Consider the following 101,127-nt stretch of genomic DNA (forward strand, 5'->3'; position numbering starts at 1 on the left):
GTGGCATTCGCCATGTGAAAGTAGGACACCGCCAGACGCCCGATAAGACAAAGCCCAGCTCAACCGAGCTGGGCTTTATGCTTTGCGCCCGCCGAGTCTATCCCAGTCGTCCGCTATTGCGCTTTCGAGTGCGCGAATGGCCGCCATTGACGTCTGTTTGCATCCCTCACACAATCGGCCTTTGCAGACTTCGACAAGGTGGCGCCAGATGGTTACCCGCAGCAGAAAACCCGCGCGACGCATAGAGGCGGGCGGTCGCAGCCTGTTCATTCACAGCCTGCCGCGCCACTCCCTGCATGACCTCTATCACTACTGCATGACCATCAGTTGGCCGCGTTTTTACCTGTTTATCGCGGCGGCTTTCATCGCATTGAATCTATTGTTTGCCGGGCTTTATCAATTGCAAGCCGGCGGCATCGCCAACCAGTTTCCACCAGGTTTCTTGGGCGCATTCTTTTTCAGCGTCGAAACGCTGGCGACGGTTGGCTATGGCGATATGCATCCGCAAACGCTGTATACGCATTGGATTTCCATGCTGGAAATTTTCATCGGCATGATGAGCATTGCATTGATTACCGGCGTGACGTTTGCCCGCTTCTCGCGGCCCAGAGCGCGTATCGTGTTTACCAGCAGCCCCGTAGTGCGTCCATTGAACGGTGAACCGGTGTTGATGCTGCGCGCGGCCAATGCCAGAAATAATGTGATCATTGATGCCAGTGCCCGCCTGCGCTTGTTGCAGCAGGAGGTGACTGCCGAAGGGACGACCTTTCGCAGGCTGTACGATCTGGAGCTGGTGCGGGATGAGCACCCGATGTTTGTGCTCGGCTGGACACTGATGCATAAGATAGATGAGCGCAGCCCCTTGCATCAACGCGATGCCGACTCGCTGGCGGCGGTCAAGGCACAGCTGATCTTGTCCATCAACGGCATGGATGAAACTACCATTCAGCCTATGGTGGCGCGGCATACGTTTTCGCATCAGGATATTCGTTGGAATCATGCCTTCGCCGACCTGATCTATACCGATGAAGATGAAAACGACCATGTCGACTACCAGCGCCTGCAGGAAGTCCGGCCGTTGCCATCGGCCAAGGATTAGGGTGGACTAGCGGAGTGGGCAGCGGTTAGCAGGCATTGGCCGGGAAGGTGATGATGAAGGTGGCGCCATGTCCCGGCTCGCTTTCTAATCGGATCTGGCCTTTCAGGATGACCTGGACGATGTTGTGGACCAGCGCCAGACCAAGCCCGATGCCGCCCTGGCCCATGCGGGTTGTGAAAAACGGATCGAAGACCTTGCCATGCAATTCTGTCACGATGCCCTTGCCGTCGTCTGCATAACGCAGCGTGATATCGTTTCCTTCGCGGCTGATGGCTACGGTGATGCAGCCAGTCTCCTTGCCGTCGAAACCGTGAGCCAGCGAGTTGGCAATCAAGTGGGAAAGCAGTTGTTCCAGCGCGCTGGGATAGTTATCGATGATCAGATCGGTCGGCGCCTGTAGTTCTACTTTGACATGCGGATGATGTTCAGGCGGCAGCAGGGTTTGCAGCAGTCTGGCGATGACTTGGCCAAGATTGAAGCTGCGTTTGGGTTGATCCAGTTGGTCGACCGCGATTTGTTTGAAGCGGCCGATCAAGTCGCCGGCCTGTTCGCTGTTCCTCTGCAATAAATCGCAGCTTTCCGTGGCTTTCTCCAGAAATGCCTGCAGGCCTTTGCGGGAGAGTTGTTTCTCGGCGTCCGCCTTGGCGATGGCTTCTACGTCGGCATGGATTTGCGACGAGCACAACAGGATGTTGCCGATGGGGGTATTCAGCTCATGCGCCATGCCGGCGACCATGCGCGCCAGCGCCGCCTGTTTCTCCACGATGCTGATTTGCTGCATTGCCTTTTTCAGCTCGGCGGTGCGGATGGCGACGCGTTCTTCCAGGTTGCTGTTCAGTAATTGCAATTCCTCCTCGGCGTACTTGCGTTCCGTGATGTCGGAGTAGGTGCCTATCATGCGCAAGGCTTGGCCCTGCGTGTCCAGGCTGACCGCCATGCCGCGTCCCAGCAGCCAGATCCAGCCTTGATCTTTGAGAAACCGGTGTTCGATGGCAAAGGACCCTTGCGGTTGGCGCAGATAACTGGCCAAGTCCGCCAAAACGGTTGGCAGGTCGTCTGGATGAATGCCGGTCTGCCAAAGTTTGAAATCGGCGATTGCCTCCGGCCGGCTCAGGCCAAGCAACTGCTGGCAACGATTGGATAAGTAAATCTCGCCGCTGGCGATGTCCCAGTCCCATACGCCGTCGCCGGCCCCCTCCAGCGCGAAGTGCCAGCGTTCCTCGCTTTCTCGCAGCGCCTGCAGCGCTTTGCGCTCGCCTGCGCGCAGCAGTTCGAACTCGCGGCGCACCCGCTCCGCCTCTTCCGCGCGCAAGGCGGCGTCTTCCTGCGCCCTGGCCTTGTCGTTGTAGATTTGCCGCAGGTCGCGCTCCACCATGCTGCGAAACTGGGCCAGCAATTGGCGATAAGTTTGTGCGTAGCCGTTCTCCTCGCGATCCAGAATGCAGATGGTGCCGAAGACCTCCTCGTTAGGCCAGATCAAGGGCATGCCCATATAGGAGATCATGCCCAGTTTGATGTCCGGATTGTTGCACCAGTGCGGATCGGTCAAGGCATTGGGCACCGTCAGCTCGCTGCGGGTGCTCATCACCGTTTCGCAATACAGGCCGGTGCCCAGATCGGCCAGCTCGTCTTCCTCATAAGGATTGCCGTCGCTATGGCTGGACAGGAAAACTTTTATCTTCGGCGGCTCCACGCGCATGATCAGCGCGGCGGGAATGCTGACAATGCGGGCCATCAGATCCAGCACTTGCTGCCACTTTTCCGAATAGTCGTGGCTGACCGACAATTGGCGCGTTTCCACCCGGATGGCTCGCATCAAACAGCTCCGCTTGCATGATCGCTGATGTATCAGCATAGCCGGCTGGCGCGGCGAGGGCGGAAAAAACAAGCCCCGCGAAAGCGGGGCGGGGCGCTTACAGCATCAGATTGAGCATGCGGTCGATCCGCACGCGGCTCAAGCGGGTGAGCAGTTTCTTGATCTGTTCCGGGTAGTGCTTCACGTCTTCCAGCTGGCGGTAGTGCGCCAGCGGGGTGGTGTGGCGCAGAATGCTGCGTTGTTCGGCCTCCCCCTGCGCGCGCAGGGCGCCTTGCGGATCGCGCAGCAGCAGCGCGTTTTCCAGGTCCAGGCGGAAGGCGCGGGGATTCAGGTTGTTGCCGGTCAGCAGGATGTAGCGCGCGTCGCTCCAGATGCCCTTCAGGTGATAGGTGTTGTCGCCGTCTTTCCACAGATGGATGCGCAGTTGCTGGCGCGACACGTATTGGCGTTGGCGCTTGGCGAAGCGGCGCAGATTCATCTCGTACAGATAGGGCAGCGCGCCGATCACGCGGAATGGCTGCTCCGGCGGGATGTAGAAGTCGTTGGCGGTCTTGTCGCCGACTACGATGTCGATTTCCACGCCGCGGCGCAGGGCGCGGTTGATTTCCAGCACCACGGCGCGCGGAAAGTTGAAATACGGCGTGCAGATGAACAGCTTGCTGTCGGCGCTGGCGATGATATCGAGTATCGTGCGGTTCAGCCGGTTGCCCTTGCCGATGCCGACAATCGGGGCGATGGCCAGTTGCTCGGCCGAGGCTGGCGGCAATGCGGCGGGATGGTACTGACTGTGCACCAGCTTGTCGCGGAACTGGCGGATCTCCTTGCGGATGCTGCGGGTGGACGGCGCGGGTTTGTCCAGCCGGAATACCGCCGGATCGTTGAAAAATTGCTCGGCCATGAAATCGGCCATGGTATCGGCCAGCTGCGGGCTGCGGATCAGGTGGTAGCGGTCGAAGCGGTATTTGTCCAGCTTGTGCAGATAAACATTGTTCAGGCTGGCGCCGCTGTAGAACACGGTATCGTCGATGACGAAGCCCTTCAGGTGCAGCACGCCGAACAGCTCGCGCGTTTGCACCGGCACACCGTAGATCGGAATGTCCAGATCGCGGCGGGCCGCTTCCTCGCGGTACCAGCTGGCGTTGCAGTGCGACTGGTCTTCGCCGATGCGGCCGCGTTGAGCGCGATGCCAATCCACCATGACGCGCACGTCCAGCTCAGGCCGGCGTTGCTTGGCCTGGTACAGCGCGTCCAGGATTTCCTGGCCCGCTTCCTCGTTTTCCAGATACAGCGCGCACAGGTAGACGCGCCGGGTCGCCGCGGCGATCGCTTCCAGCAGCCGCAGGCGAAAATCGCTGGTCTGCAGCAGCGTGGAGAAGTCTTGCGGCGGCAGCGGAAGCCAGGGCAGGCGGGTCAACGTGGGTCGATTGAGCAGAAATGCCATGAATGCGCAGTAGATTGACGTTCAATCGACGCATCGTAGCATCGTTTGGCCAATTTGGGGGAGTGCGCGAGGCCGCAAGTGACGCCGGTCAAGCGTTTTGACGCGCCGCCGGCTGGCGGGCCGCGTGGCAAGGCGGGCCGAAATGTGCAAAAATTCCGGTAACGAGACGAATTGCAGGTTTTTTCCATGCTGGACCGGGACGGATACCGCCCAAACGTCGGAATCATCCTCACCAACGCCAAAAACGAGGTGTTCTGGGGGAAGCGCGTGCGCGAGCATTCCTGGCAGTTCCCGCAAGGCGGCATCAAACCGGGCGAAAGCCCGGAAGCCGCCATGTACCGCGAACTGCTGGAAGAGGTGGGCTTGCTGCCACAGCACGTGAAGATCCTGGGACGCACCCGCGACTGGATGCGTTATGAGGTGCCGACCAATTGGGTTCGCCGCGAATGGCGCGGCAGTTACAAAGGGCAGAAGCAGATCTGGTTTCTGCTCAGGCTGGTGGGCCGCGACAGCGATGTTTGCCTGCGCGCGTCCACGCATCCGGAGTTCGATGGCTGGCGCTGGAACGATTATTGGGCGCCGGTGGATGCGGTGATCGAGTTCAAACGCGATGTGTACGAGCGCGCCTTGTCCGAGCTGTCGCGCTTTCTGCGGGGCGTGGAGAGCTACGACGCCTATCTGGCGCGCATCGCCGCGGCGCAGAGCGAGCAGTGAGCGGGCCGCGCAATTTTGTAGCACAGCGACGGCGGGCAATGCCCGCTGTCTTTATTTGAGCCGTCCCATATGGACGGCGTCGACGTGAAACGCCGACTGGGTAAGACCACAACATGACTCAACAATACGACGAATCCTCGGTACGGGTGCTGAAGGGGCTGGAGCCGGTCAAAGAGCGGCCTGGCATGTACACCCGCACCACCGACCCCACCCACATCTGCCAGGAAGTGATAGACAATGCCGCCGACGAGGCGCTGGGCGGCTACGCGCGCAAGATCGCCGTCACCGTGCATCAGGATGGCTCGCTTAGCGTGGAAGACGATGGCCGCGGCATCCCGGTGGGCCTGCATCCGCAGGAAGGCGTGCCGGTGGTGGAGCTGGTCTTCACCCGGCTGCACGCCGGCGGCAAGTTCAACAAGAAGGACGGCGGCGCCTATGCCTTCTCCGGCGGCCTGCACGGCGTAGGCGTGTCGGTGACCAACGCGCTGTCCACCCGGCTGGAAGTCGAGGTCAAGCGCGACGGCGGCGTGCACCGCCTGGTGTTTTCCGGCGGCGATGTGATCGAACCGCTGGCCCGCGTGGGCGACTGCGGCGCGCGCACCAGCGGCACCCGCGTGCGGGTGTGGCCGGACGGCAAGTATTTTGAAAGCCCGCGCTATTCGATGCAGGAACTGGAGCGGCTGCTGCGCGCCAAGGCGGTGCTGCTGCCCGGCGTGGCGGTGACGCTGACGGTGGAAAAGCCCAGCGGCGACGAGGTCAAGGTCTGGCAGTATCCCGAGGGTTTGAAAAGCTATCTGGCGGAATTGTGCAACGGCGACGAGCCGGTGGCGCCGCTGTTCGCCGGCGAAGCCTATATCGGCGACGACCACGAGCAATTCGCCAAGGGCGAGGGCGCGCAGTGGGCGATGGCCTGGTTCGAGGACGGCGCCAGCGGCGAGAGCTACGTCAATCTGATCCCCACCCCGGTGGGCGGCACCCATGAGGCCGGCCTGCGCGCCGGCGTGTTCGACGCGGTCAAAAGCTTCATCGACCACCACAACCTGCTGCCGCGCGGCGTCAAGCTGATGGCAGAAGACGTGTGGAGCCGCGTGCGTTTCGTGTTGTCCGCCCGCGTGCTGGACCCGCAGTTCCAGGGCCAGACCAAGGACAAGCTGACCAGCCGCGACGCGCTGAAACTGATCTCCGGCCTCGCCCGCGATCCGGTGGAGCTGTGGCTGAACCAGCATGTGGAGGCCGGCAAGAAGATCGCCGAACTCGCCATCCGCCAAGCGCAGAGCCGCCTGAAGTCGGTCAAGAAGGTGGAAAAGAAAAAAGGCTCCGGCGTGGCGGTGCTGCCAGGCAAGCTCACCGACTGCGAAAGCGAAGACATCGAGCGCAACGAGCTGTTCCTGGTGGAGGGCGATTCGGCCGGCGGTTCGGCCAAGCTGGCGCGCGACAAGGAATACCAGGCCATCCTGCCGCTGCGCGGCAAGGTGCTGAACAGCTGGGAAACCGACAAGGACCAACTGTTCTCCAATGCCGAAATCCACGACATTTCCGTGGCGATAGGCGTGGACCCGCATGGCCCGAACGACCAGCCGGACCTGTCCGGCCAGCGCTACGGCAAGATCGCCATCCTGTCCGACGCCGACGTGGACGGCTCGCACATCCAGGTGCTGCTGCTGACGCTGTTCTTCCGCCATTTCCCGCGGCTGGTGGAAAACGGCAATATCTACATCGCCCAGCCGCCGTTGTTCCGCGTCGATGTGCCCGGCCAGGGCAAGACCCGTCCGCCGCGCAAGCTCTATGCGCTGGACGAGGGCGAGATGACCGCCATCCTGGACCGTCTGCGCAGCGAGGGCGTGCGCGAGAATGCCTGGACCATCTCCCGCTTCAAAGGTTTGGGCGAGATGAACCCGGAGCAGCTGAAGGACACCACCATGAACCCGGACACCCGCCGCTTGGTCAAGGTGCAGGTGCGCCCCGGCATGCTGAAGGAAACGCTGGATATGTTCGTCATGCTGATGGGCAAGGGCGAAGCGTCCAGCCGTCGCAGCTGGATGGAGGCCAAGGGCAACGAGGTGGAAGCCGATATCTGATCCGCCGCCTTGGCGCATTCCCGAACCCGCCCGCTTGGCGACAGGCTGGCGGGTTTTTTTGCGCTTAGCGTCGCTAAGCAAGCCTCGCAGAGCTGGGGCCAAGGGCGGCGGGGCAGACAGTACAAGTACGCCAGGATCACTCGCAGCGCTTAATCGTAGCGCGCCAGCAGCGCGGCGATTTCCTGCTTGCCCTGCGGCGATGCGCAGGCGGCGCGCAGTTTGTCCAGCATGGCGGCGTCTCGCGCCAGCGGGTGGGCGTGCGACACATAAACCGCCATCGGCTCGTTGCTGATGGACAGCTCCGCCCACTTGTCCCCCGGCGTCGATATCTCGCGCAGCGTGCGGCCGCAGCCGGGACGGACGCACATCATCGCATCCAGCCGGCCGATGCGCAGCATGCGGAATCCCTGATGCAGATCGTTGACGTATACCCTGTCCGCGCCGCTATCGGCGAGGAAGTCGTCCAGGGTGTGGGTGCCGCGCAGGATGCCGACCGGGCGGTGCCGCAGATCGGCCTGGCTCAGCTTGCGGCCGGCATCGCGGTAGATCACGGACAGCCGGATCGCTGTCGGACGGCACACTTCCAGGCCGAAGCCATCGCGCTCCGCCGACGCGGTAATCAGCGCCAGCGCGTTCTGCCCGCTTCTGAGGTCTTCCACCACCCGCGGCAGCGGCCGGATGTCCTGGCGCAGTTGCAGGCCGCTTTGTCCTGCCAGCCAGCGCAGGAAGCGCGGCGCCAGGCCGTCGCCGCTGGCGGCGTCGCCCCATGGCTCTATCGCCTGGCTGGACGATTGCACCGGTTCGGCATGCGCCGTCTGCAGCCACAATATCGATGCCAGCATGCCCAGCCAGGTTCTTCTCATCGCGGCCCTCCCCGTTGCGCGTCCAAGGCGGTGGACGCGGCAGATGCAGTATAGTCGCCGTGTAAGCCGCTCAAGCTCGCGATGCTTGTCATCGCCCTCGAATGAAATGCTCATTAAGAAAGGATGCTCGATGCCACCCGCCATCACACCCGCGCATGTTGCGGATTTTCAGGACATGCTTCATCTGTGGGAGCGTTCCGTGCGCGCCACCCATCATTTTTTAAGCGAGGACGACATCGCCGCCATGCGGCCAGAGGTGGCGGCCGCATTTGAAGCCGCGGAAGACATCGGCCTGGCCTTGCGCGTGACCCGAGATGGCGAGGGGCCGGTGACGGGCTTTGCCGGCACGATGGCCGGCAAGCTGGAGATGCTGTTCATCGATCCCGAATACGCTGGCAGAGGCTTGGGAAAGCGCTTGCTGACGCACGCGGCGGCGGAGCTGGCGGCTACGGCGGTGGATGTCAACGAGGATAATCCCGCCGCGCTGGCCTTTTACCGCCACATGGGCTTCGCAGTGGCCAGCCGCTCGGCGCTGGATAGCGCCGGCAGGCCGTTTCCTCTGCTGCATCTCAAGCTGCGTCCCGCCGCATGAAGTTTTACCACACCGTCAGCGTTTGGCCGTTGGCGATGCCTTCCACGCTGCGCACATAGGCCAAGGCGGCGCGGGCCGCCGGCACGGCTTCGAAGCCGGGGAAGTAGGGCGCGTAGACTTTCATCGATTCCTGCACGACATTGGGGCTGACCACATTGATGCGTTGGCCGCGCGCCAGCTCCAGCGCGGCGGCGGCGGCGAAGCCTTCCAGCGCGCGATTGACGGTAGTGGCGTTGCTGCCGTGGCGGATCGGCTGAGCGCTAACGATGCCGCTGGTCAGCGTGATGGAGCCGCTGTCGTTCAAATAGTGCTGGCCGATCAGCGCCAGGTCGATCTGGCCCAGCAACTTGTTTTCCAGACCGATGCGGAAGTCGGCGGCGGTCATCTCTGCCAGCGGGCCGAAGTGCAGGCTGCCGGTGGCGCTGACGATGGCGTCGAGCCGGCCTGCCTGTTCGAACATCCGTTGCACGCTGGCGCTGTCGGTGATGTCGACGCGCAAGTCGCCGCTGTGGCGCCCGGCGGTGAGAATCTGGTGGCGGGACAGGGCGTGCTGGACGGCGCGGCCCAGCGTGCCGCTGGCGCCTACGAGCAGGATTTTCATGGTGTGTCTCCCTTGCGGTTAGCGATGGATGCAGTGTGCCGAGATTCTTCTTCTTGATTAATCCGTTATGATGAACAGGATTAATAATTTGGAGTTTCTAATCCATGGACAGGCTGCTCAGCATGGAGTTGTTCGTCGCCGTGGTGGACAAGGGGAGTTTCACCGCGGCCGCGGAGGCGCATCGCCTGTCGCAGCCCATGGTCGGCAAGCATATCGCCGCTCTGGAAAAGCGTTTGGGCGGCCGGCTGCTGGTGCGCACCACCCGGCGCCAGCAGCTGACTGAGCTGGGGCAGCACTATTACCAGCGCTGCCGCGCCATCCTGGCCGAACTGGCGGCCGCCGAGGATGCCGCAGAGCTGCTGCGGCAGCAGCCGCGCGGCGTGCTGCGGCTCAATGCTTCGGTGACGTTTGGCAGCTTGCGCCTGGCGCCGCTACTGGCCGAATTCATGGCGCGCTATCCGGAGATCGGGGTGGAGTTGGAGTTGAGCGACCAGTTGGTCGATCTGGTGGCTGACGGCTACGACGCGGTGTTCCGCATCGGCCAGCTGGCCGATTCCGGCATGGTGGCCAGGCGGTTGAAACCATACCGGATGATGATCGCCGCCTCGCCGGCCTATCTGGCCACGCGCGGCACGCCGCAGACGCCGGCCGACCTAGCCGGCCACGACTGCCTGGGATTCAGCCGCTGGCAGCGCGATGACGGCTGGGACGCGCTGGCGCGTCAGCATGGCGTGGAGATCGCCGCCAGCCGTTTCCAATGCAACCAGGGGCAGGCCTTGCGGCAGCTGGCGCTCTCCGGCGCGGGGATGGCGCTGCAGGCGGAGGCGCTGCTGGCCGACGATGTGGCGGCGGGCCGGCTGGTGTCTTTGCTGGATGGCTATCTGCCGCCGCCCAAACCCATGCATCTGATTTACCCGGCGGACAGCCAGCCCTTGCCGAAACTGAGGGTCTTCGTCGACTTCATCATAGAGCGCCTGGGCGCGCTGTGAGTTTTATTGACCGCCCCTGTCAGAAATTCTCGTTTGTAGTGTTCCAGGCCCAAGAGTAGTGTCAAAGCATGGATACCGAACTGATCAAGCCACGCCGGCGCGACCTGTTTGCCGGCTTCTTCTCCGTCGGCATCACCGGCTTCGGCGGCGTGCTGCCGCAGGCGCACAGCATGCTGGTGCAGCGCCGGCGCTGGCTGTCCGAGAGCGATTTCGCCGAGCAGCTAGGGCTGTGCCAGGTGCTGCCCGGCCCCAATATCGTCAATATGGCCGTGTCGGTCGGCGCGCGTTTCCACGGGGCAATGGGAGCGATGGTCGCCGTGTCCGGTTTGCTGTTGGCGCCTATGGTCATCGTGCTGCTGCTGGCGTCTCTTTATGGCCGTTATCGCCAGCTGCCGCTGGTGGAGCAGGTGATGCACGGGCTGGCTTCCGCTGCGGCCGGCCTGCTGCTGGCGATGGCGCTGCGCCTGCTGCCCAGGCTGGAGCGGCGCGGGTGGAGCGCGCTGGTGGTGATCGTCACCTTCGCTGCCATCGCGCTGTTCCGTTTGCCCTTGCTGTGGGTGCTGTTGGCCACGATACCGCTGGCGCTGGGCCTGGCCTGGCTGAGCAGGGGAGGGCGCGGCGAATGATCTTGCTGATCTTGCTGTGGGAGTTTGGCTTGTTGTCGTTGATGGCGGTGGGCGGCGCCAATGTGGTGCTGCCGGAGCTGCAGCGCATCGTGGTGGCGCATGGCTGGATGAGCGCGGCGCTGCTGGCGGAATTGTTCGCGCTGGCCCAGGCCGCGCCGGGACCGAATGTGCTGGTGGTGAGCCTGGTGGGCTGGCATGTGGCCGGGGTGGGCGGCGCGCTGGTCAGCATGCTGGGCATTTGCTTGCCGTCGTCCTTGCTGAGTTTTTATGTGTCGCGCTGGTGGGCGCGCCACCGCGGCGGCGAGCTGACCGGCCTGTTGAGCCGCGCCTTGCTGCCGCTGACGGTCGGCCTGATCGGCGCCAGCGCCTGTTTGCTGCTGCAGGCGGCCAACCGCGGCTTCGCCGGCTGGGGGCTGAGCGCCGCGGTGGCGCTGTTGGCCTGGAAGCGCAACTGGAACCCCTTGTGGTTGCTGTTGCTGGGCGGGGTGGCGGGCGGCTTGGGCTGGCTGTGATCTGCGGCCATAATGGCCTTATCGCTATGTAATGGACCGCATATGGCCAAGATGCTGAGTCTGTTGCTGCTGGGGTGCTGGCTGTCGCTGGCTCAGGCGGCCGGCGTGCAGATCAATTATGCGCTGGTGTCCGGCGACAACGATCCGCACTGGCCGTATATCCAGGCGCTGTTGCTGCTGGCTTGCGGCCAGATGGGCCAGCGCTGTGAACTGCTGGCTGCGCGCGACATGAACCAGGGCCGGGCGATGGAGCAGATGCAGCGTCCGGACAGCAGCGTCGACCTGTTCTGGGGCATGACCAGCCGCGAGCGCGAACGCAAGCTGCTGACCGTGCGCATCCCGCTGGACAAGGGGCTGTTAGGCTGGCGGGTGCCCTTGATCAATGCCGATCGGCCGCAGCTGTTCAAGGACGTCAAGACGCTGCGGCAATTGCGCGCGTTCCGGGCTGGGCAGGGCCAGGACTGGCCGGACACCCAGATCCTGCAGCATGCCGGCCTGCCGGTGCTGACCAGCCCGGACTATCCCAATCTTTTTTCCATGCTGCGCCAGCGCCGCTACGACTACTTCCCGCGCAGCGTGATCGAGGTGCAGCAGGAGCTGGCATCGCCATCCGGCAAGGGGCTGATGCTGGATCCGTATCTACTGCTGCATTACCCCACCGCCTTTTATTTCTTCGTTTCGCCGCAGCGGCCGGAGCTGGCGCGGATGCTGCAGCAGGGCTTGGAGAAGAGCGTGCGCGATGGCAGCTTCGACCAGCTGTTCAAGACTTTCAACAGCGACCATCTGCGCGCCTTGAAGTTGTCCGGCCGCACCGTGATCGAGCTGGACAATCCGCTGCTGCCGGAAGGCACGCCGCTGGCGCGGCGCGAGCTGTGGTTCCATCCGTGAGGACGCTTAAATCATGTCTTCCGGCCTGACCCAGGCATCGAACTGTTCCGCGCTGAGATAGCCCAGCGCCAGCGCGGCCTCGCGCAAGGTGGCGCCGTGGTGGTGGGCGTGCTTGGCGATGGCCGCCGCCTTGTCGTAGCCGATGTGCGGGTTCAGCGCGGTGACCAGCATCAGCGAGCGCGCCATCAGCTCGGCGATGCGGGCGCGGTTGGCCGCCATGCCGTCCACGCAGTGCTCGCGCAGGCTGTCCATGCCGTCGGCCAGCAGCCGCACGCTTTGCAGGAAGTTGTGGATGATCAGCGGCTTGAACACATTCAGTTCGAAATTGCCGGAGGCGCCGCCTATGGCCAGCGCCGCGTCGTTGCCCAGCACCTGGCAGCACAGCATGGTCATCGCCTCGCATTGGGTGGGGTTGACCTTGCCCGGCATGATGGAGCTGCCCGGCTCGTTTTCCGGCAGGGTCAGCTCGCCCAGGCCGCTGCGCGGGCCGGAAGCCAGCCAGCGGATGTCGTTGGCGATCTTCATCAGCGCGGCGGCCAGCGTTTTCAGCGCGCCGTGGGCGAACAGCAGCGGCTCGTGGCTGGCCAGGGCGGCAAACTTGTTGCCGGCGCCGGCGAACGGCAGGCCGTATTCCGCTGCCAGCCGCGCCGCTACCTTGTCGCCGAAACGCGGATCGGTGTTGAGCCCGGTGCCGACCGCGGTGCCGCCCACGGCCAGCTGGCACAGCATGGGCAGCGTCGCGCGCACGGCCTCTTCGGCCAGCATTAACTGTGCCGCCCAGCCGGAGATTTCCTGGCCCAGCGTCAGCGGCGTGGCGTCCTGCAGATGGGTGCGGCCTATCTTGACGATGTCGGCGAATTCGGCGGATTTGGCCTCCAAGGCCTGCCGCAGCAAGGTCAGCGCAGGCAGCAGCCTGGCGTGCAGCTGCTCCGCAGCGGCGACGTGCATCGCGGTGGGGAATATATCGTTGGATGACTGGCCGCGATTGACGTCATCGTTGGGGTGGACCAGGCGGCCTTCGCCGCGCTTGCCGCCCAGCAGCTCGGAGGCGCGGTTGGCCAGCACCTCGTTCATATTCATATTGCTCTGGGTGCCGGAGCCGGTTTGCCAGACCGACAGCGGGAACTCGCCATCATGGCGGCCGGCCAGCACTTCTTCGGCGGCGGCGGCGATGGCCGCGGCCTTGGCCTCGTCGAGCGTGCCCAGCTCGCGGTTGGCGACGGCGCAGGCGCGTTTGACCCTGGCCAGCGCCAAGATCAGCTCCGGCGGCATCTTTTCGCTGGAAATGTGGAAGTGCGCCAGCGAACGCTGGGTTTGCGCGCCCCACAGCGCATCGGCGGGCACGTCTATCGGACCGAAGCTGTCGCGCTCGGCGCGCATGGATTTTTTCATGTCATCATCCTTTCCTGGCAGAACTGCGGGCGGAGCGGGCTGTCCTACGTTTGTTCAGAAGCAGATCCCGCGGGCGGTCGGCAGACCGCTCTTCCATCGTGGCCTTTCCGGCCCGTACGGCCGGTGTTCACCGGAGTCGATCATGTCCCTGCAAGCTCAAGACAGTCTGCGCGAATTTACCCTGGCTTCGGGCCGGCGCGCGTTTTTCCATTCGCTGCCGGCGCTGGCGGCGCTCGGCGTAGGCGATGTCAGCCGGCTGCCTGTGTCGCTGCGCATCGTGCTGGAGTCGCTGCTGCGCAAGCTGGATGGCCAGCGTATAACCGAAATGCATGTTCGGCAACTGGCCGGCTGGCAAGCGCAAGCCGAGCGCAGCGAGGAGATTCCCTTCGCCGTCGCCCGCATCTTGCTGCAGGACTTCACCGGCGTGCCGCTATTGTGCGATCTGGCGGCGATGCGCAGCGCCGCGGCGCGGTTTGGCAAGCCGCCGGCGCGGATCGAGCCGCTGGTGCCGGTGGACCTGGTGGTGGACCACTCGGTGCAGGTGGACTACTTCCGCGAGGCCAATGCCTTGGATCTGAACATGAAGCTGGAATTCCAGCGCAATGCCGAGCGCTATCGTTTCATCAAGTGGGGCATGCAGGCTTTCGAGACGTTCAAGGTGGTGCCGCCCGGCATCGGCATCGTCCATCAGGTGAATCTCGAATACCTGGCCCGCGGCGTGCTGCAGGATGGCGACGTCTACTATCCGGACACCCTGGTCGGCACCGATTCGCATACCACCATGATCAACGCGCTGGGCGTGGTGGCTTGGGGCGTCGGCGGCATCGAGGCCGAGGCCGGCATGCTGGGCCAGCCGGTGTATTTCCTGACGCCGGATGTGGTGGGCGTGCATCTGCAGGGCCGGCTCGCCGCCGGCGTCACCGCCACCGATCTGGTGCTGGCGGTGACCGAGCTGCTGCGCGGCGCGCATGTCGTCGGCAAGTTCGTCGAATTCTTCGGCGAGGGCGCCGCCTCGCTGACTTTGCCGGACCGGGCGACGCTGGCCAATATGGCGCCGGAGTATGGCGCGACCATGGGCTTCTTCCCGCCGGACGAACGCTCCGTCGATTATCTGGCGGCGACCGGACGCAGCGACGAACAGATCGACGCCTTCCGTCGCTATTTCCAGGCGCAGCAGCTGTTCGGCATGCCGCAGGCGGGAGAGATCGAATATAGCGAAACCCTGGTGCTGGATTTGGCCTCCATCGTCCCCAGCGTGGCCGGCCCGCGCCGGCCGCAGGACCGCATCGCGCTGACAGCGTTGAAGCCGCGCTTCCGTGAACTGCTGCGCAAACCGGCGGCGGATGGCGGCTACGGCAAGGGCGCCTCGGTCGCGTCCGGGCGCGCGCTTGCCGACGGCGCGGTGCTGATCGCGGCCATCACGTCCTGCACCAATACTTCCAATCCCGGCGTGATGCTGGCCGCCGGCCTGCTGGCGCAGAAGGCGGCGGCGCGCGGGCTGACCGTGGCGCCGCACATCAAGACCTCGCTGGCGCCCGGCTCCCGCGTGGTGACCGACTATCTGGGCAAGGCCGGCCTGCTGGCGCCGCTGGCGCAACTGGGATTCCGCGTGGTGGCTTACGGCTGCACCACCTGTATCGGCAACGCTGGCCCGCTGGATGCGGATATCGAGAGCGAAATCGCCGCGCGCGAGCTGGTGTGCGCGGCGGTGCTGTCCGGCAACCGCAATTTCGAGGCGCGCATCCATCCGGCGCTGAAGGCCAATTTCCTGATGAGTCCGCCGCTGGTGGTGGCTTTCGCCATCGCCGGCCGGGTGGACATCGATCTGGACGCCGAGCCGCTGGGCATGGGGAGCGACGGCCAGCCGGTGTTCCTGCGCGAGGTCTGGCCCAGCCAGGACGAAGTGGCCGCGGCGCTGGCCCAGGCGGCCGATCCGGAAACCTATCGCCGCTTGTACCGCGATCTCGGCAGCCTCAATCCGCTGTGGGGCGGCATCGTGGCCGATCGCGGGGAGACCTATGGCTGGGCGCCGTCCAGCTATATCGCTGAGCCGCCGTTTTTTGCCGATTTCGCGCTGACGCCGCCGGCGCCAAAGCCAGTGCGCGGCGCGCGGGCGCTGGCGATCTTCGGCGACTCGGTCACCACCGATCACATCAGTCCCGCCGGCGCGATCAAGCCGGCGTCGCCGGCCGGCCTGTACCTGCAGGCGCAAGGCATCAAGCCCGTGGACTTCAACAGCTACGGCTCGCGTCGCGGCCATCATGAGGTGATGATGCGCGGCACCTTCGCCAATGTGCGCATCCGCAACCTGATGCTGCCGCCCGGCGCCGATGGCCGGCCGGTGGAGGGCGGGCTGACGCTGCATCAGCCGGACGGCGCGCAAATGGCGATCTACGACGCCTCGATGGCCTACCAGGCCGAAGGCACGCCGACCGTGATCTTCGCCGGCGAGGAGTACGGCACCGGCTCCAGCCGCGATTGGGCGGCCAAGGGCACGCGGCTGTTGGGCGTGCGCGCGGTGATCGCCAAAAGCTTCGAGCGCATCCACCGTTCCAATCTGGTGGGCATGGGCGTCTTGCCCTTGCAGTTTCAGCCGGAGGACAGCGCGGCGGGCCTGGCGGGTGACGAAATGTTCGATCTGGAAGGGCTGGACGGCGAACTGAAGCCGCGCCAAGACGCGACTTTGGTGATCCGCCGCCCGGACGGCGGCGAGCGGCGGCTGCGGCTGACGCTGCGCATCGACACCCCGGTGGAGGCGGAATACTACCGCCACGGCGGCATTCTGCCGTATATGCTGCGCCAGTTGCTGGCCTGAGCCTACCGGCTGGCGGCGCGCGTCATGACAAGATGCGGCTGTTTTTTTGAGCGGCCGCAGTCGGGCCACGGCGCGCGCTGCGCTATAATGGCCGCCGATTTCCATAGCCGCGTGACGCCATGACCCAGCTGAAAAACGATACCTTCCTGCGGGCTCTGCTGAAGGAGCCGGTTGAATACACCCCGATCTGGATGATGCGCCAAGCCGGACGCTACCTGCCGGAATACCGCGCCACTCGCGCCCGCGCCGGTAGCTTCATGGGCCTGTGCACCAGCCCGGACTACGCCACCGAAGTGACGCTGCAGCCCTTGGAGCGCTTCCCGCTGGACGCGGCCATCCTGTTTTCCGACATCCTGACCGTGCCGGACGCCATGGGCCTGGGCCTGTATTTCGCCGAAGGCGAGGGGCCGAAGTTCCAGCGTCCGCTGCGCGACGAAGCCGCCATCCGCGCGCTGGTTCCGGCCGAGCTGGGCAAGCTGCAGTATGTGTTCGACGCCGTGGCCAGCATCCGCCAGGCGCTGGACGGACGCGTGCCGCTGATCGGCTTCTCCGGCAGTCCGTTCACGCTGGCCTGCTATATGGTGGAGGGCGGCGGATCCGACGATTTCCGCCACGTCAAGGCCATGCTGTACAGCCGGCCTGAGCTGCTGCACCACATCCTGGAAATGAACACGCAGTCGGTGATCGCCTACCTGAACGCCCAGATTGATGCCGGCGCGCAGGCGGTGCAGATTTTCGACACCTGGGGCGGCGCGCTCAGCCATGCCGCATACAAGGAATTTTCGCTGGCTTATATGCAGCGCATCGTCGCCGGCCTCAAGCGCGAGGCCGACGGCCGTCGCGTGCCGGTGATCGTGTTCACCAAGGGCGGCGGCCAGTGGCTGGAAGACATCGCCGCCATCGGCGCCGATTGCGTGGGCCTGGACTGGACCACCGACATCGGCCTGGCGCGCGCCCGCGTCGGCGCCAAGGTGGCGCTGCAAGGCAATTTCGATCCCAATGCGCTGTTTGCGGAGCCGGCGGCCATCGAGCGCGAAGTGGCGCGCATCCTGGCCGGCTACGGCCAGGGCAGCGGACATGTGTTCAACCTGGGCCACGGCATTTCTCAATTTGCCGATCCGGCCCATGCCGGCGCCTTGGTGGACGCCGTCCATCGTTTGTCCCGTCCTTATCATGGCGATTGAACGACGCTAGCAGGCGACATGGCGCGGCCCTGTGGCTGCGCCATCTTGGTGCATTAGGCGGCGTAGGCCGGGCCAGGCTTCAAACTGACTGAAGAATCGATTGCAGAATTTCTTAGTAGCGCCAGGCAAAAGGCGCTTGATTTTTTTAAATTTTTATTAAATTCGCATCGCTTGCACGGCGCTAAGCCATTGCCGCATGGCAGGGTATTCTTGCCCGCCGCTAGGCTGTTCGAGTACGAATCAAGTCGTTGATGTCGAGGCCCCAACATGTGGGTTGACAGCCGAGGCGGCTGGTGTTCCAGAAGTTATGCACACCGCCTAGTCCCTGCGTCCAGCCTTGTCAAGCGTGGGCGGCAAAAAAAATGGCAGCGGTTTAAGTATTTGAAAATAAAAGACTTTTACATTTGATTAATTTTTGTGCAATCCAGCGGAAACACTGATTTAGCGGCTTTTTGCTGGTTATCGCCAGGGTTGTTCACAAAGTTATCCACAAGATCTGTGCACAGCGAATGCAAAGCCTTGTCGCAGCAGGGTTTGCCGAGGAAGAGCATAAATGTCCGAGCGGGATTCTGTTCAAGTGGCGGTCGACGTGCCGCTGGCAGGAACGTTCAGTTACCTGACTGAATCGCCTGTCATGAGCGGCATGCGCGTCAGCGTCCCCTTCGGCCCGCGGCGGCTGTGTGGCGTCGTGGTCACGCCGATACCGGGGGAGGGTGTGCCGGATTGCGACAGCGCCAAACTCAAACGCATCGAAATGGTGCTGGATGGCCTGCCGCCGCTGCCCGAGGAGTTTCTCGCCCTGGTCCGTTTCGCCGCGGATTATTACCACCACCCGCTGGGGCAGACCTTGTTCACGGCCTTGCCGACCACGCTGCGCGAGCCGCGGGACATCAAACGGCCGGACCGTCGTCCGTTCGCGCTGACCGCGCAGGGCCTGGCGGAGCCGCCGCCGGCGCGGCAGAAGGCCAGGCTGGCTTTGTGGCAGGCCTTGCTGGACGGGCCGTTGACCTTGGAGGCCGCCAAGGCCCATACGCCGCAGGCCGGCAAATGGCTGGCCGACTGGCTGGCCGAAGGCAAGGCCGAGCGCGTGACGCTGGAGCCGCCAGCCTTGCGACTGGGCGAATCGCCGGCGCTGAACGACGAGCAGCAGGCGGCGCTGGACGCGCTGCGTCACAGCGAGGGCTTCCAGCCCTGGCTGCTGCATGGCATCACCGGCAGCGGCAAGACCGAGGTTTATCTGCGGCTGATCGCCGACAGCTTGGCCGCGCGCCGCCAGGTGCTGGTGCTGGTGCCGGAAATCAATTTGACGCCGCAGCTGATCGACCGCTTCGCGCGCCGCTTCCCCGCCAGCCGCATCGTGGTGCAGCACAGCCATCTGGCCGATGGCGAGCGCTTGCAGGGCTGGTTGGATGCCTGGCATGGCGAGGCCGATGTGGTGATCGGCACTCGGCTGTCGGTGTTCACGCCGCTGCCGCGGCTGGGGCTGATCGTAGTGGACGAGGAGCATGACGGCTCGTTCAAGCAGCAGGACGGTTTGCGCTACCATGCGCGCGACCTGGCGGTGTGGCGCGCGCGCCGCGCCGGCATCGCCATCGTGCTCGGCTCGGCCACGCCCAGCCTGGAGACGGTGGCCAATGTCGAGGCCGGCCGTTACAAGAAGCTGGCCTTGAGCCGACGCGCGCATGGCGCGGCGCGGCTGCCGGACGTGCGGCTGGTGGACACCCGCCGCAAGAAGCTGGTGGAGGGGTTGGGCGAGCCGGTGCTGGAGGCCTTGAAAACCAGGTTGGCGCGCAAGGAAATGAGCCTGGTGTTCATCAATCGCCGCGGCTTCGCGCCGGTGGTCGCCTGCACCGCCTGCGGCTGGACCAGCGGCTGTCCGCATTGTTCGGCCAAGTTGGTGGTGCACCTGATGGAGCGCAAGCTGCGCTGCCACCATTGCGGTTGGGAGGAACCGGTGCCGTCGGCCTGCCCGGACTGCGGCGATCCCGACATCAAACCCTTGGGCGAGGGCACGCAGCGGCTGGAATCAGCCTTGCAGCGCATGCTGCCGGAGGCGCGGGTGTTGCGCATCGACCGCGACACCACCAGCCGCAAGGATGCGTGGGACGAGATTTACCGCAAGGTGAACGGCGGCGAAGTGGACATCCTGGTCGGCACCCAGATGCTGGCCAAAGGCCACGATTTCGGCACGCTGTCGCTGGTGGCGGTGCTGGGTGCGGACGGTGGGCTGTATTCGGCCGATTTCCGCGCTTCGGAGCGCTTGTTTTCGCAACTGATGCAAGTGGCCGGCCGCGCCGGGCGGGCGGAGTCGCCGGGCGAGGTGCTGGTGCAGACGCAATGGCCGGACCACCCCTTGTACCAGGCCTTGGTGGCGCATGATTTCGACGGCTATGCCGCCAGCCTGCTGAACGAGCGGCGCCAGGCCGGTTTCCCGCCCGGCGTGTTTCAGGCCTTGCTGCGCGCCGACAGTCCGCAGCTGGCGCAGGCCACGGCTTTTTTGCGGGAAGCGCGCCAAGCACTGGAGCCGTTGGCGGACGGCGTGCTGATCTCCGGCCCGGCGCCGGCGCTGATGGCGCGGCTGGCGCAGCGCGAGCGCGCGCAATTGGTGCTGGAATCGCCGCAGCGCGCCGCGCTGCATCGCCTGTTGGATGCTCTGCCGCCGCTGCTGGATGGCTTGGCCAAGACGCATGGCCGCGCCCTGCGCTGGTCGCTGGATGTCGACCCGCAGGATTGGTGAAAGGATGAAAATGAAATACGCGTTTGTCGCGCTGATGCTGGCCGGACTGGGCGTCCAGGCTTCGGCGCTGGACCTGCATGGCCTGAAGCCGGACGAGGTGGCCGTATGGGCGGCGCCGGTGGAGGGCGGCGCGCCGCTGGCCAGCCACCGCGCCGACGAGCCGGTCAACCCGGCCTCGACCATGAAGCTGCTGACTGGCTGGGCCGCGCTGAACCGGCTGGGGCCGGACTACCGCTGGAAGACCGCCTTGCTGTCGGCCGCGCCGGTGGAGGGCGGGGCGCTGAAGGGCGATCTGTACTGGCTGGGCGGCGGCGATCCGCGCTTCGACAACGGCAATCTGCTGAGCCTGTTGTACAGCCTGCGTTTGCGCGGCATCCGCCAGCTGGACGGGCGGCTGCTGCTGGACAAGCGGGCCTTCGGCAAGGTCGGCGGCGCCGATGATTTCGACGACGATGCCGGGCGCGCCTTCGTGGTCGGTCCCGATACCCATCTGGTGAATCTGAAGGTAGCCTGGCTCACCTTCTACCGCGACGGCCAGAACGCGCGCGTAGTACTCGATCCGCCGCTGGCCGGCGTGGAGATGCGCAGCGAGCTGAAGCCGGGCGGCGACGAGCCGTGCCCCGATGTGCGGCGTTTTGTTTCCATTGCCAACGACGGCCGCCATGTCAGCGTTGCCGGCAGCCTGCCGCAAGCCTGCGACGGCCAGCGCGCCTACGTCAATGTGCTGGAGCACGACGAATTCGCCGCGCAGGACTTCGCGGCGCTGTGGCAAGCGCTGGGCGGCAGCGGGCCGCTGCGGGTGGCGCGCGGCCGCGCGCCGGACGACGCGCGCGAACTGGCGGCCTGGCAGTCTCAGCCCTTGTCGGTAGCCTTGGCCGACATCAACAAATACAGCAACAACACCATGGCGCGCACGCTGTTCCTGACGCTGGGGCGCGAGGCGGGGGGCGAGGACGACACCGCCGCGGCGGCCGAGCGCGCCTTGCGCGACGAGCTGCAGCGTCGCGGCATCGCCGACGCGGACGCGCTGCAGCTGGAAAACGGTTCCGGCCTGTCGCGTCGCGAGCGGGTGACGGCCCGGCTGCTGGGCGAAGTGCTGCTGGACGCGGCGCGCGGGCCATACGCCGGCGAGTTCATCGCCAGCCTGCCCATCGCCGCCACCGACGGCACGCTGAAGAAGCGCTTCGCCGATCTCGGCCCGCGCCTGCGCATGAAAACCGGCACGCTGAACGACGTCAAGGCGCTGGCCGGCTATTGGCAGGCCGCGGACGGCAGGCGGCTGGCCATCGTCGCCATCGTCAACGGCCCGCGGGCCAAGGCGTCCGGCCCGGCGCTGGACGCGCTGGTGTCGGACCTGGCCTTGAGTTTCAATACCGCGGCGATGCGACCCAGCGCAAAGCCTTGAGCGGCCAACTCAGGCTATAATCGTCGGCGATTGATATTTTACCCAGGCAATGAACATGAAACCGGTAACGATGTACACCACCGCGGTCTGCCCCTACTGCGTCCGCGCCAAACAATTGCTGGCCAGCAAGGGCGTCAGCGGCATCACCGAAATCCGCATCGACCTCGACCCGGCCGAGCGCGACAAAATGATGGCCATCACCGGCCGCCGCACCGTGCCGCAAATCTTCATCGGCGAGACCCATGTCGGCGGCTGCGACGACCTGGTGGCGCTGAACCAGGCCGGCAAGCTGGACACGCTGCTGGCCGACTGAGCGGCGCGGCCATCCGCGGTGTTGGCCGTGGCCGGCTTTCGTGCGATGATGCCCGCCGTTGGACCGATAAAATTCTACCGTCATCGAGACGGTTTTTTGTGAGATAGAACATGAGCGAACAACAAGAGCTGCAACCGGCGTTTTCCATCGAAAAAATCTATGTGAAGGACTTGTCGCTGGAGGTGCCGAACGCGCCGCAGGTATTCCTGGAACAAGCCCAGCCGGAAATCGACATGCAGCTGGCCAGCGCCGGCCAGCAACTGGATGACGGCTTCTTCGAAGTGACCCTGACCGTCACCGTGACCGCCAAGCTGCCGGAAAAGACCCTGTTCCTGTGCGAAGTGGCCCAGGCCGGCATCTTCCAGATCCGCAACATCCCGGCCGAAGACCTGGACCCGATCCTGGGCGTGGCCTGCCCGAACATCCTGTTCCCGTACGCCCGCGAAGCGGTGTCCAGCGTGGTGAACCGCGCCGGCTTCCCGCCGGTGCTGCTGGCCCCGATCAACTTCGAAGCCCTGTACATGCAGCAGCGTGCGCAGCAGGCCGAAGCCGGCAACGCCTGAGGCTGAGCGGATGAAGCGCCTCGTCGTCACGCTGCTGCTGGCCCTGGGCGTCGCCCAGGCGGCCCAGGCCCTGGAGTTCCGCTCGGTCAAGGAAACCGGCGTCGCGTTGTACGAGGCGCCGACGCTGACCGCCAAGAAACTGTTCGTGGTCAGCCGCTATTACCCGGTGGAAGTGCTGCAAAGCCAGAAGGAATGGGCGCGCGTGCGCGACGCCACCGGCGGCATCGCCTGGATTCCTTCTGCCGCGCTGTCCAAGCAGCGCTGGCTGCTGGTGGTGTCCGCCCAGGCCGGCGTGCGCGACAAGGCCGGCGAGGACGGCAAGCTGCTGTTCACCGTGCCCAAGGACGGGGTGGTGGAGATGCAGGACGCGCCGCAGGCGGGCTGGGTCAAAGTCCGCCACCGCGACGGCAGCGTCGGCTATGCTCGAATCACCGACCTCTGGGGTTTGTAAGGGCTTGCCATGAAACTGGCCATACTTGGCGCCGGCGCTTGGGGAACCGCGCTGGCGATCGCTTTTTCCCGTCACCATCAGGTGACGCTGTGGGGCCGCGACCCCGCGCAAATCCAACAGATGGCCGATGAGCGCGTCAACCGGCGCTATCTGGCCGATTGTCCGTTTCCCGACGCGCTGAATGTGTCTTCCGATTTGGCAGAGGCGGTCGACAGCGCCGAGCTGTTGTTGATCGTCACGCCGATGTCCGGCCTGCGGCCGACGCTGCGCGCGCTGATGGCCCTGGACATCGCCTTGCCGCCTGTCTTGTGGGCGTGCAAGGGTTTTGAATCCGGCTCCAGCCTGCTGCCGCATCAGGTGGTGGCGGAGGAGCTGCCCAGCGATCACCGCTGCGGCGTGCTGTCCGGCCCCAGCTTCGCCCGCGAAGTGGCGCAGGATCTGCCCTCAGCCGTAACCATCGCTTCCGACGACGCCGAGTTTGCCGCCTATGTGGCGCGGGAGCTGCACAGTCCGCGCCTGCGGCTGTACGCCAATGACGACCTGGTGGGCGTGGAAGTGGGCGGCGCGGTCAAGAATGTGATGGCGATCGCCACCGGCGTGGCCGACGGCCTGCATTTCGGCCTGAATGCGCGCGCCGCGCTGATCACCCGCGGCCTGGCCGAGATCACCCGCCTGGGCGTCGCGTTGGGCGCCAGCCAGCACACCATGATGGGCCTGTCCGGCATGGGCGACTTGATCCTGACCTGCACCGGCGAGCTGTCGCGCAACCGTCAGGTGGGCCTGAAGCTGGCCGAAGGCAAGCCGCTGCAGCAGGTGTTGGACGAGCTGGGCCACGTGGCCGAGGGCGTCGCCACGGCGCGCGAAGTGCTGACCATGGCCGAACGCCTGCAGGTGGACATGCCCATCACCGCCGCCGTGTGCGGCCTGCTGTACCAGGGCCACGATCCGCAAACCGTGGTGGACGGTTTGCTCAGGCGCTCGCCCAAATCCGAATCCGGCGGCTTGCTGGATTAGCGAGTCATACTCCGCGCGCAAAAGACATCACGGCCGCTGCCTTCGGATAGCGGCCTTTTTGCTGTCCGCCGCTCAGCGCTCGATCGCGCGCAGGAATTCGTTGCGGGCGTTGGCGTCGGTTTCGAAATCGCCGGCGTAGCACTGGGTGATCACCCGCTCGTCGCCGCGGCGGTTTTCCCCCATCAGCAGGCACAGCTGCTCGGCTTCGATCAGGCAGGCGGCGCCGCGGGCCTCGCCGTGCTCGACCAGGGTGCGGGATATCTCGTGGGTGATCCATTCCTGGTAGGTGTAGCGGTGGCTGATGGCGTCCACCATCCGCGCGATGCGGCCGAAGCCGTGCAGCCGGCCGCCGGGCAGGTAGGCGACGTGGGCGACGCCGCGGAAGGGCAGCAGGTGGTGCGGGCACATGCCGTGGACCGCCAGGCTGCGTATCACCACCATGTCGCGGCGGTCGTCGGCGAAGCCGCCGCCCAGCGCTTCGGCGGGCACGGTGTCGTAGCCGTCCAGCAGGCGTTTCTGCCATAGCTCGCGCACGCGCTGGGCGGTCTTGCCGGTGTGGATGGGGTCGATGGCGATGCCGCTGGCGGTCAGCATGTCGGCAACCGCTTTTTCGAAGGCGGCGGCATCGAAGGGCCGGACGCGGTCGAGCGGGCGCTGGCAGGCGGAGTGGTCGTGATCGTCGATGAAAGACATGGCGCGGCTCCATTGCGGTGGGACTGAGGGGCGGCCGGACCCGGCGAGGGATCGGCCGCCTATGCTTGCATGGTATCGGGAGGCGGCCGTCTTGACGATCGGATCCCGTCCGTTTATTTCGATTTCTTCGCGCGTGGCGGCGCGCTCCGCCTATTTTTCCGCGACCGGGCATCCCTGCGGGACGTAGGGATAGCGAGGCCGCAGCCGCAGCCCGCCGGCGTCCAGGTCGGGCAGCCGCGGGGGAACGGCTCGCGCCTGTCCCGCCGCCAGCGCTTCCAGCGGGGCCGGGCAGGAGGCGGGCAGGTCGTAGGTGGCGGCCAGCGTCCACAGACCCTGCGCATTCTGCTGGAACAGCGACAAGCGGGCGGCAAGCTTTTCCGCCAGCAGCACTTCCGGCTTGCCGCCGCCGCTGTAGTCGCCGGCATAGGCGTCGCATTCCTCGCGGCCGTCCAGCAGGCAGAACGGCAGTTCGCCGGTCCGTTTGGCGGCTTGCTTCCAGTCCTGAGCCAGGAAGCCGGCCGGCAGCGGGGCCGGGCCGCGCGGGCGGATCGCCTGGGCCGGAGGCTTGGGCTGGGGCTTGTCCTCGCTGAGCGCGTCGGCGGCCTGGCGGCGGACGGCGCCGTCGACGCCGGGATCGTCCCTCAGCCGCAGCAGGGCGGCATGGCCATAGCGTAGCCCGTGGTAACGCAGGAAATCGAAATCGAAGCGCTCGGCCGCTACGCGGCCGGCTTGCAGCCGCGCCAGCTGGCTGGACACCGAGATCCGCGCCGGATCGGCCAACGGCGTCAGCACGGCGGCCAGCAGGGCGAGCGACAGCCAGGCGGCGTAGATATTGGCGCTGGCCACGCCGGCGAACCCGGCCCGGGGCCGCAAGGCCGCCCAGCCGTAACCGGCGGCGTAGCAGGCGCCGAGGATGACGAGGCAGGCGGCGAACACCCGGTCCGGCGACCAGCCGTACTGGCCGACGCGCAGCGCCAGCGCGTAGGCGGCCAGCGCCTGCAGCGGCGCGAGCAGCAGGCAGGCGGCGCGCAGGCTGAGCCGGATCACGCGGCCTGGCTGCTCGCGGCCGTCCTGGTAGGCGGTGTTCAGCAGAAAGATCAGCAGCCCGCTCGCGCCCAGCAGCAGCGCGGAGGCATGGCCGGTCTTCCACAGGCTGCCCAGCCCGGTGAAGGGCAGCAAGGCGAGAAAGGCGGCGATCAGCAGGACCAGCAGGGGCAGCAGCCAGGACAGCAAGGTCAGCAGCAGCGAGCGCAGCCCCTGGATGATGCCGGGGCGGACATCGCTCAGATGCAGGCCGGCCGATAGGGCCAGCGTGCTGGCCGGTATCGCGAACTCGGCTTCGCCTATCAGCCGGCGCAGGCCGTCCATGCCCACCAGGGCGAACAGCTCGGCGCCCAGATTCAGGATCAGCCAGAACACGCCGACGAACAGGCCGGAGAACATCAGCTGCAGGCCAAGCTTCCAGGCGGTGTCGAAATAGGCGGGATAGGACGCCCGCCAGCGCCGCTCGTTTTCGCCGGCCAGGATCAGCGGCCAGGCGATGAACAGCAGCAAGGAGACGCCCAGCACAGCCAGCGCGCCCGGCATCAGGTCCGCGCGCGCGGCGTGCTCCACCCCGACGCGCCAGCGGTCGTGCGCGCCGATGGCGGCGACGGCCAGGGCCAGTCCGGTCAGCCAGGCCGCCAGCCGGGCCGGGCGCAGCGCGCCCAGGCCGGTCTGGCACAGCAGAGGCAGTGACGCGGCGGCCAGCAGCAGCGGCGAGAACAGCAGCGGGTGGAGGGACAGCCCGCCCCCATGGTCCGCCGCGCGATACAGCGCGTAAAGCGCGATCCCTTGCAGCAGGCCGATGGCGGCGCGAATGTGGAATGGGTTCATGGACATGCCGGGAGGGGAGGAATTCTCCCGATCCTAGCATGAATGGGAAAATCGATCAGGCGCGCAGCCCCAGCGCGTAGCGTATCGCCTCGCGCTTCAGCGGGCCGGCCTTGTCCGCCAGCCTGAGTCCCAGTCCGCGCAGCGCCTTCAGCGGCGGAATGTCGTTGCCGAATCCGTAGCAGAACGCGTCCATGCCGGCCTGCATCGCCAGGTTGGCCGGCTTGCGCGCGCGCTGGTAGCGCGCCAGCGTCTTTTCGCTTGCCCAGTCCTCCCCCTTGGCGTGGGCGTCCAGAATGGTCTTGGCCAGTTGCGCGGCATCCTGGAAGCCCAGATTGACGCCCTGGCCGGCCAGCGGATGGATGGTGTGGGCGGCGTCGCCGGCCAGCGCCACGCCTTCGCGGACATAGCATTGGGCATGGCGGCGGGTCAGGCCGAAGCTGCCGCGCGCCGCGATGCGCTTGATGCCGGGCAGCTTGCGCGGGAAAGCCTGGCTGACGGCGGCGATCAGCGCGTCATCCGGCAGCGCCAGCAGCCGCTTGACCTCTTCCGGCCGGTGGTACCACACCAGGGACGCGGCGTCGCCGCACAGCGGCAGGAAGGCGAGCGGGCCGCTGGGGGTGAAGCGCTGCCAGGTGATGTCCTGCTGTTCGCCATCCAGATGGCAGGCCAGCACCAGCGCATGCATCGGGTAATCCCAGCTGGTGATGCCGATGCCGGCCGCCTCGCGCACTTGGGAGCGCGCGCCGTCGGCGGCGATTAAGAGGCGCGCCTGCAGCTGGCTGCCGTCCGCCAGCGTCAGTTGCGAGGCCTGCGGCCGGTAGACGATGTTCGATACGACGGCCGGGCAGCGGTAGTCGATGTCGCCCTTGTCGCGCAGCGCCGCGGTGGCGGCCAGCTGCACCACGCGGTTCTCCACGATGTGCCCCAGCTCCGGCACGCCGGCCTCGGCGGCGTCGAACAGGGTGCCGCAAGACTCGTCCTGTTCCCATACCTGCATGCGCCGGTACGGCGCGGCGCGCATCGCCAGCGCCTGGTCCCAGGCGCCGATGCGCTGCAGGAAGGCGGCCGAGGCCGGACTGATGGCCGAGACGCGCAAGTCCGGCGCTTGGTCCGGGGCAAACGGCGCCGGCGCTTCGCGCTCCAGCACCGTGACCGACAGTCCGCTGCCGGACAGCGCGGCGGCCAGCGAGCTGCCTACCATGCCGCCGCCGACGATGACGATGTCGCGATGTTCCATTGCATTCTCCTTGCTGTGCCGGCCATCGGCGCAAATGGGCGTCATTCTGACAACGCAGGCATGGCCGCGCCTTGGTCTGGATCAAGCCTGTCGTCCAGCAGCGCGCGCATTCGCGGCACCACGTACTGGATGAAAGCCTCGTACTTGCGCGGCAGCGGGTGGCGATACGGATAGACCAGGAACACCGGCCAGCAATCATGGCTCCAGCCCGGCAGCACCGGCACGAGGCGGCCGCTTTTCAGGTGCTCGCTGGCGACATAGCGCGGCAACAGGGCGATGCCGCTGCCGGCAATGGCGCCGGATAGCAGCGGCGCGTACTGGTGGCTGCTGAACACCGGCTGTATGCCGATCTGTTTCTGCACGCCGTCTTTTTCCAATAGCCATTCCGGCGTGGCGCGCAGCTTCGGGCGGCTGGTGTCCAGCAGGATGCGGTGGCGCGCCAGGTCTTCCGGCTCAGCCAGCGGCGGCGCCTTGGCCAGGTAGTCCGGCGAGGCGTAGGCCCATTCGCGCACAAAACCCAGCGGTTTGGCCACCAGCGCGTCATCGTGGACGTTGCGGGTGCGGATGCAGAAATCCAGGCCTTCGGCGATCGGGTCTTGCAGCCGGTTTTCCACTTGCAGGTTCAGCTTCAGGCCGGGATGCAGCACGGCCAGCTCGGCCAGAATCGGCGCCAGCAGATACTGGGCGAACGAGGTGATGGAGCTGATCACCAGCGGGCCGCTGACTTCTCCCTCCGCCTCGTTGATGTCTATGCGCGCGCGCTCCAGCAGGCTGCGCAGCTCGCGCGCGTGCGCGGCCAGGCGCCGGCCGGCTTCGGTCAGCGCCACGCGGCGGGTGTTGCGCAGCACCAGCACGGAGCCCAGGTCTTTTTCCAGGGCCTTGACCAGTTGGCTGATCCGGCTCTTGGTGCAGTCAAGCTCCTCGGCGGCGGCGGTGAAGCTGCCGCAGCGGACCAAGGCGTCAAAGGCCAGCAGCGCTTGGGCATCGGGTAGGTGGTTTGTTCTCATTTCTTGAACAGTGTGTCATGACATATGGGCTTTTTCAATCGCCAAACGCTCTATAGCATCTTGGCATGATGATTGATTGAACAATGGAGGCCGTAATGTCGGTGGTCAGACCGTGGCGCAGGCTACGCAGATGGTTGTGGAGATTGCTGGGGGATGAGCGCCAGGTCATGGAGCGCATCCATTGGGTAGAGGGGCGGCAGGGCTGAGCGCGGCTCAGGCATGCCGGGTGGTAGATGGCGTGGATACGGATGGGAAAGGCGGGCGCAGATGGACAAGTTGCGGACGGTGTTCAGAACGTGGAGGGATTGGTGGTGGCAGGGCATGACGATACATGCCCGCCAGGTGTGCCGAGACGAGTCAGAGATACTGGAGCGCATCCGCGCCGGAGGAAAACAATGAGCAGCGAACAAACCCGAGCCGTGGTGCAAGGCTTTCTGACCGAGGTGCGCTCCGGCCGCAACCCGGACGCGGCTGCCTTGTATATGGCAAGCAGCGTGGCGGCGCATCAGCTGGAATCGGAAAATCCGCGCGCGCTGGCGCGCAGCCCGGCCAATTACGCCGAGCATGTGCGCGATTTCCTGCGGCTGTTCGGCAATTTCGAGCTGCGCATAGACGAGCTGTTGGTCAACGGCGACCGCGCCTACGCGCGCTGGACCCAGTTTGGCCATCACCAGGCCGAAATCAACGGCGTGCCGGCCAGCGGCGAGCCGCTGGTGCTGATCGACAGCGCCTGCTACCGGGTGGCGGACGGCAAGATCGTCGAATACTGGATACAGGCGGACCGGATGGGCCTGGCGCGGCAGCTGGAGTGAGGCAGCGTTCGACAGCCGTCATCGGATTCTGAAACAATGTCTCCTTAGGGCTGCGCAGACGGCCCGACTACCGCTATGGGAGACGCCTTGCCTTACCTCGCCCTGACGCTGGCCATGTTTCTATGGTCCAGCGCCTTCATCGTGCTGAAATACGTTTTCCAGTTCTACCACCCGCTGGCGGTGCTGTTCGCGCGCATGGCCGTGGCCACGCTGTGCCTGGTGCCGCTGGCGATGGGCGGCCGCATCAGCTGGCATTACCGCAAGGGCGATTGGCGCTGGCTGCTGGCGATGGGCCTGGCCGAACCCTGTTTGTATTTTCTGTTCGAGGCCAACGCCTTGACCTTGACCAGCGCCTCGCAGGCCGGCGTGATCACGGCCACGCTGCCGATGCTGATGGCGATAGGCGCCAGCGTGTTCCTGCATGAGCGCCAGCCGCGCCAGGTGTGGCTGGGCATCGCCTTGTCGTTTGCCGGGGTGATCTGGCTCAGCATGGACAGCCGCGCCGGGCCGGGCGCGCCCAATCCTTCGCTGGGCAATGCCCTGGAGTTCTGCGCCATGGTGTGCGCCTGTGGCTATGTGCTGATCGCCAAACGGATGTCGGCGCGTTATTCGCCGCTGGCCATCACCGGCATCCAGACGCTCACCGGCTGCGTCTGGTTCGGCCTGGCCATGCTGACGCCGTGGGGCGCGTGGCCGGATACGTTGTATCTGATTCCCAGCCTGTGGGTGCTGTACCCGGGCGCGGTCATCACGCTGGGCGCGTATGGTCTGTATACCTGGGCCGTGTCGCGCATCCCGGTGGCCAAGGCCGGCGCCTTCAATAATCTGATACCGGTATTCACCGTGCTGCTGGCCTGGCTGCTGCTGAATGAGCGCTTCGAGGCCTGGCAGGCCGCGGCTGGCGCGCTGGTGTTCGCCGGGGTGTGGCTGAGCCAGCGGCGACACGCGGGAGCGGGCGACAGTCCTGGCCACGGATAACATGCTTGCCCGAATCCGGCCAGCCAATCGATGGCCTCGATGGCAGGCGGCTGGCGGCTACGAGACAACATCGCAATGACGCTGGCGGCTTCCCCGTCCATGGTCGATGATGCAGAATAGAAACGATTGGGAATGACCTAAGGAATCGAGCATGAGCCCACGGCTGATCGGAACCTGCATGATATTGCCCTTGTTGCTGGCCTCGCGGCCTGGCTTGGCGGCGGAGCAGGAGCAGGGACAGGACCAGGTGCAGCAAGTGATCAAGCTGCCGCTGAAACTCAACAAACCGGCGCCGGAGGCCGGGGCGCGCGCCGCGGAGCCTGCGGCGGGCAAACCCGCTGAAGCCAAGCCTGCCGAGGCGGCCAAGCCCGCGGCGGAAATGGGTAAGAAGGCCGAGCCGGCCAAGGCTCAGGCGGAAAAGCCGGGCAAAGCCATGCCGGAGGCGATGGCGCCGGGCGTAACCATGGGCCAGCCGCCTGCCCGCGACCTATCGCAACCGAGCCCCGAAGTCCGGGCGCCGGGCGCCAAGCCGAGAACGGCGCATCGCGCCAAGTCCAAGAAGGCCAAAATGGCGCAGGGCGGCGCCAAGGGCATGGGCGAGGCCGCCCAGGTCAAGGATGTGGTGTCGAGCATTCTCAAGGCCAATAGCGTCGCCATCAGCAAGCATAATCCGGGCTATCTGGCCAAGCTCGGCGATCGCGCCATGCCCAAGGCCACGGTGGTGGCTTGCTCCAGCCCGGGCGGCCAGTTGGGCATGTCGGGCGGCGATGCGGACCTGTTCGTGATCAGCAATATGGGCAACCAGCTCGCCACGTCCGAGGGTTCGGTCGAGTATGGCGTGCGCCATCTGCACACGCCTTTGCTGATGTTCGTCAGCCATACCGGTTGCAACGCGATCAAGGCGGCGGCCGGCGACTACAGCAATATGGAGCCGTCCATCCAGAAGGAACTGGACAGTATCGAAATCCCCAAGGGAATCGACGCCACCAACGGCGCGCTGATCAACATCAACAACCAGGTGGAGGGCGCCATCCTCAAGTTTTCCGGCGAGGTGGAGGCCGGCAAGCTGGCGGTGCTGGGCGGTTATTACGATTACAACAACGATCTGAAGCAGGGCCGCGGCCGGCTGGTGATCACCAATATCAATGGCGAGACCGATCCGGCGAGCATCCGCGTGCTGAGCAGCAGCGGCCGCTATTTCCACTATGGCTTCATGGGGCGTTGAGCCGCCCGGTAGCGATGCTGTTACAACCGTTCTGATCCAGACCATGCAGAGAGCGCCGATTTGGCGCTCTTTTTCGTGGAAAACTGAAAATTGTTTGGCCGTGCGCAAAAACGAATATCCGAAAACGGACTACGATGGCAGGGAATCGAGCGGGTCATGGTCGATTGCCAGTAAAGCCCCTGAATTTTATAGGGGTATAGTCGGGTGGATGTAATGGCTCCGCTACAAAGGGTTTGATGGCGTCGTCATGGTTTGATGGCGCAAAATGGGTTTTTTGCCGGTTGTTTTTTCGATTGTGAAAATTTTTAGTCGAAAACGAACAATCAGGCGCTCGATATTTTCATTTGGTTTCTGGAGAGACAAAATGGCTGTTAGCAATCAAATCGAACTCGACGCCCTGGTGGCCCGCGTCAAGAAGGCGCAAGTCGCCTTCGCGCAGTTCACGCAAGAGCAGGTTGACCACATCTTCCGTTGCGCCGCGCTGGCCGCCGCCGACGCCCGCATTCCGCTGGCGCGGATGGCCGTCGCCGAAACCGGCATGGGCGTGATGGAAGACAAGGTGATCAAGAACCACTTCGCTTCCGAATACATCTACAACAAGTACAAGGACGAAAAGACCTGCGGCGTGCTGTCCGAGGACGACACCTTCGGCACCATCACCATCGCCGAACCCATAGGCGTGCTGTGCGGCATCGTGCCGACCACCAACCCGACCTCCACCGCCATCTTCAAGGCGCTGATCTCGCTGAAAACCCGCAACGGCATCATCTTCTCGCCGCACCCGCGCGCGCGCCGCTCCACTTGCGAAGCCGCCCGCCTGGTGCTGGAAGCCGCCGTCGCCGCCGGCGCGCCGCAAGACATCATCGGTTGGATCGATGAGCCGTCCGTCGCGCTGTCCAACCAGCTGATGCACCATCCCGACGTCAACCTGATCCTGGCCACCGGCGGCCCGGGCATGGTGAAGGCCGCTTACTCCTCCGGCAAGCCCGCCATCGGCGTCGGCGCCGGCAACACTCCGGCCGTGATAGACGAAACCGCCGACATCAAGCGCGCGGTGGCTTCCATCCTGATGTCCAAGACCTTCGACAACGGCGTGGTCTGTGCCTCGGAGCAGTCCGTCATCATCGTCGATCAGATCTACGACGCGGTGCGCGAACGCTTCTCCAAGCACGGCGGCTACATCCTGTCCAAGAGCGAAGCCGAGGCCGTGCGCAAGGTGATCCTGCAGGATGGCAGCCTGAACGCCGCCATCGTCGGCCAAAGCGCCGCCAAGATCGCGGCCATGGCCGGCATCGCCGTGCCGCCCACCACCAAGGTGCTGATCGGCGAAGTGACCGAGGTATCCGACCAGGAAGCCTTCGCTCACGAAAAACTGTCCCCGACCCTGGCCATGTACCGGGCCAAGGACTTCATCGACGCTTGCGACAAGGCCGCCGCGCTGGTGACCATGGGCGGCATCGGCCACACGTCCTCGCTGTACACCGATCAGGACCTGCAGGAAGAGCGCGTGCGCTACTTCGGCGACAAGATGAAGACCGCCCGCATCCTGATCAACACCCCGTCCTCGCAAGGCGGCATCGGCGACTTGTACAACTTCAGTCTGGCGCCGTCGCTGACCCTGGGTTGCGGCTCCTGGGGCGGCAACTCCATCTCCGAGAACGTCGGTCCCAAGCACCTGATCAACAAGAAAACCGTCGCCAAGAGGGCTGAAAACATGCTGTGGCACAAGCTGCCGAAGTCCATCTACTTCCGTCGCGGCTCCCTGCCGGTGGCCCTGGAAGACCTGGCCGGCAAGAAGCGCTGCCTGATCGTCACCGGCCAGTATCTGTTCGAACACGGCTTTGTGGACGAGCCGATCCGCCTGCTGAAGAAGATGGGGCTGGAAGTGGAAGTGTTCTTCGAAGTGCCGGCCGACCCGACCCTGGCCGTGGTGCGCAAGGGCGCGGACCTGGCCCACGCCTTCAAGCCGGACGTGATCATGGCGATCGGCGGCGGCTCGCCGATGGACGCGGCCAAGATCATGTGGGTGATGTACGAGCATCCGGAAGTGCACTTCGCCGACCTGGCTCTGCGCTTCATGGACATCCGCAAGCGCATCTACCAGTTCCCGAAACTGGGCCAGAAGGCCATGATGGTGGCCGTGCCGACGACCTCCGGCACCGGCTCCGAAGTGACCCCGTTCGCCGTGGTGACCGACGAAGTGACCGGCGTCAAGTACCCGATCGCCGACTACGAGCTGACCCCGAACATGGCCATCGTGGACGCCAATCTGGTGATGGACATGCCGAAATCGCTGACCGCTTTCGGCGGCATCGACGCCGTGACCCACGCGCTGGAAGCCTATGTGTCGGTGATGGCCAACGAGTACTCGGACCCGCAAGCCCTGCAGGCGCTGCGGCTGTTGAAGGAATATCTGCCGTCGTCGTACCTGAACGGCGCCAACGATCCGAAGGCGCGCGAACAAGTGCACAACGCCGCCACCATCGCCGGCATCGCCTTCGCCAACGCCTTCCTAGGCGTGTGCCACTCCATGGCGCACAAGATCGGCGCCGAGTTCGGCCTGGCACACGGTCTGGCCAACGCGTTGTTGATCAGCAATGTGATCCGCTACAACGCCGCCGACGTGCCGACCAAGCAAACCGCCTTCAGCCAGTATGACCGGCCGAAGAGCGTGGCGCGCTACGCTGAAATCGCCCGTCACCTGGGCCTGGAAGCCAACCGCGACCACGAGCGGGTGGAGAAGCTGATCGAATGGGTGGACGAGCTGAAGAAGACGCTGGGCATCCCGTCGTCCATCCAGGCCGCCGGCGTGGCCGAAGCGGACTTCCTGGCCAAGGTGGACGAAGTGGCCGAGGCCGCGTTTGACGATCAGTGCACCGGCGCCAACCCGCGCTACCCGCTGATCAGCGAGCTGAAGCAACTGCTGCTCGACAGCTACTATGGCCGTCCGTACAAGGAAGCCTGGGAACGCGATGAAGCGGCTGCCAAGCCGGAAGCCAAGCCGGCCAAGGGCAAGGCCAAGGCCTGAGTCAGTCAGGCCTGTACTAGACCTAACCGGTCGGCGTCAGCCGGCCGGTTTTTTCATTGCCGCTTTAGGAGGCGGCGGGACGCCATCCAGCTTGTTGTCCATCAGATAGCGGTGGGTGATGGCTTCGACATTGATGCGCTTGAGTCCCTGATTCAGGATGTCGGCCAGCCTTTTGCCTTCGGCCGATGGCTTGAAGCAGACGTACAGCAGCTTTTCTTCCAGCAGGCGCGGATTCATCGTCAGATTGCCGCGGGCCGATTTCAGCTTGGGGTCGTTCCGCAACAGGTAGTCGAACACATTGCGGTCTATCACCGCCAGATCGATATGGCGTCGATCCAGCTTCAGCAGGTTTTGCGCGTCATCCGGCGCCATGTCGGCGTCCTGCCTTTGGGTGGCGACGCGCTCGTCCAGCTCCGCAGTATTGACGTAACCCTGCACCACGCCTATGCGCAGGCGCGACAGCTCCGCCAGTTGTTGCCAGCGATAGCGGTTGCCGACGCGCTCAGCGAAACCCAACGGACTGCTGCCTATCGGTTCGGAAAAGAAAAAGGACTTGCGGCCGGCGGCGGAGTCGTATTCCGGAAAATAACCCGCCACCTGAGGATTGAGGCTGGCTTCGGCTACGGCGCGTTGCCAGGGCACCACCTTGATGCGTACCTTGTAGCCCATGGCGGCGTAGGCGGCGCGGATCACCGCGCCGTTGAGGCCTTGCTCGGGGAGCTGGCTGCCGGTGTAGGGCGGCCAGTCCAGCGTGGTCAGCGTCACGGTATGAGACGTGTCGGCCAGGGCGCTGCCTGCCGCGGCCAGCGACAGGATCAGGTAAAGGCCAGGCAGGCTTCGTATCACGCGTCCCTCCTTGTGTCTGTCCTATTGCATCATAGGTTTTCCTAAGTGGATAGGGGGGGACTTGTCGGTTTGCATCTTTGGTGTTTTCCGCTCTTTTTGCGCATTTCAACGCCGTTAAGTTTTTCTTATTGGAATAATTTCATTTTATTCAAAAAAAATATATCGATGACATGGCAAGTTGTATGTGCTAATTTCGCCGCGCCGATTGGGCGAGAGAAATTAGGAGAACATCATGCAATCCACGCAACAGACCCTGCATAGAGGTCTGGAGGAAAGGCATATCAATTTGATGGCGCTGGGTGCCACCATAGGCGTCGGCCTGTTCCTGGGGTCGGCCACCGCGATCAAGATGGCGGGCCCGGCCATCATGCTGGCCTACGGCATCGGCGGCCTCGCCATTTTCATGATCATGCGCGCGCTCGGCGAGATGGCCATCCACAACCCGGTGGCCGGTTCCTTCAGCCGTTACGCGCAGGACTACCTCGGCCCGCTGGCCGGCTATCTCACTGGCTGGAACTACTGGTTTTTGTGGCTCGTCACCTGCATGGCGGAAATCACCGCCGTCGGCGTCTACATGGGCATCTGGTTCCCGGATGTGCCGTCCTGGTACTGGGTGCTGGCGGCGATGCTGGCGATGGGCGGCGTCAACCTGATCGCGGTGAAGGCCTACGGCGAGTTCGAGTTCTGGTTCGCGCTGATCAAGATCGTCACCATCGTGCTGATGATAGTCGGCGGCTTCGCCATGATCATCTTCGGCTTCGGCAACCACGGCGTCGCCACCGGCATCGCCAATCTGTGGGCGCACGGCGGCTTCATGCCACATGGTTTCTCCGGCGTGCTGATGTCCTTGCAGATGGTGATGTTCGCCTACCTGGGCGTGGAAATGCTGGGCCTGACCGCCGGCGAGGCCAAAAATCCGAAGAAGGCCCTGGCGCGCGCGGTGGATTCGGTGTTCTGGCGCATCCTGATCTTCTACATCGGCGCCTTGTTCGTGATCCTGTCGATCTATCCGTGGAACGAGCTGGGCACGCGCGGCAGCCCCTTCGTGATGACTTTCGAAAGCTTGGGCATTCCGGCCGCCGCCGGCATCATCAACTTCGTGGTGTTGACCGCCGCGCTGTCCTCGTGCAACAGCGGCATCTACAGCACCGGCCGCATGCTGTTCAACCTGGCCGAGCAGAAGCAGGCGCTGCCGGTGTTCGCCAAGGTTTCGCAAAGAGGCGTGCCGCTGCCGGCGCTGCTGCTGTCCATCGCCGCGCTGCTCTTTGGCGTGCTGCTGAACTATCTGGCACCCAAGGAGGTGTTCACCTGGCTGACCGCCATCTCCACTTTCGGCGCGGTGTGGACCTGGCTGATCATCCTGCTGGCGCAGTTGCGTTTCCGCCGTTCGCTGTCGGCAGATCAACTGGCGTCCATCAGCCACCGCATGCCGCTGTGGCCGTACGGCTCCTACCTGACGCTGGGTTTCTTGGCGCTGGTGATAGGCCTGATGGCCTACTTCCCCGACACCCGGGTGGCGCTGATCGTCGGCCCGGGCTGGCTGGTGTTCCTGGTAGCGGTGTATTACCTGCTCGGCTATCACAAGCAAGATGCCGCCTGGCGGCTGGCGCAGCAGGGACGCTGAGCATTGGACGGATTCTTGCAAGCCGCCGTTGGCGGGTTTTTTATCCGGCTACGCCGTTGGCTTCGCGCAGAAAATCGATCACGGCGCGCAGCTTGGCCGGCGGGCGGCGTTGTTGCGGATAGAACAAGTACAGCGCTTCCGCCGGCGGCAGATACGGCTCCAGCACCGAAACCAGCCGCCCGGCCTGGATGTCGTCGCGAACCAGGTTTTCGGCCAGATAGGCCAGCCCCACGCCGCCGCGCACGCCCAGCAGGCGGGCCTGGTTGTCGTTGGTGAGCAGCGGTCCGCGCAATGCCAGTTGCCGCAGCTGGCCGTGTTCGATGAACTGCCAGCGGTATTGTGGCCCGCTGGAGCCAAAGCGGTAGCCGAGGCAGGCGTGTTCGGCCAGGCTGTCCGGCGTGGCCGGCACGCCGCGCCGCGCCAGATATTCCGGCGTGGCCACCACGACGAAGCGGATGGGCGGGCTGACCTGCGCGGCCTGCATGCCCGGTTGCAGCCGGTCGCTGAAGCGGATGCCGGCGTCGAAGCGCTGGCCGACGATGTCGACCAGGCCATCGTTAATGTCCAGCTCCAGCGTGAGCGCCGGATGTTGCCGCAGCAGGCGGTCCAGATGCGGATACAGCACGATCTGCGCCGCGGTGTGCGGCAGGGTCAGCCGCAGCGTGCCGGCCGGCTGCCCTTGCTTCTGGCGCGCGTCGTCCAACGCTTGCCTGATCTCTTCCAGCGCCGGGTTCAGCCGTTCCAGCAGGAGTTCTCCGGCTTCGGTCGGCGTCACTTGGCGAGTGGTGCGCGCCAGCAAGGGCACGCCGAGTTGGCTCTCCAGCTGGCGCATGGCCTGGCTCAGCGCCGAGGCGCTGACGCCGAGTTCGGCCGCGGCGCGGGTAAAGCTGCGATGGCGGGCGATCAGCGCGAAGGCTTGCAGGGCGTCGTGTTGGGGTCGCTGCATTGTGAAGCTCGGCTAATTAATGTTTGTCATTTTCGGCCATTTATCCTCGCCTGGCCATCTCCTATGCTGACGTCACTTTCCAAACAAGGAGCAAGGGCGATGCAAAAACGCACACTGGGCCGCAACGGCCCGCAGGTTTCGGCGCTGGGCTTGGGTTGCATGGGCATGAGCGCCTTCTACGGCGCGCATGACGACGCGGAGTCGCTGGCGACGCTGGACCTGGCGCTGGATCTGGGCGTCAACCTGCTCGATACCGCCGATATGTACGGCCCCCACACCAACGAGCGGCTGTTGTCCAAGCTGTTGGCGCGGCGCCGCGACGAGGTGGTATTGGCCACCAAGTTCGGCATCGTGCTGGATCCGGCCAACCCGGCCAGGCGCGGCGTCAATGGCCATCCCGACTACGTGCGCAGCAGTTGCGAGGGGAGCCTGGCGCGGTTGGGCGTCGATCATATCGACCTCTACTACCTGCATCGCATCGACCCGGCGGTGCCGATCGAGGAAACAGTGGGCGCGATGGCGGAGCTGGTGCGGGCCGGCAAGGTGCGCTGGCTGGGCTTGTCCGAGGCGTCGGCCGAGACGCTGCGCCGCGCCGCCGCGGTGCATCCCATCCATGCGCTGCAGAGTGAGTATTCGTTGTGGACGCGCGACCCGGAGGACGGCGTGCTGGCCGCCTGCCGCGAGGTCGGCGCGAGTTTTGTCGCCTACAGCCCGCTGGGGCGCGGCTTCCTGACCGGCGCGATCAAGAGCCCGGACGACTTCGCCGCCGATGATTTCCGTCGCAGCAATCCGCGTTTCCAGGGCGAGAACTTCCAGCGCAATCTGCGATTGGTGGACAAGGTGAAGCAGATGGCCGCGGCCAGGGGATGCAGCCCGGCGCAGCTGGCGCTCGCCTGGCTGCTGGCGCAGGGCGACGACATCATCGCCATTCCCGGCGCGCGCAAGCAGGCGAATCTGCGCGACAATCTGGGCGCGCTGCGGCTGGCGCTGACGGCAGCCGACCTGTCTGAACTGGACCAGGTGTTCGCCGCTGGCCAGGTGAGCGGTTCGCGATACGCGGCCGAGGTGATGCAGTTGTTGAATCGCTGAAGATGGCCCGCGTGTGGCTGATGCTGTCGCGGAATGATTTTGCTCCCCGCGCGGATGCAAAATCATGAAGATCCAGAGCCGGCCGAGAGCGGCATGGATTGGCCAGGCGTCGGCAAAGCGCTTTGCCAGGCATCTGCCATCCGGCCGTTGCGGCAAAGACACGAGTGGCGGACGGCAGATGTCAAAAGCATCAATTGTCTTAAGCGTTGAGCGAAACGATCTGTTATGTTGTGAACGTTTTGATTCCGGGGCGCGGAGTTGACGCAGATGGCGAGCAGGCGCCGGCGTCGCCCGGCCTGCATCCATGGCCATCCAATCCGTTCATAGCATTCTAGATTTCAAAGCCACCTTGCTCAGCACCACGGGTTACACGCTGATGCTGACCTTGGTGGTGCTGCTGTTCTGGCGCTACAACCGGCGCGAACCGGCGCTGTTGACGCTGGGGTTGAGCGGGGCGATCAGCGCTGCCGGCTCCACCCTCGCTTTCCTGCCTGTCCCATTGGCGCCATGGCCTAGCTTGCTGCTGGTCACGATGCTGTTGCTGATGTTCCACCCGATGGCGCTGCTGGCCACGCGCCAGCTGTTTGGCCTGAGGGACCGGGGCGTGTTTTGCCTGGGCAGCGCCGCGGCGGTGATGCTGGCGTTCATCTTGCTGGGCGGCGAGGCGAACTACGGCCATCGCGTCATGGTGACATCGTTCTCCCACGTGGTTTTCTGGTCCTTGATTTTTGCCCAGTTTCTGCGCGCGCGCGGCCAGGCGACGCCGGTTGGGCACTGGCTGGCGGCAGGTTTGGCCACGCTGATCATTCTGATCTCAGTCTGCCGCTTCGCCGTGGCCTGGTGGATGGGCGATCCGGGGTTTGCCGAGCGCGGCGGGCTGTTCAATCTGTTTTCGTCGCTATGTCTGTTTTGGCTGACTTTCTGCTTCAGCCTCAGCATATTGTTCATCAGTTATGAACGCCTGCTGATGCAGTTGCGCCAGCAGGCCGATCAGGATGGCCTGACTCGGCTGCTCAATCACCGCACTTTCCTGGAAAAAGCCGACGCCATATTCCGCCGCGCGGTCGGCAAGGGGGAGGCGCTGTCGCTGTTGCTGATCGACCTCGATCATTTCAAGAGCATCAATGACCGCTACGGCCATCAAGTGGGCGATGAGGTGCTGCGCCAATTGGCCGATTGCCTGCGCCGCGAGGCGCGTTTGGGGGATTTGCTGGGGCGGCACGGCGGCGAGGAGTTCGTCGCGCTGCTGCCGCAGACCAGCCGCCTCGACGCCTTCCACGCGGCGGACCGGCTCAGGCTGGCCATCAGCGCTTTGCAGCCGCGCATCGGCGAGTTGTCCTTGAGCATCAGCGCCAGCATAGGCGTGGCCAGTTTGCGGCCGGCAGAGCATGAAAGCCTGGCCAGTCTGTTTCTGGAGGCGGACTTGCTGCTGTACCAGGCCAAGCATAACGGCCGCAACCGGGTGGAGATGGAGCGCGTGGCCGCGCCGGCGGTAGCGGCGGTCTAGAGAGGTAGCGCTGCCTCTAGATGCACGTCGCGCAGGTAGACCGGCAGGTCGGTCGTGGGCGGCGTGGCCGGCAGCTGGTACAGCATGTCCGCGACAAAGCCGCGATGATAATTCTTGTGGTTGACGATGTGCAGCAGCATGTCGCCGCGCCGCATTCTGCCCTTGCCGCCATCGACGAACAGGAAGTCGATTTCCGCCTCGCTGTCCTCCGCGCTCAATTCATCCGCGCAATCGATATACCAGCTGTCCAGTGTCGTCTGGGCGGCGTCCAACTCCGCCAGACTGGGCGTCGTTACCGGCTGGACCAGACTAGGTTGGATGGGAAATTAAACTGAACCAAGCGGCCAGATAATGGCGCAATGGCATCAGCGAGTAAGCCGTGACGCTTTGCTTATCCGCCAATCGTGGACGCGGGCAAGGCTGTTCAGCTTGCGTTTGGTTTGGTCTTGGCATGCGCCGCCTTGCGCGGCGCGATTGCCGGCGCGCCTTTTTGGATGTTCCCCAGGCGGCGGCGGATGTTGTCGCTGTCCAGCCAGATGTCCTCGCCTTTCAGGATGCGATCCAGCTCTTCGTCGGTCAGGAAGGGGCGGCAGACATGGCGCATGACTTTTTCAAACCATTTGCCGCTGGCCATCACCTGCGCCTGCTGCTCGTTGCCCTTGCCGATCAGCGCCGACGAGTAGTTGTGGAACATCAGCTGGCAGGTGTCGTGCACCACCAATTCGTCGCCGGAGAGGAAGATCAGCGCGCCCATGGAGTAGGCCCGCGCTTCCAGGATGGTGACCACATGGGCCTCGCTGGCGCGGATGTTGTTGATGATTTGCAGGCCGGCGTCGAAGTTGCCGCCGGGGGTATTCAGGTGCAGGTAGACGATGTCGGTGCTGCTGGCGGTGCGCAGCGTGTACAGGAGGTCGGTGTAGTGGATGGCCGCGCCGATTTCCTCGGATAGATAAAACGATATCTGCCGCACCGTGCCCTGGGTTTCGTATTGGCGGTAGAGGGGGACGGGCTTGTCGTCGTCATCGGGATCGGTGCGGGGCATGGCGGCTCCTGATTGGCTGGTCTTTCCAATTTAGTCTTGGAGCGCCGGGCTTGCCTTGCATTGGCGCAAGTTGAGCAGTCTAGGCATCCGCTGCGCGGATGATGATTTGCATGGCGGGGCTGCCCGCCGGGCAGGTCAGGGAGCTGTCTCGCCAGCTCCCCGACACCCCTAGGCGACCCCAACAGCGCGGCGAAACCCCGTCTTCCAAGCCATCTCCGGGGAGCTGCCGGAACTAGCGGGGCGCTACCGTCGCCCCGCGTCGAACAGCCGGCAGCTTAAAACCCCGGAGATGGCTTGCAAGCCGGCTTGCGCTGATGGGGAAGTGTGGCAAATCGGATTGGTTTTACAGCTGTAAATGTGGGTAAAAGCCAAGCAAGGCGAGTAATGAGCGTGAGTGTTGGAAGTCGAACGTATTCGATACGCCATCATCCCCATCAGCGCAAGCCGGTTTCATATTCATTTTCAAGGTTTTAAGCCGCCGATTTGTTCGACGCCGCGCGACGTTAGCGCGTACTGCTGAGCGAATCAAAGATTCGCACGCATGTAGTTTCGGCGGCTCCTTGAAAATGGATTTGAAACCGGGGTTTCGCAGCGCTGTTGGGGCGGCCTGGGGTCGTGAGGGGGCTGGCCGCGCAGCCCCCTCACCCGTCCGCCGGGCGGAACCGGTATCTAAATTATTATCCGCGCAGCGGGTTTCCCCAAAAGAGCATCAATATAAAACGGCTTACATGAAAACGGCCCACTCAATATAAAACGGCTTACATGAAAACGGCCCACTCAATCGAGTCGGCCGTTTATTACATGGAGGAGGACGATCAGCGCGCCTACGCGCTCAACTCCTTCAACACCTCCTTCACCTTCACGATCCGCTGCGCCACCTCCGGCAGCGCCTGCTCCACCCGCAACTTGTCCTGTCCCGCCAGGCGGTAATGCTTCTTGCTCTGAATCAGCATGATGATCTTCACCGGGTCGATAGGCGGATTCTTGATGAAGGTGATCTGCACCGCCACTTCGCTGGCGTCGAGCTTCTGCACGCCCAGTTCCTTGGCGACTAGGCGCAGACGGTGGCTTTCGATCAGCGTTTTCACGCTTTGCGGCGGCAGGCCGAAGCGGTCGATCAGCTCTTCGTGGATGTCGTCGATTTCGCCTTCGGTTTCGCAGCTGGCCAGGCGTTTGTAGATCAGCAGCCGCTCGTGCACGTCAGGGCAGTAAGCGTCGGGCAGCAGCGCCGGGCTGTGCAGGTTGATCTCGGTGGTGACGCCCAAGGGCGCGTCCAGGTCCGGCGCGCGGCCTTTCTTGAGATCGCGCACGGCTTGTTTCAGCATCTCGGTGAACAGGCTGAAACCCACTTCCTGCATTTCGCCGGATTGGCCTTCGCCCAGGATTTCGCCGGCGCCGCGGATTTCCAGATCATGCATCGCCAGATAAAAGCCCGCGCCGAGTTCGCCGGACAGCTGGATCGCCTCCAGCCGCTTTTGCGCGTCGCGGGTCATGCCGTCCGGCGTCAACAGATAGGCGTAGGCCTGGTGATGGCTGCGTCCGACGCGGCCGCGCAGCTGGTGCAGCTGAGCCAGGCCGAATTTGTCGGCGCGGTTGATCAGGATGGTGTTGGCGTTGGGGATGTCGATGCCGGTTTCGATGATGGTGGAGCACAAGAGCAGGTTGAAGCGCTGCTGTAGGAAGTCGCGCATCACTTGTTCCAGCTCGCGCTCGCGCAGTTGGCCGTGGGCGACGCCTATGCGGGCTTCCGGGATCAGCTCGGCCAGCTTCTCCCGCATGTTTTCGATGGTGTCGACTTCGTTGTGCAGGAAGAACACCTGGCCGCCGCGTTTCAGCTCGCGCAGCACCGCCTCGCGGATCACGCCGTTGCTCAAGGGGCTGACGAAGGTTTTCACCGCCAGCCGGCGGCTGGGGGCGGTGGTGATGGCGGAGAAGTCGCGCAGGCCTTCCAGCGCCATCGACAGCGTGCGCGGAATCGGCGTGGCGGTGAGCGTCAGCACGTCGACATTGGCGCGCAGCCGCTTCAACTGCTCTTTCTGTCGCACGCCGAAACGGTGCTCCTCGTCGATGATGACCAGGCCCAGGTTTTTGAACTGGATATCCGGCTGCACCAGCTTGTGGGTGCCGATGACGATGTCGACGCCGCCGTCGGCCAGACCTGCGAGCGCGGCTTTGGTTTCCTTGCCGCTCTTGAAGCGCGACAGCTCGGCGATGCGCACCGGCCAATCGGCGAAGCGGTCGGAGAAGTTCTGGAAGTGTTGCTCGGCCAGCAGGGTGGTGGGCACCAGCACCGCCACCTGCTTGCCGCCCATCACCGCGACGAAGGCGGCGCGCAGCGCGACTTCGGTCTTGCCGAAGCCGACGTCGCCGCACACTAGCCGGTCCATCGGCTTGCCGGAGCACATGTCCTGGATCACCGCCTCGATGGCGCTGGCCTGGTCCACGGTTTCTTCAAAGCCGAAACCGGCGGCAAAGGCGGCGTAGTCGGCGTGGGACAGCTGAAAGCTGTGGCCTTCGCGCGCCGCGCGCTGGGCGTACAGATTCAGCAGCTCGGCGGCGGTGTCGCGCGCCTTTTCCGCCGCGCGCTTCTTGGCCTTTTCCCAGGCCGGGTTGCCCAGCTTGTGCAGCTGGATGTCGTCGGTGGCGCCGCCGGCGTAGCGCGAGATCAATTGCAGCTGTGACACCGGCACGTACAGCGTGGCGCCATCGGCGTACTCCAGCTGCATCAGCTCGGTTTCGCCCTCGCCCAGGTCCATGGTCACCAGGCCGACATAGCGGCCGATGCCGTGCGCCTCGTGCACCACCGGGTCGCCGGCCTTGACCTCGGCCAGGTCGCGCAGCATGGCGTCGGAGGCCGCCCGCTGGTGTTTGCGGCGGGTGTGGCTGCGCGCGACGTGCTGGTACAGCTCGCTTTCCGTCACCACGGCGATGGCTGGCTCGGCCAGCGCGAAACCGGAATACAGCGGGGCCACGGTCAGCGCCAGCGGCATCTTGCCGGCGATGAAGTCGGACCAGTTGTCCACCGGCGTCGGCTTGATGTCGTTTTCGGCCAGGAAGGCCAGCATGGTTTCGCGGCGGCCCAGGCTTTCCGCCGCCAGCAGGATGCGTTTGCCGCCAGCGGCGATGAAGGCTTGCAGCTTGTGCAGCGGCGCCTCGGCGCGGCGGTCCACCGCCAGCTCCGGCAGCGCGGCGGCGCCGGTTTCGCCTTCGCCGGCCAGCTCGATGCGGGCGTACGGCTTGAGCCGCGCCATCAGTTCGTCCGGCCGTAGGAAGATGTCGGCCGGCGGCAGCACGGGCCGCTCGGTATCGCCGCGCGCCATGTCGTAGCGGCTTTGCGCGTCGCGCCAGAAGGTTTCCGCTGCGGCTTGCACCTCGTGGTGCAGCACCACCAGCGCGTCCTCGCCGACGTAGTCGAACAAGGTGGCGGTTTCGTCGAAGAACAGCGGCAGGTAGTACTCGATGCCGGCTGGCCACAGCCCCTGCGAGACATCCTTGTAGACGCGGCTCTTGCTCGGGTCGCCTTCCATCTTTTCGCGGTAGCGCTGGCGGAAGGCGGTGACGCCGCTTTCGTCGGCCGGATATTCGCGCGCCGGCAGCAGGCGGATTTCCGGCACCGGGTACAGCGTGCGCTGGCTGTCGGGATCAAAGGTCTTCAGGCTGTCGATCTCGGCATCGAACAGGTCGATCCGGTACGGCAGCGGCGAACCCATGGGATACAGATCGATCAGGCTGCCGCGCACCGAGAACTCGCCCGGCGCCATCACCTGCGTCACGTGCTGGTAGCCGGCGGTGACCAGATCGCCGCGCAGTTTTTCCACATCCAGCTGCTGGCCGGTTTTCAGGAAGAAGGTGCGGCCCAGCAGATAGCTGACCGGCGCCAGCCGGCTCAGGGTGGTGCTGACCGGCGCGATCACCACCTGGCATTCGCGCTGGCGGATCTGCCACAGCGTGGCCAGTCGCTCGCTGACCAGGTCGCCGTGCGGCGAGAAGTGGTCGTAGGGCAGCGTTTCCCAGTCCGGGAACAGGGCGATGGACAGGTCCGGCGCGAAGAACGGCAGTTCGGCCTTCAGCCGTTGCGCGGCCTGGGCGTCAGCGGTGAGGATCAACAGCGGTTGGCGCTGCGCGGCCAAGGCGGCGATGGCATGGCTATCCAGGCCGTCTGGCAGACGGCCGCAACGGGTTTTCTGGCCGGCGGGCGGCAGGGTCGGGTGCATATCCAACTTGATCTGCTTCTGTGCGGAGTTGTGCTTGTGGCGATTATAACAGCGCGCGCGGCGTTTCCCCGGCGGCGAACGCTAGCCGGCGCGGGCAATCCCGGCTATCGTATGCGTTTGGCTCAAATGTCATTTATCTCAATTAGAAGAAAAACAGCATGGGGCCAGGATTAGACATTCAAAAAAATAATGCATAGCACCGCGACTCATGTCGAAATAAATGAAATTGGCATGATGCGGGCGTGGCCAAGATCCGGCAAACCGGACGACAGCTAAAGGATGGAAGCGTGAGAACCACACAAAGGGTGGAGGAGGGGTTGGTTTTCCTGGGGTTTGTCAGCGGCGTGGCCTTGTGGCCGCGCAGTCCCCAGGCGGCACTGACACTTGCCAGTTTTTTGCCGCACGGCCTGTTTGCCTGGCAACAGCTCGCGCGCGGCGCTCGGCGCAGCTGGTGGTGGCCGTTAGCCGCCTTGTTGCCGGCGCTATGGCTGATGCCGTCGCTATGGAGCATGTTGCTGGCCGGCTCCTTGTATCTGATTCCGCCCGGACTGCGCTTGGGGCGTTTGACGGCGTGGCGGCCGCGTCCCGCCACGCCGAATCAGCTGCGCGATCTGCTGCTGGCCTTGATCGTCTATCCGGCGCCGTTGGCGGCCTTGCCGCTGGGCGTTTATGTCTGGTGCGCCGGCGGCGGCCACCATCTTGCCTGGTCATGGGCCTGGCAAGGCTGGGCCGTCCTGACTTCCGCGCTGTTCTTGTGCGTGCCCCTGGCGTGGCCGTCTCCCCATGCGCCGTCCTGGACGGTGCGTCTGGAGCAGGCGCTGATTCTGGCCTTGGTGGCATTGGAGGCCGGCTTGCTGCAGTCCAGCGAGATCAATCTGAACATTCCCAACCAGCTGTTGTTTTTTCCCTTCATTCTGTGGGCAGCCTGCCGCACCGGCTTGGGGGGCGCCGCGCTGACCGCCGGCGCGGTGGCGGTGGGCTTGTCGCTGGCGTCAGCCGGCACCGGCGCCGTCAGCCACGCCATCATCGGCCATGTCTCCACCGATCTGCTGCTGGCGCTGGCGCTGAACGTCTCCGGCCTGCTGGTGGCGATTCTGATGGATGGGCACCGCGCCGACGAGGCGGCCTTGAAGACGTTCCGCGCGCGCATCGATTCCCTGGTCAACAACAGCCCGACCATGATGTCGCTGAAGGACATGGAAGGCCGCTATCTGCTGGTCAACGCCGCCTATGCGCGGCGGGTGGGCGTTTCGCCGGGAGAGTTGCCGGGGAGGCGGCCGGAGGATGTGTTCGATCTGGACGATGCCCGGCAGATCCGCGAGCAGGATCAGCAGGTGCTGAACGTGCTGGCCCCGCGCCAGTTCGAGGAGCATTTCGTGCTCAACGGCGTGGAGACCTATCTTTTGGCCTCCAAGTTTCCCCTGTTCGACGCCGACGGACGGCCCGCCGGAGTGGGCAGCGTCGATACCGACATCACGCTGAGCAAGCGCGAGCAGCGCGCCAAACGCGAAGCCGAAGAGCGCTATCTGGCGCTGGTGGAGCAGTCGCTGGTCGGCATCTACATCATGCAGGACGAGCGGCTGGTGTATGCCAATCCCAAGCTGGCCGAGATCATGGGCCATGCGCCGGAGGACATGGTGGGCATGACCATGGCCCAGTTGTTGGTGCCGGGCGAGGCGGTGCGGCTGCGCCAGCAGCTGCTGCGCCGCTTCCGCGAGAATATCGCGGTGATGCACTATTCCACCCGCGCGCTGCGCAAGGACGGCGTGGTGGTGGACATGGAGGTGCACAGCCGTCTGTTCGAACTCGATGGCCGCAAGGCGGTGATCGGCGTGGTGATGGACATCTCGGATCGGCTGCTGGCCGATACCAATCTGCGGCTGGCGGCCAAGGTGTTTGAAAATTCGGCCGAGGGCATCCTGATTCTGGACGCCAATGCTCGCATCATCGCCGTCAACGACGCCTTCACCCGCATCACCGGTTATACGCAAGACGAAGCGCTGGGCAAGCCTTCGCGCATCTTCCATCTGGGCGAGCGGGAGCGGGAGGCGATGCGGGAGGCGCTGGCCGGCAGCGGCCACTGGCAGGGCGAGATGCAGGACAGGCGCAAGAACGGCGAGTGGTATCCGGCCGAACTTTCCATCTCCGCTTTGCGCGACGAAGACGACCAACTGTGCAATTACGTGGCGGTGTTCTCCGACATCACCCAGCGCAAGGAGGCCGAGGCGCGGCTGCAGTTCCTGGCCAATCACGATCCGCTGACCCGGCTGCCCAACCGCAGCAGCCTCACCGCGCATCTGGACGAGGCGCTGGCGCGCATGGCCAGCCAGGGCGGCCAATTGGCGGTGATGTTCATCGACTTGGACCGTTTCAAGCTGATCAACGATTCCTTCGGCCACCAGGCAGGCGACCTGCTGTTATGCGAGATCGCGCTGCGCCTGGCGCGCGTGGTGGGGGAGCGCGGCATGCTGGCGCGGCTGGGCGGAGATGAATTCACCCTGTTGATGAGCGGTTTTGACAGCCATACCGAGCTGGGGGACGTGGCCACTGACATCCTGACCGAGCTCGGCCGGCCGCTGAGCCTGGAGGCGCATGAGGTATTCATCACCGGCAGCATAGGCATCAGCGTCTTCCCGCATGATGGGCAGGATGCGCAGACCTTGCTGAAAAACGCCGACGTGGCGATGTACCGGGCCAAGGATTCCGGCAAGAATACCTATCAGTTTTTCGACGCCGGCATGAACACCCAGACCTTCGAGCGTCTGCTGCTGGAAAACGGACTGCGCATGGCGCTGGAGCGCGGCGAGTTCGAACTGCATTATCAGCCGCAACTGGCCGCCGACAGCCGCGCGCTGCAAGGCGCGGAGGTGTTGCTGCGTTGGCGCCATCCGCAGCTGGGCCTGGTGCCGCCGGTGCGCTTCATCGCGCTGGCCGAGGAAACCGGGCTGATCAAGCCGATCGGCGACTGGGTGCTGGCCGAGGCATGCCGCCAGTTGGCGGCCTGGGACCGCCAGGGCCTGCCGGTGCCGCGGCTGGCGGTGAACCTGTCGCCGCGCCAGTTCGGCCAGCCGTCGCTGCCGGCCAAGGTGGCCGGCGCCTTGCAGGCCGCGGGCTTGCCCGCCAGCCGGCTGGAGCTGGAAATCACCGAGAGCATGCTGATGCAGAATCCAGACGAAGCCGTGCAGCTGCTGGCGCAACTGAAAGCGTTGGGCGTATGGCTGTCCATCGACGATTTCGGCACGGGTTATTCCTCTCTGTCTTATCTGAAGCGCTTCCCGCTGGACACGCTGAAGATAGACCAGTCCTTCGTCGACGGCCTGCCCGAGGACGAGGACAATGCCGCCATCGCCGAAGCCATCCTGGCCATGGCCAAGAAGCTGAAGTTCCACGTGGTGGCGGAAGGGGTGGAGAGCGAGGCGCAGGCGGCCTTCTTGCAAGGCAAGGGCTGCCACACGCTGCAAGGCTACCACTTCAGCCGGCCGCTGCCGGCGGCCGAGTTCGCCGCCCTGGTGGCGGGCTGGCCGCAACCGCTTGCGGCGGCGGGCATTCCGGCGTGAAGCTGGGCCGTGGGGCGGCTTGCGGCTACAATGGCGGGAATTGTGAATTTGAGAATCTCCGCCATGAGCAACAAACGCCTGATACACGGCTTCCACGCCATCAACGCCCGCCTGTGGCAGAACCCGAAGAGCCTGCTGGAAATCTGGCTGGCCGGCGGCCGCCATGACGCCCGCGCCAAGGCGGTGCTGGATAAAGCGGGCGCGGAGAAGATCAAGCTGCACATCGTGGACAAGGAACGGCTGGACGCGATGACCGGCAATGCTCGTCATCAAGGCGTGGCGGCGATGATAGACGCCAGCATGAACTACGTGGACCTGGACGACGTGCTGGAAAACCTGTCCGAGCCGCCGCTGCTGTTGATCCTGGACGGCGTCACCGATCCGCACAACCTGGGAGCTTGCCTGCGGGTGGCGGACGCGATGGGCGCGCACGCCGTGATCGCCCCCAAAGACCGCTCAGCCACGCTGAACGCCACGGTGTCCAAGGTGGCCTGTGGCGCGGCCGAGGTGGTGCCTTACATCACAGTCACCAACTTGGCGCGCACCCTGCGCGACTTGAAGGACGCCGGCGTGTGGATCGCCGGCACCACGATGGAGGCCGACACCGATCTGTACCACTTCGAAGCTTCCGGTCCGCTGGCCTGGGTGATGGGCGCTGAAGGCGAGGGCATGCGTCGTCTGACCCGCGAGCACTGCGACGTGCTGGTGTCCATTCCGATGTTCGGCACGGTCGAGAGCCTGAACGTGTCGGTGTCGTCCGGCATGGTGCTGTCGGAAAGCCGCCGCCAGCGGGTGCTGAAGACAGCCAGTTGATTGCTATTTACTCGCACTAGAAAAGCGCGCCAGCTTCGCGCTGGGAATGAATTCCGGGCAATGGCTCGCCCGATTCCTTCATGTCGATGATGACATCGCGCACCAGATGAACAATACCATGCAGCGCTTTGTCTTGGCTGTTGTCTAGCCATGACAGCAGCGGAAACTCATCGCATAAGCCTACGTATTGTTCATCTTCGGGTGACCAAATCACCCGGTACGAATAATGTCTGCTATCCATTCTGCTGTTTCTCCAACTGCTCCAATGCTTTTAGGACCTGTCGAACCTGATAGGGCTTCGCTTTGCCGTTATCGTTCTGAATATTGATCCGCTGCCTACTGCCCGGAATTTTGTAAATTCGATGGCTGGATCCCTGTTGCCTGGCTTCGCCGAATTTCTCGCGGCATACCGCTTCCAAATCATGAAAGTCGATGTTGTGTGGAGAGCGCCGCATCTTGTCGATGATTTTTTCGATACTCATCAAGTATCGCCTTGTGAGATGGTTTAGAAGGGGCGCGCAGTCATTCTTGGCAGCTGTTTCAAAGTCCGACCTGAATTCCAGTTTATACTAGTGCGGCTTCAACTTTTATTGGCTTTTCAATAGTTCATCCCTGTCCGCCCAGCCGCTCCCGCGTCAGCGCCAGCCAGGCGCGGGCGGCGTGGGACAAGTAGCCGCCGCGCTGCCAGATCAGGCCCAGGTGCCAGTACAGCTTGTTGTCGTACAGCGGGATCACGTCGTATTGCCCGCTGTCCAGCCGCGCCACGATGCTGCGCGGCAGCAGGGTGACGCCGAGATTGGCGCCCACCAGTTCGACGATGAAGTCCCAGTGTGCGCTGCGGCCGACGATATTCGGCGTTTTGCCCAGCTCGCGGAAGGCGTCGCTGACGCGGCGGCATAACGTGAAGTCTTCCGGATACAGCACCAGCGGCTGGTCGGCGATGTCGGCAAGGCGCACCAGCGATTGGCCCTGCCAGCGCGAGCCGGCCGGCGCCACCAGGCACAGCGGGTCGCGCACCACCGAGTAATGGTCGAACAGCTGGCTATCCACCGGCAGCACGGCCACGCCGATTTCCAGCTCGCCGCTCTTGATGCGGTTTTCGATGGCCAGCGCGCCGTCTTCCACCATTTTCAATTCGATCTGCGGATACAGCCGGCGGTAGTGGCTGACTACCGGGGCGAAAAAAGCCACGCCCACCATGGGCGGCAGGCCGACCACCAGCTCGCCGCGGCTGAGGCCGGATAGGTCGGTCAGCTCGTTTTTCAGCTTATGCATCGCCGACAGCACATCCAGCCCGCGCTCGTAAGTGACGCGGCCGGCGTCGGTCAGCCGGAAGCTGCGCCCTTCGCGCAGGATCAGCGGCATGCCCAGCTCTTCCTCCAGCTGTTTCACCATTTTGCTGATGGTGGGCTGGGTGACGAACAGCGCGTCGGCGGCGCGGGTGAAGCTTTGGCATTTCACCAGTTCGACAAAATAGCGCAAGGCGCGGATGTCCATTTGCATTCCTGATTGGAATCGTAACGATAATTTTAATTCATTTTTAGAATGAAATACGGCTGGCTATACTAGCTTCAACTCCGTAAGTCGATGGAAGCCGAATCATGGCACGCCGCCTGTTTTACCGCCTGATGCCGCTGTTGCAAACCTGTAGCCAGGTTGCGCTGCTGAGCCTGGTGTGGCTGGCTGCCAGTCAGCTGAGCCACCGTTTTCTGCCGGCCATGCCGGCCGGCGTGCTGGGCATGCTGCTGGTGCTGCTGGGTTTCTGGTCCGGCCTGCTGCCGGTGAGCTGGTTCCGGCACGGCGCGCGTTGGCTGCTGGCGGAGATGCTGCTGTTCTTCATCCCGGCGGTGGTGGCGGTGGTGCAGTATCCGGAAGTGATTGTATCCGCCGGTGTCCGCCTGTTGCTGGTGATTGTGGCCTCCACCGCCTTGGTGATGGCGGCGACCGCTCTGGTGGTGGATCGCTGCTACCGCCTGGAAATCCGGATGCGCCGCCGCGCCAGCAACCGCAAGGCGCAGATGAGGGTTGAAGCCCATGGAGCATGAGATTGCCCTGATCTCCTTCGTACTCACCGTGGTGTTGTACTGGGTGGTCAAGAAGTATTACCTGAAAACGCGCAGCTGGTGGAGCACGCCGATTCTGGCCGTGCCGCTGCTGATCATCGGCCTGGTGGTGTTGGCCCGCGTGCCGTACCACACTTATTTTGCCGATACCCGTTGGCTGACCTGGCTGCTGGGGCCGGCGACGGTGGCGTTTGCGATACCGATTTACGAGCAGCGCGCGCTGATCCGCAAGCATTGGCTGTCCTTGAGTTGCGGCGTGCTGGTGGCGATACCGGTGGCGGTGGGCAGTTCGGTGATGCTGGCGCGCTGGCTGGATCTGTCCGACATGATGCAGAAAAGCCTGGCGCCGCGATCGATCAGCACGCCGTTCGCGCTGGCGGCAGCGAATACGCTGGGCGGTTCGGCCGATCTGACCGCCTTGTTCGTGGTGGTGACCGGGGTGTGTGGGATGATGCTGGGCCAGCTGATGCTGACGGTGTTGCCTATCCGTTCCGCCCTGGCGCGGGGCGCGCTGTTCGGCGCGGCGGCTCATGCGGCCGGCACGGCCAAGGCCAATGAGATCGGCGCCGAGGAAGGCGTGGTGGCCAGTCTGACGATGATGCTGGCCGGGGTGGCGACGGTGTTTGCCGCGCCGCTGATTGGATACTGGTTGTAACGAGTTTGTGTTGTGACCTGGCTGCCGGTGGGGTGGTAGCCAGTGGGTTTCTCCTCTTCCCCAAAACGAGCGTTGATTACGGCCGGCCCTTTTGGGTCCGGCCATTTTTTTTGGCTGCGTGGTCGTGATCGTGGCTGTGGCCGTGATTGTCCTGGCCGAACGGCGTGTGGCAGACGCAGGGTTCGCCCTCGGCCGCCTCGACCAGTGTTTGCAGAATGCCGCAGTCGGCGGCGGCGTGGCTGTCGTGGCATTTGTCGCGTAAAGCCAACAGCTGCTGCTCCAGCAGACGCAGGGCTTCCACTTGCTGGTGCACTTTGGCGATCTGCTGGTCGATCAGCAGATTGATGTCTTCGCAGTCGTGATCGTGATCGGCCTTGAACGCCGCCAGATTGCGAATGTCGGCCAGCGACATGCCCAGCGAGCGGCAATGCAGGATGAAGTTCAGTTCGCCCAGCTGATCCGCATTGTAATGGCGGTAGCCGGAAGCCGAGCGCTGCGGCGCGGACAGCAGGCCCTCGCGCTCGTAATAGCGTATGGTTTCCACTTCGCAGCCAGTCTTCCTGGCCAGTTCACCGATCAACATCCTGCCTCCTGCTCAAAAAACGCTTGACCCTGTAGCAACTACAGGGTGTGCAATGCGCTCAGACTATCAATGGAGGCGCATATGTCAAGCGTTACGCGTTACCGCAAGGCGGGCAAACCGCATCAGGATAAGCCGCACAGCCATGGCGGCGATTGTTGCTCGGCCAAGGTGGAGGCGGGCCTGGCGCTGGCCGACGCGCAGCGCCACGAGCACAAGCACGATCACGGCCACGATCGCAACCATGACCACAAGCACGACCATAAACATGATCACGGCCATGGCGCCGGCTGTTCGCACCATCGCGATGACGCGCCGGCCCGCGTGCAACTGGGCCAAGGGCAGGGCGCCAAGCGTTCCCGGCTGCAGATTCAGGCTATGGACTGTCCGACTGAAGCGCGCCTGATCGAAAAGGCCTTGTCCGGCATGGACGGCGTGGTGGCGCTGGAGTTCAACTTCATCGAGCGCGTATTGCTGCTGCAACATGATCTGCCGAATCTGGACGACGTCAAACGCGCGATCGCCAAAGTCGGCATGCAGGCGGTGGAGCTGGGCGGGGGCGAACATGCCGCCGCGCCGATTGTCTCCAGCCGCCGCGCCAATCTGCTGTTGCTGGCCTCCGGCCTGACCGCGGCCGCGGCGGAAGCCACGGCCTGGAGCCTGGGCGACGGCAAGCCGGCGGTGGCGGCGCTGGCGCTGGCTTCCATTTTGCTGGGCGGCACCGCCACGCTGAAAAAGGGCTGGATCGCGCTGTCCACGCGCACCCTGAACATCCATTTCCTGATGTCTGTCGCGGTGATCGGCGCCATGCTGATCGGCCAATGGCCGGAAGCGGCGATGGTGCTGTTCCTGTTCGCCATTGCCGAGCGGCTGGAGGCGATGTCGCTGTCCCGCGCCGGCGAGGCGGTGCGCGCCCTGATGGCGCTGGCGCCGGAAACCGCCTGGGTGGCCGATGGCGCCGGCTGGCGCGAGGCGCAGGCCGCCGAGGTGGCGGTAGGCAGCCGCGTGCGCGTGCGGCCGGGCGAGCGCGTGCCGCTGGACGGCCGCATCGCGTCCGGCCATAGCAGCTTCAATGAAGCGCCGATCACCGGCGAGAGCCTGCCGGTGGACAAGGGGCCGGACGACGGCGTGTTTGCCGGCAGCATCAACGGCAGCGGCGTGATAGAGATCACCACCACCGCCGCGGCGTCCGGCTCGGTGCTGGCCCGCATCATCGCCACCGTGCGCGACGCGCAGGCCGCCAAGGCGCCGACGCAACGCTTCATCGACCGTTTCGCCGCCGGCTATACCCCGGTGGTGCTGGCGCTGGCCGCGCTGTTCGCGGTGGGGGCGCCGCTGGCCGGCCTGCTGCCGTGGCACCAGGCCATCTACAGCGCGCTGGTGATGCTGGTGATCGCCTGCCCTTGCGCGCTGGTGATCGCCACGCCGGTGACGGTGGTCAGCGCGTTGGCTTCCGCCGCGCGCCATGGCTTGCTGGTGAAGGGGGGCGCGCCGCTGGAAATGGCTGCCCGCATCGATACCGTATGCCTGGACAAGACCGGCACGCTGACCCGCGGCGAGCCCAGCATTACCCGCGTGCTGCCGCTGGACGGCGATAGTGAAGAAACCGTGCTGGCCTGGGCGGCGGCGCTGGACAGCCATTCCACCCACCCGCTGGCGCGCGCTGTGCTGGACGAGGCCGCCAAGCGCGGTGTGGCCATCCCCGCCTCGGCGCAGGTGAGCGAGCTGATCGGCCGCGGCGTCAGCGGCCAGGTTGAGGGACTATCCCTGCAATTGGGCAGCCGTCGCCTGGCGGAAGAACAGGGCGCTTTGTCGCCGCAGCTGGAACAGACCTTGCACGCCTTGGACGTCGCCGGGGAGGGCGCGCTGGTCTTGCTGAGCGGCGACCAGGCGTTGGCGGTGTTGGCGGTGGCCGATCAGGTGCGGCCGGAAGCGGCGGCTACGATTGCTCGGCTGGATCGCCTGGGCGTACGTTCTGTGATGCTTAGCGGCGACAGTCCGCAAGTGGTGACCGCCGTCGCCAGGCTGACCGGCGTCGGCGCGGCCCATGGCGGTCTGCTGCCGCAGGACAAGCTGCGTCATATCGAAAGACTGCAACAGGAAGGCAAAGTGGCGATGGTGGGGGATGGCGTCAACGACGCGCCGGCCCTGGCTCGCGCCGATCTGGGCATCGCCATGGGCGCCGCCGGTTCGGACAGCGCGCTGGAAACCGCCGGCGTGGCGCTGATGGACGACAAGCTGTCGCGCTTGGCCGACCTGATCGCCCATGCCCGCCGCACCGCCCGCGTGCTGAAAGTGAACATCGCCATCGCGCTGGGCATCAAGCTGGTGTTCTTTGGCCTGGCGCTGGCCGGCGTGGCCAGCCTGTGGATGGCGGTGTTCGCCGATGTGGGCACCAGCTTGATCGTCATCGGCAACGGTCTGCGGCTGGCGCGCAAGATTCAGGCCTGATTCAGGCGTAGGTGTCGATATGCTGCCCCGGCTGGGTTTGACTGCCCTCCGGGGCGCTGGCTTTTTGGGCTTTTTCCAATGGGCTGAGTTTGGAATTGCCATTTTGCTGCGTCAGCTCTGCCTGGCGCGCCTGTTGTTCCACTTGCGCAGCCTCAGCGGCCACCGCCCGATCTTGTCCTGATGGGTCTGCCGGCGCCAGCGCCGCGGCGCGCACTGTTTCCGCGTTTTGTATCGTCTGCTGCGGCGTACTGCCGCGGCTCAATTGAATCGGCACTTCCCCGCCTATCGCGTACTGCTTGCCATCCGGCCCTTGCTCATAGGTGAAGCTGGCGGCGCCGGCAAGCGAGCCGCCAGCTGCCTGGTGCGCCGCCTCATGCCGTCGCACGTCGGTATCGCGCGCCTTCAGTTCCGTCACTTCCTTTTGCTGCGCGTCATTCAGCGGCGTGCCATCGGGCGCCTTGGGCGCGGCCGGGTTGGCGTTTTGAGTTTGGTTGGCGGCGGGTTTGCCGTTTTGGCTGTCCGGATTGCCTTGCTTGTCCGCCGCGCCGCTTTGGCCCGCGCCGGATACGGTGTTGGCCGAGTTGGACTGGGCGCCGTCTGCGTTTGCAGCGGGCACGATGGAAGCATCCGCCCGCAATTGCTGGCAGGCGGGGCATTGGCAATTGGCGCCATGGACGGGCAAGGTATAGCCGCCATAGCCGCCGGAAATGCTGGAGATGGACATGGCGCAACTTTCTTCTAGCATTCCAGTATAGAAGCCGTCGCTGTTTATTCCAATCTACGTGGCAGAATACCGGGTATTGAAACGAGGGAGACAAGGATGAGCGAACAGAGCCAGGGGCAGCGCGAGTTGACGATGTCGGTGTTGATGACGCCGGACATGGCCAACTTTTCCGGCAATGTGCACGGCGGCGTGCTGCTGAAGCTGCTGGATCAGGTGGCCTATGCCTGCGCCAGCCGTTACGCCGGCTGCTATGTGGTCACGCTGTCGGTGGACCAGGTGCTGTTCAAGCAGCCGATTCATGTGGGCGAGCTGGTGACCTTCCTCGCCAGCGTCAACCACGTTGGCCGCACCTCGATGGAGGTGGGCATCAAGGTGGTGGCGGAAAACATCCAGACCCGTTCCCAACGCCACACCAACAGCTGTTATTTCACCATGGTGGCCTATCAGGACGGCAAACCGATGACGGTGCCGACGCTGGTGCTGGAAACCGAGGAGCAGCGTCAGCGTTTCCGCGCGGCGGAGATGCGCAAGCAGTTGCGCATCGAGATGCAGCAGCGCAAGGGTAGTTGAAATATTACAGGGCCTTGTAATGAGGCCCTGTAGGGAGGAAAAACTTTATTGTGACCAGATACAGTGGTAGACCTTATGCCTCTTCAGACTTGCAGTTGCTTGGCGCGTGCTTCGGATTGATGCCGTCGATTTTCGGTATTTGGCAATCCCAGACAAAGCTACCAGAGTTGGCATCAACAGTAGGTTTTAATTGCAGTTTTTTGCCATTTTCAACTTTATCATTGTAGGCGACGGTGATCAGTCCTTGGTTGTCAACAGTAATGGATGTGACGGCATTACCTTTGATCTTTTCTGCTTCCGCCAGGCCAAGCGCGTCATGGATGGCCTTGCTGTCATTGCCATCTGCATGTTTGCCGTTTACAGAGTAATAGGTAGTGACTGCACTTTTGGCGGAGGTGGCTAGTTGCAGCCCCTCGGTGACATGGGCGCGTTTGGTGTAGTCCTGGTAGGCCGGAATCGCAATGGTTGCCAAAATGCCAAGAATGGCGACGACTATCATGAGTTCGATCAGGGTGAAGCCTTGTTGTTTGGAGTGTTTCACGGAAGGTTCCTTATAGGATTGTTGTCATAACATGCCTCTCCTCTGCCAAGGATGGGCATTTTCTGCTTGTTATGACATGATATTTATTTATTGGTCATTGGCAATATGCGATACGGGTTAAATACACCTTTTCATGATTTTTTTGTCATTCATCAAGAGGGGGAGCGCTGGCTGAGCTAATGACAGCGGGCAAGTCTGGTATAGAATGCGCGCTTTCATGCACCTGGGCGTTGCCATGTACACCCTGATCCATACCGATCCCCGTTTCTACCTGCTGGACAAGCATCCCGGCGCCAGTTTCCATCGCGATGGCGATGCGCCGGGGATGATGGAGGCGCTGCGCGCCGGGCTCGGCGACGAGGCGCTGTGGCCGGTGCATCGGCTGGATCGCATCACCTCGGGGTTGATCCTGGTGGCGCGTTCCGCGCAAGTGGCGCGCGCGCTGGGCGAGGCGCTGGCGGAGCGGGAAGTGGAGAAGTACTACTTGGCCTTGTCGGACCACAAGCCGGCCAAGAAGCAGGGGCGGATCAGCGGCGATATGGTCAAGGGGCGCGGCGGCGCGTGGCGCTTGATGCCGACGCAGGCCAATCCGGCGGTGACGCAGTGCTTCAGCCACTCCCTGCGGCCGGGCGTCAGGCTGTTTCTGCTGCGGCCGCGCACGGGAAAGACGCACCAACTGAGGGTGGCGATGAAATCGCTAGGCGCGCCGATACTCGGCGATGAATTATATGGCGGGACGCCGGCCGACCGCGGCTATCTGCATGCCTACGCCTTGCGCTTTGAGCTGAATGGAGATCGTTTTGCCTTTATCCAGCCGCCTGGCTACGGCGAATGGTTCACCGGCGATGCCTGCCGCGCCTTGCTGGCGCAGCTGGGCGAGCCGTGGTCGCAACCTTGGCCGGGCGCGTAAACACCCAGATCAGGCGGCGACGGTTTCCGGCTGAAAGCGGGTCAGGCTGATCTGATGGCGCTGGCACAGCTCGGCAAAGGCGTCGCTGGCCAGATAATCGTATTCACGGCTGCGGCAGGCCGCGATCGGATCCTCGGCGTCCTGGCCCGGCAGGCCCGGGTGGCACATGATCAGGGCGTGGTTGGGGCTGCGCGACAGCCAGGATTGCATCAGCCCGGCAAAGTCGGCCTGCGGCGTCAGCGAATACATGCCGCCGAACCACGGCGTGGTGGCGAAGCCGCGCTGTTGCGCCTGTTCGTCGAAGTTGGTGCAGACGCTGCGCAAAATCAATGACTTGAGCCGGTTGTCGCCGGGATGGCCCAGCTTGTCCGGCGCGCGCAGATACGGCAGCCGGTCTTCCGGCCAGCGGTGCTGGATGGCGTCGAACAGCGCATCGCGGATGACCGGCAGCGCATGCACATGCTGGTGGCCGTCGACGAAGTCCGGCAGACGGCCGAAGTGTTCCGCGAAGCGGTCGATCTGGGCCAGCATCTCGTCGCGCAGCGTCGGTTGAGACAGTTGGCGCAGCTGGCTTTTCATCAGCCAGTGCGACAGCGGCTTGGCCGGCGCGCCAAGCGCATGCGTGAGGTTGAAATGCAGGCCGACATCGACCCGGTCCGCCCGCGCCTTGAGTTCGCCAGCCAGTTCCGGCCAGTGCGGCGACTGGCTGAGCACGCTGGTGGCGGACAGGCGTCCGGCATCGATCAGTTGCAGGATGCCGGCGCTGATGCTGCCGGACTGGGCGAAGTCATCGGCGCAGAGAGTCAATCGTTTCGTCATGGACGGTATGACTGGCGGCTTTGACAAAAGTTTACGAAGCAATTTTGTCACGGCATTAATTTGTATGTGGCGCCGCGGCGAAAGCCCACAGCTTGCCCAGCGCGAAAGTCAACACCGCCACCGCGAACAGCACGATGGCCAGCGAGACGCGGTAATCCAGCGGCGCGTAGTGCAGCAGCAGGAAGTACAACGCTTCGTTGACGCAGAAGCTGAGGCAGGAGACACCGAAGAAACGCGGCAGCGCCTGGCGGTGCGGCACATGGCACGCTTCGAAAGTGAAGCGGCGATGGCCCCAGTAGCTGATCTGAAACGCGCCAAGGAAGCCCAGCACATTGGCGACGAGCGGCGCCACGCCCAGCGGCACCAGCGCCAGCGTCACCAGGGCGAAATGCAGCAGCATGGCGGAGACCCCCACCACGCCGAACCAGAACAGTTGCCGCGTCATGCCTGATCGTCTTCCCGTTTGTGGACCCGGCTGATCAGGTAGGTGGGACGGCCCTTCACTTCGTTGAAGATGCGGCCGACGTATTCGCCCAGGATGCCGATGGACAGCAGCTGCACGCCGCCGAGGAAGGTGACGGCGACGGCCAGCGTCGGCCAGCCGCTGACCGGGTTGCCGAACAGCAGCGTGTGCAAGAGTTCCCACAGCGCGTAGCCTATGGACAGCAGCGAGATGAAGAAGCCGACCAGCGTCCAGATGCGCAGCGGCATATTGGAGAAGGCGGTCAGGCCGGTCAGCCCCAGACCCAGCAGATTGCGGAAGTTGAAACTGCTTTTGCCGGCGCGGCGCTCCTGCGTTTGCGTTTCCAGCGCCAGCTGGGTGAAGCCCACCCAGTTGTACAGGCCCTTCATGAAGCGATTGCGTTCCGGCATCTGGCGCAGCGCGTCCAGAATGCAGCGGTCCAGCACGCGGAAGTCCTGGGTGTTCTCCGGGATCTTAAGCGGCGCGCCGGTGTTCAAGAGCGCGTAGAACACGCGGGTGAAGGCGCGCTTGGCCAGGGTTTCGTTGTCGCGGTTGGCGCGCACGCTGTACACCATGTCGTAGCCTTCGCGCCATTTGTCCAGAAACACCGGCACCATTTCCGGCGGATGCTGGAAATCGCCGTCTATCAGCACCGCCACGTCGCCCTGGATGTGGTCGATGCCTGCGGTCAGCGCGATCTCCTTGCCGAAGTTGCGAGACAGCTGGATCAGCGTGACCGGCAGGCGCTGGCTGGCCTGCAACACCTTGGGCACGGTGTCGTCGCGGCTGCCGTCGTCCACCACCACCAGCTCATGACGCAAGCCTTGCTCCGTCAGCAGGCGGTGCAGCGTCTCCAGCATCGGCACGATGTTTTCGGATTCGTTGTAGGCCGGCACGATGCAGCTGACCAGCGGATCGGCCGGGCGTTCGGCGGCGCGCAGCGCCAGCAGATAGGGCGGAGTGAAGCCGTGGTTGCGGGTATCGGTCATGGTTCTGTCCGGAATCAGTGGCCGGCGGCGGGCCGCAGCAGCAGCATGCGGTCCTTCATTACCGGAAACTCCGCCGCGCGGGCGTAGCCGGCGGCGATGGCGGGGGGCAGGCTGGCGAAATCGCGCTGCTCGGTCACGATCCAGCTGCCGGGATGCGCCGCCAGCAAGGCGGTCAGCGCTTGCGGATTGGCGGTGGTGCGCACCTTGCCCTGGCTATAAAACTCCGCCGAAAACTCGCGGCGGCTGTCCCAGTAGAACAGCATGGCGCCGGCCTGCGGCTGTCGAGCCTGCCAGGCGGCGATCACCGGTTGCTGCGTGCGGAAGTATTTGGCGCCGTCATAGCGCTGCAGGCCGATGGCGGCCAGCACCAAGAGGCCGGAGGCCAGCGCCAGCCAGGGCAGGGCGCGGCCGGAGCGGGCGTTCAGGTCGCGCCGCCACAGCTCGGCCATCAGCAGGGCCGCGCCGGGCAGCATGGGCAGGGAGTACGGAAAGATGATGTTGCCGGACATGGTGAAGAACAGCAGCGTCATCACGGCCCACAGCGAGAGATACAGCAGCCAGCCGTCGTTTTCGCCGGCGCGGACGATGGCCGGCAAGCGGCGGGCGCGGCAGGCCAGCCAGGCCAGCATGGCCAGCGACCACGGGAACAGCGCGCCCAGCGCGTAGGGCCAGATCATGCCGCGCGGCGTGGCGTGGGCGAAGCCGTACTTGTCGCCCTTCCAGCCGGAGTCGAGGAAGCGGCTGACGTGCTCGCCCATGATGAAGTAGTTGAGGAAGCCCGGGGTGCGGATTTCCGCCCAGACATACCAGGGCACGGCGATGGCGGCGGCGAGCAGCGTGCCGGAAATCCACGGCAGCTCGGTCCACAGCCGCTTCCACTGGTTGCGGATCAGCACCCAGAAGAAAATCGGCATGCCCACCAGCACCACGTCCAGCGGCCCCTTGGCCAGCAAGCCCAGTCCCAGGCCGGCGAAGAAGGCGTAGCGCCACAGCCGGCTGCCGCCGTTCATCGCATGCCAGAACGCCACCTGGCTCAGCGCGACGCAGAACAGCAGCGAGGGATCGGTCATCACCGTGCCGGCGGCGCCGTAGAACAGCAGCCCGCCGCCCAGCATCAGCGCGGTGGCCAAAGCAGCGTCCCGGCCGGCGCGGCGGCGCATCAGGTCGGATGTCAGCCAGAGCGTGCCCAGCGCCAGCAGCAGGGCCGGCAGACGGGCGGCGAATTCATTGACGCCGAACAGGCCCATGCTGGCCGCGGACAGCCAGGTGGACAGCGGCGGCTTGGCCCAGAACGGCACGCCGTAGTCGTGCAGCGGCGTCACCCAGTTGCCGGTTTCCAGCATCTTGCGGGCGATTTCGGCGTAGCGCGCCTCGGTGGTGTCGGTGAGCGGGATGGCCCACAGCGCGGCCACGCGGATCAATAACAGCGCCAGAAGCGCATAGCCGGCAGCCTTTTGCCAGGACGGAATTGCAGCGGGTTTCATTCAGGATCAAAGAGAATCGATTCGGCGCAAGGCTATCACAGACCGCGCTTCGCGTGTTGCGGGGGCAGCAAAAACGCCACTCCGGGGAGTGGCGTTTGAGAGGCGGCAATGGCTTACTGGCGACCGTGCATCATCTTCTTCAGCACGCTGGACAGCGCGAACAGGATCAGCGAGCTGGCGCCGGCCATGAACACGAACAGCATGAAGAAGTCATGCAGATTGTTGACCGCGTAGCCCAAGAAGTGCGGCACCGGTTTGGCCGGGTCCGGATACAGCTCGGACAGCGTGCCGGCAAACTTGTTGGCGGCGGCGTTGGACAGGAACCAGATGCCCATCATCAGGCTGGTGAAGCGGGCCGGAGACAGTTTCACCACCAGCGACAGACCGATAGGCGACAGGCTCAGCTCGCCGAAAGTGTGCAGCATGTACAGGCTGACCAGCCACAGCATGCTGACCTTAACGCCCGGCGCCAGGCCGTCCACGCCGAAGGCGATCACCAGGTAGCCCACGGCCAGGAAGAACAGGCCCAGGGCCATCTTGGCCGGAGACGACGGCTCCATGCCCTTGTTGCCCAGCTTGGTCCAGATCCAGGCGAAGATAGGCGCGAACAGCACCACCGAGATCGGATTGATCGACTGGAAGAACGAGGCCGGCACGGTGTAGCCCAGCAGGTTGCGGTTGGTCTGCTCTTCAGCGAAGAAGGTCAGCGAGGCGCCGGCCTGCTCAAAGGCGGACCAGAAGAAGATCACAAACGCCGACACGATCAGGATCACCGCCAGGCGTTGCTTTTCCACGCCGGTCAGCGGCGCGTGCACCACTTTCTCGCCGCTTTCGTGGTGGCGCTTCGGCGCCATGCCGATCGGCTTGCCTTCCGGCGTCACCAGATACTTGTTCTTGAACAGGCTGAAGATGACCAGCGACAGCAGCATGCCGCAGCCGGCGGCCATGAAGCCCCACTTGAAGTCCGCCGGATTGCCGGTGTCGCCCAGCGTGCCGCACACCAGCGGCGCGAACAGCGAGCCGGCGTTGATGCCCATGTAGAAGATGGTGAAGGCGGAGTCCACGCGCTTGTCGCCCGGCGCGTACAACTGGCCCACCATGGACGAGATGTTCGGCTTGAACAGGCCATTGCCGGCAATCAGCATGCCCAGGCCGCCGTACAGCAGCCAGGAGGCGGCGGCGACGTTGGTTTCGTGCAAGGAGCCGGAGAAGAACAGCATGAACTGGCCGAGGGCCATCAGCACGCCGCCTGCCAGAATGGAGCGGCGGTTGCCCCAGTAACGGTCGGCGATGTAGCCGCCCACCAGCGGGGTCAGATAAACCAGGCCGGTGTAGGTGCCGTAAATGTCGGACGCATGCGCCTTGTCGAACAGCAGGGCCTTGATCATGTACAGCGTGAAGATGGCGCGCATGCCGTAGTAGCTGAAGCGCTCCCACATCTCCGTCACAAAGAGCAGATACAGCCCCTTGGGATGCGATTGTGTAGACATAAGGGTTTCCTTCGAGTGACTTGAGACATCACCAGCAACAAGCGATGTTTTTTGTTTTTTATTGAGTGCCTATGTATTTTGTAGGCAGCGCATGATCATATCGAGTAAATGTTGAGATGTGAAAATTTTTTTAGGAAAAATGTAATTACCATGTAATATTTAGAGCATTGACTTTGTTTTTGTGATGTTTTTTACTGAGCCATTTAGCTGAGATTCATGAGTTTTATGCATTTTGTTCATTGAAGATTGTATACATTGTGTGTTGCTTGATAGTCACACTGTAAACAGTATGTGATTGCCATTCATATGGGATTGACGCTATGGTCATTGTGGGCTTGCGCCCATGATTCCACTGCTCACGCAAGGTATGGCGATGAAGATCACAACTTGCCTGGCGCAGACCTTCCACGATGGCCCGCGCCCCAACTGGTACACGCTCGATATCATCCTGACGTTCGATTTTCCGCACGCCTGAAGCCTCCCCGTTCCTGTTTTTACCCTGTTGCTAAAAACGCAAGACGGCCCGCCAGCCGCGACCGCGCGCGATCATGCGCCGTCTGGCGGCGCGCCGCGAGGAGACGCATCATGGCACGACGCATTCCTGAACCATTCCGCATCAAAATGGTGGAGACTATCCGCCAAACCACCGCCGAAGACCGCCGCCAGGCGCTGCAGGAGGCCGGATGGAACCCCTTCCTGTTGAAGGCCGAGGATGTTTATATCGATCTGTTGACCGACAGCGGCACCGGCGCGATGTCCGACCGCCAGTGGGCTGGCTTGATGATGGGCGATGAAGCCTATGCCGGCAGCCGCAATTTCCACCACCTGGCCGATACGGTGCGCGAAGTATTCGGCTATGCGCACACCATTCCCACTCACCAGGGGCGCGGCGCGGAGCAGATTCTGTTTCCGGAATTGGTGAAGCGTTGCCGCGGGCAGCGGCCGGTATTCCTGTCCAACTATCACTTCGACACCACCAAGGCGCATGTCGAGCTGGCCGGCGCGCGCGCCGTCAACGTGCTGACGCCGCAGGCGTTGGACACCGGCACCGCTTATGACTGGAAGGGCGATTTCGACCTGCCGAGGCTGCGCGAGATCGTGGCGGCGGAAGGCGACAACGTCGCCGCCGTCATCATCACCATCACCTGCAACAGCGCCGGCGGCCAGCCGGTGTCCATGGGGAATATCCGCGCGGTCAGCGAGCTGGCGCGCGCGCGCGGCATCCCGGTGGTGATAGACGCGGCCCGTTTCGCCGAGAACGCCTGGTTCATCCGCCAGCGCGATCCGGCCTACGCCGGCGCGTCCATCGCGGCCATCGTGCGCGAGATGTTCGACTGCGGCGACATGTTCACCATGTCGGCCAAGAAGGACGGCCTGGTCAATATCGGCGGCCTGTGCTGCTTCAAGGACGACGAGGCGCTGTTCCGCGCGGTGCAAGTCAACTGTGTGCCGATGGAAGGCTTCGTCACCTATGGCGGCCTGGCCGGGCGCGACATGGAGGCCTTGGCGATAGGCCTGAAGGAAGGACTGGACGACGCCTTCCTCAGTTACCGCATAGCACAGGTGGCGTATCTGGGCGAGCGGCTGCGCGAGGGCGGGGTGCCGATTCAGACCCCTACCGGCGGCCACGCGGTATTCGTCGATGCGCGGCTGTTGTTGCCGCATATCTCCGCCGAGCAGTTTCCGGCGCATGCCTTAGCCTGCGAACTGTATCTGGAAGGCGGGGTGCGGGCGGTGGAAATCGGCTCGCTGCTCCTGGGCCGCAATCCGCAGACCGGCAAGCAGGAGCCGTCGCCATTCGAGCTGATGCGGCTGACCATTCCGCGCCGCGTCTATACCAACGACCACATGGACTACATCGCCGACTGCCTGATCGAGGTGAAAAAGCGCGCCGGCGCGGTCAGGGGCCTGACGTTTGAATACGAACCGCCCATCCTGCGCCACTTCATGGCGCGCTTGCGGCCGGTGTGATCGCCGGAGGGTTCCGCCTTGGCGGCGGCGCCCTCGATCAGCCGGCGAAGGCCGGCTTGCGGATGCGCATGACGAAAGTGCAATCGCCTATCACGTTGTAGAAGTTCTGCACCGCCATGGCGATGTCCCCGTCCTGGAGCTGGCCGCTGTTGAAGCGGCTGGCCCAAGGCTCCAGGATTTTCACGTCCGAGGACTCCATCACCCAGTCCACGCTCAGATAGACGCCCAGCGGCGTGCTGGACCCGCCTTCCGCCATGCTCTGGCGGTTCAGCTCCTGATTGAACATCTGCAAGCCCATGGCGGTGATGGGGCGGACGTGTGTGGGGTCGGCCAGGTAATTATCGCTGCGCGGATGGGGAACGATGATGGTGACGCGGGCATCTGCCGCGCACACGCGATACAGCTCCCGGATGATGCCAAGGTACGCCTCGGTGCTGGCGCCCAAGTGTTCCAGCACATGGCTCATCACGACCTCGTCCACCGAGCTGTCGGGCCAGGGCCAAGGGAAATGCTCCAGATCGACCACCTGGTCCGGCTGGCAGGCGGCTTGGGAGTCCACATTGACGAAGCCGGGACGTTTGTCATGGCCGCAGCCGAGGTTGAGTTTGAGCATAGGCGCGTCGCCGACGAAGGGGAGCTTCAGTGTAGCGGTCTCTCCTCTGGAGCAACAAGAGCGGCAACGGAGTTGTTTGATCGTTGTTTGCCCTCATGTACATTGCGAGAGTCGGCCGGATGCCGGGGGATGAAGCCATGTTTGAATGTTTGCGGAAAATGCTGGAGGCGGAAAACGCGTTTTTCCGGGTGATAGAACATCCGGCCGAGGGCAATTCGCACAAGGTGGCCGAGATACGCGGCACCGAGGTGGGGCAGGGCGCCAAGGCCATGCTGTGCCGGCTGGCGGATGAGGCCGGCCAGTTTGTGCTGGCCGTGCTGCCAGGCGACGAGCGGGTGGACTTCGCCAAGGTGGCCGCCGCCGTCGGCGCGCGCAAGGTCAAGCTGGCCGGTGCGGCTGATGCCGAGGCGGCCACTGGCTGCGTGATCGGCGCCATCCCGCCGTTCAGTTTCGATCCCGCCATCCGCCTGGTGGTGGACCCGCAGTTGCTGGCGCGCTATCGCGAAATCGCGTTCAATGCCGGCAGGCTGGATGCGTCCATGGTGCTGGACAGTGGCGATTACCTGCGTCTGGCCAAGCCGCTGCTGGCCGATATCCGCAAGGAGCCGGCATGAAGCTGGAACCCTTGGCCGGCTACGCCCGCGCCATCATGGGCGGGGCCGGGGCGGAACGGATTGTTGGGCGCGAGGAGCGGAGCGAGAACTGGCGTGAGGCCGATTGCGAAGTGATCTTGCGGCAGCGCGATTACCGCTTCGACAACGGCGTAGTCATCCGCCGCGGCATCGAGGTGGACGATTATCCCAGCGAGCTGGCTTGTTCCGAGTGCTGGATCACTTACGAAGTGATGGCCTTGGGCGAATCGCCGGGTATTGAGCCGATGCGCAAGAGCTTCGACAATGCCTGCCGCGAGGCCTACTGGCTGCGCTACCATTCCGATTTGATCATTTGAGTATGGCGCCGCGAGACGGCCCCATGCAAAACGGCCCGCTGCGCGGGCCGTTGGCGTTTCTGGACGGTTGGACTCAGTGTCCCGCCGGCTCCAGTTTGGGCTGGCCCAGCTGCACCATCGGGCCTTGGGCGGTTTTCCACTCGCCCTGGATGCGCCATTTCTTGTCGTGGTCCTCCACCAGCACATACCAGTGGTTGGCGGTGACCAGCGGTTGGGCCAGGATGCCCTGGTATAGGTTGGGGCCGGCCATGGTCATTTCGGCGCTTTGGTCGAAGTCGTCCTGCGCCGGGTGGACCATGCGCAGCGAAAGGGTATCCGGCAGCTTGCTCTTGCTGCTGGTGATCAGGCGCAGGCTGCGGCCGTCAGAGCCGAACATCAGTTGGCCGGACAATCCCATCTGCGCCGCCACCTTGTCGCGGCGCAGTTCCATATTGATGGCCTTGCCCTTCTTGTAATAGTCGTCGGTGACCAGGCCATCGTCCGATTTGATGGCGGCGGCCAGGAAGAAGATGCCGACGATGATGGACACCAGCGGAATGCCGAACAGGATCCAGGGCCAGGGTTCTTTGTACCAGGGGCGGGGCAGGTGGCGGGCAGTGTGCTGCATGCGTTTATTCTCCAATGAAGCTGGATTTTTCTTCCACGCGCAGGGCGGGGTTGTTGAGCGACTGGATCACGAAATGGATTTCGTGGCTGCCCTTGGTCGCGTATTGCGGGTCGGCTTGCACCTGCACGGTAATCGATTGGGTTTCCGTGGCGCGCACCTGGGTTTCCGGCTGTTCCGCTTTAACCTTGATGCCGGGAAGGCCATTAGCTGTGATGGCGAAGCGCTGATTTTGTTCCGTGGTGTTGATGATCTTGATGATGTAGCTGTTTTCCAGCCAGCCTTCTTCGGTTTCGCGCACCAGCGAGGCGCGGTCGCGGATGATGTCTACCTTGAAGGGTTTGCGCAGGGCCAGCGAGGTGACGGCGGCGCAGAATACGATGAGCAGCACCAGGCTGTACAGCACCACGCGCGGGCGTTTCAGCCGCGAGGCAATGGCTTTTTCCGGGTATTTGCCTTCCAGCGCGTTTTCCGTGGTGTAGCGGATCAGTCCGCGCGGATAGTTCATTTTGTCCATAACGTCGTCGCAGGCATCGATGCAGGCGGCGCAGCCTATGCATTCGTATTGCAGGCCGTTGCGGATGTCTATGCCCACCGGACACACCTGCACGCAGATGCTGCAGTTGATGCAGTCGCCCAGCCCCTGCTCCTTCGGGTTGGCGCCTTTCTTGCGCGCGCCGCGCGGTTCGCCGCGGGCCTCGTCATAAGAAATGATCAGTGTGTCGGCGTCGAACATCACGCTCTGGAAGCGGGCGTATGGGCACATGTATTTGCACACCTGCTCGCGCATGAAGCCGGCGAACAGATAGGTGAAACCGCCGTAGAAGAACATCCAGAAGCTTTCCCACGGGCCGTAGCCGAAAGTGGGAAGCGCGGCCAACAGGCTGCGTATCGGCGTGAAATAGCCCACCAGGGTAAAGCCGGCCCACAGCGAGAACGCGATCATGATGAAATGCTTGGTGAATTTCAGTCGCAGCTTGGTCGCGCTCATGGGCGCCGCATCCAGCTTCATGCGCTTGTTGCGGTCGCCCTCCACCCATTGCTCTATCCACAGCATGATCTCGGTGTACACCGTCTGCGGACAGGAATAGCCGCACCATAGCCGGCCGGCGATGGTGGTCCAGGTGAACAGGCCGAAGGCGCAGCACATCAAGAGCGCGGCGAGGTAGACGAAGTCCTGCGGCCATACGGTGAGGCCAAACAGGTAGAACTTGCGGTTGATCAGATCGAAGAACACCGCCTGGCGGCCGTTCCATTGCAGCCAGGGCAGGCCGAGGTACAGCAGCTGGGTGCCGATGACGAACAGGATGCGGAAGTTGTTGAACAGGCCCTTGACCGAGCGGGGGTAGAGCTTTTTCTGGGTTTCGTACAGCGAGATGGTGGCGCTGTCCTTATCGGCGTTCTGGACTTTTATGGGGATCTTCTTCAGAGACTCTGACATTGTTTTTTCCTGAAGAGGACTTGGCTGAACTCACCTCTGCGATGCGCTGGGCCAAGGCCTCTGTGGGTGGGGAGGAAAAACGCCGCCTGCCGGAGCAGGCGGCGTAGCCAGGCTTATTGCGGCGCCTTGGGATTGTTGGACAGGCTCCAGACGTAGGCGGCCAGCAGGTGGACCTTGCCTTCGCCCAGGAAGTCCTTCCAGGCCGGCATTTGATTGTTGCGGCCATTGGTGACGGTTTCGATGATCGTCTTCTCGGTGCCGCCATACAGCCAGTTGCCGGACGGGTGGGTCAGGTTGGGCGCGCCCAGTTGCTGGTTGCCCTTGCCGTCCGCGCCGTGGCAGGCGGAGCACAGCGTGGCGAAGGTTTCCTTGCCGCGAGAGGCCCGCTCGGCGTCAAACTTCTTTTTGTTGACGGAGAGCGACAGCACATAGTTGGCCACGTCCTTGACCTTCTCCTCGCCCAGCACCGCGCCCCAGGCCGGCATCTGGCCGTGGCGGCCGTTCAGGATGGTGGTCTTGATGGTGTCGGGCTCGCCGCCGTACAGCCAGTCGTGGTTCACCAGGTTGGGGAAGCCCTTGGCGCCGCGGGCGTCCGCGCCGTGGCACTGCACGCAGTAGGTCTGGAACAGGCGTTTGCCCATTTCCTGAGCCTGCGGATCGGCCGCCACCGCCTTCAAGTCCTGCTTGAGGAACTTGTCGTACAGCGGCTGGTACTTGGCTTCGGCCTTGGCGCGCTCGTCCTTGTACTGACCTACCTGGCTCCAGCCGAAGACGCCCTTGTAGTCGCCGAGGCCCGGATACAGCACCAGATACACGATGCCGAACAGCAGCGTGATGTAGAACATCAGCATCCACCAGCGCGGCAGCGGGTTGTTGTACTCCTCCAGGTCGCCGTCCCACACGTGGCCAAGGGTCTGGACTTCCTCGCCCTTCTTGACCGTGGTCTTGGACTGGGTGAATACCAGCAGGGTCAGGCCGATGATGCCGCCCAGCACGATCACGATAATCCAGATGTTCCAGAAATCGCTTGTGAATTGACTCATTTTCTTGCTCCGTTGGAAGCCTGGTCGTGTGGGGCTTCCTCTGCCTTGTCGTCATCCAGGAAGGGCAGATTCGCCGCTTCCTCGTACCGGTTCTTGGAGCGTTTGCTATAGGCGATGATCAGCACCACGATGAAGAACGCGAAGCAGACCACGGTGAACAGCGAACGTCCTATCGTTACCCAGTCCATGGCTCAACGTACATTCTTCAGTGCAAGGCCCAGGCCTTGCAGGTAGGCGATCAGCGCATCCAGTTCGGACTTGCCCTCCACTTGCGACTTGGCTTCGGCGATCTCCTTGTCGGAGTACGGCACGCCCACCTTGCGCAGCGCTTCCATCTTGGCCGGCACCACGTCGGCATCGGCCAGATTCTTGGCCAGCCACGGGAAGGCAGGCATGTTGGACTCCGGCACCACGTCGCGCGGGTTGGTCAGGTGCACGCGGTGCCACTCGTCGGAGTAGCGGCCGCCTACACGGGCGAGGTCGGGGCCGGTGCGCTTGGAGCCCCACTGGAACGGATGGTCGTATACCGACTCGCCCGCCACCGAGTAGTGGCCATAACGCTCGGTTTCGGCGCGGAAGGGACGGATCATCTGCGAGTGGCAGTTGTAGCAGCCTTCGCGGACATAGATGTCGCGTCCAGCCAGCTGCAGCGCGGTGTAAGGCTTCACGCCGGCTACCGGCTCGGTCACGGATTTCTGGAAGGCCAGCGGCAGGATTTCCACCAGGCCCGCCACGCTGATCACCAGCAGGGTCAGCACGATCAGCCAGCCGACATGTTCTTCGATCAGTTTTTGGATTTTGTCCATGATTTTTCTTTCGCCCCCTTAATGTGCTTGTGCGGTGACTGCCGGAATCTTGGCATCCACGGCGCGGCCGGCGGAGACGGTGCGGAAGGTGTTGTAAGCCATCAGCAGCATGCCGGACAGGTACAGGGCGCCGCCGAGGAAGCGCACGAAGTAGTAGGGGTAGCTGGCCTTGACCGACTCGGCGAAGGCGTAGGTCAGCGTGCCGTCCGCGTTCAGGGCGCGCCACATCAGGCCCTGGGTCACGCCGGAAATCCACATCGAGGCGATGTACAGCACCACGCCCACGGTTGCCAGCCAGAAGTGCGCTTCGATCAGCTTGACGCTGAACATGGAGTCGCGGCCGAACAGGCGCGGAATCAGGTAGTACATCGAGCCGATGGTGATGAAGCCCACCCAGCCCAGCGCGCCGGAGTGCACGTGGCCGATGGTCCAGTCGGTGTAGTGGGACAGCGCGTTGACGGTCTTGATCGACATCATCGGGCCTTCGAAGGTGGACATGCCGTAGAACGACAGCGAAACCACCAGGAACTTCAGCACCGGGTCGGTGCGCAGCTTATGCCAGGCGCCGGACAGGGTCATGATGCCGTTGATCATGCCGCCCCAGGACGGCGCCAGCAGAATCAGCGAGAACACCATGCCGACGGATTGGGTCCAGTCAGGCAGCGCGGTGTAGTGCAGGTGGTGCGGACCGGCCCACATATAGGTGAAGATCAGCGCCCAGAAGTGCACCACGGACAAACGATACGAGTAAACCGGTCGGCCGGCCTGCTTGGGCACGAAGTAGTACATCATGCCGAGGAAGGCGGCGGTCAGGAAGAAGCCCACGGCGTTGTGGCCGTACCACCACTGCACCATGGCGTCGACGGCGCCGGAATACACGGAATAGGACTTCCACAGCGTCACCGGCACGAAGGCGGAGTTGACGATGTGCAGCAAGGCCACGGCCAGAATGAAGGCGCCGTAGAACCAGTTGGCCACATAGATGTGCTTGACCTTGCGGATGGCGATGGTGCCGAAGAATACGATGGCGTACACCACCCAGGTCACGGCGATCAGCAGCTTGATCGGCCATTCCAGCTCGGCGTACTCCTTGCCGAAGGTCAAGCCTAGCGGCAGGGTGATGGCGGCCAGCACGATGACCAGTTGCCACGCCCAGAAGGTGAAGGCGGCCAGCTTGTCTGAAATCAGCCGGACGTTACAGGTACGCTGCACCACATAGTAGGAAGTGGCGAACAGGCCGCAACCGCCAAAGGCGAAAATGACGGCATTGGTGTGCAGGGGGCGCAGGCGGCCAAAGTGGAACCAGGGCCCGAAATTGAGCTCCGGCCATACCAGCTGGGCCGCGATGACCACGCCCACCAACATGCCGACGATGCCCCAAACTACGGTCATGATGGCAAATTGGCGCACCACCTTATAGTTATAAGTGGGTTGCGTTTCCATTAAGGTTTTCTCCAAGGTTGCTAACTCAGAACATGAACAAACCGTAGCGACTTGAACTTTTTCAACGCAGCCCAATCTGCTGCATGAAGCGGTGGCACGTCGCGGGAACCGAAACAGCATGGTTGGGGCAAGTGCTTGACCTGTATCGATAGGCTTCGATGTCTGTATTAGCAGCTCGCCAGCCTTTCCGACAGCACCAAATTCCCCACCAGACCAATGCCTTTATTCTAAATCAAGCATTTACCGCCAACCAGCTGGATGGGCGGCTTGGCCGTTCCGGCATGTTCTTGCCGTGGTACTACTCGCATGGCAATCGTAAACAGTCCAAATTGCCACTCATGCAATTGTATTGGCATGCAGGCAAGGCTTATTGACATGGATCAATACGGCACAATTGGCGGCGCTTGCGGCGCGGTAATGCTAAAATCATCGCGTTTTGCAACGCATGCAGGCAGATCATGATCCAGTCCATCCCAGTACAGTACACTCTGCGGCCGGCATCGCCGGAAGCCCACATGTTCGAAGTCACGGTTACCGTTTTGCAGCCAGCCAAGAATGGCCAGGTTTTTTTCCTGCCGGCGTGGATTCCCGGCAGTTATATGATACGTGAATTTTCAAAGCATATCGTATCGTTGTCGGCGGAAGCCAGCGGCAAGACGGTGGCATTGCGCCAGCTGGACAAAAACCGCTGGCAAGCCGAGCCGGCCAAGGGCGCGCTGACCCTGCGCTATCAAGTGTACGCCTACGATCTGTCGGTGCGCGGCGCCTATTTGGACGCCGAACGCGGTTTCTTCAACGGCACCAGCGTGTTCCTGGCCGCTGATGGCTATCAGGACGAGCCTTGCTCGATGGACATCCACGCGCCGGACGGCAAGTCTTATGCTGATTGGAAATTGGCCACCAGCCTGCCGGCTGCGGACGTCAAAAAGAAGAGCGGCTTCGGCCGCTATCAGGCATCCAACTACGACGAGCTGATCGATCACCCGGTAGAACTGGGCAATTTCAAAAAGGTCAGCTTCAAAGCCTGCGGCGTGCCGCATGAGTTTGTCGTATCCGGCCGTTTCCAGGGCGATCTGAAGCGCCTGGCCGAAGACACCCGGAAAATTTGCGAATACCAGATCCAGCTGTTTGGCGAGCCGGCGCCGTTCGATCGCTATGTTTTCATGCTGTTTGTCGGCAAAGACATCTACGGCGGCCTGGAGCACCGCGCGTCCACCGCGCTGGTGGCCAATCGCGACGATTTGCCGGTGCCGGGCGCCGCCGAAATCAGCGACGGCTACTTGAAGCTGCTGGGCCTGATCAGCCACGAATACTTCCACAGCTGGAACGTGAAGCGCATGAAGCCGGCGGCCTTCACCCCGTACGATTTGAACCGCGAAGGCCATACCCGCCTGCTGTGGGCGTTTGAAGGCATCACCTCGTATTACGACGACCTGGCGCTGGTGCGCAGTGGCCTGATCGACGAGAAGCGCTACCTGGGCCTGCTGGCCGAAACCATCACCGGCGTGCAACGCGGGGCCGGTAGACTGAAGCAGACTTTGGAGCAGTCCAGCTTCGAAGCCTGGACCAAGTATTACCGCCAGGACGAGAACAGCCCCAACAGCATCGTCAGCTACTACACCAAGGGTTCGCTGGCGGCGCTGGCGCTGGACCTGCTGATCCGCCGCGACAGCAAGGGCAAGCAGTCGCTGGACGACGTGATGCGCGCGTTGTGGGCCAAGTGGCTGGCGGACGGCAAGGGCCTGGAGGAGGACGAGTGGGAAAAGATCGCCATCGAAACCACCGGCCTCAAACTCAAGCCCTTCTTCGACCTGGCGCTGCGTTCCACGCAAGACCTGCCGCTGGCTGAACTGCTGGCCAGCCAGGGCGTCGAATTGAAATTCGAGGCGGCGCAGGGCGCGTCCGACCGCGGCGGCGTGGTGGACGCCTTCGCCGGCAAGCCGGCGCCGCTGGCCTTGGGCGTCAAGACCGCAGGTGATGCCGCCGGCGTCAAGCTGGTCCAGGTGCTGGATGGCGGCGCCGCGCAGGCGGCCGGCCTGTCCGGCGGCGACGTGGTGGTGGCGGTGGACAAGCTGCGCGCCGTCGATCTGGACAAACAGATCGCCCGCTATCAGGCCGGCGACAAGATCAAGCTGCACGCTTTCCGCCGCGACGAGCTGATGAGCTTCGACGTGACGCTGCAACCGGCCGCCGAAGACACCTGCCGCCTGAAGCTGCTGCCGAATGGCGGCAAGTGGATCGCCAGCCGCTGAGCGGAAACGATACAACAACGAGCGGCGCCAGCAGGCGCCGTTCTGTCTATGCATGAGGCCGGCCACAAGCCGGACGATAAGGAGACACGCATGGCCCAACAGCCGGAAGTGAAGTATCGCAAGGATTACCAGGCCCCTGCCTTTCTGATCGACCGCGTCGATCTGGTGTTCGACATCGAGGATGAATTCACCCGGGTCCACTCCCGGCTGGTGGTCAACCGCAATGGCCAGTCCGCCGCGAGCGAACTGAGGCTGGACGGCAGCGCCAAGCTGATCGCCGTGGTGCTGGATGGCGAGAAACTGGACGAAAGCCGCTACAGCCTGGCCGGCGATGTGCTGACCGTGCCCCAAGTGCCGGATAGCTTCATCCTGGAAATCGAAACCGAAATCGACCCGGCCGCCAATACCAGTCTGATGGGTCTGTACGCTTCCAGCGGCAATCTGTTCACCCAGTGCGAGCCGGAAGGCTTCCGCAAGATCACCTATTATCTGGACCGTCCGGACGTGATGGCCAAGTTCACCACCACCATCAAGGCCGACAAGCAGAAATACCCGGTGCTGTTGTCCAACGGCAACAAGGTGGGCGAGGGCATGGTGGACAAGAAGCGCCACTGGGTTAAGTGGGTGGATCCGTACCGCAAGCCGGCCTATTTGTTCGCCTTGGTGGCCGGCAAGCTGGTGGCGCTGAAGGACAAGTTCGTCACCATGCGCGGCCGCGAGGTGCAACTGGAAATCTGGACCGAACCGGCCGATCAGGACAAGACCGCTCACGCGATGGAGTCGGTCAAGCACTCCATGAAGTGGGACGAGGAGCGTTTCGGCCTGGAGTACGACCTCGACATCTATATGATCGTCGCGGTCGGGGACTTCAATATGGGCGCGATGGAGAACAAGGGCCTCAACATCTTCAACACCAAGTACGTGCTGGCCCGCCAGGACACCGCCACCGACGCCGACTTCGAAGACATCGAGGCGGTGATCGGCCACGAATACTTCCACAACTGGACCGGCAACCGCGTGACCTGCCGCGACTGGTTCCAGCTCTCGCTGAAGGAAGGCCTGACCGTCTACCGCGACCAGGAGTTCAGCGCCGACATGTACAGCCGCGCGGTCAAGCGCATCGACGACGTCAAAGGCCTGCGCATGGCGCAGTTCCCGGAGGACGCCGGCCCGACGGCGCACCCGATCCGCCCGGACAGCTACATCGAGATGAACAACTTCTACACCATGACCGTGTACGAGAAGGGCGCGGAAGTGGTGCGGATGTATGAAACCCTGCTGGGCCGCGACGGCTTCCGCAAGGGCATGGACCTGTACTTCAAGCGCCATGACGGCCAAGCCGTCACCTGCGACGATTTCCGCGCCGCCATGGCCGACGCCAACGGCGCCGATCTGGAGCAGTTCGCGCTGTGGTACAGCCAGGCCGGCACGCCGCGCCTGGCGGTCTCGTCCAGCTACAACCCGGCCGAACGAAGCTACACCCTGACCGTCAAGCAAAGCTGCCCGGCCACGCCGGGCCAGAACGTCAAGCAGCCCTTCCACATCCCGCTGGCGCTGGGCCTGGTGGGCGCCGACGGCCAGGACCTGCCGTTGCGCCTCGCGGGCGAGGCGGAGGCTGTCGGCACGTCCCGCGAGCTGGACGTCAAGGCCGCCGAGCAGAGCTTCACCTTCCTCGACATCCCGGCCGAGCCGGTGCCGTCCTTGCTGCGCGGCTTCTCCGCGCCGGTGAAGCTGGAATACGACTGGCGCGACGACCAGCTGGTGTTCCTGATGGCCAACGACAGCGACAGCTTCTGCCGCTGGGAGGCCGGCCAGACCTTCGCCGAACGTCTGTTCAAGCAACTGATCGCCGATGTGGCCGCCGGCCGCGAGCTGAAGCTGTCCGAAGTGTTCATCGCCGCTTTCCGCTCGGTGCTGAAAGACCATAGCCTGGATCCGTCGTTCAAATCGCTGATGCTGACGCTGCCGACCGAGGGCGAGATCCTGGAAATGGTGGACGTGGCCGATCCGGCGGTGATCCATCAAGTGCGCGACTTCGTGCTGGATCAGTTGGCGCAGGCGCTGCGCGGCGAATGGCGCGAGGCCTACGAGATGAACCTCACGCGCGAGTACAAGCCGCAGGACGCCGGCAAGCGCAGCCTGAAGAACCGCGCGCTGTGGATGCTGAACCGGCTGGACGACGCCTGGCCGGCCGAAACCGCCGCCAAGCAGTGCCGCGAAGCCGATAACATGACCGACCAGATGGGCGCGCTGCTGGCGCTGCGCGACCGCGACGGCCAGGAGCGCGACGAGTGCTTCACCGCTTTCGCCTCGCGTTGGCAGAACGAAGCGCTGGTGATGGACAAGTTTTTCATGCTGATCGGCGGCAGCCAGCTGGCCGGCACGCTGCAGCATGTGGAGGCGGCGCTGCTGCATCCGGCGTTCAGCATCAAGAACCCGAACAAGGTGCGTTCGCTGCTGGGCGCCTTTGGCGCGAACATGTTCCACTTCCATGCGGCGGACGGTAGCGGCTACCGTTTCATGGCGGACCGCATCCTGCAGCTGGACGCCATCAATCCTCAGGGCGCCAGCGGACTGACCCGCGCCTTCCGTCGCCTGCAGAAGCTGGAACCGGGCCGTCAGGCGCTGATGCGCGCGGAGCTGGAGCGTCTGGCCAAGGCCGAGCTGTCCAAGGACGTGTACGAGATCGTGTCGAAGATTCTGGCCTGACCCCATTTCGGCATCGATAAAAAACGCGCTGGGCATCCAGCGCGTTTTTCATTGCATAGACGGCGTCCCGCGGACTACTCGATGCGCAGGCGCTGTCCGGCGCCGCTATTGCGCTTCTTCGGCAACGTCAGGCACCGCACGCCATTTTCATACTTGGCGCTGGCGGCATCGCGGTCGATGTCCTGCGGCAGCTGGAAGCTGCGCGACACCATGCCGTAGTAGCGCTCGCTGCGCAGTTTCTGCTGGTCCTGCTTGGCTTCGTCAAACTGTTTGACCTCGGCCTTGATGGTCACCAAGGGGCCGTCGATCTCGACATGGATGTCCTCCTTGCCGACGCCGGGCAGCTCGGCGTCCACCAGATAAGCCTGCTCGGTTTCCTTCACATCCATCCTGATTTGCGATGGCAGCGCGTCGCCATGCAATGGTTTGATGAAGAAGCCCGGGGTGAAATCGCGGAAAAATTCGTCAAACAGGCTATGGCGGCTGGGCAGCATGTTCATCTGATTCTCCTTTCAGTTCACTGACTTACGGCGGATGCCGTGGCGATAAATGAGATAGGGGCGGATCGCGCCGGATTCAAGAGCCTTGCGGCCCGGCGCTTGACGGATATCAAGCCAGCGGCCGCGCGGCGGAATCGGTCCGGCCGCTGCTGTCCATTGGCCAACTTGCCTGCTGGGAGCCGGCGCAGTGCCGCGCGCGCGTTCGCATCGCCTTGCGCCGCCAGGGTCTGCTGGTGCTTCCGCTTTGCCGGGTTCTTTGTCATGATCAAGCGTTTGCTTGAATCGCCGCGCAGACGGCGACGGCATGACCCAGCGAGGAAGCCATGGAGAAACTGCAGCAGGATTATCATGTGCCGGTGGGCGACGGCGAGCGCTTGTATCTGAAGCGCATTGGCCGCGCCGGCGGCGCGCCGGTGCTGATGGTGCACGGCGTGATGGCCAACGGCCGCATCTTCTATACCGATTCCGGCAAAGGGCTGGCGCACTTCCTGGCCGATGCCGGCTACGACGTCTATGTGGCGGATTTGCGCGGCCGCGGCAAGAGCACGCCCAAGATCGGTCCGCACAGCCGCCACGGCCAGACCGAGACCATCTGCGAGGACTTGCCGGCGCTGCACGCCTTCATCCGCCGCAAGAGCGGCGGCCGGAAGCTGCACTGGATCGCCCATTCCTGGGGCGGCGTGCATATGTCGAGCTGCCTCGTGCGCTTTCCCGACATCGCCGCCGAGGTGGCGAGCGTGGTGTATTTCGGCTCCAAGCGCAGCGTGCGCGTGCGCAGCCTCAACAAGCTGGTCGAGGTGGACTTCATGTGGAACACCGCTTCGCGCTGGTTGATCAAGGTGTTCGGCTATCTGCCGGCGCGGCGCATCCGGCTGGGGGCCGATGACGAGAGCGACAAGAGCCATCTGCAAAGCAAGCTGTGGGCGCAGCCCAAACCGTGGGTCGACAGCGATGACGGCTTCGACTACGCCACCGCGGCGCGCGCCGGTCATATGCCGCCCACGCTGTATTTCGCCGCCGTCAACGACCCCTGCCGCGGCCACCCGGAGGACGTGCGCCGTTTCCGCGACGAGTCCGGCCCGCACCTCTCGCGCTTGCATCTGTTGGGGCGGCGCGGCGGGCATCTGCACGACTACAACCATGTGTCGCTGCTGACCCACCCCGATGCGCCGCGCGACCATTTTCCGCTGGCGCTGGACTGGCTGGCGGGGCGCTACGACGCGGTGGCGGAAAATTATTGAGCGCCAGTCACTGGTTCTTCGAGCGGGCGGCGGCGACCGTTCAGAATAATTGGCCCAGACCGCGCCAGAAGTCGTCCGGCACCCACAATAGCGCCGAGGTGGTGACGAGGTAGCGCAGGAATTTGCCGACGGTCATGTAGCACACGCTGGGCCAGAACGAGATGCGCAGCCAGCCTGCCAAGGTGCACAAGGGATCGCCGATTCCCGGCAACCAGGAAAGCAGCAGGATAGGCGCGCCGCGAAGGCGCATCCAGCGGACGTAGCGTTTGCCCAGCGGCGCTTTGCCAGCCGGCTGCGACGGACTGGCCGCTTGGGCGTGAGCATGGCCATGCTTGAGATGGCTGCGGCGCAGGCGATAGCGCAGCAAGGCGAGCTTGGCGCCATAGCCCATCCACCAATCTATGATCCCACCCAAGGTGTTGCCGAGCGTGGCGACGGCCAGCACGGGCCAAAACATGTCCGGCTTGAGCTTGATGTAGGCGAAGACCGCCGGCTCCGAGCCTAGCGGCAGCAGGGTGGCGGAAACCAGGCTGATCAGAAAAATGGCGGACAGCCCCACTTTGGGCAGGTTCAGCATGTCCAGCAGGGTGTTGAGCAGTCCTTCCATGGCATTGGGCTCTAGGCGTGTGGGTGGTCTGAGATGATAGCATCCGCGAAATGTCAGGGAAGATTGACGTCCGGCATTCGCCTTGCGTCCTGGCTTGTGGTAGAAAGCGTCAGCCCGTTTTTTGAGCAAAACCGATATGACCGCGCTGCAATTCGATCTTGACGCCGTTCTCGACACGCTGGCCGAACAAGGCTGGATCGTCATTCCCCAAGCCCTGCCGGCGGAGCTGACCGCCAATTTGCGCCAAGCCTGCCTGCAAGTATGGGACGAGGGGCGCTTCCATGAAGCCGCCACCGGCCGCGCCGATGGCCAGGCCCGCCGCGCCGAAATCCGCTCCGACTCCGTGCTGTGGCTGGATCAGGTGGCCGAGTTGCCGGCCGTCGCGGCTTATAACGCCGCCATGGACGAGATCATGCGGGCGGTGAACCGCGGCCTGTATCTGGGCCTGGCCGAGCTGGAGTCGCATTTCGCCGTGTATCCGGAAGGGGCGTTCTACAAAAAGCATCTGGACCGTTTCCAGGATGACGACGCCCGCACGCTGACCACCGTGTTCTACCTCAATGAACACTGGCCGGCCGGCGCCGGCGGCCAGATCCGCTTGTACCTGGATCAGGACTGCCAGCAGTTCATCGACGTGGAGCCGGAGGCCGGCACGCTGGTGCTGTTCCTGTCCGACCGTTTCTGGCACGAGGTGCTGCCGGCCAAGCGGCAGCGCTTGTCCGTCACCGGCTGGTATCGCCGCCAGGGCGGCAGCCTGCCCTGGTGAAGCCTCGCGCTTGCATCCGTTTTGACGCCGGCCCCGCCGGCGTTTTGTTTTTTGGCGGATTTTTCTTGTGAGAATGATCCAGCGCGCCGCCGCGATGTCACAAAAGCCCACATCCGGCTGATCTCGCCACTATATCGGCCTTCCGTGCCTGCGTTAGCCTTGTTCCATCCACAAATGGAGGAGAACAGCATGCAGGCTCGTCTGGAAACCTGTATTTCCACCGCGTGTTCAAGCAACGTTTCTTGATGACCCCGGCCGCGTATCGGCGCGAGTTCGCCTGATCGCTCATGCTAGAATCGATCGCATAGACGAAAACAGCAGGGGATCGCAGATGTCAGGCAGCAGCATGGGTCGATTGTTTACCGTTACTTCTTTTGGCGAAAGCCACGGGCCGGCCATAGGCTGCGTGGTGGACGGCTGCCCGCCCGGCCTGGCGCTGAGCGAGGCCGACATCCAGATCGAGCTGGATCGCCGCAAGCCCGGCACCAGCCGCCACGTCACCCAGCGCCGCGAGCCGGACACCGTGGAAATCCTGTCCGGCGTGTACGAGGGCAAGACCACCGGCACGCCGATCGCGCTGTTGATCCGCAATACCGACCAGCGCAGCAAGGACTACGGCAATATCGCCGACACCTTCCGTCCCGGCCATGCCGACTACTGCTACTGGCACAAATACGGCACCCGCGATCCGCGCGGCGGCGGCCGCTCGTCAGCGCGCGAGACGGCAGTGCGCGTGGCGGCCGGCGCCATCGCCAAAAAGTGGCTGAACGAGAAATACGGCATCGTGATTCGCGGCCACATGACGCAGATCGGCGAAGTGCAGATGCCGTTCAAGGGCTGGGAGCATGTGGGGCAGAACCCCTTCTTCAGCGCCGACCCGGACGTGGTGCCGCGGCTGGAGGAATACATGGACTCCATCCGCAAGAGCCTGGACTCCATCGGCGCGCGGCTGCGCGTGGTGGCGGACAACGTGCCGGTGGGCTGGGGCGAGCCGGTGTTCGACCGGCTGGACGCCGACATCGCCTACGCCATGATGAGCATCAACGCGGTCAAGGGCGTGGAGATCGGCGCCGGTTTCGCTTGCGTGGCGCAGAAGGGCAGCGAACATGGCGATGAGCTGACGCCGGAAGGCTTCGCCAGCAATCACGCCGGCGGCGTGCTGGGCGGCATTTCCACCGGCCAGCAGATCGATGTGTCCATCGCCATCAAGCCGACGTCTTCCATCGCCCAGCCGCGCCGCTCCATCAATAAGCAGGGCGAGCCCATCGTGATGGAAACCCATGGCCGCCATGATCCCTGCGTCGGCATCCGCGCCACGCCCATCGCCGAGGCCATGCTGGCGCTGGTGCTGATCGACCACGCCTTGCGCCACCGCGCGCAGTGCGGCGACGTGCAAGTGGAAACCCCGAGAATTGCCGGTCGCATCGGCTAGAATTCTATCTGGATACCGGTTTGCGGGGGAGGCGGCCGGTGCAACATAGGATCCCAACATGCTGAAAAGCCTGATCGATGGCCTGACTGGACGTCTCAAAAAGACCACTGTAGAAGAAACGCGCCCGCCTTCGTCGCCGGACATGCCTGACACTACGATGCTGGAGCTGCCGCCGGAGTTGCCGGCGGAGGAGCTGCCGGCGACGCTGGGCTTTGTTTCGCACCAGCCGGTGATGGACAAGCAGCGCCGGGTGGTGGCCTATGATTTTTTCGTCCGCCAGGGCAAGCGCAACATCGAGGCCGGCAAGCAGCAGGAGTTTGACCGGCTGCTGCTGTCGACGCTGCACAATATGGATATCTTCCGCCTGCTGGCCTACCGCCGCGCCTTCGTCCATATCGCGATGACCTCGCTGGACGAACCGCTGCTGCGCAGCATGCCGGCCGGCAGCGTGATTTTCGTGCTGGAGGCGGTGCCGGGCATGGAAGTGTCCGAGTTCATGCTGGGGCAGCTGGACGATCTGCAAAAGCTGGGCCTGCGCTTCGCGCTGGAGCCGGCAGCCTACGACCAGACCATACTGACGCCCGGCCTGCAGGCTGACCTGTTTGGCCGCATGGACTACATGGTGCTGGATTTCGCCGGCCCGTCCACCCGGGTATTGGCGCCGATTCTCGACCAGCTGCCCAAGCGCTATCCGGCTGTGCGCTGGATCGCCCGCAATGTCGGCACTGCCGAAGACCTGGATGTTTGCCTGCGCGCGCCGGGACACAATCGCTTCGCCCTGTTCCACGGGCCGTTCGTCAGCACCGCGCACTCGCTGGAAGGCGGCAAGGTGGACAACAGCCAGACCCGCGTCCTGCAGATCATGCGGCTGCTGCGCGCCAATGCCGAGGCCAAGGAGGTGGAGGCGCAGTTCAAGCTGGATTCGGTGCTGCTGTTCAAGCTGCTGCGCTTCATCAATTCGCCTATCCATGGCCTGGCGCGCAAGGTGCAGACCATAGAGGAAACCTTGCTGCTGCTGGGCCGGGAGACCATGTTCAAGTGGCTGTCCATGTTGCTGTTCACCTCGCGCAAGGAGGATGGCAACGCCATCGCGCTGCTGGAGAAATCGCTGATCCGCGCCCGCTTCATGGAAAAGCTAGGCAGCTACCGCGGCAACAAGCTGGAGGCGGAGCACCTATTCCTGACCGGCATGTTTTCACTGCTGGACGTGCTGCTGAACATTCCGTTTCCGGATGTGCTGGACCCGCTGGAATTGCCGCTGACCGTGCGCGAAGCGGTGATCGAGCAAAAGGGCATCTTCGCCCCGCATCTGGCGCTGGCGCTGGCCTGTGAGCATGGCGACAATGTGCAGATCGAAGCGCATGCCAAGGTGCTGAATCTCGATATCGACTTGGTCAATCAGTACTACCTGGATTCCGTGGTCTGGGCGCAGGTCGTGCTGCGCGACAGCGAAGTGCACAACAATGTCGAAGCGGTTTGAAATCCATCCTTATTGAGACCGGCCCGCGATGATCGCGGGCTTTTTCGTTTTGCGGTATAGCGTTCGCGCCTCTGCGCGTGGGTTTTGGCAGGCAGGATTTGCCCGGCGCCATGAAAAATGCCGCCCACTCGCTGGAGTGGGCGGCATGGCTCCCGCGAGGGAGCTTTTTTCATGGCAGCAAGGCTTACTTGGCGGCGGAAGCAGCCTTATGGCCAGCCTTGTGCTTTTCATGAGCCGCGCCGGACGCGTGCTTCTTGTGCGTCTTCTTGTGGTGCGACTTCTTGTGTTCAGCCTTATGTTCAGCCTTGTGTTCCATCTTCTTTTCAGCGGCCGGGGCGGAAGCGGCCGGGGCGGCGAAAGCGGAACCAGCGAAAGCAGCAGCGATCAGAGCAGCCATCAGTTTTTTCATGATGTTCACCTTCCTGTGTGACTTATTGGTATTGGCGTGTTTTGCCATCGGGCAGCGCCCGACCTTGTTCAGAGCAGGGAAGCGAAGGGAAGTTCATGAGATATGGCTGATGCGAGGGTAATTTATTGTAAATGGCATATTTTACCCATTTACACTAAGTATCCCAGCGCCAAGCCGGCGAACACGACCGCCCCCACGCGGTTGTTGTCGAGGAAGGCCTTGAAGCATTTGGCGCGGTCGCGGCGCCGGATGTCGCGGTATTGCAGCGCCATCAGCGCGGCGGCCGCCGCCAGCCCCAGGAAATACGGCCAGGCCAGCGCCAGATGCAGCCCGATGCCGGCCATCAGCGCCAGGAAAACGGCGTGGCAGACCATCACGCCGGCGACATCGTAATCGCCCAGCGTGATGGCGGAGGTCTTGATGCCCAGCTTCAGGTCGTCCGGCTTGTCCGCCATGGCGTAGGCGGTGTCGTAGGCGATGACCCAGAACAGGTTGGCCAGCAGCAGCAGCCAGGCCAGCGCCGGCACCGAGCCGGTTTCGGCGGCGAAGCCCATGGGGATGCCGAAGGAGAAAGCAATGCCCAGATAGGCCTGCGGCATCGGGAAAAAGCGCTTGGTGAACGGATAGCTGGCCGCCACCAGCAAGGCTGGCACGCTGAGCAGCTTGGTCAGGGTGTTCAAGGGCAGCACCAGCAGGAAGGACAGCAGAGCCAGGAAGCCAGCCAGGAGCAGCGCCTCCTTCTGGCTGACCGCGCCGCGGGCGAAAGGCCGCTGGCTGGTGCGCGCCACGTGGGCGTCGAAGTCGCGGTCGGCGTAGTCGTTGATCACGCAGCCGGCCGAGCGCATCAGGAAGGTGCCCAGGCAGAAGATGGCGATGATGGGCAGATGCGGCTTGCCGCCGGTGGCCAGCCACAGCGCCCATAGCGTGGGCCACAGCAAGAGCAGCGTGCCGATAGGCTTGTCCCAGCGCATCAGTTGGCGGTAGTTCTCGTATCGGTCGCGGATCCGGGCGGACGAAATCACAGCAAATCCTTCAAGGCGGGCAAAAACAGTTCGGTCAGCAGCAGCGGCGAGCCGTGCAGCAGGAAGCGGCAGCGCCGCGCGGGGTAGCTTGCCGCGGTTTGCGTCTGCGCCGCGGCGGCGGCCAGTGGATGGCTGGCATCCAGCAAGCCATAGCGCAAAGGGTCGCGGCGCAGTTCCGGCAGTTCGCCGAACAGCGTCAGTCCCAGCGAGCGGCTGCCGCGCTCCAGCACCGGCAGCCAGTGCGGACAGCCGAGGCGCGCCACGCTGCGCGCGTACACCACTGGCGTGTCGTCCAGCGTCAACAGCACGTGCCGGGCGTATGCCGGCGAATGCGGCGCGGCATCGAGCGCGTCGGCCTCATCCTGCAGCGTCAGGCTGACGCCTTGCTGCAGCACGCGCACGGCAAAACGGCGGCCGCTGCTTTGCAGGCGCAGGCTCAATGAGCCGGGCTCGGTCAGACAGTCCCGCATCGAATCGGGCAGGACGGGCGGCGCGGGGCGCCACAGGGCATTGTTTACCATGGCGCGCATTATGCCAAAAGCCGTCGCGGCTTGTCGCCTGTGGCGGTATGCGCCGCCAATCTCTTGCCTTTATCATGAGGCGCAAAGGGGAGGCGAACGATGCTGGATTTGATGTTGTGTTTGCTGGGTTTTCAATTATTGGGCGAAGCGCTGACGCGCGCTTTGGGTTGGCCTTTGCCAGGGCCGGTGTTGGGGTTGTTGCTGCTGTTCGCGGCCTTGTGGCTGCGCCGCGGCGTGCCGGACATGCTGCTGCGCGAGACGCCGCGTTTTCTCGGCCACATGTCGCTGCTGTTCATTCCGGCTGGCGGCGCCCTGATGGCTTATGCCCCCTTGCTGCGCGTTCATGGTTGGCAACTGGCGCTGATTCTGCTGGCGTCTTCGCTCATCACGCTATTGCTTACCGGCGCGGTGTTGAAACTGTTGCTGCGGCGGAGGCTCCAATGAGCGGAGCCATTAGCCAGACCGTGCTCGATTCGCCGCTCACAGGCATATTTGTCACTTTGCTGGCGTATCGTTTGGCGCTGGCCGCCAATCGCCGCTGCGATGGCCACCCGCTGTCCAATCCGGTGCTGCTGGGCGTGTTGCTGGTGCTGGGTTGGTTATGGCTCAGCGGCAGCAGTTATCAGCAGTACATGAAAGGCGCCCGTTTCATCCAGTTGATGCTGGGACCGGCCACGGTGGCGCTGGCGGTGCCCTTGTACGGCAATCTGTCGCGCTTGAAGCGCGCTGTCATGCCGCTCTCCGTCAGCATCTGCGTCGGCGGGCTGACCGGCATGCTCAGCGCGGCCGGACTGGGTTGGTGGCTGGGACTGGATGCGCCTGTGCTGGTGGCGCTGGCTACGCGGGCGGTGACCACGCCGATCGCGATGAGCCTGGCCGGCAGCCTGGGCGGCGCGCCGGAGCTGGCGGCGATGTTCGTCATCGTGTCGGGGATTGTCGGGGCAGTCATCGCGCCGCCGCTGTTCAAGCTTCTGGGCTGGCACGACGACATGCTGCTGGGGGTGGCCACCGGCGTCAGTGCCCACGGCATCGGCACGGCAAGAGTCTTCCATTTGTCCGAGGCAGCAGGCGCGTTTGCAGGGCTGGCGATGGGTTTGAATGGCGTTTTCACCGCGATGCTGCTGCCATGGCTGGTGCGCTGGGTGCACCTCGGTTAGCATGCAGGGCGCGCCCGGCTAGGCTTGATTTGATGACCAGCAGGGCGGATAACAAGGAGAATGATATGGATTTGATTTTATGGCGCCACGCCGAGGCCGAGGAAGGCGTTGACGATTTGGCGCGCGCGCTGACCCGGCGCGGGCAGCAGCAGGCCAGCCGCATGGCGTCCTGGCTGCGCAACCGTTTGCCGGATCATTACGTGCTGCTGGCTTCGGAAGCGGTGCGTTCGCAGCAGACGGCGGCCTATCTGGCCAAGAGCTACACCGTGTTGCCGGAGCTGAACCCGGGCGCGGAGGTGGACGATGTGCTGCGCGCGGTAGGTTGGCCGGAGGCCGGCGGCACCGTGGTGGTGGCGGGGCATCAGCCTTACATCGGCTGGCTGGCGGCCAGACTGTTGGCGGAGCAGCAACAGATGTGGAGCGTCAAGAAGGGCTCGGTGTGGTGGTTGAATCACCGCGAGCGCCATGGCATCGAACAGGTCAGGCTGAAGCTGATGTTGACGCCGGGGATGCTGGACCCGTGAGCCCCGAACCCGCCCCTTATCCCAGTCCGACGCCCCGCCTTGCCGGGGCGTCGTCATTTGCGGCTCAAGCGCTTTGCGCCAGTTCCTCGCGCAGCTCTCGCCCCACCTTCACCATCGCGCGCAGGGCAGCCTCCGCCTCCGGCCAGCCGCGCGTCTTCAGGCCGCAATCGGGATTGATCCATAGCCGCTCAGCCGGGATGACCTGCAGCGCCTGCTGGAGGCGCGCGCGGATTTCGTCCGCGCCGGGCACGCGCGGACTGTGGATGTCGTAGACGCCGGGGCCGATGGCGTTGCGGTAAGGGAAGCGGCCCAAGTCGGCCAGCAGCGCCATGTCCGAGCGGGCGGTTTCGACTGTCAGCACATCCGCGTCCAGGTCGGCGATGGCCGGCAGGATGTCGCCGAATGTCGAGTAACACATATGCGTGTGGATCTGCGTCGCGTCGTCCACGCCCCGGCAGGACAGGCGGAATGCTTCGCCGGCCCAGGCCAGATAGCCGCCGCGCTCGGCGCGTTTCAGCGGCAGGCCTTCGCGCAGGGCCGGCTCGTCGATCTGTATTACGCGGATGCCGGCGGCTTCCAGGTCGCGCACCTCGTCGTTCAGCGCCAGCGCGATCTGGCGGCAGACTTCGCTGCGCGGCAAGTCGTCGCGCACAAAACTCCATTGCAGCAGGGTGATCGGGCCGGTCAGCATGCCTTTTACCGGCTTGGCCGTCAGGCTCTGCGCATAGCGCGCCCAGTCCACGGTCATCGGTCCTGGCCGGCTGACGTCGCCGAAGATGATGGGCGGCTTCACGCAGCGGCTGCCGTAGCTCTGCACCCAGCCGCCGGCGGTGAAGGCGAAGCCGGCCAGCTGTTCGCCGAAGTATTCCACCATATCGTTGCGCTCGGCCTCGCCGTGCACCAGCACGTCCAGCCCCAGCGCTTCCTGGCGGCGGATCGCCAGTTCGATTTCCTTCTCCATCGCTTGCCGGTAGTCGTCGGCGGACAGCTCGCCCTGCTTGAACGCCGCGCGGCTGGCGCGGATGGCCGGCGTCTGCGGAAAGGAGCCTATGGTGGTGGCGGGCAGCGGCGGCAGTTTGAGCCAGGCCTGTTGCCGCGCCGCGCGCACCGGATAGGGACTGGCGCGGCGATAGCCGCCGGCCGGCAGCGCGGCCAGTCGGCGGGCGACGGCGGGATGATGGATGCGCGGACTGCCGCGTCGCTGCGCCCGGGCGAAGTCGCTGCCGGCCAGTTCGTTGGCGATGGCGGTGCGCCCCTGTTCCAGGCCGCGCTGCAGCGTTTTCAGCTCGTTCAGCTTTTGCACGGAGAAGGCCAGCCAGTTTTTCAGTTCGGCGTCCAGCGAGGTTTCCGCCGCGGCGTCGAAAGGGCAGTGCAGCAGCGAGCAGCTGGGACCCAGCCACAGCCGCTCGCCCAGGCGCTCGGCCAGCGGCGCCAATTGGTCCAGCCGCGCGGAAAGATCGGCGCGCCAGATATTGCGGCCATCGATGACGCCGGCGGACAGCACCTTGTCGGCCGGGTAGTCGTCGATGAAGGCGTCGATCTGTTCCGGCGCGCGCGCCAGGTCAAGGTGCAGGCCGGCCACCGGCAGCGTCTTCAACCGCGCCGCATGCTCGGCCACGCTGCCGAAGTAGCTGGCCAGCAGCAGTTTGGGGGCGTCCTGGCTCAGTTGCTCATAGGCCGGCCGCAGCGCCGCTAGCCAGGCAGGCTCCAAATCCAGCGCCAGAATCGGTTCGTCGATCTGCACCCAGGCGGCGCCCGCGGCGCGCAAGGCCGCCAGCAGTTGGCGGTAGGCGGCGATCAGGCCGGGCAGCAGCGACAGCTTGTCGAAGGACTCGCCCTTGACCTTGCCCAGCCACAACAGGCTCAAGGGTCCCAACAGCACCGGCTTGGCGGCCACCCCCAGCGCCTGGGCTTCGCGCAGCTGGGACAGCAGGCGGTCGGGTTGAGCGCGGAATGTGGTATCCGCCTGCCATTCCGGCACCAGATAGTGGTAGTTGGTATCGAACCATTTGTTCATTTCCAAGGGGGGCTGGTCCTGCGCGCCGCGCGCGAGCTGGAAGTACTGGGCCGTGGTCAGCGCGGCGGGATCGAAGCCGAAGCGCGGCGGCGCGGCGCCGACCAGCAGCTGGGCATCGAGCACATGGTCGTACAAGGAGAAGTCGCCTACCGGGCTGAGCGCGACGCCGGCGCCCTTTTGCAGCAGCCAGTGCTTTTGCCGCAGCTCTTTCGCGCCTTGCAGCAGGCCGGCCTCGTCAATTTCGCCTTGCCAGTGGTTTTCCAACAGCGTTTTCAGTTCGCGTTTGGCGCCAATGCGGGGAAAACCAAGGAGATGGGTGGTGATGCGCATGCTGTTGCTTCCGGCTATCTGGATCAGTTCAGCATCCGTCATTGTGCTGTATGATTCAAACTCATTATTTTGCTGTTCAACATGAATGGAATCGATGATGAGCGTGCTGGAGCTAAGGCATCTGAAAAGCCTGACGGCGCTGGCTGAAACCGGCAGCGTGTCGCAGGCGGCGCAGCGCCTGTATCTGACGCAGTCGGCGCTGTCGCACCAGTTGAAGCAGCTGGAGGCGGCCTACGGCTTGACGCTGTTCGAACGCAAAACCCAGCCCTTGCGCTTTACGCCGGCCGGCGAGCGGCTGTTGCGGCTGGCGCGCGAGCTGCTGGCCAAGGTGGCGGCGGCCGAGCGCGATCTGGCGCGCATCCGCCAGGGAGAGGCGGGCGAAGTCAGGGTGGCGGTGGAATGCCACACTTGCTTCGACTGGCTGATGCCGGCGATGGACCAGTTCCGCCAGCATTGGCCGGCGGTGGAGCTGGACATCGTGTCCGGCTTCCATGCCGATCCCGTCGGCCTGCTGCTAAGCGATCGCGCCGATCTCGCCATCGTGTCGGAGACGGAGCCGCAGACGGGCATCGTCCATCTGCCGCTGTTTTCCTATGAGATGGTGGGCATCGCCGCGCGCGAGCATCCATTGGCGGCGAAAGCGGCGTGGCAGGCGGAGGACTTCGCCGGCGAGACGCTGATTCATTACCCGGTGGCGGACGAGATGCTGGATCTGCTGCGCAAAGTGCTGGCACCGGCCGGCGTCAATCCGGCGCGGCGCACCGCCGAGCTGACCATCGCCATCATTCAGCTGGTGGCCAGCCGCCGCGGCGTGGCGGCGCTGCCGTACTGGGCGGTGCAGCCTTATCTGGAGCGCGGCTACGTGGTGGCGCGCCGGGTCGGCGAGCATGGTCTTTACAGCCAGCTGTACGCGGCGTTGCGCGAGGCGGACGCCGAGCGGGCATACATGCAGGACTTTGTGCAGACGGTGCGCGACAGCAGTTTTGCTACCTTGCCCGGCCTATCGCGGCTGGAGGCCTGAGCGGCCGGCGCCGGCCCGCAGCAAGGGCAATAGCGCGTCCAGCCGCTGCCGGCATTGCGGGCGCAAGCGGCGGCTGTTGGCCGCCATCGCGGCGATGCCGCCAACATCCCGCGCTGCCTGTTGGAACGGCGCCCAGCCGGCCAGCAGCCAGACAGGCTGCGGAGAGACGGCGGCGCAGGCGGTCGCCTCGGGCGCGCCGGCGCCGCACAATTCGCGCAGCCTATCGTTGGCCCGCGCCAGAACGTCATTCTCCGCTTCCGCCATTTCCACTTTCTCCAGCCGCAGCAGATAGATGCGGGCCGCCAGCCAGTCTGCCTCGTCGCTCAGTCGGGGCGGCGTCGGCCTGGCCCGCGGTCGGCGGGCGGCCAATAGCATCGCCAGCAGGCGGATCTCGGGCAGCATCGATTCCAGCAGCCAGCCGGCCAGCGGATGGCTGGAAAGATCCAGGCGGGGGCCCAGGCATTCGCCGTCGCAGACCAGGGCAATGGGTTTCAATTCGGCGCGCCGCGGTTCCGGGCAGGCCAGGATGCCGATATGGTTTTCAAATGGTCTGTTTCCTGTTGGCGACATGGCGGAGCTGCGCGGGAGGCCGCGTCCTGGTTGGGTTATGGCTTGATTGAGACCAATGACGTAAGAAAATAAATAATTAACTTATTCTCAAAATGAATATTTCGTTTGACTTCGGCGGGCATTGTTGCGCACCATATATTTGAAATCAATATATTTTTATGAATTTAAATTATATGGGGGCGGAATCGATGTCGGCCAGGCAACTGGATGTCGGCGAGTTGATCAATCGCGAGCGTTTTTCCGCGCGGCAATGGCGCATCCTGATCCTCTGTTTCCTGATCGTGCTGTGCGACGGATTCGATACCGCCGCCATCGGCTATATCGCGCCGGCCGTGATCCGCGACTGGGGCGTGGCGCGCACCCAGCTGGGGCCGGTGATGAGCGCCGCGTTGTGGGGGCTGGCCGCCGGCGCGCTGCTGGCGGGGCCGCTGGCCGATAGGATCGGCCGCAAGCGCGTGTTGCTGGGGGCGGTGCTGTGGTTCGGCGCGATGAGCGTCGCGGCGGCCGGCGCCGCCGACCTGTCGGCGTTGGCCTGGCTGCGCTTCGCCACCGGCCTGGGCCTGGGGGCGGCGATGGCCAACGCGGTAACGCTGATGTCGGAATATTCTCCGGAGCCGCGGCGGGCCTTCATCGTCAGCGCCATGTTCTGCGGCTTTCCGCTAGGCGCCGCCTGCGGCGGGCTGCTGGCTTCGTGGCTGGTGCCGCACGCCGGCTGGCGCAGCGTGCTGCTGCTGGGCGGCGTCGCGCCCTTGCTGCTGTTGCCGGCGATGTGGCTGCTGTTGCCGGAGTCGCTGCGTTTCCTGTTGCTGCGCGGCGGAGACGGCGAAGCCCGCCGCATTCTGAAACGGCTGCTGCCCGGCGTGCGGCTGGGCGACGGCGACAGGCTGGTGCTGCGCGAGGAAGACCGGACGCACGGCTTGCGGCTGGTCTGGTCCGCCGACTACCGCACCGGCACGCTGCTGTTGGCGGCGGCTTATTTCATGGGCCTGCTGATCTTCTACCTGCTGACCAGCTGGCTGCCGATTCTGATCAGCGACAGCGGCATGGATTTGCGGCAGGCGGCGCTGCTGACTGCGCTGTTTCCGTTCGGCGGCCTGCTGGGCAGCACGCTGACCGGCTGGCTGATGGACCGCTACGACGCGCACCGGGTGCTGGCGCTGGCCTACTTGCTGACCGGCGCGCTGGTGTTCTGCATCGGCCAGGCGCTGGACAATCACGGCCTGCTGGCGCTGACCATCTGCCTGGCCGGCATCGCGATGAACGGCGCGCAGGCGTCGATGCCGTCGCTGGCGGCCGCCTACTATCCGACTGCGGGGCGGGCCAGCGGCGTGGCATGGATGATGGGAATAGGCCGCTTCGGCGGCATCGCCGGCGCCTTGCTGGGCGCGACGCTGCTGAAGCTCCACTTGGGCCTGCCGCTGTTCTTCGCCATGCTGTCTCTGCCCGCGCTGCTGGCTGCCGCGGCCTTGCTGTTCAAGCGGCGCGCCGCCGCCCTCGGCAGGAGGGCATGGGCATGAGCGGGAAAACGATAGCCGGCGTGCTGGAGACGGTGCACCGCCAGGCCCTGCCGGCCGACGACCGCGAGTATTGCGTCGCCCTGCACGACTATGTGCGCGACCAGGTGCGCTTCGGCTTCACCGCCGGTTTCGAAAGCGTGACGCCGGAGCAGACGCTTGCGCTGGGGCGGGGGCATTGCAACGCCCAGGCCGACTTGATGTGCGCGTTGCTGCGCGGCGCCGGCTTCGAAGCCGGCCTGCGCTTCGTCGCCTTGGACAAGCGCATCCTGCGCCACGCGGTGCCGGCGCCGGTGCTGTTCTGCCTGCCGCCCAAGCTATTCCACGCAGTCACCCAGGTCAGGCTGGGCGGCCAGAAGCTCAATATCGACAGCTATATCTTCGACCGCTCGGGCTTTCGCCTGCAACAGGCGCGCTTGCGCGCGGCCGGCTTGGAGCGCGGCTTCGGCTTGGGGCTGGGCGCGGTCTGCGATTGGAATGGCCGCGGCGACGCGTTTTCCCAGGCCGAGCCCAGCGATCTCAAGCCCGACAACCTTCAGTTCCCCACGCTGGCCGCGGCCGTGGCCAGCCGGGCTGGCAACAACACCCTGCTCGGCATCCATTTCAACCAGTGGCTGGCCTGCGTGCCGACGCCGCTGCGCCGCGCCAGCGAGCGCTATCTGAACAGCCGCCTGGGGCCCGCCATGACTTAGCGGCCGCTGCGGCGTCGTGGCCGGCCGCGGGGCCGGCGTTTGATTGCAACTCCAACGAGGAAACGAATCATGTTGCCTGTCGCAAGGATTGCTCGCGTCGTCGAGCAGGCATCGCTGCGCCCGTTCTACCCGCGCCATTGGGGCGTGGAGCCAAGCCAGATCATGCAATGGCTGTGCGACGGCGAGTACCACCGGCTGCCGGTGATCCGCAAGCAGGATCTGTCCAATCACTGGGACGAGCTGATGGAGTACGGCGACTTCACCGACGTCGTCAGTTCGTCCGGCACCACCGGCCGGCCGGTGGAGCTGCCGGTGCACCGGCTGCAGGAGATGGTGTGGGTGGATTGCGTGGCGCGGGTGCTGACCGAATTGGGCGCGAAGCCGGGCGACCGCATGCTGCACCTGCTCAGCAACAACGACATGTTCACGCTGGGACCGCTGGTGCTGCAGGCGGCCAAGAAAGTAGGACTGGGGCCGTTCCGCTGCTCGCCGCAGCGCACGCGGCGCATTCTGGATGTGGTGCATTACCACCAGCCGGCCTTCGTGGTCGGCAATCCGGTGGTGATGCTGGAACTGGCGCAGACCATGGGCACGGACTTCCCGGCGCCGGAGTGCCTGCCGGATTACGCCTATTTCGGCGCCTGCGGCGCGTTCGACGCCGACAACCGGCCGACGTCGGTGGCGCGGAAGGTGATGGAGCTGTGGGGGCTGAAGGACGCGCTCAACGAATACGGTTGCAGCGAACTGGGCTCGGTCGGCCACGAGTGTCTGCGGCACCGCGGCTTCCACATCAACGACGACGCGGTCCACGTCGAGCTGATCGATCCCGATACCGGCCTGCCGGCCGCGCCGGGCCAGCCGGGCGAAGTGGTGGTCACGTCGCTGACCTTGCCGCGCGGCTTCATCGCGGTGCGCTACGGCACCGGCGACATCGCCAGCTGGCTGGACGACAGCCCCTGCGATTGCGGCCGCCGCTCGCCGCGGCTGGGCGCCATCATCGGCCGCGTCGACCACCAATTGAAGATCCAGGGCCAGACGGTCTATCCGGACCTGATTTTCGACGTGCTGGGCCGGGTGGAGGGGATAGACAACGAGCTGGTGGTGCGCTGTCCGGACGAGCAGGGCGGCCAGCGGGTGGAGGTGTGGCTGTCGGCGGCAGACCGCGGAGCCGACATCGTCGGCCGGGTCGGAGAGCTGCTATTGCAGCGGCTGGCGGTGGCGCCTTCCCTGCGCCTGGTGCCGTCGGAGCTGATCCAGAAGCTGAAGCAGGACAAGATGGCCAGCGGCAACGGCGTCAAAGTGCCGCGCTTCATCGACCTGCCGCTGCCTGTGCATGCCTATCTGTGAGGGATTTTCCATGACGCCATTGCTGTCGGCGCCGGGCTTGCTGCCCGGCCTGAGCCTGAAGCTCGAATACCTGAATCCTTCCTTGTCGATCAAGCATCGCTCATTGCCCAAGACGCTGCTTGAACGCGCGCGCGCCGGCCGGATAAGCCGCGACGCGACGCTGGTGATCATGACCGCCGGCAGCGCCGGCGTCAGCGTCGCCTGGGCCGCCGGCCAGATCGGCTGCAAGGCGCTGCTGCTGATGTCGGACAGCGCGCCGGACAGCGTGGTCAATTACGCGCGCTGGCTGGGCGCGGAGGTGGAGCGCCGTCCGCATCCGCAGCTGCAGGAGCTGCTGGACGCGCATCGCGGCATGCCGGGCAGCCATGTGGTGGAGCAACTGAGCGACGCGGAGCTGATCGGCCATTACCGGGAAGTGGGGGAAGAGCTGCTGCGCCAGGCACCCGGATTGGCGGCGGTGACGGTGTCGGCCGGCACCTGCGCGTCGCTGATGGGCATCGCCGAGGCGCTGGCCGGCGTGCCGGTCTACGCGGTGGAGCCGGCGGAGGCCGCGGTGCTGTCGGGAGAGCCGTGGCGGCCGCACAATATCCCGGGCCTGGCGCCGCCGGCGCCGACGCGGCTGTTCCGGCGCGAGGCGGTGGCCGGCATTGTGCCGGTGGCGTCGGAGCTGGCCTGGGCCACGGCGCACGAGGCGCTGGCCGCTTGCGGCGAGCCGGTGGGCCCCTCGTCCGGCGCCGCCATCGCCGCCGCCCGCATATTGCGCGGCCGCGGCGTGGATGGCGCCATCGTCGCGGTCTGTTCCTCGCATATGGTCACCAGCCTGTGAGCCTGCATCAGGCAAGCGTCGCGGCAATCCGCCTCCTTCTCTTGCGGCGGAAATCCGAGCAGGCGCCGCCGGCCATCGAGATTCCCTGGCGGGAGGCGCGGCCGGTGGCGCCGGAGGAGATCTGCGTCTGCAGCCGCGAGGCGCTGGTCCACCATGGGTATATGACCGGCGCGCTGCAGGCCAGCCGCGGCTGCGCGCTGCGCATCCGCCGGCTGTGGCAGCGCCACGACGCCCGCAGGTTGGAGCGCAGCATCCTGTTGCTGGACGAGCGGCAGCGCTGCCACGTGGCGGCCTGGATCAGGATAGAGCTGCTGGCGTTCGAACCGCGGCTGAAGCGGCAACTGGTGGAGTCGGACCTGCCGTTCGGCGGCATCCTGGCGCGGACGGGCATCCGTCCGTCGTTCGCCGGCCGCCAGTATTTCGTTTTGCCCAGGCTGTTCGCCGCCAGCGGCGCCATCGCCTACCGCCGCTGCCGCTGCGAGCGGCATTATGGCCGCAGCCACTACATGCTGGGCGAGGATGGGCGGGTGCTGGCCGAGGTGTACGAAGCGCTGCCCTGAGCGCCGCGCCGAGGCTTGCTGCCCGGCAGGACGGCTCAGCGCAGCGCGTGGGTCAGCAGGTAGTAGGCGATGTAAAGCCAGCTGAGGAAGCCGTGGATGATCGCCCACAGAATGGAGTGGTTGGCCGACCATGACAGGGCGACGGCGATCAGCGTGCCCAGAGAGAAACCGTATCCTGCGCGGCGGGTGTCCATGATGAGAGATGCCTGGAAAAATGTGGGTGGGGCCAGTGTACGGCCAGCGGCGGTATCGTGGCATGATGAACTTCAACGCGGCCGGCGGGATTTCGCATGCGTGCCGCGCGGCATGGCGTGAACCGCGCCGTGTTTTTCCAATCCAGAATTCAGGTGATAGATGGGCATTAAAAGACTCAACCATGCCGTGCTTTACGTCAGCGATGTGGCGGACAGCGCGGCTTTTTACCGAGATGTGCTGGGCTTTCGCCCCAAAGGCGACGCCGCTTCCCGCCGCGCGGTGTTCGCGCAGGCCGCGCATTCCGACAACGACCATGACCTGGCGTTGTTCCAGCTCAACCTGGGCCAGCAGCGCTCGGGGCCGTTCAGCCCGCGCGGCGAGACGCCTGCGCCGAATCAGCCCAGGGCCGGGCTGTATCACCTGGCTTGGGAGGTGGACACCATTCAGGAATTGAAGCGCATACGCGACCATTTGGCCGAGATCGGCAAGCTGGGCATGGAAGAGGACCATGGCGTGCACAAGAGCGTATATGGCCATGACCCGGACGGCTTGCTGTTTGAGGTGTGCTGGTTTGTGCCGGAGGATTCGCTGCAGCGGGACGATGCGGCCCCGACCGATGGCCGGCTGGATTGGGCGCGTGAGTTGGCGCGCTTTGGCTGAGGCTTAGCGCGCGCCTTCCGGCAGGTAGCGCGGGCGCAGTTGCGGCATCTGCCGCCATAGGCATGCCACTTGCCTGGCATGTTCGCGGGCGTAACCGCGGCTGAATACCCAGTAATAGGGTTTGCTGCGCAAGGGCGGCGACATGCGGTGGATCTTCAATTCCGGATGGTGGCGCAGGTAGAGGTCGCCTGCCAGTTGGTGCAGCACGTAGGCGTCGGTGCGGCCCGCCTGCAGTTTGGCGAAATTGTCTTCTATGCCCACGCTTTCCTCGACGTCGATGCCGCGCGCCATCAATTCGCGGCCGATCGACCAGCCCTGGTTGACCCCTACGGTGCCGTTGATGCCGTAGAGCCCGCTGCCGTCCCAGTGCAGCGGACTGCCGTTGCGGACGTAGAAGGCATAGCTCAGGTTGGTCATCCGTCGTTCTGGATCGGGTTGACCGCCGCGCAGCGGAAACGCGATCAGCCGGCTGCGCTCATCGGTGTAGGACAGCAGCAGCGCGCCATCCAGCCGGCCCAATTGCAGATTCTGCACGATGCGTTCCCCTGGCTGACGGCTGATGCGGCCCTGCAGGCCGCAGTTTCGCAACGCGGCCTGCGCCAGTTCGATGGCGCGGCCGCGCGGCGGATTGGCCGGCGACGGGTCTTCAATGACGTAGGGGCTGGTCAGGGCCGAGCTGACCGCCAGCTGCAAGGCCGCGGCGGCGTGCAGCGTGAGCGGGCACAGCGCCGCCAGCGCGAGGTACGAACGCAACATCGATGGAATCGGACTAGAGGACTGGCCCGATTCTATCAGCATTTATTGAAAATGATGCGGTTATAATTGCTTGTTTGATTAATAGTTATCAACCGGCATCGTGGGCTTCCAGACCTAGCTCCTGGATTTTGCGCGTCAGCGTGTTGCGGCCCCAACCCAGCAACTGCGCCGCCTCCACCTTGCGGCCGCCGGTATGGGCAAGGCCGGCGCGGATGCAGGCGGTTTCGAAACGGCGGGTCAGCTCGTCCACGATGCCGCTCTCTCCAGCCTGCAGGCGCTGTCGGATCTCGTCCGTCAATTGCGCTTCCCATGCCGCGTCATCGCGCGCGGCCAGCGCCGGGGTGGCTGGCTCGCGCAGCTCCGGCGGCAGGTCGGCGATTTCCACGGTCTGGCCCGGCGCCATCACGCAGATCCATTGGCACAGGTTTTCCAGTTCGCGCACATTGCCGGTGAACGGGGTGCGCTGGATCAGCGCCATCGCCGCCTCGGACAGCCGCTTCGGCTCCACGCCCAGTTGCGAGGCGCTCTTGGCCAGGAAGTGGCGGGCCAGGAGCGGAATGTCCTCGCGCCGCTCGCGCAGCGGCGGCAGGCGCAGCCGGATCACGTTGAGGCGGTGGTACAGGTCCTCGCGGAACAAGCCGTCGCGCACGCGCTGCTCCAGGTTCTGGTGGGTGGCGGCGATGACCCGCACATTGGCCTTGATCGGCGTATGGCCGCCGACGCGGTAGAAGTGGCCATCGGACAGCACGCGCAGCAGGCGGGTCTGCAGCTCGGTGGGCATATCGCCGATTTCGTCCAGAAACAGCGTGCCGCCTTCGGCCTCCTCAAAGCGGCCGCGGCGGGTGGCCAGCGCGCCGGTGAAGGCGCCTTTCTCGTGGCCGAACAGTTCCGACTCCAGCAAATCTTTGGGGATGGCGGCGGTGTTCAGCGCGATGAAGGGCTTGGCGGCGCGAACCGAATGGCGGTGCAGCGCCTCCGCCACCCGTTCCTTGCCGGTGCCGGATTCGCCGGTGATCAGCACGGTGACGTGCGATTGCGCCAGACGGCCGATGGCGCGGAACACGTCCTGCATGGCCGGAGCCTGGCCCAAGAGCACCGGCAGCGCCTCCGGGCTGTCCGCGCCGCCGCTCTGGGCTTGGCTTTCCGCCAGCGCGCGCTCGATCAGCAGCACGGCCTGATCAATGTCGAACGGTTTGGGCAGGTATTCGAAGGCGCCGCCCTGGAACGCCGACACCGCGGAGTCCAGGTCGGAGTGGGCGGTCATGATGATCACCGGCAGCTGCGGATGCTCGGCCTTGACCTTGGCCAGGAATTTCAGGCCGTCGGTGCCGGGCATGCGGATATCGGAAATGATGGCCCGCGGCGTGGCGTCGTACAGCGCATTCAGCGCGTCGTCGGCGCTGGCGTAGCTGTCAAAGCCGATGCCGGCGCGGGTCAGCGCCTTTTCCAGTACCCAGCGTATCGCCTTGTCGTCGTCGATGATCCAGACCGGTTGGGCCATGGGGTTTCTCCTCGTATTCTTGTCGATATCGTTGTCAGCCGGCGGCGTCGGCGCCGAACGGCAGCATCACGGTGAAGCAGGTCTGGCCGGGGCGGGAGTCGAACTCTATGCTGCCGCCGTGTTGGTGGACGAAGGCTTGGGCCAGCGTCAGCCCCAGGCCGGTGCCTTCTGCGCGGCCCGTCACCAAGGGGTAGAAAATATGGTCGCGGATGTCCTCGGGAATGCCGGGGCCATCGTCGACGATCTGCAATTTCAGCGCCAGCTGGTGGCGTTTGCGCGCCAGTGTGATCTGCCGCGCCACCCGCGTGCGCAGCTCGATGCGGCCCTGGCCGCGCATGGCTTGCACCGCGTTGTTGACGATGTTCAGCACCACCTGGATCAGCTGTTCCTTGTCGGCGGACAGCAGCGGCAGGCTGGTGTCGTAGTCGCGCACCACCGTCAGGCCTTGCGGATGCTGGGCCAGCGCGATGCTGCGCACCCGTTCCAGCACCTCGTGGATATTGACCTGGCTGCGGCTGTGGCTGCGGTGCGGCGCCAGCAGGCGGTCCACCAGCGTCTGCAGCCGCAGCGCTTCCTCGGTGATGACTTCGGTGTACTCCTTCAGCTCCGGCCGGTCGGCCAGTTCGTGCTCCAGCAATTGCGCCGCGCCGCGGATGCCGCCCAGCGGGTTCTTGATTTCGTGCGCCAGATTGCGGATCAGCTCGCGGTTGGCCTGGTGCTGCAGCAGCAGCCTTTCCTCGTTGGCGATTTTCAGCTGCTGGTCCAGCGGACGCAGCTCGATCAGCGCCAGCAGGCCGTCGCCGTCTATCGGCGTGATCGACAGCGTGACATGCAGGATGGCTTCATTGTGCTGCGGCCGTAGTTCCAGGTCGTGCTCGATATAGCTGGCGCCCTGGCGCAGCGCGGTATGCAGCGCCTGCCGCAGCGCGGGGCAGGGATGAAACAAGCCGGTCAGGCCGTGGCGCAGCAGCTCGCGGCTGCCCAGCGCCAGCAGGTTCTCGCATGCGGGATTGACGAAGCGCAGCGCGCCGGCGGCGTCGCAGATCAGCACCGGCGTGTCTAGCAGTTCCAGTCCGGCGAAGCTGGGTGTCGGCATGAGGTTTCGCTTTTCAGGAATAAAGGTGCGCGGAATGAGGCCGCGTCCTTGATCAGCAATAAGCGCGCCAGCTTGGCGGCGTCGAAAAGCGCGCCTTGCGGCGCGGACGCGGCGTTTTGAGGCTCAGAATGCACCATCTTGGTGCGATTGGCTAGGGGCTGTTGACGTTTGGTGAGTGGATCGCGTTTGAGCCGATTTGTGCCGGAAGCAAGGCGCACAGTCCGCCG

At 64.4% G+C, this 101,127-nt stretch carries 94 protein-coding genes; 50 read left to right on the top strand and 44 right to left on the bottom strand.

Translation table 11 applies throughout. The annotated features are described in order from the left end of the window. The first annotated feature begins 208 nt into the window (after nucleotides 1-208). Complete coding sequence (locus tag QUG01_RS10425) at nucleotides 209-1,099, top strand: ion channel (RefSeq protein WP_500830075.1); 891 nt, start codon at nucleotides 209-211, stop codon at nucleotides 1,097-1,099. Between the two features lie 25 nt (nucleotides 1,100-1,124). Here QUG01_RS10425 and QUG01_RS10430 read toward each other — a convergent pair whose 3' ends face one another. Then, nucleotides 1,125-2,915, bottom strand: coding sequence for an ATP-binding protein (locus QUG01_RS10430; protein WP_500830076.1), 1,791 nt, complete (start codon nucleotides 2,913-2,915; stop codon nucleotides 1,125-1,127). Between the two features lie 97 nt (nucleotides 2,916-3,012). Beyond that, nucleotides 3,013-4,356, bottom strand: coding sequence for a CDP-diacylglycerol--serine O-phosphatidyltransferase (pssA, locus tag QUG01_RS10435; RefSeq protein WP_500830077.1), 1,344 nt, complete (start codon nucleotides 4,354-4,356; stop codon nucleotides 3,013-3,015). A gap of 186 nt (nucleotides 4,357-4,542) precedes the next feature. Between pssA and QUG01_RS10440 the strand changes: the two genes are divergently transcribed. Then, entirely contained in the window at nucleotides 4,543-5,070 is a 528-nt protein-coding gene (locus QUG01_RS10440; RefSeq protein ID WP_500830078.1) for an RNA pyrophosphohydrolase, read from the top strand. Between the two features lie 113 nt (nucleotides 5,071-5,183). Then, complete coding sequence (parE, locus tag QUG01_RS10445; protein ID WP_500830079.1) at nucleotides 5,184-7,148, top strand: DNA topoisomerase IV subunit B; 1,965 nt, start codon at nucleotides 5,184-5,186, stop codon at nucleotides 7,146-7,148. A gap of 149 nt (nucleotides 7,149-7,297) precedes the next feature. On the opposite strand, the gene QUG01_RS10450 is transcribed toward parE, so the two are convergent. Beyond that, entirely contained in the window at nucleotides 7,298-8,011 is a 714-nt protein-coding gene (locus QUG01_RS10450) for a transporter substrate-binding domain-containing protein (protein WP_500830080.1), read from the bottom strand. Nucleotides 8,012-8,186: 175 nt separating this feature from the next. Between QUG01_RS10450 and QUG01_RS10455 the strand changes: the two genes are divergently transcribed. Next, entirely contained in the window at nucleotides 8,187-8,603 is a 417-nt protein-coding gene (locus tag QUG01_RS10455; RefSeq protein ID WP_500830081.1) for a GNAT family N-acetyltransferase, read from the top strand. A gap of 4 nt (nucleotides 8,604-8,607) precedes the next feature. Here QUG01_RS10455 and QUG01_RS10460 read toward each other — a convergent pair whose 3' ends face one another. After that, on the bottom strand, nucleotides 8,608-9,204 hold the full coding sequence (locus QUG01_RS10460; RefSeq protein ID WP_500830082.1) for a short chain dehydrogenase: 597 nt from the start codon (nucleotides 9,202-9,204) through the stop codon (nucleotides 8,608-8,610). A gap of 104 nt (nucleotides 9,205-9,308) precedes the next feature. Here QUG01_RS10460 and QUG01_RS10465 point away from each other — a divergent pair, with 104 nt between their 5' ends. The 4 genes from QUG01_RS10465 to QUG01_RS10480 all read left to right on the top strand — a co-directional run bounded on the left by QUG01_RS10465 (nucleotide 9,309) and on the right by QUG01_RS10480 (nucleotide 12,219). Beyond that, nucleotides 9,309-10,193 carry a LysR family transcriptional regulator gene (locus QUG01_RS10465; protein ID WP_500830083.1) on the top strand — a complete coding sequence of 295 codons (885 nt, stop codon included), beginning with the start codon at nucleotides 9,309-9,311 and terminating at the stop codon, nucleotides 10,191-10,193. A 68-nt stretch (nucleotides 10,194-10,261) separates the two neighbouring features. Then, nucleotides 10,262-10,819 (top strand): chromate transporter, encoded by a 558-nt coding sequence (locus QUG01_RS10470; RefSeq protein WP_500830084.1) that lies wholly within the window; start codon nucleotides 10,262-10,264, stop codon nucleotides 10,817-10,819. Next, nucleotides 10,816-11,331 (top strand): chromate transporter, encoded by a 516-nt coding sequence (locus tag QUG01_RS10475; RefSeq protein ID WP_500830085.1) that lies wholly within the window; start codon nucleotides 10,816-10,818, stop codon nucleotides 11,329-11,331. Before QUG01_RS10470 ends, QUG01_RS10475 begins: the two co-directional genes overlap by 4 nt. Before the next feature lie 42 nt (nucleotides 11,332-11,373). After that, nucleotides 11,374-12,219, top strand: a complete 846-nt coding sequence (locus QUG01_RS10480) for a transporter substrate-binding domain-containing protein (RefSeq protein WP_500830086.1) — start codon at nucleotides 11,374-11,376, stop codon at nucleotides 12,217-12,219. 6 nt (nucleotides 12,220-12,225) lie between these two features. On the opposite strand, the gene fumC is transcribed toward QUG01_RS10480, so the two are convergent. Beyond that, entirely contained in the window at nucleotides 12,226-13,611 is a 1,386-nt protein-coding gene (gene fumC / locus QUG01_RS10485) for a class II fumarate hydratase (protein ID WP_500830087.1), read from the bottom strand. 142 nt (nucleotides 13,612-13,753) lie between these two features. On the opposite strand from fumC, the gene acnA reads away from it, so the two are divergent. The 8 genes from acnA (at nucleotide 13,754) to QUG01_RS10525 (ending at nucleotide 24,093) form a co-directional block, all read left to right on the top strand. Next, on the top strand, nucleotides 13,754-16,426 hold the full coding sequence (gene acnA / locus QUG01_RS10490) for an aconitate hydratase AcnA (protein ID WP_500830088.1): 2,673 nt from the start codon (nucleotides 13,754-13,756) through the stop codon (nucleotides 16,424-16,426). 119 nt (nucleotides 16,427-16,545) lie between these two features. Continuing rightward, the gene (hemE, locus tag QUG01_RS10495) at nucleotides 16,546-17,610 is read left to right on the top strand and encodes a uroporphyrinogen decarboxylase (protein WP_500830089.1); all 1,065 of its coding nucleotides are present in this window, start codon (nucleotides 16,546-16,548) and stop codon (nucleotides 17,608-17,610) included. A 553-nt stretch (nucleotides 17,611-18,163) separates the two neighbouring features. Beyond that, nucleotides 18,164-20,347 (top strand): primosomal protein N', encoded by a 2,184-nt coding sequence (locus QUG01_RS10500; protein WP_500830090.1) that lies wholly within the window; start codon nucleotides 18,164-18,166, stop codon nucleotides 20,345-20,347. A 4-nt stretch (nucleotides 20,348-20,351) separates the two neighbouring features. Then, on the top strand, nucleotides 20,352-21,752 hold the full coding sequence (gene dacB, locus QUG01_RS10505) for a D-alanyl-D-alanine carboxypeptidase/D-alanyl-D-alanine endopeptidase (protein ID WP_500830091.1): 1,401 nt from the start codon (nucleotides 20,352-20,354) through the stop codon (nucleotides 21,750-21,752). A 55-nt stretch (nucleotides 21,753-21,807) separates the two neighbouring features. Beyond that, nucleotides 21,808-22,065 carry a glutaredoxin 3 gene (grxC, locus tag QUG01_RS10510; protein ID WP_500830092.1) on the top strand — a complete coding sequence of 86 codons (258 nt, stop codon included), beginning with the start codon at nucleotides 21,808-21,810 and terminating at the stop codon, nucleotides 22,063-22,065. 110 nt (nucleotides 22,066-22,175) lie between these two features. Further along, a complete protein-coding gene (secB, locus tag QUG01_RS10515) occupies nucleotides 22,176-22,628 on the top strand; it encodes a protein-export chaperone SecB (RefSeq protein WP_103319995.1) in 453 nt (150 codons plus the stop codon). A gap of 10 nt (nucleotides 22,629-22,638) precedes the next feature. Next, nucleotides 22,639-23,079 carry an SH3 domain-containing protein gene (locus QUG01_RS10520; RefSeq protein WP_500830093.1) on the top strand — a complete coding sequence of 147 codons (441 nt, stop codon included), beginning with the start codon at nucleotides 22,639-22,641 and terminating at the stop codon, nucleotides 23,077-23,079. Between the two features lie 9 nt (nucleotides 23,080-23,088). Next, the gene (locus QUG01_RS10525; protein ID WP_500830094.1) at nucleotides 23,089-24,093 is read left to right on the top strand and encodes an NAD(P)H-dependent glycerol-3-phosphate dehydrogenase; all 1,005 of its coding nucleotides are present in this window, start codon (nucleotides 23,089-23,091) and stop codon (nucleotides 24,091-24,093) included. Between the two features lie 72 nt (nucleotides 24,094-24,165). On the opposite strand, the gene folE is transcribed toward QUG01_RS10525, so the two are convergent. The 4 genes from folE to QUG01_RS10545 form a co-directional block, all read right to left on the bottom strand. After that, the gene (gene folE, locus QUG01_RS10530; RefSeq protein ID WP_500830095.1) at nucleotides 24,166-24,786 is read right to left on the bottom strand and encodes a GTP cyclohydrolase I FolE; all 621 of its coding nucleotides are present in this window, start codon (nucleotides 24,784-24,786) and stop codon (nucleotides 24,166-24,168) included. Between the two features lie 150 nt (nucleotides 24,787-24,936). Then, on the bottom strand, nucleotides 24,937-26,661 hold the full coding sequence (locus QUG01_RS10535; RefSeq protein WP_500830096.1) for a DUF4153 domain-containing protein: 1,725 nt from the start codon (nucleotides 26,659-26,661) through the stop codon (nucleotides 24,937-24,939). Nucleotides 26,662-26,716: 55 nt separating this feature from the next. Further along, nucleotides 26,717-27,898: an FAD-dependent oxidoreductase gene (locus QUG01_RS10540; protein ID WP_500830097.1), complete on the bottom strand. Its 1,182-nt coding sequence runs from the start codon at nucleotides 27,896-27,898 to the stop codon at nucleotides 26,717-26,719. 41 nt (nucleotides 27,899-27,939) lie between these two features. Then, complete coding sequence (locus tag QUG01_RS10545; RefSeq protein WP_500830098.1) at nucleotides 27,940-28,905, bottom strand: LysR family transcriptional regulator; 966 nt, start codon at nucleotides 28,903-28,905, stop codon at nucleotides 27,940-27,942. A gap of 395 nt (nucleotides 28,906-29,300) precedes the next feature. Here QUG01_RS10545 and QUG01_RS10550 point away from each other — a divergent pair, with 395 nt between their 5' ends. The 4 genes from QUG01_RS10550 to adhE all read left to right on the top strand — a co-directional run bounded on the left by QUG01_RS10550 (nucleotide 29,301) and on the right by adhE (nucleotide 34,948). Continuing rightward, nucleotides 29,301-29,717 (top strand): ester cyclase, encoded by a 417-nt coding sequence (locus QUG01_RS10550; RefSeq protein ID WP_500830099.1) that lies wholly within the window; start codon nucleotides 29,301-29,303, stop codon nucleotides 29,715-29,717. A gap of 87 nt (nucleotides 29,718-29,804) precedes the next feature. Continuing rightward, a complete protein-coding gene (locus QUG01_RS10555; protein WP_500830100.1) occupies nucleotides 29,805-30,695 on the top strand; it encodes a DMT family transporter in 891 nt (296 codons plus the stop codon). Nucleotides 30,696-30,846: 151 nt separating this feature from the next. Beyond that, a complete protein-coding gene (locus QUG01_RS10560) occupies nucleotides 30,847-31,920 on the top strand; it encodes a carbonic anhydrase (RefSeq protein ID WP_500830101.1) in 1,074 nt (357 codons plus the stop codon). A 364-nt stretch (nucleotides 31,921-32,284) separates the two neighbouring features. Next, nucleotides 32,285-34,948, top strand: a complete 2,664-nt coding sequence (gene adhE / locus QUG01_RS10565) for a bifunctional acetaldehyde-CoA/alcohol dehydrogenase (RefSeq protein ID WP_500830102.1) — start codon at nucleotides 32,285-32,287, stop codon at nucleotides 34,946-34,948. Between the two features lie 36 nt (nucleotides 34,949-34,984). Here adhE and QUG01_RS10570 read toward each other — a convergent pair whose 3' ends face one another. Beyond that, complete coding sequence (locus QUG01_RS10570) at nucleotides 34,985-35,794, bottom strand: substrate-binding periplasmic protein (protein ID WP_500830103.1); 810 nt, start codon at nucleotides 35,792-35,794, stop codon at nucleotides 34,985-34,987. Between the two features lie 232 nt (nucleotides 35,795-36,026). Between QUG01_RS10570 and QUG01_RS10575 the strand changes: the two genes are divergently transcribed. Beyond that, on the top strand, nucleotides 36,027-37,418 hold the full coding sequence (locus QUG01_RS10575; protein ID WP_500830104.1) for an amino acid permease: 1,392 nt from the start codon (nucleotides 36,027-36,029) through the stop codon (nucleotides 37,416-37,418). A gap of 40 nt (nucleotides 37,419-37,458) precedes the next feature. Here QUG01_RS10575 and QUG01_RS10580 read toward each other — a convergent pair whose 3' ends face one another. Next, the gene (locus tag QUG01_RS10580; RefSeq protein ID WP_500830105.1) at nucleotides 37,459-38,364 is read right to left on the bottom strand and encodes a LysR family transcriptional regulator; all 906 of its coding nucleotides are present in this window, start codon (nucleotides 38,362-38,364) and stop codon (nucleotides 37,459-37,461) included. A gap of 99 nt (nucleotides 38,365-38,463) precedes the next feature. Between QUG01_RS10580 and QUG01_RS10585 the strand changes: the two genes are divergently transcribed. Both QUG01_RS10585 and QUG01_RS10590 read left to right on the top strand, forming a co-directional pair. Next, nucleotides 38,464-39,453 (top strand): aldo/keto reductase, encoded by a 990-nt coding sequence (locus QUG01_RS10585; RefSeq protein ID WP_500830106.1) that lies wholly within the window; start codon nucleotides 38,464-38,466, stop codon nucleotides 39,451-39,453. Between the two features lie 304 nt (nucleotides 39,454-39,757). Next, on the top strand, nucleotides 39,758-40,960 hold the full coding sequence (locus QUG01_RS10590; protein ID WP_500830107.1) for a GGDEF domain-containing protein: 1,203 nt from the start codon (nucleotides 39,758-39,760) through the stop codon (nucleotides 40,958-40,960). Here the strand turns inward: QUG01_RS10590 and QUG01_RS10595 are convergent. From QUG01_RS10595 to mfd, 3 genes are all read right to left on the bottom strand, one after another. Then, nucleotides 40,957-41,280, bottom strand: a complete 324-nt coding sequence (locus QUG01_RS10595; protein ID WP_500830160.1) for a DinB family protein — start codon at nucleotides 41,278-41,280, stop codon at nucleotides 40,957-40,959. The genes QUG01_RS10590 and QUG01_RS10595 overlap by 4 nt on opposite strands. A 104-nt stretch (nucleotides 41,281-41,384) precedes the next feature. Then, on the bottom strand, nucleotides 41,385-42,002 hold the full coding sequence (locus QUG01_RS10600; RefSeq protein WP_500830108.1) for a Clp protease ClpP: 618 nt from the start codon (nucleotides 42,000-42,002) through the stop codon (nucleotides 41,385-41,387). 824 nt (nucleotides 42,003-42,826) lie between these two features. Beyond that, nucleotides 42,827-46,216 carry a transcription-repair coupling factor gene (gene mfd, locus QUG01_RS10605; RefSeq protein WP_500830161.1) on the bottom strand — a complete coding sequence of 1,130 codons (3,390 nt, stop codon included), beginning with the start codon at nucleotides 46,214-46,216 and terminating at the stop codon, nucleotides 42,827-42,829. Between the two features lie 287 nt (nucleotides 46,217-46,503). Between mfd and QUG01_RS10610 the strand changes: the two genes are divergently transcribed. Then, nucleotides 46,504-49,773 carry a bifunctional diguanylate cyclase/phosphodiesterase gene (locus QUG01_RS10610; protein WP_500830109.1) on the top strand — a complete coding sequence of 1,090 codons (3,270 nt, stop codon included), beginning with the start codon at nucleotides 46,504-46,506 and terminating at the stop codon, nucleotides 49,771-49,773. A gap of 63 nt (nucleotides 49,774-49,836) precedes the next feature. Continuing rightward, nucleotides 49,837-50,586, top strand: a complete 750-nt coding sequence (gene rlmB / locus QUG01_RS10615; protein WP_500830110.1) for a 23S rRNA (guanosine(2251)-2'-O)-methyltransferase RlmB — start codon at nucleotides 49,837-49,839, stop codon at nucleotides 50,584-50,586. Between the two features lie 16 nt (nucleotides 50,587-50,602). Here the strand turns inward: rlmB and QUG01_RS10620 are convergent, their stop codons facing one another. The 3 genes from QUG01_RS10620 to QUG01_RS10630 all read right to left on the bottom strand — a co-directional run bounded on the left by QUG01_RS10620 (nucleotide 50,603) and on the right by QUG01_RS10630 (nucleotide 52,083). Beyond that, nucleotides 50,603-50,827 carry a hypothetical protein gene (locus QUG01_RS10620; RefSeq protein ID WP_500830111.1) on the bottom strand — a complete coding sequence of 75 codons (225 nt, stop codon included), beginning with the start codon at nucleotides 50,825-50,827 and terminating at the stop codon, nucleotides 50,603-50,605. After that, nucleotides 50,820-51,068 (bottom strand): hypothetical protein, encoded by a 249-nt coding sequence (locus QUG01_RS10625; RefSeq protein ID WP_500830112.1) that lies wholly within the window; start codon nucleotides 51,066-51,068, stop codon nucleotides 50,820-50,822. The genes QUG01_RS10620 and QUG01_RS10625 overlap by 8 nt, the downstream gene beginning before the upstream one ends. A 124-nt stretch (nucleotides 51,069-51,192) precedes the next feature. Then, nucleotides 51,193-52,083 carry a LysR family transcriptional regulator gene (locus QUG01_RS10630; protein WP_500830113.1) on the bottom strand — a complete coding sequence of 297 codons (891 nt, stop codon included), beginning with the start codon at nucleotides 52,081-52,083 and terminating at the stop codon, nucleotides 51,193-51,195. Between the two features lie 104 nt (nucleotides 52,084-52,187). Between QUG01_RS10630 and QUG01_RS10635 the strand changes: the two genes are divergently transcribed. Beyond that, the gene (locus tag QUG01_RS10635) at nucleotides 52,188-52,631 is read left to right on the top strand and encodes a CidA/LrgA family protein (RefSeq protein ID WP_500830114.1); all 444 of its coding nucleotides are present in this window, start codon (nucleotides 52,188-52,190) and stop codon (nucleotides 52,629-52,631) included. Beyond that, nucleotides 52,621-53,304 carry an LrgB family protein gene (locus QUG01_RS10640; RefSeq protein ID WP_500830115.1) on the top strand — a complete coding sequence of 228 codons (684 nt, stop codon included), beginning with the start codon at nucleotides 52,621-52,623 and terminating at the stop codon, nucleotides 53,302-53,304. The genes QUG01_RS10635 and QUG01_RS10640 overlap by 11 nt, the downstream gene beginning before the upstream one ends. A gap of 76 nt (nucleotides 53,305-53,380) precedes the next feature. Here QUG01_RS10640 and QUG01_RS10645 read toward each other — a convergent pair whose 3' ends face one another. Further along, the gene (locus QUG01_RS10645; RefSeq protein WP_500830116.1) at nucleotides 53,381-53,887 is read right to left on the bottom strand and encodes a Cd(II)/Pb(II)-responsive transcriptional regulator; all 507 of its coding nucleotides are present in this window, start codon (nucleotides 53,885-53,887) and stop codon (nucleotides 53,381-53,383) included. Between the two features lie 81 nt (nucleotides 53,888-53,968). Here QUG01_RS10645 and QUG01_RS10650 point away from each other — a divergent pair, with 81 nt between their 5' ends. Then, nucleotides 53,969-56,335, top strand: coding sequence for a heavy metal translocating P-type ATPase (locus QUG01_RS10650; RefSeq protein ID WP_500830117.1), 2,367 nt, complete (start codon nucleotides 53,969-53,971; stop codon nucleotides 56,333-56,335). Nucleotide 56,336: 1 nt separating this feature from the next. Here QUG01_RS10650 and QUG01_RS10655 read toward each other — a convergent pair whose 3' ends face one another. Beyond that, nucleotides 56,337-57,059, bottom strand: coding sequence for a putative metalloprotease CJM1_0395 family protein (locus QUG01_RS10655; RefSeq protein WP_500830118.1), 723 nt, complete (start codon nucleotides 57,057-57,059; stop codon nucleotides 56,337-56,339). 96 nt (nucleotides 57,060-57,155) lie between these two features. On the opposite strand from QUG01_RS10655, the gene QUG01_RS10660 reads away from it, so the two are divergent. After that, nucleotides 57,156-57,629 (top strand): acyl-CoA thioesterase, encoded by a 474-nt coding sequence (locus QUG01_RS10660; protein WP_500830119.1) that lies wholly within the window; start codon nucleotides 57,156-57,158, stop codon nucleotides 57,627-57,629. A gap of 73 nt (nucleotides 57,630-57,702) precedes the next feature. On the opposite strand, the gene QUG01_RS10665 is transcribed toward QUG01_RS10660, so the two are convergent. Beyond that, a complete protein-coding gene (locus tag QUG01_RS10665) occupies nucleotides 57,703-58,170 on the bottom strand; it encodes a pilin (protein WP_500830120.1) in 468 nt (155 codons plus the stop codon). A gap of 235 nt (nucleotides 58,171-58,405) precedes the next feature. Here QUG01_RS10665 and QUG01_RS10670 point away from each other — a divergent pair, with 235 nt between their 5' ends. After that, entirely contained in the window at nucleotides 58,406-59,080 is a 675-nt protein-coding gene (locus QUG01_RS10670) for a TIGR01621 family pseudouridine synthase (RefSeq protein ID WP_500830121.1), read from the top strand. Between the two features lie 9 nt (nucleotides 59,081-59,089). Here the strand turns inward: QUG01_RS10670 and QUG01_RS10675 are convergent, their stop codons facing one another. The 5 genes from QUG01_RS10675 to QUG01_RS10695 form a co-directional block, all read right to left on the bottom strand. Next, nucleotides 59,090-59,899 (bottom strand): ChbG/HpnK family deacetylase, encoded by an 810-nt coding sequence (locus QUG01_RS10675; protein WP_500830122.1) that lies wholly within the window; start codon nucleotides 59,897-59,899, stop codon nucleotides 59,090-59,092. A gap of 55 nt (nucleotides 59,900-59,954) precedes the next feature. Continuing rightward, entirely contained in the window at nucleotides 59,955-60,344 is a 390-nt protein-coding gene (locus QUG01_RS10680; protein WP_500830123.1) for a GtrA family protein, read from the bottom strand. Then, nucleotides 60,341-61,351 carry a glycosyltransferase family 2 protein gene (locus tag QUG01_RS10685; RefSeq protein WP_500830124.1) on the bottom strand — a complete coding sequence of 337 codons (1,011 nt, stop codon included), beginning with the start codon at nucleotides 61,349-61,351 and terminating at the stop codon, nucleotides 60,341-60,343. The genes QUG01_RS10680 and QUG01_RS10685 overlap by 4 nt, the downstream gene beginning before the upstream one ends. 14 nt (nucleotides 61,352-61,365) lie before the next feature. Next, nucleotides 61,366-62,835 (bottom strand): ArnT family glycosyltransferase, encoded by a 1,470-nt coding sequence (locus QUG01_RS10690; RefSeq protein ID WP_500830125.1) that lies wholly within the window; start codon nucleotides 62,833-62,835, stop codon nucleotides 61,366-61,368. 113 nt (nucleotides 62,836-62,948) lie between these two features. Then, complete coding sequence (locus QUG01_RS10695; protein ID WP_500830126.1) at nucleotides 62,949-64,325, bottom strand: peptide MFS transporter; 1,377 nt, start codon at nucleotides 64,323-64,325, stop codon at nucleotides 62,949-62,951. Between the two features lie 585 nt (nucleotides 64,326-64,910). Here QUG01_RS10695 and QUG01_RS10700 point away from each other — a divergent pair. Beyond that, nucleotides 64,911-66,296 (top strand): tryptophanase, encoded by a 1,386-nt coding sequence (locus QUG01_RS10700; RefSeq protein WP_500830127.1) that lies wholly within the window; start codon nucleotides 64,911-64,913, stop codon nucleotides 66,294-66,296. A gap of 37 nt (nucleotides 66,297-66,333) precedes the next feature. On the opposite strand, the gene QUG01_RS10705 is transcribed toward QUG01_RS10700, so the two are convergent. Next, complete coding sequence (locus QUG01_RS10705) at nucleotides 66,334-66,909, bottom strand: class I SAM-dependent methyltransferase (RefSeq protein WP_500830128.1); 576 nt, start codon at nucleotides 66,907-66,909, stop codon at nucleotides 66,334-66,336. 137 nt (nucleotides 66,910-67,046) lie between these two features. On the opposite strand from QUG01_RS10705, the gene QUG01_RS10710 reads away from it, so the two are divergent. Both QUG01_RS10710 and QUG01_RS10715 read left to right on the top strand, forming a co-directional pair. After that, complete coding sequence (locus QUG01_RS10710) at nucleotides 67,047-67,523, top strand: YbaK/prolyl-tRNA synthetase associated domain-containing protein (RefSeq protein WP_500830129.1); 477 nt, start codon at nucleotides 67,047-67,049, stop codon at nucleotides 67,521-67,523. Further along, the gene (locus QUG01_RS10715; RefSeq protein ID WP_500830130.1) at nucleotides 67,520-67,858 is read left to right on the top strand and encodes a hypothetical protein; all 339 of its coding nucleotides are present in this window, start codon (nucleotides 67,520-67,522) and stop codon (nucleotides 67,856-67,858) included. Before QUG01_RS10710 ends, QUG01_RS10715 begins: the two co-directional genes overlap by 4 nt. Before the next feature lie 73 nt (nucleotides 67,859-67,931). Here the strand turns inward: QUG01_RS10715 and QUG01_RS10720 are convergent, their stop codons facing one another. The 6 genes from QUG01_RS10720 to ccoN all read right to left on the bottom strand — a co-directional run bounded on the left by QUG01_RS10720 (nucleotide 67,932) and on the right by ccoN (nucleotide 73,195). Beyond that, a complete protein-coding gene (locus QUG01_RS10720; protein WP_500830131.1) occupies nucleotides 67,932-68,465 on the bottom strand; it encodes a FixH family protein in 534 nt (177 codons plus the stop codon). 4 nt (nucleotides 68,466-68,469) lie between these two features. Then, nucleotides 68,470-69,903 (bottom strand): cytochrome c oxidase accessory protein CcoG, encoded by a 1,434-nt coding sequence (gene ccoG / locus QUG01_RS10725; protein WP_500830132.1) that lies wholly within the window; start codon nucleotides 69,901-69,903, stop codon nucleotides 68,470-68,472. A gap of 113 nt (nucleotides 69,904-70,016) precedes the next feature. Next, on the bottom strand, nucleotides 70,017-70,946 hold the full coding sequence (ccoP, locus tag QUG01_RS10730; protein ID WP_103320052.1) for a cytochrome-c oxidase, cbb3-type subunit III: 930 nt from the start codon (nucleotides 70,944-70,946) through the stop codon (nucleotides 70,017-70,019). After that, nucleotides 70,943-71,134, bottom strand: a complete 192-nt coding sequence (locus tag QUG01_RS10735) for a cbb3-type cytochrome oxidase subunit 3 (protein ID WP_199152872.1) — start codon at nucleotides 71,132-71,134, stop codon at nucleotides 70,943-70,945. The genes ccoP and QUG01_RS10735 overlap by 4 nt, the downstream gene beginning before the upstream one ends. A 3-nt stretch (nucleotides 71,135-71,137) precedes the next feature. After that, nucleotides 71,138-71,752 carry a cytochrome-c oxidase, cbb3-type subunit II gene (gene ccoO, locus QUG01_RS10740; RefSeq protein WP_103320058.1) on the bottom strand — a complete coding sequence of 205 codons (615 nt, stop codon included), beginning with the start codon at nucleotides 71,750-71,752 and terminating at the stop codon, nucleotides 71,138-71,140. Between the two features lie 18 nt (nucleotides 71,753-71,770). Continuing rightward, nucleotides 71,771-73,195 (bottom strand): cytochrome-c oxidase, cbb3-type subunit I, encoded by a 1,425-nt coding sequence (gene ccoN, locus QUG01_RS10745; protein WP_103320060.1) that lies wholly within the window; start codon nucleotides 73,193-73,195, stop codon nucleotides 71,771-71,773. Between the two features lie 158 nt (nucleotides 73,196-73,353). On the opposite strand from ccoN, the gene QUG01_RS10750 reads away from it, so the two are divergent. From QUG01_RS10750 to pepN, 3 genes are all read left to right on the top strand, one after another. Then, on the top strand, nucleotides 73,354-73,569 hold the full coding sequence (locus QUG01_RS10750) for a hypothetical protein (RefSeq protein WP_500830133.1): 216 nt from the start codon (nucleotides 73,354-73,356) through the stop codon (nucleotides 73,567-73,569). Nucleotides 73,570-73,653: 84 nt separating this feature from the next. Continuing rightward, nucleotides 73,654-75,447 carry a M61 family metallopeptidase gene (locus QUG01_RS10755; RefSeq protein WP_500830134.1) on the top strand — a complete coding sequence of 598 codons (1,794 nt, stop codon included), beginning with the start codon at nucleotides 73,654-73,656 and terminating at the stop codon, nucleotides 75,445-75,447. Between the two features lie 90 nt (nucleotides 75,448-75,537). Next, nucleotides 75,538-78,156 carry an aminopeptidase N gene (gene pepN, locus QUG01_RS10760; RefSeq protein ID WP_500830135.1) on the top strand — a complete coding sequence of 873 codons (2,619 nt, stop codon included), beginning with the start codon at nucleotides 75,538-75,540 and terminating at the stop codon, nucleotides 78,154-78,156. 74 nt (nucleotides 78,157-78,230) lie between these two features. Here pepN and QUG01_RS10765 read toward each other — a convergent pair whose 3' ends face one another. Continuing rightward, complete coding sequence (locus tag QUG01_RS10765; protein ID WP_500830136.1) at nucleotides 78,231-78,656, bottom strand: Hsp20/alpha crystallin family protein; 426 nt, start codon at nucleotides 78,654-78,656, stop codon at nucleotides 78,231-78,233. A gap of 323 nt (nucleotides 78,657-78,979) precedes the next feature. Between QUG01_RS10765 and QUG01_RS10770 the strand changes: the two genes are divergently transcribed. Continuing rightward, nucleotides 78,980-79,897, top strand: coding sequence for an alpha/beta fold hydrolase (locus QUG01_RS10770; RefSeq protein ID WP_500830137.1), 918 nt, complete (start codon nucleotides 78,980-78,982; stop codon nucleotides 79,895-79,897). Between the two features lie 40 nt (nucleotides 79,898-79,937). On the opposite strand, the gene QUG01_RS10775 is transcribed toward QUG01_RS10770, so the two are convergent. Continuing rightward, nucleotides 79,938-80,504 (bottom strand): YqaA family protein, encoded by a 567-nt coding sequence (locus QUG01_RS10775; RefSeq protein WP_500830138.1) that lies wholly within the window; start codon nucleotides 80,502-80,504, stop codon nucleotides 79,938-79,940. A gap of 136 nt (nucleotides 80,505-80,640) precedes the next feature. Between QUG01_RS10775 and QUG01_RS10780 the strand changes: the two genes are divergently transcribed. The 3 genes from QUG01_RS10780 to QUG01_RS10790 all read left to right on the top strand — a co-directional run bounded on the left by QUG01_RS10780 (nucleotide 80,641) and on the right by QUG01_RS10790 (nucleotide 84,182). Further along, nucleotides 80,641-81,270: a 2OG-Fe(II) oxygenase gene (locus tag QUG01_RS10780; protein ID WP_500830139.1), complete on the top strand. Its 630-nt coding sequence runs from the start codon at nucleotides 80,641-80,643 to the stop codon at nucleotides 81,268-81,270. A gap of 331 nt (nucleotides 81,271-81,601) precedes the next feature. After that, a complete protein-coding gene (gene aroC / locus QUG01_RS10785) occupies nucleotides 81,602-82,702 on the top strand; it encodes a chorismate synthase (protein ID WP_500830140.1) in 1,101 nt (366 codons plus the stop codon). A gap of 58 nt (nucleotides 82,703-82,760) precedes the next feature. Further along, the gene (locus tag QUG01_RS10790; protein ID WP_500830141.1) at nucleotides 82,761-84,182 is read left to right on the top strand and encodes an EAL and HDOD domain-containing protein; all 1,422 of its coding nucleotides are present in this window, start codon (nucleotides 82,761-82,763) and stop codon (nucleotides 84,180-84,182) included. A gap of 184 nt (nucleotides 84,183-84,366) precedes the next feature. Here QUG01_RS10790 and QUG01_RS10795 read toward each other — a convergent pair whose 3' ends face one another. The 3 genes from QUG01_RS10795 to QUG01_RS10805 form a co-directional block, all read right to left on the bottom strand. Continuing rightward, nucleotides 84,367-84,591 (bottom strand): hypothetical protein, encoded by a 225-nt coding sequence (locus tag QUG01_RS10795; RefSeq protein ID WP_043620569.1) that lies wholly within the window; start codon nucleotides 84,589-84,591, stop codon nucleotides 84,367-84,369. A gap of 149 nt (nucleotides 84,592-84,740) precedes the next feature. Continuing rightward, on the bottom strand, nucleotides 84,741-85,610 hold the full coding sequence (ubiA, locus tag QUG01_RS10800; protein WP_500830162.1) for a 4-hydroxybenzoate octaprenyltransferase: 870 nt from the start codon (nucleotides 85,608-85,610) through the stop codon (nucleotides 84,741-84,743). Then, a complete protein-coding gene (locus QUG01_RS10805; protein WP_500830142.1) occupies nucleotides 85,610-86,134 on the bottom strand; it encodes a chorismate--pyruvate lyase family protein in 525 nt (174 codons plus the stop codon). The genes ubiA and QUG01_RS10805 overlap by 1 nt, the downstream gene beginning before the upstream one ends. A 99-nt stretch (nucleotides 86,135-86,233) precedes the next feature. Between QUG01_RS10805 and QUG01_RS10810 the strand changes: the two genes are divergently transcribed. From QUG01_RS10810 to QUG01_RS10820, 3 genes are all read left to right on the top strand, one after another. Then, nucleotides 86,234-86,578 carry a CidA/LrgA family protein gene (locus QUG01_RS10810; RefSeq protein WP_500830143.1) on the top strand — a complete coding sequence of 115 codons (345 nt, stop codon included), beginning with the start codon at nucleotides 86,234-86,236 and terminating at the stop codon, nucleotides 86,576-86,578. After that, complete coding sequence (locus QUG01_RS10815; protein WP_500830144.1) at nucleotides 86,575-87,291, top strand: LrgB family protein; 717 nt, start codon at nucleotides 86,575-86,577, stop codon at nucleotides 87,289-87,291. The genes QUG01_RS10810 and QUG01_RS10815 overlap by 4 nt, the downstream gene beginning before the upstream one ends. Nucleotides 87,292-87,356: 65 nt before the next feature. Further along, a complete protein-coding gene (locus QUG01_RS10820) occupies nucleotides 87,357-87,815 on the top strand; it encodes a SixA phosphatase family protein (protein WP_500830145.1) in 459 nt (152 codons plus the stop codon). A gap of 64 nt (nucleotides 87,816-87,879) precedes the next feature. Here QUG01_RS10820 and metE read toward each other — a convergent pair whose 3' ends face one another. Further along, nucleotides 87,880-90,162 (bottom strand): 5-methyltetrahydropteroyltriglutamate--homocysteine S-methyltransferase, encoded by a 2,283-nt coding sequence (gene metE, locus QUG01_RS10825; protein ID WP_500830146.1) that lies wholly within the window; start codon nucleotides 90,160-90,162, stop codon nucleotides 87,880-87,882. 94 nt (nucleotides 90,163-90,256) lie between these two features. Here metE and QUG01_RS10830 point away from each other — a divergent pair, with 94 nt between their 5' ends. Further along, complete coding sequence (locus tag QUG01_RS10830) at nucleotides 90,257-91,183, top strand: LysR family transcriptional regulator (protein WP_500830147.1); 927 nt, start codon at nucleotides 90,257-90,259, stop codon at nucleotides 91,181-91,183. Here QUG01_RS10830 and QUG01_RS10835 read toward each other — a convergent pair. Continuing rightward, complete coding sequence (locus QUG01_RS10835; RefSeq protein WP_500830148.1) at nucleotides 91,163-91,753, bottom strand: hypothetical protein; 591 nt, start codon at nucleotides 91,751-91,753, stop codon at nucleotides 91,163-91,165. The two genes, QUG01_RS10830 and QUG01_RS10835, sit on opposite strands and share 21 nt — an antisense overlap. A 158-nt stretch (nucleotides 91,754-91,911) precedes the next feature. Between QUG01_RS10835 and QUG01_RS10840 the strand changes: the two genes are divergently transcribed. The 5 genes from QUG01_RS10840 (at nucleotide 91,912) to QUG01_RS10860 (ending at nucleotide 96,692) form a co-directional block, all read left to right on the top strand. Continuing rightward, nucleotides 91,912-93,270 (top strand): MFS transporter, encoded by a 1,359-nt coding sequence (locus QUG01_RS10840; RefSeq protein WP_500830149.1) that lies wholly within the window; start codon nucleotides 91,912-91,914, stop codon nucleotides 93,268-93,270. Then, nucleotides 93,267-93,959 (top strand): transglutaminase-like domain-containing protein, encoded by a 693-nt coding sequence (locus tag QUG01_RS10845; protein WP_500830150.1) that lies wholly within the window; start codon nucleotides 93,267-93,269, stop codon nucleotides 93,957-93,959. The genes QUG01_RS10840 and QUG01_RS10845 overlap by 4 nt, the downstream gene beginning before the upstream one ends. A gap of 69 nt (nucleotides 93,960-94,028) precedes the next feature. After that, entirely contained in the window at nucleotides 94,029-95,306 is a 1,278-nt protein-coding gene (locus QUG01_RS10850) for a phenylacetate--CoA ligase family protein (protein ID WP_500830151.1), read from the top strand. Nucleotides 95,307-95,316: 10 nt separating this feature from the next. After that, complete coding sequence (locus QUG01_RS10855; RefSeq protein ID WP_500830152.1) at nucleotides 95,317-96,132, top strand: pyridoxal-phosphate dependent enzyme; 816 nt, start codon at nucleotides 95,317-95,319, stop codon at nucleotides 96,130-96,132. 41 nt (nucleotides 96,133-96,173) lie between these two features. Beyond that, complete coding sequence (locus tag QUG01_RS10860; RefSeq protein WP_500830153.1) at nucleotides 96,174-96,692, top strand: hypothetical protein; 519 nt, start codon at nucleotides 96,174-96,176, stop codon at nucleotides 96,690-96,692. A 35-nt stretch (nucleotides 96,693-96,727) separates the two neighbouring features. Here QUG01_RS10860 and QUG01_RS10865 read toward each other — a convergent pair whose 3' ends face one another. Next, nucleotides 96,728-96,886 carry a hypothetical protein gene (locus QUG01_RS10865; RefSeq protein ID WP_500830154.1) on the bottom strand — a complete coding sequence of 53 codons (159 nt, stop codon included), beginning with the start codon at nucleotides 96,884-96,886 and terminating at the stop codon, nucleotides 96,728-96,730. Nucleotides 96,887-97,046: 160 nt separating this feature from the next. Here QUG01_RS10865 and QUG01_RS10870 point away from each other — a divergent pair, with 160 nt between their 5' ends. Then, the gene (locus QUG01_RS10870; protein WP_500830155.1) at nucleotides 97,047-97,547 is read left to right on the top strand and encodes a VOC family protein; all 501 of its coding nucleotides are present in this window, start codon (nucleotides 97,047-97,049) and stop codon (nucleotides 97,545-97,547) included. A gap of 3 nt (nucleotides 97,548-97,550) precedes the next feature. Here QUG01_RS10870 and QUG01_RS10875 read toward each other — a convergent pair whose 3' ends face one another. The 4 genes from QUG01_RS10875 to QUG01_RS10890 all read right to left on the bottom strand — a co-directional run. Continuing rightward, nucleotides 97,551-98,303 carry a substrate-binding periplasmic protein gene (locus tag QUG01_RS10875; RefSeq protein ID WP_500830156.1) on the bottom strand — a complete coding sequence of 251 codons (753 nt, stop codon included), beginning with the start codon at nucleotides 98,301-98,303 and terminating at the stop codon, nucleotides 97,551-97,553. An 88-nt stretch (nucleotides 98,304-98,391) separates the two neighbouring features. Continuing rightward, nucleotides 98,392-99,804 (bottom strand): nitrogen regulation protein NR(I), encoded by a 1,413-nt coding sequence (gene ntrC / locus QUG01_RS10880; RefSeq protein WP_500830157.1) that lies wholly within the window; start codon nucleotides 99,802-99,804, stop codon nucleotides 98,392-98,394. A 34-nt stretch (nucleotides 99,805-99,838) separates the two neighbouring features. Beyond that, the gene (glnL, locus tag QUG01_RS10885; RefSeq protein WP_500830158.1) at nucleotides 99,839-100,900 is read right to left on the bottom strand and encodes a nitrogen regulation protein NR(II); all 1,062 of its coding nucleotides are present in this window, start codon (nucleotides 100,898-100,900) and stop codon (nucleotides 99,839-99,841) included. Then, nucleotides 100,864-101,127: hypothetical protein (locus tag QUG01_RS10890; protein WP_500830159.1), on the bottom strand; the 264-nt coding region annotated here is incomplete at its 5' end. The genes QUG01_RS10890 and glnL, both read right to left, overlap by 37 nt.

It is taken from the genome of Chromobacterium sp. CCUG 76385, assembly GCF_059916625.1.

Bases quoted from the DNA above. Each gene is read 5' to 3' on its own strand.
- QUG01_RS10425 (WP_500830075.1), top strand. From the start codon at position 209: ATGGTTACCCGCAGCAGAAAACCCGCGCGACGCATAGAGGCGGGCGGT.
- QUG01_RS10430 (WP_500830076.1), bottom strand. From the start codon at position 2,915: ATGCGAGCCATCCGGGTGGAAACGCGCCAATTGTCGGTCAGCCACGAC.
- pssA (WP_500830077.1), bottom strand. From the start codon at position 4,356: ATGGCATTTCTGCTCAATCGACCCACGTTGACCCGCCTGCCCTGGCTT.
- QUG01_RS10440 (WP_500830078.1), top strand. From the start codon at position 4,543: ATGCTGGACCGGGACGGATACCGCCCAAACGTCGGAATCATCCTCACC.
- parE (WP_500830079.1), top strand. From the start codon at position 5,184: ATGACTCAACAATACGACGAATCCTCGGTACGGGTGCTGAAGGGGCTG.
- QUG01_RS10450 (WP_500830080.1), bottom strand. From the start codon at position 8,011: ATGAGAAGAACCTGGCTGGGCATGCTGGCATCGATATTGTGGCTGCAG.
- QUG01_RS10455 (WP_500830081.1), top strand. From the start codon at position 8,187: ATGCTTCATCTGTGGGAGCGTTCCGTGCGCGCCACCCATCATTTTTTA.
- QUG01_RS10460 (WP_500830082.1), bottom strand. From the start codon at position 9,204: ATGAAAATCCTGCTCGTAGGCGCCAGCGGCACGCTGGGCCGCGCCGTC.
- QUG01_RS10465 (WP_500830083.1), top strand. From the start codon at position 9,309: ATGGACAGGCTGCTCAGCATGGAGTTGTTCGTCGCCGTGGTGGACAAG.
- QUG01_RS10470 (WP_500830084.1), top strand. From the start codon at position 10,262: ATGGATACCGAACTGATCAAGCCACGCCGGCGCGACCTGTTTGCCGGC.
- QUG01_RS10475 (WP_500830085.1), top strand. From the start codon at position 10,816: ATGATCTTGCTGATCTTGCTGTGGGAGTTTGGCTTGTTGTCGTTGATG.
- QUG01_RS10480 (WP_500830086.1), top strand. From the start codon at position 11,374: ATGGCCAAGATGCTGAGTCTGTTGCTGCTGGGGTGCTGGCTGTCGCTG.
- fumC (WP_500830087.1), bottom strand. From the start codon at position 13,611: ATGAAAAAATCCATGCGCGCCGAGCGCGACAGCTTCGGTCCGATAGAC.
- acnA (WP_500830088.1), top strand. From the start codon at position 13,754: ATGTCCCTGCAAGCTCAAGACAGTCTGCGCGAATTTACCCTGGCTTCG.
- hemE (WP_500830089.1), top strand. From the start codon at position 16,546: ATGACCCAGCTGAAAAACGATACCTTCCTGCGGGCTCTGCTGAAGGAG.
- QUG01_RS10500 (WP_500830090.1), top strand. From the start codon at position 18,164: ATGTCCGAGCGGGATTCTGTTCAAGTGGCGGTCGACGTGCCGCTGGCA.
- dacB (WP_500830091.1), top strand. From the start codon at position 20,352: ATGAAAATGAAATACGCGTTTGTCGCGCTGATGCTGGCCGGACTGGGC.
- grxC (WP_500830092.1), top strand. From the start codon at position 21,808: ATGAAACCGGTAACGATGTACACCACCGCGGTCTGCCCCTACTGCGTC.
- secB (WP_103319995.1), top strand. From the start codon at position 22,176: ATGAGCGAACAACAAGAGCTGCAACCGGCGTTTTCCATCGAAAAAATC.
- QUG01_RS10520 (WP_500830093.1), top strand. From the start codon at position 22,639: ATGAAGCGCCTCGTCGTCACGCTGCTGCTGGCCCTGGGCGTCGCCCAG.
- QUG01_RS10525 (WP_500830094.1), top strand. From the start codon at position 23,089: ATGAAACTGGCCATACTTGGCGCCGGCGCTTGGGGAACCGCGCTGGCG.
- folE (WP_500830095.1), bottom strand. From the start codon at position 24,786: ATGTCTTTCATCGACGATCACGACCACTCCGCCTGCCAGCGCCCGCTC.
- QUG01_RS10535 (WP_500830096.1), bottom strand. From the start codon at position 26,661: ATGAACCCATTCCACATTCGCGCCGCCATCGGCCTGCTGCAAGGGATC.
- QUG01_RS10540 (WP_500830097.1), bottom strand. From the start codon at position 27,898: ATGGAACATCGCGACATCGTCATCGTCGGCGGCGGCATGGTAGGCAGC.
- QUG01_RS10545 (WP_500830098.1), bottom strand. From the start codon at position 28,905: ATGAGAACAAACCACCTACCCGATGCCCAAGCGCTGCTGGCCTTTGAC.
- QUG01_RS10550 (WP_500830099.1), top strand. From the start codon at position 29,301: ATGAGCAGCGAACAAACCCGAGCCGTGGTGCAAGGCTTTCTGACCGAG.
- QUG01_RS10560 (WP_500830101.1), top strand. From the start codon at position 30,847: ATGAGCCCACGGCTGATCGGAACCTGCATGATATTGCCCTTGTTGCTG.
- adhE (WP_500830102.1), top strand. From the start codon at position 32,285: ATGGCTGTTAGCAATCAAATCGAACTCGACGCCCTGGTGGCCCGCGTC.
- QUG01_RS10575 (WP_500830104.1), top strand. From the start codon at position 36,027: ATGCAATCCACGCAACAGACCCTGCATAGAGGTCTGGAGGAAAGGCAT.
- QUG01_RS10580 (WP_500830105.1), bottom strand. From the start codon at position 38,364: ATGCAGCGACCCCAACACGACGCCCTGCAAGCCTTCGCGCTGATCGCC.
- QUG01_RS10585 (WP_500830106.1), top strand. From the start codon at position 38,464: ATGCAAAAACGCACACTGGGCCGCAACGGCCCGCAGGTTTCGGCGCTG.
- QUG01_RS10590 (WP_500830107.1), top strand. From the start codon at position 39,758: ATGGCCATCCAATCCGTTCATAGCATTCTAGATTTCAAAGCCACCTTG.
- QUG01_RS10600 (WP_500830108.1), bottom strand. From the start codon at position 42,002: ATGCCCCGCACCGATCCCGATGACGACGACAAGCCCGTCCCCCTCTAC.
- mfd (WP_500830161.1), bottom strand. From the start codon at position 46,216: ATGCACCCGACCCTGCCGCCCGCCGGCCAGAAAACCCGTTGCGGCCGT.
- rlmB (WP_500830110.1), top strand. From the start codon at position 49,837: ATGAGCAACAAACGCCTGATACACGGCTTCCACGCCATCAACGCCCGC.
- QUG01_RS10620 (WP_500830111.1), bottom strand. From the start codon at position 50,827: ATGGATAGCAGACATTATTCGTACCGGGTGATTTGGTCACCCGAAGAT.
- QUG01_RS10625 (WP_500830112.1), bottom strand. From the start codon at position 51,068: ATGAGTATCGAAAAAATCATCGACAAGATGCGGCGCTCTCCACACAAC.
- QUG01_RS10630 (WP_500830113.1), bottom strand. From the start codon at position 52,083: ATGGACATCCGCGCCTTGCGCTATTTTGTCGAACTGGTGAAATGCCAA.
- QUG01_RS10635 (WP_500830114.1), top strand. From the start codon at position 52,188: ATGGCACGCCGCCTGTTTTACCGCCTGATGCCGCTGTTGCAAACCTGT.
- QUG01_RS10640 (WP_500830115.1), top strand. From the start codon at position 52,621: ATGGAGCATGAGATTGCCCTGATCTCCTTCGTACTCACCGTGGTGTTG.
- QUG01_RS10645 (WP_500830116.1), bottom strand. From the start codon at position 53,887: ATGTTGATCGGTGAACTGGCCAGGAAGACTGGCTGCGAAGTGGAAACC.
- QUG01_RS10650 (WP_500830117.1), top strand. From the start codon at position 53,969: ATGTCAAGCGTTACGCGTTACCGCAAGGCGGGCAAACCGCATCAGGAT.
- QUG01_RS10655 (WP_500830118.1), bottom strand. From the start codon at position 57,059: ATGTCCATCTCCAGCATTTCCGGCGGCTATGGCGGCTATACCTTGCCC.
- QUG01_RS10660 (WP_500830119.1), top strand. From the start codon at position 57,156: ATGAGCGAACAGAGCCAGGGGCAGCGCGAGTTGACGATGTCGGTGTTG.
- QUG01_RS10670 (WP_500830121.1), top strand. From the start codon at position 58,406: ATGTACACCCTGATCCATACCGATCCCCGTTTCTACCTGCTGGACAAG.
- QUG01_RS10675 (WP_500830122.1), bottom strand. From the start codon at position 59,899: ATGACGAAACGATTGACTCTCTGCGCCGATGACTTCGCCCAGTCCGGC.
- QUG01_RS10680 (WP_500830123.1), bottom strand. From the start codon at position 60,344: ATGACGCGGCAACTGTTCTGGTTCGGCGTGGTGGGGGTCTCCGCCATG.
- QUG01_RS10685 (WP_500830124.1), bottom strand. From the start codon at position 61,351: ATGACCGATACCCGCAACCACGGCTTCACTCCGCCCTATCTGCTGGCG.
- QUG01_RS10690 (WP_500830125.1), bottom strand. From the start codon at position 62,835: ATGAAACCCGCTGCAATTCCGTCCTGGCAAAAGGCTGCCGGCTATGCG.
- QUG01_RS10695 (WP_500830126.1), bottom strand. From the start codon at position 64,325: ATGTCTACACAATCGCATCCCAAGGGGCTGTATCTGCTCTTTGTGACG.
- QUG01_RS10700 (WP_500830127.1), top strand. From the start codon at position 64,911: ATGGCACGACGCATTCCTGAACCATTCCGCATCAAAATGGTGGAGACT.
- QUG01_RS10705 (WP_500830128.1), bottom strand. From the start codon at position 66,909: ATGCTCAAACTCAACCTCGGCTGCGGCCATGACAAACGTCCCGGCTTC.
- QUG01_RS10710 (WP_500830129.1), top strand. From the start codon at position 67,047: ATGTTTGAATGTTTGCGGAAAATGCTGGAGGCGGAAAACGCGTTTTTC.
- QUG01_RS10715 (WP_500830130.1), top strand. From the start codon at position 67,520: ATGAAGCTGGAACCCTTGGCCGGCTACGCCCGCGCCATCATGGGCGGG.
- QUG01_RS10720 (WP_500830131.1), bottom strand. From the start codon at position 68,465: ATGCAGCACACTGCCCGCCACCTGCCCCGCCCCTGGTACAAAGAACCC.
- ccoG (WP_500830132.1), bottom strand. From the start codon at position 69,903: ATGTCAGAGTCTCTGAAGAAGATCCCCATAAAAGTCCAGAACGCCGAT.
- ccoP (WP_103320052.1), bottom strand. From the start codon at position 70,946: ATGAGTCAATTCACAAGCGATTTCTGGAACATCTGGATTATCGTGATC.
- QUG01_RS10735 (WP_199152872.1), bottom strand. From the start codon at position 71,134: ATGGACTGGGTAACGATAGGACGTTCGCTGTTCACCGTGGTCTGCTTC.
- ccoO (WP_103320058.1), bottom strand. From the start codon at position 71,752: ATGGACAAAATCCAAAAACTGATCGAAGAACATGTCGGCTGGCTGATC.
- ccoN (WP_103320060.1), bottom strand. From the start codon at position 73,195: ATGGAAACGCAACCCACTTATAACTATAAGGTGGTGCGCCAATTTGCC.
- QUG01_RS10750 (WP_500830133.1), top strand. From the start codon at position 73,354: ATGTCTGTATTAGCAGCTCGCCAGCCTTTCCGACAGCACCAAATTCCC.
- QUG01_RS10755 (WP_500830134.1), top strand. From the start codon at position 73,654: ATGATCCAGTCCATCCCAGTACAGTACACTCTGCGGCCGGCATCGCCG.
- pepN (WP_500830135.1), top strand. From the start codon at position 75,538: ATGGCCCAACAGCCGGAAGTGAAGTATCGCAAGGATTACCAGGCCCCT.
- QUG01_RS10765 (WP_500830136.1), bottom strand. From the start codon at position 78,656: ATGAACATGCTGCCCAGCCGCCATAGCCTGTTTGACGAATTTTTCCGC.
- QUG01_RS10770 (WP_500830137.1), top strand. From the start codon at position 78,980: ATGGAGAAACTGCAGCAGGATTATCATGTGCCGGTGGGCGACGGCGAG.
- QUG01_RS10775 (WP_500830138.1), bottom strand. From the start codon at position 80,504: ATGGAAGGACTGCTCAACACCCTGCTGGACATGCTGAACCTGCCCAAA.
- QUG01_RS10780 (WP_500830139.1), top strand. From the start codon at position 80,641: ATGACCGCGCTGCAATTCGATCTTGACGCCGTTCTCGACACGCTGGCC.
- aroC (WP_500830140.1), top strand. From the start codon at position 81,602: ATGTCAGGCAGCAGCATGGGTCGATTGTTTACCGTTACTTCTTTTGGC.
- QUG01_RS10790 (WP_500830141.1), top strand. From the start codon at position 82,761: ATGCTGAAAAGCCTGATCGATGGCCTGACTGGACGTCTCAAAAAGACC.
- QUG01_RS10795 (WP_043620569.1), bottom strand. From the start codon at position 84,591: ATGAAAAAACTGATGGCTGCTCTGATCGCTGCTGCTTTCGCTGGTTCC.
- QUG01_RS10805 (WP_500830142.1), bottom strand. From the start codon at position 86,134: ATGGTAAACAATGCCCTGTGGCGCCCCGCGCCGCCCGTCCTGCCCGAT.
- QUG01_RS10810 (WP_500830143.1), top strand. From the start codon at position 86,234: ATGCTGGATTTGATGTTGTGTTTGCTGGGTTTTCAATTATTGGGCGAA.
- QUG01_RS10815 (WP_500830144.1), top strand. From the start codon at position 86,575: ATGAGCGGAGCCATTAGCCAGACCGTGCTCGATTCGCCGCTCACAGGC.
- QUG01_RS10820 (WP_500830145.1), top strand. From the start codon at position 87,357: ATGGATTTGATTTTATGGCGCCACGCCGAGGCCGAGGAAGGCGTTGAC.
- metE (WP_500830146.1), bottom strand. From the start codon at position 90,162: ATGCGCATCACCACCCATCTCCTTGGTTTTCCCCGCATTGGCGCCAAA.
- QUG01_RS10830 (WP_500830147.1), top strand. From the start codon at position 90,257: ATGATGAGCGTGCTGGAGCTAAGGCATCTGAAAAGCCTGACGGCGCTG.
- QUG01_RS10835 (WP_500830148.1), bottom strand. From the start codon at position 91,753: ATGTCGCCAACAGGAAACAGACCATTTGAAAACCATATCGGCATCCTG.
- QUG01_RS10840 (WP_500830149.1), top strand. From the start codon at position 91,912: ATGAATTTAAATTATATGGGGGCGGAATCGATGTCGGCCAGGCAACTG.
- QUG01_RS10845 (WP_500830150.1), top strand. From the start codon at position 93,267: ATGAGCGGGAAAACGATAGCCGGCGTGCTGGAGACGGTGCACCGCCAG.
- QUG01_RS10850 (WP_500830151.1), top strand. From the start codon at position 94,029: ATGTTGCCTGTCGCAAGGATTGCTCGCGTCGTCGAGCAGGCATCGCTG.
- QUG01_RS10855 (WP_500830152.1), top strand. From the start codon at position 95,317: ATGACGCCATTGCTGTCGGCGCCGGGCTTGCTGCCCGGCCTGAGCCTG.
- QUG01_RS10865 (WP_500830154.1), bottom strand. From the start codon at position 96,886: ATGGACACCCGCCGCGCAGGATACGGTTTCTCTCTGGGCACGCTGATC.
- QUG01_RS10870 (WP_500830155.1), top strand. From the start codon at position 97,047: ATGGGCATTAAAAGACTCAACCATGCCGTGCTTTACGTCAGCGATGTG.
- QUG01_RS10875 (WP_500830156.1), bottom strand. From the start codon at position 98,303: ATGTTGCGTTCGTACCTCGCGCTGGCGGCGCTGTGCCCGCTCACGCTG.
- ntrC (WP_500830157.1), bottom strand. From the start codon at position 99,804: ATGGCCCAACCGGTCTGGATCATCGACGACGACAAGGCGATACGCTGG.
- glnL (WP_500830158.1), bottom strand. From the start codon at position 100,900: ATGCCGACACCCAGCTTCGCCGGACTGGAACTGCTAGACACGCCGGTG.